The organism is Halobacillus sp. H74, from assembly GCF_052246715.1.
Classification (GTDB): domain Bacteria; phylum Bacillota; class Bacilli; order Bacillales; family Halobacillaceae; genus Halobacillus; species Halobacillus litoralis_A.
Genome location: NZ_JBQQCI010000008.1, coordinates 57,672 through 151,356 on the forward strand (window position 1 = coordinate 57,672; position 93,685 = coordinate 151,356).

Consider the following 93,685-nt stretch of genomic DNA (forward strand, 5'->3'; position numbering starts at 1 on the left):
CTGTAGCGTTTTTCTGTTCATCCGGTTATGTATGAAAGATTCCTCAAGTGGATCATCTATGTCACGCTTATCATTTAATTTCAGATTCATTCCGGTTATTCGATTTAATATCAAAGAAAGTGTCCCGGACTGATCCTTCCAAGTCTCCTGTAACAAATGATAGGAGGAACGCCGCACTTCCTGGTCAGAATGGGAGCGCAGATTCCTGATTTGAGCTACGGACAGCTTTTCCTTCTTCCCACCCATCCTGAAATTCAATTTTATATCTCCTACTATAGAATGATATAAGTCTCCCCAACCGTGATAACCTTCTTCCAGAAATATGGAAATAACCTCCTCTTCTTTTTCTGATAATTGCTTGATTGCTTCCCTGCGCCATTCTCCCAGGATAAATGAGTACTCAGTCAATTCTTTTGTTAAAAGTTGATCCCATGTCCTATCATCAATTTCAGCGAGGGAAAGTTGAACCCTGTGAACAATGGGGTCAAAGCGGACACTGATCTCAGTCGTCCTCTCCCTCCAATAATCCCCGCTCTTATCAGAAGTGTCTGCCGCGCGGATACAAGTACAGAAAGAGTTCATTTGTGATAAGCCCGCTTGGATACTTTCAATGCTCTCAATGGCTGCCTTCCATTCACTGGGATTGATTTTATCTGTTTGTTCAATTAATTCCACTTGCCTTTGTAAGTGATCGACTTCAGTGAATATGTCTTCAAATTTTGTATGTATATTCCCTTGAGGTGCATCTACGGCAAAAATACCCGCTAAATCCCATGTTGCTGCAAACTTTTGACCACGCATATGATCATCTCCTTTTTACCATTCAAATAACAAGGTCCTCCAGTTCCAGCATTCCATTCATACATGTGGAAAATTCGGCTCGCCAGTTCATAGACAGTTAAACACAAATTTCCAATAGAGGTAAGGAGCTCCTATAGTAGGTGAAAGAACCTTTAGCATAAATCCATTATAGTTAAGACATATTAATTTTGAACATTGTGTGTCCAAATGAAGAATTTTTTGTTACAATAATATCAAAGAAACCGTTTACATGAATAGGATATCATAAGGAGTTGATTGAAATGGGAGTTACATTCATGTTCTTGCTTTTGGCGACTGTTACGCCATTTTTACTATTACAACTTAAAAAACCAGCTTTCGCTGTCGTACAATCGATTTTCCTTGTCGGCATGTGGTTATACTGCTTTCAAATCCTCCTCTTCACAGCACCTGCAGCTTTTTCAGCTACATGGACGATGTTCTATGCAGGTTTAATTGGAGCACAGGTCGCCTGGATCATGTTCATCATCGCTACAGTAAAAGCAAGCCCCTCTTTTCAAGAAAGCTTAGAAGAAAAAAAAGAAACGCTTCTTCCTTAATCATTCAGGAAGAAAGCGTTTCTTTTTTTTAATCTACTGGCTGTAATTTGAACAGCTGTATCAAAGCTTGCACAAAAGCAAAGCCTGTGACCAGCACAAGAAGAAATTTCGGTTCATAAGAAGAATAGAGTAACCCACAAAGAGAAAAAGCAGTCAGTGCAATACATAGGATGAAGCCGACCATGGATTTCCACGGAAAGCCTCCATCTACTGTGGTGTTTTTCTGAAGTTGTTGTTGTCTTTGTTCCATACCATTTCCCCCTGTGTAATTAATCTGTTAGTGACCCGAATGTTCTTCCTGCTGTTCTTGCTGTTGATGATTTCCACCGCCATCGTCATGGTTATGATCAAAGCCGAAGGACATCGTGAAAAGCGACCCCGCCACAAGGATGCCAGCCAAGGCAAAACCGTGGAACATCATATTCCATGGGATATGACCATTCCCACTCTCTGCTTCTGTCACGTGCATGAACATAAATAATTGAACACCTGCTTGCAGAAGAGCGAGAATCATGATGCCGATAATCACCCATTTGACTGGTAGATCAGACCCGATAGCTGCCCAGGCAGCGACTAATGTCATTACCAGTGACAAGACAAAACCGACGATGTGGTTCGTTGGTATTCGTTTTTTCGTGTTCGTCATATCAGATCACCATCCCTATCAGATAGACACTTGTGAAAATGAAGATCCAAATGACATCTAAGAAGTGCCAATATAAACTGATAATAAAGAATTTCCGGCTTGTCACATTTGTAAGTCCGCGTCGTGCGATTTGGATGAGCAGTAAAGTGGCCCAGCCAATTCCAAGTGTGACGTGAAGCCCGTGCGTTCCAGCCAGTACAAAGAAGCTTGACCAGAAAGCACTGGATTGTATAGTTGCTCCTTCGTGCGCATAATGCACGAATTCGTATATTTCAAAACCGAGGAATCCTAAGCCTAGAGCTAAAGTAATGATCATCCATATAGTGAGCCCTTTGACAGACCCTCTTCGCATTTCATGAATGGCCAGCCCACAAGTGAAACTACTTGTGAGGAGCAAAAAGGTCATGATCAGTACTGTGCCGGCCTCGAAAAGTTCACCTGGATGCGGTGCGTCAGCTGTGCGGCCGAAGAGTACCGCATAAGTAGCAAATAGTGTAGCAAAAAGGACGACTTCGGCTCCGAGGAAAATCCAAAAGCCGAGAATACTCATTTGCCCTTCTTTCGTCCGGTACTCCAATGGACCTGTTTTCAATTCTTCAGCAGACATATCATAACCCCCTTGCTTTTCGCTCTATGCGTTTAATTTCATCTACCTCGACATGGTATCCTTCATCATAATCGAAGGACCTTAAAATCATCATGAGGACGCCGCCGATTAAACCGGCAATGGCAACGATCATCCATTCAAAGATCAATCCGAAACTGCCTAAGGCTAAGAAAGCCATCATTATGAATGGTGCGCCCGTATAGCTTGGCATATGGATCGGTTCCAACTTCGATTCATCATACGTCGTCTTACCTTCTTCTTTCATCCGTACATATGGATCGATTTCATCGACATATGGAACAGTTGCAAAGTTGTAATATGGAATCGGTGTGGTCGTCGCCCATTCAAGCGTCCGTCCGTTTCCGTTCCAGGAGTCACCTGTTTGTTCGCGCTCGCTATTGCGGAAACTGTAGTAAATGTTAAAGACGAATACAGCGAATCCAAGCCCCATTCCGAAGGCACCGACGGTAGATATGATGTTCAATGGCAGCCATTCAACAATGTTCGTAATGAACAGTCGGCGAGGCATGCCGTCTAATCCCAGGAAGTACTGAGGGAAGAAGCAGACATGGAAACCAAAGAAGAATAGCCAGAACGCCCATTTACCAATGCGTTCATTCATCTTGTGACCAAACATCTTCGGATACCAGTACACAAGTCCTGCGAAACAAGCAAAGACTGTTCCAGCGATCAATACATAGTGGAAGTGTGCCACTAGGAAATACGAATTGTGGAACTGGTAGTCGGCTGCGGCCATGCCTAGCATCACCCCTGTGACACCACCAAGAATGAAGCTGGGGATGAAGGCAAGAGCCCACATCATCGCGACAGAAAACTCAATTTTCGATTTGTATAACGTCGCCAGCCAGTTGAATATTTTCACTCCGGTCGGAACCGCAATCAACATCGTCGATACGGAGAAGACAGAGTTTACGAATGCTCCTGCCCCCATCGTGAAGAAGTGGTGCACCCACACGAGGAAACTTAACAGAGCAATGATGATCATAGACCAAACCATAGCGTTGTATCCGAACAAACGTTTTTTCGCAAAGGTAGCGATGATTTCAGAAAATATTCCGAAGGCTGGCAATATGACAATGTAAACCTCGGGGTGCCCCCACATCCAGAAGAGGTTCGCCCACATCATCGGCAATCCTTCTCCTGTCAACGTAAAGAATTGGGCACCGAAAATACGGTCAATGGTCAGCAGCGCCAGCGCTACAGTAAGAATCGGAAATGCAAAAACGATGATGAAACATGTGACAAGCGTTGACCAAGTGAAAATCGGCATGTGGAAAAGCTTCATTCCAGGTGCGCGCATTTTCAAAATGGTGACCATCAAGTTGATCCCTGTGGCAAGGGTACCGATTCCTGATAGCTGTAGTCCCATCAGATAAAAGTTTTGACCAGGTCCTTCACTCATTGCTGCCCCGGATAACGGCGTATAGCTCGTCCACCCGGCATCAGGAGAGCCTCCGATGATGAAGGAAATATTAAAGAGCATGGCACCGAAGAAAAAGGACCAGAAGCTCAGTGCGTTTACATATGGAAAAGCAAAGTCACGGGCCCCGATTTGTAATGGGACGATGATGTTCATCAACCCGATCAAAAACGGCATGGCCATGAAGATGATCATGATTGTACCGTGCGTCGTAAAAATTTCATTGTAGTGCTGGGAATCTAAGAATCCCAAATCCGGAAAAGCGAGCTGCACCCGCATCATCATGGCGTCCATCCCGCCCCGGAATAACATCGCAAGGGCACTCAGGATATACATGATGCCGATTTTTTTGTGGTCAACCGTTGTCAGCCATTCACGCCACAACCATCCCCACTTTTTAAAGTAGGTCAAGAGAAAGAGAATAGCGATTGAAACCAGTGCAATCGAAACCATTGCCGCATATATGATCGGCTCACCGGTGACTAAAATATCTGTAATGTGCATGTCTTCACCTGCTTTCTACTATCTATTGGAATGTTTCTTGTTGTTCAAGGTCATCTAAATGCAGTTTTTCTTTGAAAAGGTCACGATAGTTTTCGACAACATACCCCATACCTTCTTTAGAAGCATGATTGATGTACTCCAAATGCGTAGAAGAGAAAGAATCTTTATCTGTCAATCCTGGCTTGAGCAGTTCATCATATTTTTCTGCAGTCAGTGCTGGTGCTTCATTCTGAATTTGTTCTGCCCAGGCCTCAAATTGCTCTTCACTCTCTGCATGGACTTTAAAGGTTTGAGCTGCGAAGCCTTCGCCATTGAAGTTCGAGTTACGTCCATCGTAAACCCCTTCTTCATCTGCCTGGAGAAACAGCTTCGTCTGCATGCCGGCCATGTTATATTTCTGCCCTCCAAGAGCAGGAATCCATAGCGCTGTCATAGCATCAGCCGATGTCAGCCTGAACTCGATCGGTCGATCCGTCGGGATATGCAGGTAATTCACCGTTTCAATCCCTTGTTCCGGGTAACTGAAAAACCATTTCCAATCGGCTGTCGTGGCGTGAACAACCAATGGCTCTTTCGCTTCTTGACCATCCGCAGGTTCCGGAGCTTTTTCCAGATCAAACAAAGTCGTAACTGTCGGGAAGGACAGCATAGCGACGATTATAAGCGGAATAATTGTCCAAATGATTTCGATGGTCGTATTTCCATGCAAATTCGGGTCATAATCACTTTCCTTACGTCCCGGGCGACCTTCCCTGTATTTTATGACCATGTACGCAAACAAAGCGAACACGACAACGATGATCCCGAGCATGAACCATAATGAATATTTAATCAGTTCATATTGACTTTCGGCGACAGGTCCCTTTGGGTTAAGGACGGTCATTTCACCACATCCGCTTAAAAATAAAATTAAACTTAAGGGAATCAGGCCTAACCACTTAGAACGCAGATGTTTTATTTTCATGGGTTTCAACCCTCCTATTAAACTATGATTATTAAGTACAAAACCAAACTTCTGTAAGTTCCTCTATATGATAGGACTGGACTGATTATATCAGATTTCGATAAAATTCAGTCCAAGTTCACGAAGTTGTCATATAAGAGTCAATAACTGTTAAAAAATCCGTCACATGTTATACGTTTTCACGGAATATTCCACATAAATTGGTAAATCCGGGTAAAACGTTTCAATCCCTGAACACCTTTATATACCCAGTTTAAACGAAGAAAAAACAGTCTCTCAACTGATGCTACCTTAAACAGATATGCGATCAGATTCAGAGACTGCTTTTTTAGGACGAGGTTTGTACTTTCTTCCAACCATATAGACAATCGGAGTACCGATGATCGTTGGTAGAAACCAATAATAAATGGTAGGGAGTTCATTAAGAACCGGGATTTTGGCTACATTTACAACCAACGTAGCTGTGACAATTCCAATATAAGATCCCAGCATACCACCTATATGCATGGTTAACCACTTTTTCGTTTTCTTCTTATTCTTCACTGCTATATACCCACTTAAAGCAAGACCATAGGAGAACAAAGCAATATAAAAAAGATATTGACTCTCCTGCCAGTGGATGATCGCCATTGCTACAGCGGTCAAAAACACCCCTACATAGGACCAATGGTAAAGTTGACCGAATGACGTATGCCTGCCTTTTCTCTTCTTGGCAGTCATGGCAAACAAACCACTAATTAAAGAAATGCCACCTGCGATAATATGGATGACTAACAATACCTTCATTACAAATCAAACTCCCCTTTTTCACCCGCAACATAAGCTGGAAACACTCCATGTCAATGCAAACAATTCCATAATTTTGAATTCCATCCTAAGTTTATCATAATTTTGTCTGAAGAAAAGCTCAACCACACTGGATGTTTCTCAGCGGAAACTTACAGTAATCCCCAGACAAGAAAAAATCCCTTATCATATATAAGGGACCCAAACACTCACGCTATGCATTCCTCTTTTCATTCTTGCCGTCAAATCATCCTCTCCTTCTTGACGTTCTCTAATATTTCTTCTTCGCGGACAAGATCCAGACCGGCTTTTTTATCTACGCTCCCTCTGGAAGTATCCCATTTATAAGTGTCCAGGATGGTTTGTTCGATTGCTCTGAAATTCAGCCCTTTTCCAATTGCCTTTGTACTATCTATTCCGATGTCATGTTTGGCAGGAATCCAAAGGGGCAGTTCGATCCAGGGCTGGACCTTTTCATTCAAGAGCGTTTCCTGGGATAACCATACAGGTTTGGCGTCATAAGGGTTCAGCATACTTCTGCAAGCATCGACAAACGCTTCCATCGATAATTTTTTCTCAGGACCGGCAGCGTTGTAAACACCGGACTCCTTGTTTTCTACCATATTGATGATCCATCTGGATAGGTCACGTACATCGATGAATTGCACTTTACTTGAACGAGGTTCTGGTACGATGAATTCACCACCCGTTGCTACCCGGCCCGGCCAGTACGTGAATCGATCTGTCGGATCATCCGGGCCGACAATGAGACCTGGACGTATGATTAAAGAGCGCTCAGCACCAACTATTTCCTTGACGGATGACTCACTATGAAACTTCAAAGGACCGTAATACTCGTTAGAGCTTCTTCCTTTCACCCCTTTGGTCACACGCTCCAGCTCTGTTTGAGTCAATTTTAAAACTTTCCCGGATTCGTCAATTCCATCAGCCTCGCCAAAATGTTCATAGACAGATACACTTGAAATGAAACAGTACAAATCGATGTTGTCCCGCAGCACATGAAGGGTTTCCGCTACTACTCCCGGCAGAAACCCACATGTATCAATGACAGCATCCCACTTTCTGTCAGCCATTTTTTGGAGATCCTCGGCATTTTCCCGATCGCCGATGATCGTTTCTACCTGTTCAAATGCATGCGGATTCGTTTTTCCTCTATTGAATAAGGTGACTTCATGTCCATTATTCAGCGCATGCTGGACGATGGACTTGCCGACAAATTGTGTACCGCCAATCACTAATAGTTTCATACCTGACTCCTTTATAAGTGTTTTCTTTATCTATTCCATTTTTTTCAGGAAAACCCTCTTAAAAAGGTTATGTTGAATGTTGTTATTTATATGTAAAGAAATGCACCAGGCCATCATACCTCCATCGCTTATACATTGAAATGCTGATTAAGAAGCATTACTTTGAACGGTCTCCGTTGTTTGAATCACACTTTCAGCTCTCTCATTTACGGACTGCCCCAGGGTATGATCCTTACTTATTGCTATATGGGCATCTTCTGAAAAGATTTTGTGAAACTCATTATGTAGGGTAGTGGTATAATCCAAACCTTCTAATTGCTTTGCTGCCAGCATCGTATATTCCTTCCCTGTGGATGAAGTAAATTCAGTGCCTCCGGAAATTGTATTATGAAGTGACATTGTTGCCGTTAACTTCTTCACCGAGTACCTATCATCCAACTTCGCCATGCCATATACACCGTATTGATGATTCCTGGAACGTACGACGTATAATTCATCACCTTCCAGCGTTTGTACTCTTTCTACATCTGCTGTTGCTTTTTCCTTCTGAATAAAATGAGTGAATGCTTTTTTTTCTGTTGGAAAGCTTTCTTTATCCATAGATGAAGTCTGGTTATTCGCACACCCTGCCACCATTACCAAAAACAGGAACACCAGAAGCGAATGAGTATAAAAGCGCATAGCAGCCCACCTTTTTATAATTACTCTGTTAACTTTCAGTATGGATTTTTTGCTATAAGCTCCCTATTGAGTAAGACTCAGGTTCGAGGCATTGTATGAGGTTATGGTTGGCTGGGAAACGGCTCGCTTTCCTGCCATATGTTTCGGAAGACTCTCGAAACTACATCTCAAGGGAAGCATTCATGGAGGAAACCCTGTAATTAACTTAAGATGTTTGAGTCTCACTCAAATATGCCAGCATTTTTCTGAACGAATTTCGAGAAAAACATATAAGCAAGGGGTGCGGGGAATGCTTGCGCAGCACTCCTGCTGGAAAAGACGGATGATAGCGATTTTCTTTTATAAATTAAAGAAAATCACTCTTTTCAGATGGGCCACTGTTGATTCCACGATGAGCGGTCGGTGGTGACGCCTGCGGGAACAGCGCGAGCCGAAGATCCACTTGGTCAAGTGATCTTCTTGACCAAGTTAGCTGAGGCCGTGCCCGCGGCAAGCACCCACCGACAAGCGATTCGTGAGAAGCAACAACAAACGTTTACAGCTCCTCTAGATGGAAAAGGGTTTTTCAGTAGCTCCGAGAGAGTCCGAGGAGGCTCAACGCACTCCCGTGGAAAGCGAGTTGCTTCCCAACCAACCCTGAAGCTCAACATGGCAACGAACCCTGATTACCTCGAAATCGTGTCTTCAATAATCCTGCCATATAAAACAACATCAACGTCACAAAAATGGTCAGTTGGTGAAAAGAACCCCCACCTTACTCATTCAAATAAACCATTTCCGGCTGGGGATGGCTTAAGAAATCATGGTGGGAAATGGTCCAAGCATATGCACCAGCCATTTCAAAAATAATGATATCACCGGCCCGGAGCTGCTTGACAGAATTCCGACGCACAAGCACGTCATTCGGGGTGCACAGTTCGCCAGCGATGGTGACATCAGCATTCAACACTTCTGGCCGTTCAAACGGATAACGCCATTCCTCCACTGGATGGATACGGAATGGTTGGCTCATTTTCCATGCGGCCGGCAGACGCAAATGGTGCGAACCTCCCCGGACCAGGGAAAAATACTGATCATGATTCTTCTTCACATCCAATACTTCTGTAACATAGAAGCCGCACTCTGCCGTCATATAACGTCCGATTTCCAATACCAAAGTCAGATTTCCCACAATTTTTCCGAGATGGTCGATCCCCTCAGCAAAGGTGTCCCAGTCGAACGGTTCTCCCGGACTCCAATAGTTGATACCGATCCCTCCACCGATATCAACAACAGAAATTTGAAGTTTGAATTGTTCCTGCCATTTACGTGACTTCTCTATGCAAGTTTCGACAAACCGGACATGGGCTTTTGCATTCAAGTTGTTGGACATTGCATGGAAATGAAAGCCTTCTATTTTTACGTGGTCGGATTGGAGTGCTTTTTCAATCAAATCAGGTATATCAGCCTCATCGACCCCGAATTGGGACGGGACTCCTGACATCATATGGTGACTGTCAGGGACATCTGAGCTTAAATTGACGCGGATCAGAATCGGTATTTTAACTTGCTTTTGTTCAGCAAGATACAACATCCTGTTCAAATCCTGAAAGCTTTCCACGTTCAGATAACCGACCCCGGCCCGTATCGCCGCTTCGATTTCACAATCTTTCTTGGCCGGAGCACCGAAAATCATCGGTATTTGCCCGACCTCATTCACCTTGTGGATCTCCCCTTCTGAAGCCACCTCGAACCCATCGACAGTCGGTGCTAACACCTCCAGCAGGTGCTGATCAGGATTCGCCTTAACGGCATAATAAAGCTTGCAAAAATCAGGAAGACTCTCCTTAATCGTATTTGCATGATCTCTCAACTTTTCTAAGTCATAGACATAAGCACAAACAGGCTCCTCGCCTTGTACCCGCTTTTCCTCTATATACATTTCTACTGTCTGCCTCTTCGCATTGGTGACCATGTCTGATACCTCCGGGTTTCGCCTTCAATCCGCTAACGGGTTCGGGACGGCATTATAGCCGTATCCTTTGCTGTCTGTGAGCCTCATTTTTGTAAGCGACTTATGCATGACTGTTGATTGGTATAAAAACGTACGATCAAGCCTGACTTGTTCAGCAATATCCTGTTGCAGTGACAATTCATGCAAAACGCCATCACAGACGGTTTTGACCTGCGTCCAAAATGCAGCCTCATCCCTCCCTGAATATTGCACCAGCTGCCTGATCATCTCACCTAAATGATTTTGAAAAACCGTATAATACAGCTTGTTATGCATATCTGCATCCTGATTTGTGACCGAGACTGAATCAGGGGCGAACCCTGGCGAGAAGCCCTGATTCCGCAGGCGCTCTGTATAAATCCGTGCTCCTCCCCAATCCCTGAAAAAGAAACGCGATATCCTGCCATTTTTAAAGACAGGGATACTGTTCTGCAGATGTCCTTCAAGAGCAACTCCATATTTGACCATCAGTGTAAGATAACCGGGAAGTACCTTTTCAATATACTCCTGGAAAAAGTCATGGGCAGCAACATCTCTTTTCAAATTATTCTCATGAGCAAATGTATCTACCAATTCCTTTAATACCGTTGTTTCGCTGAACGGCGATGTTGCATATAAAGCCATTCCGGCAATCGCGATTTCATCATCCTCAAGGTATTCATCGATATTTTCACGTAAAAGCACCGTCAAGTTGCGGCTTTTCATGTCATCTTCCGATTGAAAAGCTGCTCCCCCAAGTTCATTGAGAGGAAGAAAAAGCTGCAGGCGTGGTTCTTTGTCCATAATATCCTTCAACAAATCTGTAACTACGGTTGAATTCATGGCTGTCTGCATGGAAATCGAACGTACCGTCGATGTCATTTGGCTGTTGACCGCAAGCTTGAGATCTGGAGCGCCCTCCTGCTTCGGGGCGACCGTTCGAAACGATGAAGTCGCTTCTGCAGGCAGCTTCACATCTTGTAAAAGCACAACAGTGCCTGCCTCTATTTCCTGTTCATAAATCGCCGGGATAGCGTGTGCAAACTGCCATGGGTGGACAGGCAGAATGTCGAATGTGTCTACCGCATAACCTCTTCGTTCCAACTCCTTTCTTACTTCAAAGCATTTTTCAGGATAATGATTCTCAACTAAACCCTTTTCTTCTGTCGAGATTATATGTGTCTTACGGACGGCCGCAAAGCGAACATTAAATGATTGGTGAAATTCTGGGGAGTAGCGGAACACATCCGGAAAAGTCACTCCAAGCTTCGTTTTGGCGCCAGGGTGAAGATGGTGGCCTTCAACGGTCAGCTGCTCAAAAAATAAACTTGAAGAAAAACGTGCATCCCCGGTCCTCTTCTTTTGCAAATATTCCATAGTCGTGCGGACTTCGAGTTTTTCTGCTTCCTCCTGGAGATTCCCTTTCCACTCTTCCTGATACATCGAAGCTAGCATCAAGTTTACGGTGCCATTATTGAGTTCCTTCGTAAATGTATCTACATTCGGATAGTTCTCTTTGCTGAACAAAAGCCTTGTCAGCGTAGAAGCAGTGGGGACCACTCTTGCTTTCTCACTATCAACATAAATCACCTCATCCGTAGTTTCTACAAGCTGAAAGGCATACTCATTCTTTATAGGAAATAGAAGCGCGTACCCCTCCAACTTCAGGTACTTATACGTAAGGTCTTTGCGAAGCTGCAGTTTTTTCAAAGGCTCATAGACCTTTTCCCATGAAAAAGAACGACCGTTGATATAGAGGGATCCGCCGTGTTTCTTCAAATCGACTGCCCGCTCATAGAAGCCATCGATATTCTCTCTTAAGACAGAGTCTGCTAATTTATAAAGAATCCCTTTTCTGCCCATTTCCCTGTGGTGAAGAAAACGAGGCACCTGGGCAGGCAGATACTCTTTTGCGAAAGACAAACAGCTTTCTTCTTCTTTTAAGAGTTCTGTATCGATCAAGCTTTGGCTTTTCATTGCTGATATGGTCAAGTTCCAAGCACCTCATTTCTCATAGAAAGCGGATTCGGGAGATTCACGTAAATGTTATCTGTATATTTGTCTGATAAGCGCATCTGTACCAATGCTTTCATTCTCGAGGGCTGAGAAAAAAGGTGGTTTTCGTCAGCCATTGCTTCACTACCAATCGTAGGATCTTGTTGTAAATGAGTGTATGTTTCTTCGATTACAGAGCGGACGATGGCCCATAATTTCATTTCATCGACCTTGAGAGCTCTGGATAACCAGTAGATGATTTCTCCTAAGTGATTATGAAGCAGCGCATGGGAAAAGATATCAAGAAGCTCATCACGTTGCGCTGTCAAAAGATTCGTACTCGGGTCAATCGGTTGTTTATCAAAGTAACGATCCAGACGTTCATTCATGATCCGGATTCCACCGATATCTCGGAGGATCACCCGTTCTGGAGATCCGTTCCTGAATACAACGACGCAATTTTGCAAATGGGCTTCCATGCTGATGCCATACTTTGTCATCAAAGTCAAAATTCCAGGCAGCAAAGCCCTGGCATACTTTTTCATAAAGGCCTGCGACGCTTCAGAAACCGACCCTTGCTCCTGGCGCTGGACGAGTTCTTCGACTATCAACTTTCCTGATACAGGTGACTTGGATAATAAAGCAGCTGCCGGAATAGCGATTTCGTCTTCCTGAAGCTCCTGTTCTGGATTTCCCCGGAGAATGGCCGCCACATTCTTCTGGAGAAAATGGGTTTGCTTCTGATCCAATACTGCTTCTGGTTCGTAATGGACCCCCACCTCATCACTCATCAATGTCAAACGGCTTGAGAGGAAGTTATCATTCCTCAACATCTCCTGAAACAGCCGGGATAGTAAAGGACCGTTGATGGTAGATGCGGCGGAAACTGTACGGATCGCACTCGTCATTTGTACGTTCATCGCTGTTTTTATATGATGCTTCGTGCGGTTGTTTAAAGGAGCTAACGTCCGAAATGAAATAAGCGCCGCCGTCTTGATTCGGACATTTTCTAATGGAATGATTCGTCCTTTTTCCAAAGCTTCGTGGTAATTGTGTCTTACTGTATGGGTGAATTGCCATGGATGGACGGGGATGATCTCATATTCGTCCTTGTTCATCAGCCGCGACCCACACAACTCTTCAAAAGCTTGCTCGAGTTCAGGGTACTCCTGGAATAATACCGTTTTGGTGTTCTGGTTATCGAGCGCCGTCACCCTGCAGACGTCGTGATGGACAACTAGAGGAATGACCTCTGGCTCTCCACCCCACTCAGGCGCGTAGCACGCAATGTCCTCTGCTGACATGCCGAGTCGTGTCCGTGAACAAGGATGAATCGTGTGTCCTTGAATGACCCATTGTTCAAAAAAAGCCAGCGGACTGAATGAGTGGCTTTTCTGCTGTTCGGCACTTACGAACGAATAGACATCGTTTGCATTCAGCTGCCTTGCTTTTTGTTCAACCTTCTTCTGGCGGTAACCAGCAATAGTTAACGCCAATCCGTAATTCTCGACACTGTTCGCTATTTCTTTATAAAACGATAGTTGATTTTCTGATAGGTTTTCCTTGTCATATAAAACATCCAGTAAAACGAGCGGTCTCGTGACAGGACGCTTATTCCCTTCGATATCACTATGGATGATTTCCCCGTCAAGATCCAGATGTCTTAACGCAGACACTCTGCCGACAGGTATCTGGAGTGACTCCCCATCACAGAGGGCAATGTAAATACTGGAGCCATCCGCAACCCACACATAATCAAAAACGCCTTCACGAATGATGGCTTGAATGAGCTGATGAAGAATTACCTTTTCCGCTTTTTTCAAATGAATTATGTAATTCTTTTCGAAGTCCGGGTATTTATTTTTTATAGAGTGAACTGGCTGATTTATTCTTTTCACTTTTCTCACCTCATCCGAGGTTTTGTACAACCTCACAGCTGAATTTTCTTATTCCCTTTTTTTAATAGGAGTAATCGAATATAAGCAAACTACATAGAGTTAGCATACGTCCATCCCCCTGTTTATTATGCCCGTTCCTGTTGTTGGATTTGCAGAATTATTTTATAATTGATAACAGTTATCATTTCCAAAGATTATGGTGGAAAAATATAAAATGTGGGAGTCATCTATATGAATGCTGCATTTGAACAAATCCAAAATGACCATCGAATTTATATCGGGACGGAAGATCAGAATCGTATTTCTTATATGGTCGATGAACTGATTCACGATCAACAGCAGGCGAAGCAACTTCTGGACTTACAAAAACGGCAGCTCGATGCCCCGAATTTGTCGCTTACCGGACTTCTATTCGGGAAGATGTATTCCGTTTTAACCATGGGACTTTTTGAAACCATCATCAAGCATGGCCTGATCATCGATACTGCTCCATCCAACATAGGCATTGAATTGAAGCAAAAAAACGCTATGAACTATATGATTCGCGAAGATGCTGTGTACCCTGTTGCTGACCTGCCTGAGGAACAGGTTAAGAATTTGGTCCACACCTTCATTGTAGAGAACTTACAACCATTGTTCCAAACAATTGCCCAAGTTGCGAAATGTAAACCAACGCATATGCGGTCGATTGTTTCCCATAACCTTCACCAAAGAAAATGTGCACTGGTAAATGCACGCCCGGAAATAGAAGAACACATCGAACAAGTATTTCGTTGGTTCACATCAAATGAACTCTTCGAGAAAAACCGACGAAACCCGTTGCAATTCAACTTTCGTTATTATACTGCGGATAATGGAAAAGAGACGTATGTGCGCCGGCACTGTTGTATGAAATATATGCTTCATGGTGGAGATAAAACAAAGTGCTGCCCTACATGCCCGCTCATCCCAGACGAAGAACGCGACGAGCGATTGTGATATCTTCCTGATCTCTTCCTCAAGTGAACCATTTATTTCCACCTCAGGTAAACCATATTTTCCCAATTACACTCAATACAAAGCAACACTTTTTGAGTTATGCATCAAATAAAGAAGCCGAGTTGGACGATGAAATCGTTCAACTCGGCTTCTTTTCAATACAAAAAAATCACTCTATTCAGATAGGCAACTGTTGTTTCCACGATGAGCGTTCGGTGGTGACGCCTGGGTGAACAGCTGAGGCTGTGCCCGCGGCAAGCATCCACCGACAAGCGATCCGTGAGAAGCAACCACAAACTTTAACTACTCCTCTAGATTGAAGAAGTTTTTTCAGCAGCCTCCACAGCAACGGATGCTTTTTCAGCTTACTTTTATTTTAGAAGGAAACAGCAGTCGCAGCTGCCTTTTCCAAACCTTCTTTTACAATACCTTCTGCTTTATGAGGGTATTGGTTGTGACCTTCCACTACCAATGTGGTAATATCTTCGACTCCCCAGAAATGCAGAATATTTTCCACATAATTCACGGCCATTTCCGCCGATTTTGCTGGACCCTCCGAATAAACACCTCCACGTGCATTCAGAAGAGCGACCTTTTTATCCGGCAGCATCCCTACTGGACCTTCTTCCGTGTAACGGAACGTCTTCCCTGCCTGGGCTAAATAATCAAAATACGTGTGAAGCACAGCAGGGATTGTGAAGTTCCATAGCGGGAAAGCAAATACGACTTTATCCGCTTCTAAAAATTGATTCAAATAATGATTGACTGTTCTAGTCGCTGTTTTCTCAGCGTCGGTAAGCTCGATATCTCTAGACAGCTTAAACATTCCATTGATCTTTTCCGTATCATAATAACCAAGGTTTTCTTCGAACAAATCAAGCTCCTCGATTTGGTGATCCGGGTGGGACTCCTTGTAGTTTTCTAAGAACTTATAATAAAGCTTGACACTCACAGACTGCTCAATAGGTCTGGAGTTCGCTTTTATGAATAATACTTTCGTCATGTCGAGAACCTCCATTTGTATGAATAAGTTGTTATAGCAACTAAATAATGGAAACATAAATCATCTCTTTCACTGCACCATTTAGTTGCTATGCATACTTTTTTATGTAGATAAATATATAAGGGATGATGGATATTGTCAACAATAAAGGTTTCCTTATCATCCTGGACGTTTATTCTTCCCTCTCCATGTGGAACCAACAAAGAAGAATACTTACAGAAAGAAGGGAAACCGCTGTGCTTGATATTCTCATCAGTCATATTCCATCGACACTTGTACACGTCCTGGCAGGGGCTCTCATCATGAATCTATTCTTTGAAAACGAGTCCCTCTCCCAGCTGCAGCGAAGAAATATCATGTTACTTGGAGCCACCGTCGTGCTGGTAATCGATATTCCAAAACTGTTCGGCATTCTTTTGTTCCACAGTCTGCTTTTCGTCCCAATATTGGCACTCGGTATAGCCTTCTTTATTAAAAAATATATGATTACATCTTTTCAGAAACTATGGTGGGCTTTCATGACAATCCTATCCATAGCAGGAATCGCAGTCGATTTTCTTGGCAACGGAACGCATCTTTTCTATCCATTTATGAATGAGAATTTCTCTTACACTCTCATCCACCAGGAAGGTTGGTACGCGCTTGCCTTGTTCGTTGTATTGATCACCCGTCTATATGGGCCACGTTTCATTCCTTTACACTTGAGCAAAATCCTTCAAGTGAACGGGCTCTTCTTCCTAATTTTATTCATCATAGAAAATGGATGAAGGCCTTATGAACCATTTTCCATAATTAGGTTTTATTTGGATAAATTACGGCAATATAGCTTATGTGCGCACAACTAATAAATCAATGAAAGGATGTTTTCAACGATGGCAGACCGTTACAAGACAGGCGAACAGGCTCCTCAAGCTGGAACATATGCATTTGATGGTTTAGTTGATGGTCGAAAAAAGGATAACGTAACAGAAGATGAAAAACATATTGAATTAAGTAATGGTGATACCTTCCCGCCACTTCGCTCCAGTAAAGAAGCAGCATACTGGAAGAAGTCCAACTAAAAAGGGAGCAAGAATCAAAAGGTCCTGAGCCGGATATCCGCTCAGGACCTTTTTTTGTGCTTCACTTCTTAGTACTGCCTCCATTGATCACTTTGAACTTGACCCCGCCCTTCTCATCCGGGTGGCGCTCAAAAGAATAAATCGATGCCTTCGTGCCGATCGTCAGTGAACCGTCCTCTTCTATGAAAAACAATGTTCCTGGCTCTTTCACCTGGATGGACTGCACATTATGCTTCGCGAAGACCTCCTGCAAATCCTCGATCAACTCACCTTTACCGTATGTGAAAGCCATTCTTTCACTCCCTACTATACATGCTATTTGTAGTAGGTTATGTAGAAAGAATAGGAAACATGCTCATTTCCCGTTATATAATGCTTTATATTTAGTTAGTACTTCCAAATGAGTGATCATGGCTTTTTCCTGTGTGAAGTTTTTGATTTCTGGCAGTTCTTCTGCTTCGATATAATCAGCAAGCACGTCAATCACTTCATCCAGCAACTTGGCTCTGAAGTAATAATGCATTCGATCCAGGATTTCCTTCCCTGCTAAATCTTCTACTTTTTCCCTCCAAAAATCCCACCTAGCCGTTTGATAGAACGGCCACAGGAACACAGAGTAATCCATGGCTGCATCACCCGAGGAAGTAAGATCGTCCCAATCAATGATCCGGTAGCCGCCCGTATCGTCCAGCAATACATTATGCCAGTTCATATCATTATGAACGACGTCCGAAGCCATACCCCGGAAAGCCTCATCTTCACAGACCCTTTCCTGCAGATCATCCACCTCCTGATGGAAAAAACGGAGAGTTTCTTCATCCACAAATGATAGCAGGTCTTTCCCTGCTTCGATAATAGATAGATCCGCTTGAAACCGTGTTATATATTCCTCCGCAAATGCATCCGCATATGTAATAGGCTCCTTCCTGGTTAAGCGCTCTTTCATTTTACTCCTGCTATGTAATTGCTGCAGCTTATGTAAAACGGACTCAGCAACTTGATCCGTTTCACTTAACGGCTTTCCCTCAAAATATTCAAAAACGAGCCCATAAGGATAACCTGGAACCAGTTCTTCTTTTATCTCACAGATAAGCGCGGTGCTTTAAAGTCACTCATCAATAAAGAATTCACCTGCATCCATTGTTTCAGAGCAGGGACATTCTCTTTCCGAGCGAGCTTTATATGCCGCCATCTCTTACCATCGGTGATTTTATATGACTGATTCACAAAGCCCCCGGGATTCCATATATATTCCGCCGTAACAACTTTTCTCAAAAGTCCCAGTTCTTCTGCATGGAAATGTGCCCATTCAGCCACTTTCCTTTCAAACAATGCCAGTTGCATCCTTTCCCTCCTCGCACCTTTCCTATTTCAAAAAACAATAAACAATCTAAGCTCAATTTACTCCTTTTGTGATTCGAATCCTCTTTTCAAAGCTTGGGAAAGTTCAACCTGAATAAAGGCCCTTAGAGGTATTTAACCACCTCTCATATCCCAACCTTCAAATGGCAGGAATTCTACAACTTTTATAAAATACTATAGATTATGGAACGAAAAGGGGGATAAGTACATAAGCCTGTGCTAGTTTCTCATTGAACTAAAAAATAGGAGGTATGTAGAACATCAGCTTTTTTTGAACCGAACACATAGAAATCCGGGAGGTACGTTACATATGAAGAAAACAAAATGGTATCTACTAAGTTTCACTCTTTTGATGAGTATGCTTCTGGCAGCTTGTTCAGGAGCTGAAGAAACCACCAAGGAAGAAGAAGAATCTTCCTCAGCCGACAATACGAGTAAACAGGAACTTCACTTGACAGAAGGGGCAGAAATCCCTACGATGGACTCTTCTTTGACGATTGATGCGATAGCTTCACAATGGTTAGGATCTACGAAAGATGGACTTTACCGCCTTGGAAAAGATGGAAAGACAGAGCCGGGAATTGCCAAAGACCATAAGGTAAGTGAAGATGGCCTTGTTTGGACATTCCAATTACGTGAAGATGCTGTATGGTCCAATGGAGATCCTGTGACTGCCCACGACTTTGTATATGCATGGCAGCGCACAATCGATCCTGATACCGGCTCCGAATATGGGCCTTACATGATGAACGGCGTCATAAAAAATGCTGAAGCCGTCTCTCAAGGGGAAAAAGAGTTGGACGCCCTTGGTGTTAAAGCAGTCGATGATTTTACTTTTGAAGTGACACTCGAAAGACCTACGCCTTATTTCCAGTCAATGACGGCCTTTGGAACGTTTTTACCGATGAATCAAAAGTTCGTTGAAGAAAAAGGCGAAAAGTACGCTATGGAAGCAGATGCTCTTCTCTCTAACGGACCCTTCATTATGACTGAATGGGACCATGGCGAAGGATGGACCGTTGAAAAGAATGACGATTATTGGGATGCAGATAAGGTGAAGCTTGAAAAGATTACTGTGAATGTCGTCAAAGATACAGCATCAGCTGTGAATCTATACGAGACGAACGAAGTGGATGTGACGAACCTTTCCTCCGAATTCGTCGACAAGTACCGGACCAATGAAGAATTTAAAACAGAAGAAGAACCGACCGTTTTCTTCCTGAAAATGAACCAGGAAAACGAAATTCTATCTAACCTTCATGCACGTAAAGCCATCCAGATGGTCGTCGACCGCCAAAGCATGGTCGATGTCATCCTGAATAACGGATCCATTCCGGCTGGTGGATATATGCCAGCGAATTTCGTCAATCACCCGGAAACAGGAGAGGACTTCCGTGACATCAATGGCAACCTTGTCACAGATAGTGCAGCGAAAGCTCAAGAGCATTGGAAGAAAGCGAAAGAAGAACTGGGAATCGAAACAGCAGAGCTCCGCTACTTAGGTGGCGATACTGAAGTAGCCCAGAATCTGGATGCTTTCATCAAGGACCAGCTTGAGCAACTTGAAGGACTATCGATCAAGGTAGAGAGTGTACCTTTCAAAGTACGCTTGGAGCGGGACAGCAACATGGACTATGACATTGAAAACTATGGTTGGGGCCCAGACTACATTGACCCGAATACATTCTTGAACCTCTGGGTTACAGATGGTGGAAACAACAAAACCGGTTACTCCAGTGAAAAATACGATAGCTTAATCAAAAAAGCAGGCACGGAATTGGCGCAAAAACCTGGGGAGCGCTTTGAAACTTTCCTCGAAGCAGAGAAATTACTCATTCAGGAAGACGCAGTCATTGCACCGCTTTATCAACGTGCAAAAGCCCAGTTATGGAAACCCTACATTAAAAATGTAACAGCGAATCCGATGGGGCCGGATTACACTTACAAGTACGCTTATATTGAAGGAAAATAAGAGGAGAAAAGGTCAGCCTGTGAAAGGGTTGACCTCTTTTCATTCGATAAAATCCACCTCAATGCTTCTCTAGAATCATATCCTGACCATCCACTGAACACCCTGTTAAAATTAGCACGATACCAAATAAAAACTTCTTCACCTTATCACTCCCTATCACCGTGATCATGACGTCTCACAAAATGAAATTTAAATATTGATCATTGCTGTAATTATCAAAATAATGATGGACACTGCATTTGGAGCGCTAATCAACAAAAATCCCGTGATCCATTTGTTCTTAGGCTCTCTATCTTCCTTAACTTCTGTATGATTATTTGCCCTATTCCGATCCCCGCTCACGAAAGCCCCTGTTAAAAGGCCAGTAATCAATAACGGGACGACAGCACTGATCGCTATTAATTTCACAGTTGTTTCCCATTCATTTGTTGAAAATCCATAAATAAAGGAAGTGAGGGTTACTACAAATCCAATACCGAAACATTTCCACTTCACGTTATCACTCCTCACTTTACATACGTTCAACGAACAATTCCGTTTCAAGCTTCAATCGCTTTCTTTCAAAAAGCAGCAAAGTGCCTGGGATAAAAGAATTTCCCCACTAGAAAACCCGAACGAAAAAACGTTCGGGTTTCCTTTATGAAGCAATAAATGCATTCGCTGCTCCGTCAACATACTTCGCTTTCCGCGGGCACAGCCTCAACCTCCTCATCGTCTTTTCCAGTCGCAGTTACCGTTTTCTCCCAGCCTCTTCGTATTTTTGACTAACTCACTTAACAGAGTACTTTAGACAATCATTTATATAATTGCCAATAAAGCATACCTTCATCTTTATGTATTTTTATCATATTCACTTTCTCTAACACCCTTATTGAAGGTGCATTATCCTCAAGACATTCAGCCATTATTTTATTTACCGAACCCGTGTTGAATGCCCATTCAATGATAGATTTCAATGCTTCTGTCGCAAAACCTTTATTTTGTTGTGCAGATTCGATACCATAGCCCACTTCAACAGCTTTTTCTTCATCAGGCTTACCTTTAAAGCCCATATCACCGATAATTTCATTCGTTTGTTTATCAACAATAAGCCAGACTCCCCAACCTAAAACAGATGCTTCTTTTTTTAATTCCTCAAGATACATTTCAATATGAGGTCCGGGTTCGTATCCATTTGTGGAATAGGTCATTAATGACTCATTCGTACAAGGGGTAAGTTTCAGTCTCTCTGTATGCAGATCCATTTCCTATCTCCTTCTCAACTTTCATTCTTGGCTAACCTACTATGACGATTATTCTAATTTAATAGGGCAACTTTGATAACCTGAGTTTATCACAAGTACCAAATTTTAGGTGAACTCATTTTTATTTTCCAAAACTAAAACCGCGTCAGATAAATAAAAAAGGAATAGCAACGAGTGAGGCAACTGAAAAACCCTTTTCAATCTAGAGAAGCTGTTAAAGTTTGGTGTTGCTTCTCACGAATCGCTTGTCGGTGGATGCTTGCCGCGGGCACGGCCTCAGCTAACTTGGTCAAGAAGACCACTTGACCAAGTGGATCTTCGGCTCGCGCTGTTCCCGCAGGCGTCACCACCGACCGCTCATCGTGGAATCAACAGTGGCCCATCTAAAAAGAGTAATATTCTATGACTTATGAAAGAAAACCACTCTGCATGTACGCGTTAGCAATCTTCACCGTCAATAGTAAACGAACACTAATATTCATGAAAGATTAGGAGCCCAAATGTCCCGTCGACACTATAAAAGAAGCCGAAATGAACGATAAAATCGTCCAACTCGGCTTCTTTATTAGATGTATACTTCAAAAAGTTGTGTTCTTCAGTTGCTGCTTTGCATCGAGTGAATACTTTTTCATCGATGCTCTATGAATTTCTTCGTCAGTCAGTTAATGTCCAGTTCAATAAAGTTTAATATCGCGTCTATTGAAGCCTATAAAACCTGCTATTGTCAGCAAGACAGCCAACAAGCCCAATCCAGCGAGTGGCATGAATGAATAATCTTCAATCGGTATTTGCGGCACGTGACCAAAAGGTGAGAGATTGCCGACCCAATCGGAAAACTGAAATAATCCTCCTAAATACAATACCAAAAAGGAATAAAGAACATAGAGCCAAATAAAGCCCGTCAAATTCGGCAAACAACCGATCAGCATTACGGCTATACTGATCATGACGAGCATGGCGGGATAATAAGACAAGGCTGCCCCAAAAATCATTTGAAACGATAATCCGCCATCAACTACTGTCGTCCCCGCTGACCATAACCCAAGCGCTGCAAGCATTAGCATGACAAATCCATTGCCAATCGAAATCAGCAGATAGCTGCCTAACAGCTTATTCCGGGAAACTTTTCTACTTAACAAATGAACAATTTGTTCCTTTTTCTCCTCAGCCCGCAGTTTATTCACTGCCATGACAGGAGGCACAGTGGCAAGCAGTGAAATGACAATCATCAGCATCGGAATGAACTGTTCAACCAATGTCACCCCTTCCGCCGGCTTAAGCAACTGTTTCATTGTTTCATTACTGGAGAAAAACGACTCAAGATCTCCTAACACAGCGCCATAAGAAGCTCCTAATACAAGCATCCCCACAGCCCATGAGATGATCCCGGTCCGTTGTAACCTTAAAGCAAGACCGATGGGACTCTGCAAAAAGCGGGAAGCATATCTCTTACCAGGTTTGGATGGCAAGAAGCCGCGATCCAAGTCCCTGATTGCATTCAGGTAATTTGCCACACCATAAAGGACCACCGAAACAAACACCATTAAAATGACCGGCCACCAATTATTCGTATCGTAAACTTGCGCTTTAGTCACCCAGGCAAGCGGTGAAATCCACGATAACGCCTCATTGCTGACATCGGTGACTGCACGGAAAAGATAAGCGATAAGCAGGAAGGCAATCGAATAACCGACCGTACCGCGTGAACTGTCTGAAAGCTGACCAAATACAGCTGTTACTCCCGCAAAAAATAAGCCCGTGGCACCTAGGGCTGCCCCATACAATAATGAGCCTTCCAAATCCATACTCTCTATACCGAGAGCGTAGAGTCCGAAGCCATTGAGCAATGCTAACCCCGCGCAAGCCCCTGATATGACAATCAGAACGGAATTCAAATAAGAAAGCCGTCCTGTTGGTAAGGAACGAATCATTTCCAAGCGTCCATCTTCTTCAGCGGCACGTGTGTGGCGAGTCACCAGGAGAATACTCATCAACCCGACCACCGCAGCTGTGATGAGCAGCATCTGATGTGCTGTCATGACACCAAGCGTATAGTTTGCTAGATCAGCTGGCCCAGTCATGGCGGTCATAGCTGGATTTGCCATCGTTTGGGCCATTGCCTCCCTTTCCTGTTGGGAACCATAAAGATCTACAAAAGACATTGGTACAATGAGCGTAAAAAAAGTAAGAGCAATGATCCAAATCGGAATCCGGATGCGATCAAGCCGGAGAATGAATTTTGAAAGGTACGCCGTTTTAGCCATTAAATTCCCTGCCATCAGTGTACTTCTCCCCCTTCTGTCTCCTTCCCTTCATAATGACGCATGAATAAATCCTCTAAGGTTGGCGGAGCACTCTCAATTTTGATGATACCGAATTGACTGATATGTTTGATAACCGGATCGATTTGCGCGGTCTCCACTTGAAACGAAACCCCATGTTCCCCTTCTTCGATCTCATGCAAGCCTTCCAGCTCTTTCAACCCTGTGATCGGCTGTTTAGTGTCAACGAGCATTTGCGTCCTTGTCAGGTGCCGCAGTTCGCTTAATGAACCCTACTCGATTATTTTTCCCTGCCGTATAATACTCACCCTGTCGCAGAGTTTTTCTACCTCGGATAAAATGTGACTGGAAAGCAGGATACTTTTTCCTTGGCACTTCAATTCCATCACACATTCCTGAAACACTTTTTCCATAAGAGGATCCAGCCCTGAAGTCGGTTCGTCCAGGATATAAAGGTCTGCCTCAGATGAAAAGGCAGCAACCAAAGCAACCTTCTGCCTGTTTCCTTTAGAATAGGTTCGACACTTTTTAGAAGGGTCTAAATCAAATTTCTTTATTAATTCCTCACGTTTTGCGTTATTTACTGTCCCATTCAACTTCACAAATAAATCAATGACCTCTCCCCCAGTTAAGTTGGGCCATAGATTCACATCACCAGGGACATAGGCAATTCTTTTGTGAATGGCCACAGCATCACGCCAGGCATCCTTGTCGAAAATCTTCACGTCTCCATCTGTCGCTTTCAATATGCCTAATAATATACGAATCGCAGTCGATTTACCTGCACCATTCGGACCGATAAACCCTACAATTTCTCCTTTATCGACCTCAAGATTAATTCTATCCAATGCTGTAAACTTGCCGAATTTCTTTGTTAAATCCGTCACCTTTAATAAGCTCATGTTCATTCCTCCCCCTGTTTATAGAAACTATGTTTGAGAATTTCTGCATAGCTGTTCCATTCGTCAAGTATCTGGCCTCCGACATTTTCAAAAGAATCCAATTTTTTAAGTTGCGTTTCTGCAAATCCGACCATAGACCAGTTAAGGATATGGATCGCCTTCTCAGGGTCAATATCATCTCGAAATTTTGACCAATCGATATTCTGATAGATTCTTTTCAAACCATCCTCCAATATATTGCCCTTCATTTGATCGATCTCGGATTTTACTTCTGACGCTGTTTCATCTCCCAGTGATTTAAGAAAATCAAATACCAGAGGATATCTTTTTTGAATCTTTAATTTAATCAACCCTATCTGACCAATCCTTTTAAAAAGGTCCTGTTCATTAAAGTCTATGTCATCATAAATTTGCTCAATGATCTTAACTGAACTCTCAATTAAAAAAAGATACAAATCCTTTTTATTCATAAAATAATTGAATAAGGAACCCTTTGATATTTCAGCCTCTTTGACTATTTCATTTGTTGAGGCTTTATCAAAACCGCTTTTCACAAATTCTTTCATTGCGGCATTGATTATTCGCTCTTGTTTATCGATTTTCAAATTATAAAATTTAGCATTAATTGTAAGACACCCCTCTTACTTGAAATGACCACATCGGTCAATTTTATAATAACAAAGAATGACCAAAGTGGTCAATGTTTATTTGAACCCTATCATAACTGGTCTCACCATTAGTTAAACTTCGACAATTGATTGCATCCGAAGTTTATCGGCATTTTCCGAATATTTCCTTTCACATCTATTTGCACTGCTATTCACCTACGTTCCTTAGTGGAATTCAGTTTTGGATCAATTTTACACAGACGATTGTTGGATTATAATAAAGACTATTCATGTTTTTTTAGTCTCTGAAGATATTAAAGGAAATCTACGCTATAAAACGGTGAGGATGAAAGTTATGAATCAGACAATAAATGTTTTAGTCATTGAAGACGATAATGATATTAACCGGTTACTGTGTAATGTCATCAAACAGAACGGTTATCATCCAAAGCCAGCCTATTCAGGTACGGAGGCTGCCATTTACTTAGAGAATCAACAATGGGATCTGGTTCTGTTGGATCTCATGCTGCCTGGATTACCCGGGGAAGAAATTTTAACGAAATTGAACCAAGAGATCCATGTCCCCGTTATCATAATTTCAGCCAAACAGGAGACCCAAACAAAGGTCGACACACTGAGAGCGGGAGCGGATGACTATATCACAAAACCTTTTGATGTCGATGAGGTTTCTGCCAGAATTGATTCGTGTTTAAGAAGGTTTCAAAGGATGGAAGTGCAGGGATCTAATCAGTATCATCACAAAAACCTTGTCCTGGACGCTGAACTGAAGAGTGTCACAGTAAAGGGGAAGGAATTAAAATTAACAGCGCGGGAATATGAAATTTTATCCCTTCTCATTTCCTCGCCTAAAAAAGTGTACACAAAAGCAAATTTATTCGAGAGTGTTTGGAATGAAAATTTCCATGGTGATGATAATACGATCAACGTCCATATGAGTAATCTGAGAAGTAAACTTTTAACGGCCGACCCTGAGGAAGAGTATATTGAAACGATCTGGGGCATGGGCTATAAACTTAAAACTTAAGGTTTTCTTAAGGATTATCTTAAGCCTTTCTTATGTTTTCCTCCTTATAGTAGTAAGTGTGCAAGAGAAAAAACGAGAAAGTACAGGGAGGAAAAGACGTGATGAATGAATATGTACTTCAAACGAATCAGCTTTCAAAGAAATACAAGAATACGATGGCGCTTGATAAAGTGAACATGTCTATTAAGCGAGGAGAGATTTATGGCTTCATCGGACAAAATGGTGCTGGAAAATCCACCTTGATCCGGCTGATCTGCGGTCTTGCCAAGCCGACCAATGGCAAAATCGAGTTATTTGGGGAGAGCAATGAACAGGAGCTGATTCAAGCGAGAAAACGAATCGGTACAATCATCGAGGGTCCAGCCTTATATCCGAATATGACCGCTTCTGAAAACTTGGAGGCACATCGTCTTTTAAAAGGAATCCCCGGTAAAGACTGTATAGAAAAGACACTTACACTCGTCGGCTTAATGGACACAGGAAAAAAGAAAGCCAAAAACTTTTCCTTAGGTATGAAGCAGCGTTTAGGGATCGCTATCGCATTATTAGGTGACCCTGAATTCCTGATTCTCGATGAACCGATCAATGGTTTAGACCCGATGGGAGTAGTCGAAATCCGTGAACTGCTAAAGAAGCTCAATCAGGAATATGACATTACCATTCTCATTTCCAGCCACATATTGAGTGAACTTCATTTATTAGCCACTCATTATGGAATTATTCATAATGGGAAATTGATCGACCAAATGTCCCTGAAAGAGCTGAATGATAAATGTCAGCAGTACCTGCATATCAAGGTGAATAACCCTAACAAAGCGGCTACTGTCCTAGAAAAACATTTACAAACGAAGAATTTTGAAGTGATGCCAAACGGTTCGATTAAAATGTTTGAATTCGTGGATGTGCCAGGGGAAGTTTCTCAGACGCTGACAAACCAAGGGCTCGTGATCGAAGAATTCATGCCGTCGGGAGAAGATTTAGAGACTTACTTTTCTAAACGGATCGGGGGTGTCCACAATGGGTAACCTGATCAAATCTGAATGGTTCAAGCTGACAAAAGACCAATCGTTCCGCGTATTGACTGGTTTTTTAATTGCCGTGGCTGTTCTATTCCCACTTTTGGAGTTCGATGGAGCGCAGGCAGGCCTGCCTACTGTCAGCGATTATTACTTAAATGTTGTACTTAGTGTCCACACAGACATCGTAAAGCTGATCCCCAGTATTCTCGCTGGTTTCTTTATTACAAGTGAATACTCGATCGGAACGATGAAAAGCATCACCTCATCAGGGAATAACAGAGTAAGGATTTATTTTGCCAAGGCGATGGTATTTTCCGTTGGAGCGATTATCCTATCCTTAATCCTCCCTGTTTTCATGACAGGGGCAAGTGCTTTGTATTTTGGTTTCAGCGACATGCCGGAAATGGCTTTCTACTTCCAGACGGTTGGATTGATCGCCCTTTATGGAGCTGGCTTTGCCTCGATCATGGCTATTTTCGCGACGATATTTTCTGATAGTGGAAAGACGATAGGATTTTTACTTTTATTGTTTTTATTGGTTGACTGGCCCCTGCAAGTGTTAGCAGCAAAAGTCCCATTCCTTGAACCCGTAATCAGCCATTCTGTGTTTAATTTGGTTTATGATATTGTGAACATCAGTCAACTGGCCACTAATGAAGTGATTACATTGGTCCTCGTTCCCATTTTGACATTTATAGTGTCCGGAATGATCGGAAGCTTCATTTTCCATAAAAAAGAAATCAAGTAAGCAAGGAGGCGGGTGAAGATGATCTATCTAACAATCGTAAGCATACTCATTTTAATAACGATACTCACCCGCCTATTTTTTGTGAAAAGGGAAATCAAAAGAGCTTCCCGGCAGCTTAAAGCCCTCAACAATGGGCTAACTTCAAAGAAAATAGATCTTCACTTTTATGACAAAGATATGGAAGAGTTGACTAACGAAATAAATAAACAAATCGATTCAACCAAAAAGGCACAGGCCGACAAGCGCTCATCTGAAAATGAATTGAAAAAGGCGATTTCCTACATTTCCCATGATATTCGCACTCCTATGACATCGATTCTCGGGTATATTCAATTCCTTGAGTCCGATGAAATACCCCCAGAATTAAAACGAGAGTACACAGGAATAATCAAAGATAGCGCCAAAAGATTAAAGGTGCTCCTTGAGGATTATTTCGAACTATCTATTATAGAGCAAGTCGATTATCCATTGAAATTAGAAACGGTCAAGTTGAATGTGCTGACACCGGAAGTACTCTTAGGATTTTACGAAGAATTCAATCAAAAAAACCTGGAGCCTGACATTACGATTCCAAACGGGGACCTGTCAATAACTGCAGATCCATCTGCTGTAAAGAGAGTGATTGAAAACTTAATTGTAAACGCCATAAGACATTCCACCGGCTCTGTATCTATCCAGTTAAAACAAGAGGATCACTTTGCGTATCTGATCATTAGTAACTCTGTTAACCATTTAAGTGAACAAGACTTAAACCACTTGTTTGACCGTTTTTATAAAGCGGATCGTACAAGGGCCGGAGATGGCACAGGCTTAGGATTACCAATTGCCAAAAGCCTCATGAATAAAATGGACGGAAGCCTTACCGCCGAATTAAAGGAAAACCACATCATTATGACTTGTAAATGGAAGAACCAGCCTTGAAGAGCGACTATTCATCCAGGTTCTTATATGTAAGTTATTTTAACTGTCCGATGATTTCAGGTATTTCCTTTAAATCATCAATCACATAATCCGCTTTCACTCTGCCCCAATGATGGTCCCTTTTCCATATAGCTTTCATTCCAACTGCTTGGGCTGCCTGCAGGTCTTTTTCCGGATGGTCCCCTATGAACACGCACTCTTCCGGATAAATATTGAGCTTTTCCGATGCTCTTTTAAAAATTATTGGATCAGGCTTTTTCACTCCTTCCCACTCCGATATTAGAATGGCATCCATGTATTGATTTATTTTCAAAGCCTTGATGTTATCCATTTGAAACTGACCTTTCCCATTAGTAATCATGCCAATAAGAAAATTTTCCTGTCTCAGTTTCTCGAGCGTTTCCAAGAGATCAGGATACGGAACACATTTTTCTTTGAAGTGATCCAAATAGTCCTGGAGCAGTTCATTCCAAGTAAGACCCACGATAGAAAATTCATGAATCAGTTGTTTATAAACTTTGTCCTTCCATACATAACCACGATGCTCCAGCTTAATGAATCTTTGTATGTACTCTTCTTTCGGGATTGGATAGAGCCAGTTATTCAATCGTTCATACTGGTCATCGATGAATTTCCTTACTGATTCATCTCGGTTTAGTAATGTTCCATCTAAATCAAAAATCACAGCTTTAATCATTGTCCCCGCACCCTTCTTTCGATTAATCTATTACCATCTACCGAATTTTTCAGTTTCGGGAAATCCCCATTCAATGCTTCAGATCTTGTCCATCTGAAAATACAGCCTTCAGTTCACATGTTCTTATCAGGTAGTGATGACTATTTTCCCTATATTATTTCGATCAGCCATCAATTAAAAGGCTTCATTGGCATGCTCAAAACTCAACTTATGACTTATCTTAACGTCCAATTCTTTATTTGATAGTAAACGTATCACCTTTTCTGCGCTGGCTCTCAGTATTTCTGAAGTGTCATGTTCGCGCTGACCAGAACTAAAACCTATGATCGACCTGGATGTTGAATGGAGATCTGTCGCTAACACCTTCCCAGGTTGACCAGAAGCATGACCATAAGTAATGAGCTTTCCATAAGGAGCTACACAATTCAAGCTTTTCTCCAATATTTCACCCCCGACAGAATCAAAGACGATATTCACCACTGTCCCATTCGTTAAACTCATAATCTCTTTCTCAAAATCACTCGTCCGATATGGAATAGCTTGAGTAACTCCATAATTGTTGATCAACTTTCTTTTCTCTTCATTACCTACTGTCCCAAAAATTTCGGCTTTTTTCTGTTTAAGCAATTGGATCAATGTCAGGCCAACTCCTCCAGCTGCAGCTTCATCAAATACCACGTCATCAGGCAAACGGTAAACAAGATCACCATTCACGCTCACATATTCAGCCAATCCTCCACCATTCGGAAATCCAGTCACACGGTCACCTATGGAAAATGTTTTCACATCGTCACCTACTTGTATGACAGTCCCTACACAGTCAAATTCGGGGATGAAATGCCCCCCGCTCAAGGAGTGATAATCTCCTCTAATCGCAGAGACATCTGCAAAATTCAAACTAACCATAACGACAACCGTCCAAGCACTGAAATCTCTCTTCTGTTGAATAAAATTTCCGTCTCTGTTTCGTTAGAATTAATTACGGACATTCATTCTTCTTTATTTCAGCAAGCTGTTATTTTCAAATTCACATACTATCAAAAATCCAGCACATGAAATATTTTTTTTGAAAATTTTCTATAAAGTCGCAACCGTTGATATTATAGCTATTACCGGGAAGTTTTTTATAAAAAAGTCAAAAAAATAATGTGACAGACTAGTGAATTTTCATAAATCATTTGTTATAGTACATAAATAACGGAACATTTAAGGACAATGTCCAGAATATAAAAAAGGGGGTGTCTTTTTTGAAAACCTTACAATTACACATCAACGATATCGAAAATGACATCTATCAAATCCGACGACAATTGCATAAATATCCAGAATTGAGCGGAGAAGAAACAAACACATCGGAACTTGTGAAAGAGAAACTGACGGAATATGGAATCTCCTATGAACATGGCTTTGCCGGGACGGGTGTTCTTGGCATCATCAAGGGGGGAAAACCCGGCAAAACCGTTGCCTTAAGAGCCGACATGGATGCACTTCCCATCCAGGAAACGAATGATCATGATTTCTCATCTGAAGTGGAAGGCATAATGCACGCATGCGGCCATGATGCCCATACGGCTATGCTCCTTGGTACAGGCTATGCTCTCAAAAAGATAGAGAAACAAATCGAAGGAACCGTTCTCCTTGTTTTCCAGCCTGCAGAAGAATCCTCCCCCATTGGTGGTTCTGGACCGATGATGGAAGATGGTGTTTTTCATGAATACAAACCGGACGTCATTTACGGACAGCATGTCTGGCCTGGGCTACCAGTCGGGGAAATGGGCATCCGTGACAAAGAGATGATGGGCGCATCCGATCGCTTTACTGTAAAAGTCACCGGAAGAGGCGGCCATGCGAGCATGCCACATGAAGGAAACGATGCGATCATTATTACCAATCAGATGATCTCAAGTCTCCAGACGATTGTGAGTCGTAACGTCAACCCATTGAATTCCGCTGTCGTTACAATCGGCAGGATTGAAGGCGGTGACCGTTACAACGTCATTCCTAAAGAAGTCAGCTTCGAAGGGACGGTCCGAACCTACAAACCGGAAGTGAAAGAAATGATCAAAAAGCGCTTCCACACCATACTGAACCAAACAGCAGAAGCGTTCGATGCTGAGGTAGACATTGAGTACTTAGATGGCTATCCTGCTACCATCAACACTCCTGCCTATGCCCAGCAAGCGAGAAAAACGGCCCAGCGTATCTTTGGGGAAAATGCGACACCCCAAGTAGAACCAGCCCTCGCCGGAGAAGATTTTTCACGCTTTTTACTCGACTACCCCGGCGCGTTCATCTGGCTCGGAACACAAATCGAACAGGCAGCTGAACAAAAACCGCTGCACGATCCAGGCTTTCAATTAGATGAAAAAGCTTTGCCAATGGGTAGTCATTTCATGGCAGAAGTCGCCATAGATACATTAAAGTCTCTATCCAGTCAGGGAGGATAACGATGATAGACGCATTCGATTCTTTTATTCAGAAATTGGAACCACAGTTACGAACATGGCGTCGTGAGCTCCACCAACAGCCGGAACTCGGTTTCCTGGAATATAAAACCACTTACAAGGTGGCAAAAGAGTTAGAAGAGCTTGGATTTACCATCCATGTTGGAAAAGAGGCCGTCCAAAGCGACTCCCGCTATGGTGTACCTCTCGAACACGAGATCCAAGAATCAGAAAGACAAGCTTTAGAAAATGGTGTACCCGAAGATTGGATCGATGCGATGCAAGGCAGCCATACCGGTGTTGTCGCTAAGTGGGATACCGGCAGAGAAGGCCCTCATCTCGCTTTCCGGTTCGACATCGATGCCCTGCCTATTTTGGAATCAAACGAAACCAATCATAAGCCGCACGCAGATCACTTCCAATCCAATCAAAACGGGATCATGCACGCCTGTGGCCATGATGGACACACGACCATCGGCCTTGGACTAGCTCATCTGATCGCCCATTTTCAAAGCCAGCTGACAGGGACGTTCACTCTCCTGTTTCAACCGGCAGAAGAAGGCGGCCGAGGAGCCAAGGCGATGGTGGACAAAGGCTGGTTAGAAGGCGTCGATCAATTTTATTCCGGACACATAGGCATCAATTCCCTCCCTGTCGGCACAATTGCCGCCAGCACGGAAGGATTTCTCGCTTCTGCAAAATGGAACGTGACCTTCAGCGGCCAGTCGTCCCATGCAGGCATGAAACCGGAAGATGGCCGTAACGCATTGCTTGCTGCTGCCACAACCGCTACTCAACTCCATGCAATTCCCCGGCACAGCGAAGGCGTAAGCAGGGTGAATGTAGGAAAACTGGTGGCTGGAAACGGCAGGAACATCATTGCAGATTCCGGCTATTTAGAAATCGAAACCCGCGGCCAAACAAAAGCGATCAATGAATTCATGCAAAAGGAAGCTAAACGCATCATCCAGTCCTCCGCTTCGATGTATGACGTCAAGGTCGACATCGAATTTGTCGGAGAGACAGAAAAAATGACCTGTGACCGTGCTCTTATTCCATTGATTCAAGAACAATGTCAACAAAGTGCATGGGTGAACCACATCGATCCAGTCGCCTATGTTTCAGGGTCAGAGGATGCCAGTTTTATGATGAACGCAGTACAGGCAAATGGCGGAAAGGCGACTTACATGTTGTTCGGCACGCATCTTCCATCCAATCACCACTCCCCTGCCTTCGATTTTGAGGAGGAAGTCATACCAGTAGCACTGGCTGCCTATGCACACGTTCTAAGAGGAGGAAGTTCCTAATGAAGCAATGGTTAGAAGAAAAACTATTACAACTGAATGTAACCGAACATATGGATGAAGAAAACGGATTTACCAGGCTCAGTTATACCGAAGAAGAAAAACAAGCCCACGATGCATTTCGAAACGTAGCTCAGGAACTGAACCTTGAGGTAACTCAAGATGTAGCCGGTAATCTTTGGGCAAGGTGGCAAGCTGATCAACAAGACGCACCGACGATAGCCCTTGGCTCTCACCTCGATACAGTCAGTGCCGGCGGAGGTTATGATGGCGCTGCCGGTGTACTGACAGCGCTAGCAGCTGTAAAACGTTTGAAAGACAAAGGCTTCCAGCCGAAGAAAAACATCGACATTGTCTGTTTTGCATCAGAAGAATCAGCCCGCTTTGGCGTTTCTACAGTAGGAAGCAAGGCAACGGCAGGTATGATTGAAAAAGATGAACTGGCCCGTGTCGTCGATGTTGACGGAATTTCCATTAAAGAAGCCGTCGAATCCTATGGTCTATCGTGGGAGGCAATTGAACAAGCTGAAAAAACCACTGAGGACTTGGAAAGCTTCCTTGAATTGCATATTGAACAAGGGACGCAAATTGAAGACAATGGTGCAGAAATCGGCATCGTACGCGGAGTTGCCTGCCCGATCCGGCTGCAAGTCACTGTCAAAGGAATGGCCAATCACACAGGGACCACACCGATGAACAATCGTGCTGATGCATTTGTCGCAGCCGCCCCTCTGATCACATATGTAGAGGAGCAAGCCCGCAGGCTGAATGAAGTTCAATCCACACCTGTCGTAGCAACGGTCAGTACTGTTCACCTCTCTCCTAACGTCATGAACGTCATTCCAGGAGAAGTTCAATTGGGGATCGATATCCGCAGTGTCGATGATGAGCTGAAAAGAGGTCTTGCTGAGCAGTTCCGCACCTATTGCGAGAACATGAATGATTCCAAGGACTTTACTGTTCATGTCCACACACTCGTCGACAATGATTCCGTTCATCTGGATTCCTCTATTCATGAAAAACTTCTGCAACTGACGGAGAACTCCGGGTATCGTGCCCATTCTATGGACAGTGGTGCCGGACACGATGTTATGAACATGGCTGCCAGGTGGCCATCAGGACTCATTTTCATCCCTTGCCGTGATGGAATCAGCCATCATCCGAAAGAGTATGCTTCCATTGAAGATTTAAATAAAGGGACGGATGTATTGGCCGCCTATATCGAGCACGAAACGAGTGAGCACAAATGAAAACAAAAATCGGAGTCATCGGACCGAAAGATTCCGTAGAACAAATCATGTATGTGGCAGAAGAATTCGATCAGATCACATTCTTCCCACATACGTATGAAAAGTTATCCGACGTAACAGACATTTTGAGAGATCACAGGCACGAGGTCGATCAATGGTTTTTCTCAGGGGTGCTCAACCACACCTATGCGATGGAAAACCACCTGATCACAGAAGAAGAGTGTGCCTATCCGCCCCTCCACGGATCCAGTTTTTTCGGGATTTTGTTAGAAGCTCAGCTTGCGGCTAATCAAGTCTACCGAAAAGTGAGTATCGATACGATCGCGAATGAGGAATTCGATAAGATTTTGTCCTACTACCAATTGGATGCTCTGGAATATGAAAACTTTCCCTTTGAAAAAGTACGGCATACAGATGAACTGACCGCTTTTCACAGTCAGTTGTATGAACAGGGTAAGATAGAAGTCGTCATTACATCCATCAAGACCGTTTATAAAGAATTGAAAGCGAAAAATATTCCCGTTTTCCGTGTCACCCCTTCTTATTTGTCCATCAAGATGGTCATACAATTTTTAGAAGAACGAGCCCAATCCAAGCATTTTCGTAATTCACAAGTAGCGATCATCGGCTGCCGTGTCGAAATGAACGCTTCTCACTCTGAAGAAAATTATTACTCGTTCAAGACGAAATATCAAGAACTCGATGTCCGCCGCCAGCTCCTTTCCATTGCCGAAAAAACAAACGGCTCCGTTATGCAGCTCGGAGATGGCCTGTTTTTCATCTTCACGACCCGCGGCGAGTTAAGTGATGAATCTGAAGCAGACCTTTTCACTCTTATTGAAGACATCCGGCTTCAAACCAATTTAACCGCTCGCGTATCCATCGGTTTTGGGGAAACAGTCTCCCAGGCTGAAAACCATGTAAGAATCGGTTTCCGACACATCAAAGAAGAACAGGAACCTCTACTCCTGATTGTAGATGAAGATCAGTCCATCTCACTGAAACAGCAACAAAAAACATTAAGTTACCATACGACCGAAATCGGTCATGCTTTGCAAAACAAAATGACAGAAGCGAATCTCAGTCCAGGCGTCATCTCAAAACTGATTTCCTACTCCAAACTGTACCACCGCGAACATTTTTCATCCCAGGATTTGTCCCGTTGGCTGAAAAGCACGGAACGTAACGGAAGACGGATTTTAACTGAATTAGAACGGGTAGGCATCGTCGAACAAGCTGGTGAACAGCAATCCGGCGAAAGAGGGAGACCAAGAAAAGTATACGGCTTCGTCACGGAGGAGTAGCTCCTCCTCTCCCTCCATACCTTTTACGGAATAATTAAGGAAATTTCCCTAAATATAGAAAGGATGATCACTATGAGCAAGCAAAGCTCAAAAAATAAAACCAAAGGATTTTCCAAGCTGTTAAATGGCGTAGAAAAGGTTGGTAATAAGCTTCCTGACCCATTTATGCTATTTGTTTATCTGGCCGTCTTTACTATCGTAGGTTCCTGGATCATTTCGCTCTTCGGAGTCACGACAACCCAGCCCGGTACTGGAGAAGAAATTCCGATTAAAAGCTTAGTTTCCGGAGAAGGACTGCAGTACATCCTCACTTCGATGCTCGAAAATTTCACCGGCTTCAAACCGCTCGGCCTTGTGTTGGCAATGATGCTTGGTATTGGTTTAGCCAACAAAGTCGGGTTATTGGAAACAGCCATTAAGAGCACAATTTTGAAAGCACCGAAATCCTTGATTACCTATGCCGTTATTTTCGTGGGTATCCTAGGTAACTTAGCCTCAGATGCAGCATTCGTTATCGTTCCTCCACTCGCCGCAATGGTCTTCTATACACTCGGTCGCCACCCGCTAGCCGGACTGGCTGCTGGTTTTGCTGGTGTCGGATCTGGTTTCACAGCCAACATCATCATAGCAGGTACAGATGCTTTGCTTTCCGGAATCTCTACTGAAGTCATGGAAAGCCTTGACTCAAACATCGTCGTTACTCCTGTCGACAACTGGTACTTCATGATTGTTTCTGTTGTCGTCCTCTCTATCACAGGTGCATTAATTACTGAAAAAATCGTCGAGCCCCGTTTAGGAAAATACGAAGGAGAAGGCGGTTCGGAATTAGAAGCAAGTACAAAACTGGAAAAACGCGGCTTTAGAAACGCCGTACTCGCAGCACTCGGATTTATCGCCCTTCTTATCATTGCAATAGCTATCCCTGGTTCAGCATTACGAAACGAAGAAGGTGGAATGATCCCATCACCCTTCTTAAGCGGAATTGTTCCTATCATTCTTTTATTCTTCATTACCATCGGTGTCGCTTATGGAGTTACCGTCAAAAAAATCACTTCCACACGTGATATTTCCGGGTTCATGGGTGAAGCCATGAAAGAAATGTCCGGGTTTATTGTCCTGATCTTCGCTGCAGCCCAGTTCATCGCTTACTTCGATTGGACGAACATCGGCACATGGATTGCCGTCAGCGGTGCCAACTTCCTGGGATCCATCGAAATGACCGGCCTCCCTGTCGTCATTGGCTTCGTTCTTTTAACAGCCGTGATGAACATGTTCATTTTCAGTGGCTCAGCCCAGTGGGCGCTCGAAGCACCGATTTTCTTGAAAATGTTCTATCTATTAGATTATCACCCGGCATTCATTCAGGCCGCTTACCGTATTGCGGATTCATCTACGAACATCATCACCCCGATGAACCCGTATATCATTATCGTACTTGCGTTTATGAAAGAATACGATAAAAAAGCCGGTCTTGGCACATTGATCGCCCTCATGCTGCCATATGCCGTCATCTTCTTAAGTGTATGGATCGTATTGCTGCTTGCCTTCGCACTTCTAGGCATCCCATTCGGTCCTGGGGTCGGTATGTATATCAATTAAATGTAACAAACACGAAATGGCTCAGTTAATTCGAAGTCACTGAAAAACCCTTTTCAATCTAGAGGAGCTGTTAAAGTTTGTTGTTGATTCACACGAATCGCTTGTCGGTGGATGTTTGCCGCGGGCACGGCCTCAGCTAACTTGGTCAAGAAGATCACTTGACCAAGTGGATCTTCGGATCGCGCTGTTCCCGCAGGCGTCACCACCGAACGCTCCTCGTGGAATCAACAGCGGACCATCTAAAAAAGAGTGATTTTCTTCGATTAAAAAAAGAAGATCACTCTCTTTTCTTGTCCATTGAAAAAAGCCCAGTTGAACGATAAAGTCGTCCTACTCGGCTTTTTTCTTTGATGCATAAATTAGAAAGTTGCAGTTCTTCAGTAACCTTTTAATTCGGAGCCATTTCATTGGCTATAATAGAAGATGGATATTTTTCTAAAAGTCTGCAAAGTTTCCTTTTAATAATTATTCGAATGCTAAGGAAATCTGGCACTTTCATTCACACCCCGGTTTTCCGCGACTTTATTTTGGTATTCCCTTCCTCTATATCAAAAACCTGTTTCTAATTGAAACTTTCCACCACTGTTCAATTTTGCAAAATCATTTTATACAAACTCTACACACTGAAACCCCTTACATAATGCTCAATTCCCCTTTATACTAGGTTCATAAGATGATCATCGAATTAACAAACGTATAATTATGCAAAAATTACCACCTTAAGAATGAACATAAGGAGGATCCTCATGGTACTGGATAAAAGACGTGCACACTTGTTATCCATCCTTCAACAATCCTCTGAGCCGATACCAACGAAAGATCTGGTCACCAAAATGAAAATCTCGCAACGCACTATCTATTACGATATTGACCAGATTAATAGTTGGCTGAGGACTCAGGAGTTAGAACCAATTCAAAGCAAGCATGGAAAAGGGTTGATTTTGCCACCTTCATCTAAATCAGAGCTCTTGGATTACCACGATCAAAGCTATGAAGATTGGCAATATCAATTATCTAAACAGGAACGAGAAGTCTTGATAAAAGCAAAGATATTACTAGAAGAGCAAGATTCCTCCATGCAGAAATTCATGGATCTGACGAGTATGAGCCGCGGGACGGTCGCCAAGGTCATCAAAACGATCAAACAAGAATTCAAAAAAGCTGGCTTGAGTTTGTATTATCAGAAGCAGTCAGGATACCGATTGAGTGGTCCGGAAGAGGCAAAGAGAACAATGCTTTCCGATATTCTAGCGACGATTTTATCACAGCCAGACTGGCATAACGTCAGGAACGAAATTCATAAGATGATCCTGCCAGAAGCCGATACGCGATTACAGGAAACCGATCAGCGGCGTTCGGTGAGACAACTGCTCATGGAAGCAGAAAAGGAACTAGGATTAACCTTGACCGATGAAATGATGGAGATTCTTTCCTTACAGATTTTAATGATAATGAAACGTATCGAGTTACAAAAGTACATTCATGTACAACAAGCAGAAAAAGAAGTCCTCCAGCAGACAGAAGCTTACCATGCTTCCTTGCTGATTACGAATAAGCTCGAAGCCTTAAGAGGAGTTGTATTCCCGAAAGATGAGATTTGTTTCATTACCATGAACCTCTTAGGATCCAAAGTTCAACACGATGACTTCAGCCGCTATACCGAACAGGAACTGGCCGGGCTGAAAGAAGTCGTGCAGCAGATGATTGATGATTTTCAATTGTATTCCTGCGTGGTGTTTGATGATAAGGATGGGCTTGAGGAAAACCTGATTTCGCATATCAAGCCGACCTATTACCGGCTTAAGTATGGCGTACACATCGCGAATGACTTAGCTTGCACCATACAAGAAACATACCCAGACATTTTTCATTTAACAAAACGGGTAATGAGGCACCTTGAGCTTTATGTCGGAAAGCCGATTCCTAATGAAGAAATTGCTTACATCACCTTACATTTCGGAGGCTGGCTCACCAAAGAGAAAAAGCAGGTCGAAACGAAGCTCAACGCGATCATCATTTGTGAAAATGGCATTGGGACTTCCAATATGCTGCGCACCCAATTAGAAAACCTGATTGCCGGACTGAATGTCATCACCACCTTATCGATAAGGGAATATCAAAAGAACGAATACGAGGCAGATGTGATTTTTTCAACGAATTATATTAAACCGAAAGATATACCTGTCATTCACGTTCCTGCCATCCTGACGAACATCGAAAAGGAGCAGGTCATCCAGAAGATGAATGACCTATTCGAATCCAAACCGGCAGAAAAAAACTCAACGGAGCACCTGCTGGATATTATCGAACGCTATGCGACGATTCACCAGAAAAATGAATTAAAACAGGAGTTGGTTCACCTCTTTGAACAAAATACTCCCGGAACAAAGGAGATCAACAAGCCTATGCTCAATGAATTGCTAACCGAACAAACCATCCAATTGGAAGAACAAGTGTCCAGTTGGCAGGAAGCTATCAAATTAGCCGCCCAGCCACTGGTCGATGAAGAATCGATTCAAACGGATTACGTGCAGGCGATGATTGATAACGTAAATGAATTAGGCCCCTATGTGGTCATCGCACCTGGAATCGCCATCCCTCATGCACGCCCAGAGTCAGGGGTGGAACGACTGGGAATGAGTTTCTTACGATTGAAAGAACCGGTTTATTTTTCAGAAAAAGAAAAACACCGTGCTCAGTTAGTGATTGTACTGGCAGCAATAGATAACCAGACCCATCTCAAAGCCTTAGCGCAGCTCACGGAAATGCTATCGAATGAAGATAATGTCGAGCGGCTGATTGCAGCGGATGAACGGAAGACCGTGATTGAAGTAATCAACCAATCTGTCGAAGTATAAAATTTGAGGAGGAATTCAATATGAAAAAAGTATTAGTTGTATGTGGTAATGGGTTAGGCAGCAGCATGATTGTAGAAATGAACGTGAAAGCAGCACTTAAAGAACTGGGGAAAGAGGCCGACGTTTCCCACACCGATCTAACTACCGCCAAGACGGAACAGGCGGATATCTTCTTAGGTTCAGAAGATATTGTCGATAGTCTGGAAGATGGTCAAAAAAACGTGGTGAAGTTGAAAAACCTGATGGATAAAAATGAGCTCCGTGAATCTTTAGAACAAAATTTGTAAGCCCACTAAAAACGAAGGAGCGATATTATGATTGATTTAATAATGAAGGATATCTTAGGCACCCCCGCGATCCTGGTCGGTCTATTCGCCTTTGTCGGGCTGCTTGTGCAACGTAAAAATTCAGGAGATGTCGTTTCTGGAACCCTTAAAACGGTGATGGGCTTTGTAATCCTCGGGGCTGGGGCGAATGTACTCGTCCAGTCTCTGGGCCAATTCAGCAGTATGTTTGACAAAGCCTTCGCTGTCGAAGGAGTCATCCCGAACAATGAAGCGATCGTCGCGCTTGCCCAGGAAAGCTTCGGTACAGAAACTGCGATGATCATGCTGTTCGGCATGATCGTCAATATCCTGCTTGCTCGATTCAGCCCTTTTAAATATATCTTTTTAACCGGTCATCATACCATGTTCATGGCTTGTTTAATCGCTGTAATCTTAAGCACAGGAGGATTTTCCGGTGCAACCTTGATCATATTTGGCTCGGTGATTCTCGGGGCATTGATGGTCCTTTCTCCAGCAATGCTTCAGCCTTTCACACGAAAAGTCACTGGTTCTGATGACTTTGCCGTCGGCCACTTCGGATCCATTGGTTATCTCGTAGCATCCCTGGTCGGTAAGGCTGTCGGAAAAGGATCAAAATCGACAGAGGAAATCAAAGTGCCAAAATCACTCAGCTTTCTCAGAGACACATCCGTTTCCGTCTCCTTGACCATGGTGATTCTGTTCTTTGTTGTTGCAGGCGTAGCTGGACCATCTTTTGTTGAATCAGAATTAAGCGGTGGACAGAACTTCATGGTCTTCGCCTTTATGCAGGGTCTTACTTTCGCTGCTGGTGTTTATATAATCTTAGCTGGTGTACGCATGCTTCTTGGAGAAATCGTCCCAGCCTTTAAAGGAATTGCTGATAAAATCGTCCCGAATGCCAAGCCGGCCCTTGATTGTCCAGCTATCTTCCCATTTGCGAGCAACGCCGTTATCATCGGTTTTCTATTCAGCTTCATCGCCGGTCTTGTGAGCATGCTCTTCTTACCATTATTAGGACTGAAAGTAATCGTTCCGGGACTTGTCCCGCACTTCTTCACAGGTGCAGCCGCCGGAGTGTTCGGAAATGCCACTGGCGGTCGGAGAGGTGCCGTCATCGGCTCCATGGCGAACGGTATCATGATCAGCTTTCTGCCAGCCCTGTTGCTGCCGGTTTTAGGCTCACTAGGGTTCCAAGGCACCACATTCGGAGATGCTGATTTTGGTTTAGTAGGAATTGTCCTCGGTAATCTGATCAACCTTGTCCAATCAAACGTGTTAGTTATTGCCTCCATCCTAATCATTCTAGGAATCTTATTCTTTATCGGCATGAAATCAAAAGCAAATGAAGCTAAAGAAGATATAGATGCAGCTTAATGACTTAAGCACTCCCTTTCACTTAATCAGGAAGGGGGTGTTTTCTATTTTCAGTGCTTTTTTCATGGACTCTATTATGAAAACCTCAGAACCTAAAGTTTTCCCCAGGAGTGCCCCATGATATAAAACGTTCCATTTACTAAACTATGTATTCCTTTGAAAATCCATTTTGCAAGGGTTGTAAAACCATAATCTTCTTCTAATTCAAATGGATCAGTTCCTCCATGTCCCGGCAAACAGCCTGATTTTACTTAGTCCTTTTTTTATATACTAATAGAACTAAAAGAATAACTAGCAGAATAAGAAGTATGTAAATAATGTTTGAGTACACTTCCATGTAGCGTACTACGTCTTCCCAGGATTCTCCAACAGATGCACCCAGGTTTACCAGAACGATATTCCAGATGAATGTCCCTAAAGAGGTCAATAGCAGAAATAAACCGAAATTCATGTTAGACATCCCTGCTGGGACTGAGATCAGACTTCGAATTAATGGAACAAAGCGACAAAAGAAAACCGTCCATGGACCAAATTTATCGAACCATTGATCAGCTTTGTGTATATCTGATTTTGATAAACGTAAGACATGCCCCCATCTGTCAACGATTTTTTCCAGTCGCTCTACGTCTAACTGCAAACCTATAGAGTATAAAACTATCGCCCCGATAACTGAACCTAATGTAGATGAAATGACAACCCCGACAATACTCAAGTCTGATGAATTAGTCATAAAACCACCAAAGGTCAGGATGACTTCAGAAGGGATAGGAGGAAAAATATTTTCTAAAGCAATCAGAAGTAAAATTCCTATGTACCCGTATTCATTCAAAATTTCCATTAACCAATTTTCCATAGAATGCTCCTATCTTATTATCCCGAAATGCAGCGAAAAGATCGTTTGCAGCGTTTCGTAAGGGATCAAATGACTTTCCTAGTTTTTGCGTTCACCAACTTTTCCAAAATTGCTTAATAATAGGTGACAACAGATAAAAGATAACAGAAAAATAATTCCGGGTTCATTTGTATCCCATATTGAAGTTATCGAGAAAAATACAAGAATTGAAGCACTGACCACTAATGCCATGTATATAAAAAAACTGATTACTTTAATCATAGCTACTCCTTCTATATGCAATTTTTGATTAAAAGTTCAATTTGGTTTCTCTAAGGTTTTAATGAATTCATTAAGTTCTTTTTTATTGTCCGATTTAAAAACAACCTCTTTTTCATCAGCAATTATATATGTAGGTGAATCTTCGAATAACCCCAATAATTCTTCTGTATTTTTAACATCGCTGACAGAAGAGATCACCTGAATTTCATGAAAAGGAAAATTCGCTGCAACAGAACTGGGAGTGGCATCATATTTCCCCTCTTCATTATCCTCGGGATTAAAAGTATAGAGCCCATACCCTTCTTCTACTGTCAGCTCCTGAACAACGTCTTGTTTGGAATAAGGTGTGACTGTGATCGATGATGGTTCATAGACAGGGAGATTACTATGTTTATTAAACAAAGTGTCCTTTGTAACGAGTTCACTATCATACTCCTCTTCAATTTCAACAGCCACTTTCTGCCCTTGCTCTAAATCATTGAATGAATTCACTTCACCCTTCACTTCCATACCTTTATCAACGTTAACTGAAAAAGCTTCAATTGCCTCTTCATCTTTCTTATCGTCCGCCTTTTGTTGTTCTGTTAAATTATTTTCAACTAGAACGACAAACGTCTTTTTCTCTTTATTCACTTCGAATATTTTCCCCTCTATAGAAACAGGATCAATATTGGAACATCCAGCTAAAAGTAAGGATATTACCATGATGATGCCCAGGTTCTTATACATAAAAAGCTCCCTTATATTTGAAATGATTGGTAATAACATTAGCCTATCATATGTGTTTAAAGTTAACGACCATACAAAAGAGAGACTCATCTTTTAGAGAACCGCCCTGCTAATTAATGACCTGTTTCAGGTTACTCACTCTAATTGAAAAATTGCGCCTTCATGAAAAGTTCATTATCAAGAACAAACGTTTATTCAGTTACTAAAAACACATTGAAAACGCTCCCCACCTGGATATTTTTCTCCCAAACTGGTAATATCAAAACCGAATTTCTCATAAAAATGGACAGCATCTCTATCTGTCTCAGCGCAAATAAAAGATAGGGAATTCTTATCTCTGATGAATTTAATCATCTTCTTCCCTATCCCTCTGCTTCTATGCTGCGGTAGAACAGCAATATGTTTTATTTCGCAACGATCAGGAGCCAGGAATTCAACTCCTATACAGCCTACAAGGTGACCCTCAATAGTAGATCCATACAGTTTTCTTACTGAGGATTCGTTGTACAAATTAAATTCCCGCTCAACATTCTTTTCAGAGGTGGCAACAGATAATAGTGTTCTTAACTCAGGGGGGAGCGACCTTGTTTTAATTTCTTCCATAAGTTATACCTCCTAAGAAATTAATAACGCAATATTATATTACCACCCGCTTACCCTGAAGACACTGTTTCAATATATTTAACTGGTTCTGCTCTTTTCACCCATCCCCGGCTATATTCCAGCAGAGTGTATGATTAAAAGTAAGACCAGTCGTGTTAATCTTATAAGAAACGTTTTCTCCATTCATTCGTATAAAGTAGTACACATTCAACCATTTAAAAGGAGGAACAAGTCATGACTTTATCAAAGGAACTTGCTCAATTAAAAGACACATACATTGAAGTATATGAGCAATTGAGAAAAGAGATGAGATGGACGGATAAAAAGATAGTGATGATGGTGGCATCGGTTTATGTAACTAGTGACCGGGAGTTGGATATCCATCGATATGTGAAGCTTTGTGAAACAATTAAAAAAGATGCAGGTCTGTTCTCGTATCTAAAATCCCCACTAAGGTATTCAGTAGCTGCCATGCTTGACTCGAGCTTTGAGGATCCATTTGGGGCGTTTAATGAAATGATGAATGTTTATAAATCCATGATTCATTACGGCTTCAATCGCTCTCAATTCACATATCTCGCTGCTGTCGCTATGATTCAAAATAATCCAAGGAAGTCTGAATACAAGGAGAAAGTACAACGGGCAGTTGAAATTCATCAGTTAATGAAAAAAGAACATCCGTTTCTTACCTCCAACGATGATTACCCGCTGGCCGTTTTGCTGTCAAAACGAGAAGTGGAAACGGAAACTCTCATTGGCCAAGTGGAGCATATCTATCGTTCGCTTGATCAAAATGGCTTTAGAAAGGGCAATCATCTCCAATTTCTAAGTCATATGCTCTCCTTAGATGAAGCTCACACTGCAGACGAACTTGTGGAACGTACCATCAGCGCTTCTATAGCCCTCAAAGCTTCTGATGTCAGCTTTAAAAGCATGCTTTATCCTGAATCTGGGTTACTCGTATTTCTTGAAAATGAAGAAAACCAAATAAGAAAAATCGAAGACTTCAAGCAAGCATTAGACCTGGAGGGTCCGTTCAAATGGCAGAAAGACATGAATGTGAAAGTAGCTGTTAACATTCTAGTCAGTCACCAACTACAGGAATCCACCACTATCAAAACCGGGGTATTCACAACGCTCGAAACCATTATGCAAGCACAGCAGGTGGCGACCTTAGCAGGAGTGTCAGCTGCAACAGCTGCAGCTTCATCAGGCGATGGTGGCGGTGGAGGACAGTGATTTCACTTTTTCAGATCCAAGTATATGGTCCAAGAGCTCATATAAAGTGTCTTCTGCGAAATATTAAATGGGTTACGCTTCCAAAACACGTTATTCTTAATAATGAAGGTAACCATAAAATGAACAAATTTAAAGGAGTTACTTATGGAGACGAAGCAATTGCTAACATTTAAAACAGCCGCAGAAAATTTGAACTTTACTAAAACGGCTAAAAAATTAAAATTTGCCCAATCAAGTGTCACCGCTCAAATCAAAGCCTTGGAAAAAGAATTGGATACACCTTTATTTGAGCGCTTGGGAAAACGCCTGTACTTAACCGAATCTGGTCGCCAGTTCAAAAAATATGCGGATCAAATGTTGGCTCTAACGGAAGAAGCCCAAATGGTAACAAGAGGTTTGGAAGAACCCTCGGGTACTCTGGTTATTGGAGCACAGGAGAGCCAATGTACTTATCGCCTCCCTCCTATCTTACGGTCCTTTAAAGAACAATTTCCACAAGTCAAATTAGTATTTAAGCCGGCACATTCTAATGAAAAGGCAAAAGAACAGCTACTTGATGGAACATTGGATATCGCATTTATCATGGATGTTTTGAAACCCATTCACTTATTAAACATTGAAACAATTGTAAAAGACAATCTGAAATTAGTTGCAGCTATGGATCACCCTTTCGATAAGAATGCAGAGGTGACACCTCATGACTTAGAGGGGGAGACTCTATTATTGACGGAGACGGGCTGCTCCTATCGGACAATGCTGGAAAACACGTTGAAGGATGCTGAAGTTTTCCCAGCTAATAAGTTCGAGTTCCTCAGTGTTGAAGCTATAAAACAATGCGTTATCGCTGACTTAGGCATAGCAATTCTCCCAGAAATGGTGGTTGAGAAGGATATTAAAGAAGGAAGAATGAAAGCTCTTAACTGGACAGCTTCAACTTCTTCCTTATATACCCAAATCGCTTGGCATGAAGATAAATTTATGACGATCCCTCTCGAAGCATTCATTTCATTAACAAAAAACACCATTAAATCTACATAAAGAAGTACAAGCCAAAAGATGGCCGCTGCAAATGGGGGCAGTTTGTATTTAAAATCGATATTTCCGATCGATCCAATCATCATAATCCGTTTTACTGAACAATAATAATGGAGTACCCTTTCACCACGATCAAAAAAGGGTGAAACACTTACCCAATTAAACAATGAGGAGATATAGTATGAAAATAACCGTATTATATGGAAGTACAAGAGCTGACGGAAATACAGAATTATTAACAGAATATGCTTTACAAGGGATTTCAGCAGAAAGAGTAGTTCTAAAAGACTACTACATCAAAGATATTGTGGATGAAAGACATGAAGCGCAAGGTTTTTCTGAGGTGAAGGATGATTACAATACCATCATTGATGCAATGTTAGAGGCTGATGTATTAATTTTCGCCACACCGATCTATTGGTATGGGATGTCCAGTGTGATGAAAACGTTTATTGATCGATGGTCACAAACGGTCAGAGATGAAAAGTATCCAAACTTCAAAGAGATGATGTCTAAGAAAAAAGCATACATGATTGCGGTAGGAGGAGACGATCCTACCAAAAAAGGACTGCCTTTAATCCAGCAATTCAAATATATCTGTGAGTTTATCGGACTTAACTTTCAAGGATTTGTTTTGGGGGAAGGCGTCAAGCCCCGTGATATATTAGAAGATAAAAAAGCTCTACAGCAAATCAGTCAATTAAATAAACAACTCAAAGGTTTGAACTAATATTCTATTTACGAATCAGGATAAATGAATCGATCTACCCCCAAATTTAAACAAGGCAACTGAAAAACCTTTTTCAATCTAGAGGAGCTGTTAAAGTTTGTTGTTGCTTCTCACGAACCGCTTATCGGTGGATGCTTGCCGCGGGCACAGCCTCAGCTAACTTGGTCAAGAAGATCACTTGACCAAGTGGATCTTCGCCTCGTGCTGTTCCCGCAGGCGTCACCACCGAACGCTCCTCGTGAAATCAACAAGCACCTGAACAGCTTCATAACTGATATTCACTCTTGATCTTTAAAGCTACTTCATTCGCATTCAATTGGTTATTATTAATTTTTATGTAAATGATTAATGAATCCCTGTATTTCCACTTCTTCTTTCCAATAAAATAGTGTCACGCCATATACCATCCATTTTACCTATTCGTTCCCGTCGTCCAACTTCTCGAAATCCATTTTTATAATGAACTTTGAGACTTGCTACATTTTCAGGAAATATTCCAGATTGTAATGTCCAAAATCCATTTTCTTCACTTTTATTAATAAGAGCCTTTAAGAGTAAACTTCCTATTCCTTTCCCCATACTGAATTGACTAACATATACACTTACTTCTGCAACACCTGCATAGACATTTCTTTTGGAGACAGGGCTTATAGCAGCCCAACCTAAAATTTTCTCTTTTGAACGTGCAACTATTCGGCAATCTGGTGAATGAACGGTATTCCAACTTCTCCAAGAAGGAATTTCTTTTTCAAAGGTAGCATGTCCCGTATCAATTCCTTCAATATAAATCCGTCTCACTTGCTCCCAATCTTCTGGAAGCATTTGATCAATACATATTTTATTTTCCATTAGAACCACCTGCCTCATAAAATTCATGAGTAAGACTTCCACTCACTTTTCCATCAGTTTAAATGCAAGTGCTCCATTATTCAATTGCCACTTCCCCTAGCGGCTGAATCTGTACGTGAGAATCACTCCGCAATTTTAGAAGCTGATCACCAATTATTTATCTAGTCATACAACAAAGATTTTTCAAAAAAGTTTAGTGAGTTAAATTGGCAAAGTTCATGCACAGTGAAAAATAATGATTAGTCAGGCCCGAACGGTCTGGCTGATCTCTTATGTATGAAATGGTTGAAGAAGATAGAATTCCTATTGTCGATTTCGCTATCTTGCCCTTTGTAAAAAGATTCCACTTCTCCACTGAACTTAGTCTTATCATCGATCAAATTTTCATATGTTGGATAAGATGCTTCTAGGTCTACATGATCTTATCCTACGAAAGCTATACAATTGACTTCCCATTATCATAATTTGAGTCTTCCACATCCCTACCCAAAACAATAAGAATAGGGCAATTTTTTTGTTTCAGATTTGCCCCTGTTTTTATAAGACTCGAATTCAAGATAATCAAAGCCAGGGGTGGTTCTTATGCCTTTATCGGAAGCGCTAGAACCGTCCCCATCGCTTTGTTAAACCCCACCTATTTGTTAACGATGATGCGATAGGTAATTAAGACAAATCCTTAGGAGAAGTGAAAGTGAACAATTCTTCGTCCTCGCATGTGTTAGCTTGATCTCCCTGAATCGGCCGGTTAAACCTTATTATTTTTCGACTAGTAAATACTCCTATTTTTTGCTGTTGACGATCAATTAGGCTCTTAATTATAGACTGTATAGATAAAATCAACAGAATATACAAGGAAAGCACCGGTAGGATCAGCCAATACCTTTCTGTCATAATGCCCACTCGCATCGTCTCAAACAGTGATGTCCATTCAAATAAAAGCGATTGAGATGCTCCTTCTCGATTTCCCCTTATCGTCCCTCCTAAGAAAATACTTAGAACACCTAAATGAAGCAGGACTTGCAAAACTTGGATCATTTGCTGGCCAAGCAGCAGAATCATTTTGGGAAGGAGATGCAATGTCATATGTGTTAAGAAGATTCTACTTCTACTCGCTCCAAGAAGCATAGCTGCTTGTACGTATTCTCTATTTAACATCTCGTCTGATTCTTTTCCTAATGTGTTTAATAATACTGGAACGGCGAAAACAGTTAATATAACCACTTCTAATATCACATTAGGGACGAGCAAAGATTCAGCAAGGATTCTTTTCTCCTCTTCAAATATTACAACATCTACTAGCAACAAATAAGCCACTAAAGTTAACGGCAAGAACTGCATTCCATCAGCCAGTTCACTGATCACTTTTTTTGAACGTTTCCCTAACCAAAAGACATAGGGAATCGTCAACAGATATCCAAGCACTACCCTCACCATAGCGATAAGCAAAGTAACCAAAATGGTATATTTAGCACCAACTACTAGCATCGTCACTATTGGGTATCCATTCAAATTAGACCCAAATATCAATTCACCATCGCCCGGAGAGTGTGGAGGAGCATGATAATTCCCATTTTCCCCCTTAAATATTCCTATACTTTCAACAGGAGAGCCGCCGTTAGTAAATGAATATATTGAACTAATAGCTAAAACACCTAATAAATACCCCACACCCACTATAAAATTAGGGTTTTTAAGTAAATACAGCCATTCACGCCCGGCTCTCCAAGAAAAGGAAAAGCATTTTCTAATGAATTTCAAAAGAGACCATCTATCTATATCAAAAACTTTGGCATTTTTCATCATAGATATCTGGGCTTTTTCATTTATCTCTCGAAGATCATTTTTCAAAATCAAGTCCAGGAAAAAGTACAAAAAGTAGAAAGGAGTAAAAATCAAGATCAGAGCTACAGCTATGATAAAAGGTCTTGTATCAAAAAAGATTAAACGAACAATCCCATAGATGTTATGTAAATACTCGACCACCAGTAAGCTTGATAATGTAAACCAAAGGATTGGCTTAGATTGAATGATTAGGTTAACCTTAATATTCCTTAAACAATGACACAGGAGGATATATGATCTGGCAAAGCCTTTACTTCTAGCTAGAATCACATAGTCTTTCCCCCACTCTTCTTCAAGTAATAAAAGAAACGTCCGAAAGAATAATACCGCAGGCAGAATACAAAGAGACAAAACCGGTGATAGATAAAGTTTTTCTTCCCCCAAGTAAGCAAACCTGAAAAGTAAAATATCAAAAGAATTATAAAACCATACGACAAACATTTGGAGTGAAAAGATAAAAAGAATATCAGGCAGTGCTTCTAAACTATTCAATCCCGTATGTATAGTGCGGTTTAGGATCCGTGGTAAACCGAATGTGGATAAAGCTAAGATCAACCCTGCAAACAGGGCTATGGTTAAAGCGGAAAATAAAATGGTCATAGAATAAAGGTAATTATCCATGACGTAAGACAAGAGTGGTTTTTCTACATATTGATAGTTGAGGCGATGATGAAAGATCCACTCAGAAGGGGTAACTAATTTCTGTATCACAATCGATACACTTTGAAAATAACTGGACACGTTCAACCGGAAGTCATTATTGAATAATACGGGTGAACTACTAATTAGAATAATACCTATAATGCCTATAAGGTATTTAAGTATCATTTTGAATAGACCCATTCGTTCCTCCTGTATTTTATTGTCAGCTTAAAAAGCTTTTTTATAGGATGAAACAACTTATTTCAATTGACAAAATAGATTGCTTGTCTTTTCAGCTTTTAATAAAATCTTTTATGATTGAAGCAATTGGAAAAGTCAAAATCGCAACAACTACCCAAATCGTTTTTTTTCATTTTATGTTTATCCCTCCATATATCGATCGCAGCTCTAGTATCCAATTATCAACAAGTAACGGAACAGCTTTATAACTGAAATTCACTCTTGATCTTTAAAGCTACATCATTCGCATTCAATTGGTTATTATTGATTTTTATGTAATTATCCCTGACTACTTCACCTTCGTTAGAAGTTAAACGCAAGCTGTCCATTGAAGCTACTAACCTTTGTTCAGATTGTTCTATGTTTCTTTTGGAAGGCTTATGGTCTAGTCGATTAGGAGTTTTATTCCGTTTCAATCTCTCTACCAAATCAGCTTCTAATTCTACAAAATAAACCTCTCCCCCCTTGGATTCAAATGTATCAACAATCCCTTCAACTAAATTCCAGTCTTCCTTTTGATTGAACGCCCAGACAAAAGTGAATATCAAACCATAATTATCGGTTTTAGAATAGGCTTCAAAAAATTCCTTCCTCAACAGGTTAGATAAATCATTTCAGGGGTGAAAACAAAGTATGGTTGTAGGAATTCAATAGTCATATGGTTGTGAAATAATTTTAAATCCGTAACTTTCTCTAATTCTTGACCTACAGTCATCTTTGTTATTTCTCCCAAATATGAACGATTCTCCCCCCAACAGCAACTACATAAAAAATCACAAGTTCTAAGGTTCTGCCACTCCTACAAGATACCATAATTTGTCTGCGAATGAGTATGAATATCGTCTCAAAACCGACTATTAGCTTGAAACTGAGTCTTCAAATAATGAGAAAGACACCTTATTTATTTAACAGAAAACCCTCAATGGCTTTAGTGATTTCAAAGGGACCAGATTCTATATTGGAAGGGATAACGATTTTCAAATCAGCCTGGGGATATACGGAGGACCTAAAGCTTACTCCCGGGTCATACCCCATCACATGATATTTATATACATGATCATTCTTTTGGTTCAGCCAAATACCATAACCATAATGGACTTCTCCATTCACATGAACATGAGGAGTGAGTAATTCTCTGGTAGTCTCTTCATTTAGAAGCTTGAAGTCAAACAATGAATCCCACAGCTTAATCATATCGGGAGCTGTTATAAATGCTCCACCATCCGCTCCGCCTTGCTTTGGAATGGAGTAAATATTCGTTCTCCAAGTTTTCTTTTCATTGTTGTCAATATAGCCATTGGCTGTATTTTCAGGAAGCTGATCCAATGAAAAATATCCAGAATCCAGCATATTGCATCTATGGAAAACCTCGGATTCAATAAATTCTGTAAAACATCTCCCCGTTTGTTCTTCAATGATCAGACCTAAAAGGATATATCCCGCATTGTTATAATGAAATTTATGTCCTGGTTTAAACTTCATTTGATTGTCTTGAAAGAGCGGCAGGAAATCCTTAAGAGAATTTATTTGGTAGACCGGGTAATCCGTCCACAACTCCTCATAATCACTCATCACTTCTTCATCAAAGTAATCAGGTATACCAGAAGTATGGGTTAACAGGTGGTGGATGGTAATTTTTTTATCAAAGTTAGGGAAATCAATGTCCAGGCAGTCAACTAAACGAGTATCAAAATTTACTATTCCCTTTTCAACTAACTGGCAAATCCCGATAGCAGTAAATAACTTGCAGCCAGAGGCAATTCCAAAGCGAGTATCGGAAGTATTCGGGAGCTTTTCCCCTCTGTCTCTATAACCAAATGCAGTGTTTGATAATACATTCTCATTTTGTTTCACATATACGACGCCAGAAAAGTCCAGCTTATCGCTTATGGTAGTGATGATTTCTTTCAATTCATTATTTCCATTCATATCGCTACTCCTCTCCAGCCATGCTTACAATTGTTAAAGATCACCTTCCATTTTACTCCACTTTATGAGGTCTACAAAGATGCAAAATGATTGTGAAAAAATATCACCATAAAAAAACAAGGCACCTGATGAACTGCAACTTTATTTGATGAGACAGTTAGGCTCTTACTCCTCCATGAGCTATCGTATCCATTTGTTATTGACGGTTAAAATCGCCACCAAGTACAAGCAGAGTGATTTTCATTTATAAGTCAAAGAAAACCACTCTTTTCAGATGAGCCTCTGTTGTTTTCACGAATCACTTTCGGTGGTGAGGCCGTGCCCGCTGCAAGCGTCCACCGACAAGTGATTCGTAAAAAGCAACACCAAATGTCAACAGCTCCTCTTGATAGAATAACTCCCATATAATAAATACATTAAAGACTCTTAATATCTATAATTAAGATAAAATAAATACTATTCCATGGGCTGATTTTGTTTTTGGGCTATTAATACATAGATAGACTCTGTTGGATGAAGCTTCTTACTTACTTTAAATCCTGCTTTGTTCAATTCTTCCTCCATTATAATTGAGGAGATTCTTGGGTGATTTTGATTTGGTTGTTCTTCCACTTCCAGTTCAACACACGCAAAATAACCATTCTCCTTAAGAACTTGATGGATGAGCTGTAATGTCTCTGATAAAGGCTTTATTTCATGAAGGACTAACGATGCCAGCACAATATCAATCGTATCGTCTGATAATGGTAAGTCTTTCATTTCCCCTTGAATGGTCCGTACATTCTCAAGTTCTTCAGTCAATGCCTTAGAATTTGCGATTTGTAAAATCTTTGGATCGATATCTAGTGCGTAAACCATCCCATCTGTTTTCTTAGCAGCCGGGATAGTTAAGAAGCCTGTTCCTGCTCCTACATCTAAAATATCATCAGTATTTTTTATGGGAAGTAACTCTAATAGGCTCTCTGGTGAAAACTGTTCTTTACGTTTGTCACTGTCCAGGTATTCCATCTTTTTTCTTAAATTGCCCGTATGATCTTGCTTACAATTTTTATTCATATTTTTCTCCTTTTTCATGTTTTGTTTTTTTGAAGGCTTCCTCGACCATGGCAGCATTGACGCCTATCGCGGCTTTGCTCCCTTCTGCGGCGGCAATAATTAATTGAGATGGTGCTATTAAGGATGTATCGCCACAAGCATACACACCTTCAACATTGGTCCGCCCGAAGTCATCTGTTTTGATTGCGCCTTGATCTGTCAGTTCACACCCAAGTTCTACGCCAATTTGTGACGCTTGTTCCATTTCCGGGACAATGAAGCCACCTTCACGAGCAACGGAGCATCCATCTTCAAAAGTGATCTGTTTCAAATATCCATTCTCTCCGTTCAGTGAGGAAATCTTTTGTTCGTATATATCCATTCCTTTTTCTTTTAAAATCTCCATTTCATTCATCGGTAAATCTTGACTTCCATTCGTACAAATAACAAGGTTGCTGGTCCAGTTATATACAAGCTTCGCCATATGGAGAGCTCGGGAATGTTCAGCTATCACAACCAACGGGAGATCTCTTAATTCCCAACCATCACAAAAAGGGCAACTGAATAAACTAGTCCCGTAAAATTGTTTGACGTTGTTTATAGCCGGGAGTTTTTCTTTAAGTCCAGTGGCTAAGACAACTTTCCTGGCTCTGAAAATTTTTCCTGTATCCGTTTCAATTGTAAACATTTGTTTTTCTTTCATTACATTTCTTACCCTTTGCTTCTCAATTTTAACGTCTGGATAACTCGTTAACTCATTGCGTCCTATTCTCCTTAACTCTGCTGGATTAATCCCATCCCGAGTCATGAAACCATGTGACTCATTGGTTACAGAGTTCCTGGGTTTATCTTCATCAAATAGAACGGTGCTTCGTCTTGATCTACCTAGAACTAAAGAAGCGTTCAGACCGGCCGGGCCTCCTCCAATTACGGCACAATCGAATATCACCTGCATCCCCCTCCTTAATTTGCATTTTCTTTAATTTTGTTCATGCTTTTTTCATCCATCTCATTTACAAGATCGATGAGAAATTTATTAGCGAGATCATCTTTCATGTTCTGTTCAGCCTCGATCATCACTTTTTCAATCATGCAACCTTCATTATGTTCCATAGAACAATTGAATAACTGAGACTCCCCTTCCGTTGTTTTAATTACATCCAAGAAGGAAATTTCAGCCTTTGCTTTAGCAACTTTATAACCTCCTTTAACTCCTGGTGTAGACTCAATTAGCCCACCTTTGGCAAGTTTAGTTAATATTTTGGACAAATACGTTTGAGAAAGCCCTTGCATTTCTGCCAGGCTTTGCACCCCTACTGTACTTCCTTTGGGTAAGGTAATTAAATAAACCATTGTGTGTAGTGCATAGTTTGTTGCTTTTGAGTATTTCATATTTTCCTCCTCAATAAAAGATATTAAAGATTCACATTGTCTCTAATTGATTTTAATAATACCATTCTGAAATCATTACGTCAACGATAATACCCCACAGTTGAAAAATGGCGAACCGGTTTATTGAACAAGATAGGCGAGACTTACCAGGCTTTAAAATGTTTAATAAGAAAAAGGAAATTATAAAAAATTAACGAAATATAAAAAGTGGTCCATTAACTACGAGGAGGAAGAAAATGAGTGATTCTTTATTCAACGGTATCCATTATTTCAGAATTCCAGTAGTCGATCTTAGTGAATCTGTTGTATGGTATTCAGAATGTTTAAAGTTGAAATTAAGGTTTAACAGAGGGGATCTGGCAGTTTACGAGCTTGAAACCGGCCCATTGTTGGTTTTAGTAGAGGCGGACAAGGACTCGCGGGGACATTTTCTGAAAAACGGACAAACTGAGTTCTCTGTAGGGTTCACCACCTCAAATTTAAATAATCTCTATGAATATTTAATCAGTCAGGATGTAAATGTTGAACCCATGGAGGAAGATGAAGGGCATCAGTTTTTTCACTTTTATGACCTGAGTGGAAACAAACTTCAAGTACATAACTAAATTACTTCCATATAGATATTAAGCTGCTCAAATAAGAGCAGCTTAATATGCTGACATGCGTTAGCTGAATAAGACATTCATTTAGTCCCGTTTACAATGAGGTCTGCTCTTTCATACGGTTTTTGTTCTTCCACATAAATGTCCTCTGAAGCCATCCAATTATTTTCCCACATATCACGCATCTCTTCCCCGTCTCTTTCAACACCCCGTGAAAGCCTTGTTTTCCTTGGACAATCAACCCATATTGTAAAGTCGTATTTATTTGCTAATTCATTACGAATGGAATACACACCTTCAATAATTACAATTCCGCCAACAGGGACAGTATGCCACTCCGCTAATTCGTCTGCGTCCCAATCATACCTCTGATAATATCCAGCTTTATTTTGGCGAATTGGTTCAAGAACTTGATTTAATACACGTTTCCAATCAAAGTCTGCACCAATCGGCTTTTGCTTTGGATCTTTTTTTATAATCTGTGAGGAGGGTAAATAAAAGTCATCCATATGTACAATCATTACATTCGAGCATTCATCATTCAGTTTATTTGCCAATGTACTTTTTCCTGAACCGCCACACCCATCTATTCCAATTAACATGGTTGAATGTTTTTTTGAAAATTTATTAATCGAACTTACCAACTGGTCAAAATTACTAATTTCTATTCTATTAGTTTTGTAACTCACAATATCACCACTTAAAAGTTTGGTTAACTATTAGTTCTTCCCTTCTCCTTTCTTGCATGCATCACTTCTGCTAATTGTTGAGAGTTTAAATCTTTCTCCTTTTTCAGTTTATCAATGATGTTATCATAGTCTTCTTCATTTCTATTTTGACTTAATTTGTAGGCTGCTTCAATTTCTTGTACTTTCACTTTAAATCCAACTATGCCTTTCATTTGTTTTTTTGTCTTGGGAGAAAACCTTTCCCATAAAGCTGCATTTTCACGGTTTTGTTCATATTTTAGCAATAGGGATTTAAGGTCTTCCTGCAATTCTTGTTCACTCATAAGGCTGGCAGTTCCATATACATGGACAGATTGATAGTTCCATGTGGGCACATTTTCAGATTTGTACCAAGAGGATGAAATGTAAGCATGCGGACCCTGATACATGACAAGAACAGGGTCATCACCGAATGTCCTCCATTGAGGATTCGCATACGCCATATGCCCAGTGAGATAGTAGTCCTCCCCTTGTTTACGTAACTCCATAGGTAAATGGGTGGCTATAGGCTTTCCTTTTTTTGTCGTTACGATTGTTCCAAAAGAGTTCCTCTGAATAAAATCTCTGATTTCATTGAAATCTGTGACTTTATACTGCTTTGGAATATACATCCTCACTCACCTCTTCACTTGTTATTGGAGACTTTTCACCATTATTAAGTCCGTTTGTTCTTCATCCCCTATGATAAAAGAGTGCGTTCCCGTTTGAACAAATCCCATTTTCTTATAAAAAGCAATAGCATTTTCGTTTTTTTCCCATACCCCCAGCCAGACCTTCTTTTTATTCTGTTCCATAGCAGTATCCATAGCTTTGTTGAACAGATATTTTCCAAGTCCCTGCTTTTGAAATTTTTTTATAATATAAATCCGCTCGATCTCAAGGGAGTCATCATCCATTTCTTCGGTCTGAGCTTCCCCGGTATTCACCTTTAAATATCCAGCGACTTCATCATTAAAAGAAACAAAAAAGAATTGCGAGAAATAGGTGGATAACTCTTTTTCTACTTGCCTTAAATTAAATGCCTCTTCCAAATAATTCTTTATATTTTCTGGTGAATTCTGTTCCTCATAAGTCTCCATAAATGTTTCGCGACCAATTTTTTGCAGTTTGTGTGAATCTTCCATGGTGCATCTTTTCAACGTTATATTCATTCTAACCCTGATGCTCCTCTCTACAATCAATAACTCCTTTTGTTTCCCTTTTTGACATATTCCCAGTCTTTTTCGATATTTGTTCTGACTCTTTGGAGAAGATCGAAAATGATTTCCACTTCTTTTTCTGATAAACTCTCTAAGGCAACGGCATTGGAATGATCATTTTCTCTTTTTATAAAAGGAAAAACCTTTTCCCCTTTCTCTGTTGGAAAGAGCTTTTTTATTTTTTTGTTATGTTCGTCTTCTTTCTTCTCAACAAAGCCATTCATTTCAAGTTTTTTTATAGACCGTGCGGCAGTAGTCCTATCTACTTTTATCATCTCAGCTACCTTCTCTTGAATGATTCCTGGGTTTTCACATATTCTTACAAGATACAAATACTGCCCTCTTGTGAGGTCGTATTCTTTGAATTCTATATTACTTATTGAATCTAACGACCTGGCTATCATTCCAATTTCACGAAGTATATCTTTCATTTTGAACTCCTCAGCATTCATATTTGTTGTAAATGCAACATGTAACTCATAAATTAAACGTATCTTATTTTTGTTGTATTTGCAACATAAAACGAGAAAAGATAAATTGGGGTGAAGTTTTTTATTTTGGGTCTTAGGAATATCATTACTCCTGCCTATGGTAAAATATAATGGATGAGGGAGGTCGACGAATGGAACATTCAAATAAAACATATGCAGTAGAAGCAGATCAATTAGTAAAAGCTTTTGGAAAAGAACGAGCGGTGGATGGCATCAGCTTAAAAGTGCCAAAAGGTATTGTCTATGGCTTCCTTGGCCCTAATGGAGCAGGAAAAACGACGATGATCCGTATGCTGGCAACTCTGTTGAAACCGACTGAAGGTCAAGCGAAAGTGATGGGGTATGATTTAACAAAAGAAGCGGATGATGTCAGGCAGTCCATCAGTTTAACAGGACAATTCGCTTCTGTGGATGAAGAATTATCCGGCCGGGAGAATTTGATTTTCATCGGCAGGTTAGTTGGTTTTTCCCGCAAAGAAGCAAAGGCGAGAGCCGATGAATTATTAGCCGCATTCAATTTAGAAGATGCCGCAAAACGCCAAGTGAAGAAGTATTCCGGCGGGATGAGAAGAAGAATCGATATTGCCGCAAGTATCGTTACGTCACCAGAACTGCTCTTTTTGGATGAACCAACAACCGGACTTGATCCAAGAAGTCGGAATGAAGTGTGGGAGATCATTCGAGCATTAGTCAAAAATGGAACGACAGTATTTCTTACGACACAATACTTAGAAGAAGCAGATCAACTTGCCGACCTTATTGGTGTCATCGACCGAGGAGTTTTAATTGCGGAAGGAACAAGTGCACAATTGAAATCATCGATTGGCGTTCGAAGCTTGATCATCGAATTCGAAGATGAACAGGATTTGCAACAGGCAGAGGCAATCTTTGAAGGTATGTTCATACAAGCACCTGAAGTGAACCACGATCAATTATCGATTTCCGTTACGATGAAAGACCAGTCAAAGGCTGCCAAAGCGATTGGAGAACTTGCGAACCAACAGATCGCCGTGAAAGACTTCTCTATGCAACAACCAACTTTGGACGATGTATTCTTACAGATTACCGGAAAGCCTGCTAAAGGGGAAGGTGGCGAAGCGAATGGAGAATAATTCATTAGAAAAATCAATCACATTAGAAACACGGCCATCAAAAGCTTCGCCGCTGAATGCCGCTCTGACTTTTGCATGGCGAGCATTATTACGCATCCGCTATGTTCCAGAACAACTTTTCGATGTGACAGTGTTCCCGATTATCTTTTTGTTGATGTTCACCTACTTATTCGGGGGAGCGATTTCAGGCTCAACAGGAGAGTACTTAGACTTTGTTCTGCCGGGAATTTTAGTCATGACAGTTGCAATGATAACGATGTATACAGGACTGGATTTAAATAAAGATATTGAAAAAGGCGTCTTTGATCGTTTTCGTTCACTGCCGATCTGGCAGCCTGCTGTATTAGTCGGGGCGTTGCTAGTGGATGTAGTGAGATATTCACTTGCTGCAACAATCATGATTACACTTGGGTACATTCTGGGGTTCCGTGCAGAAGCAGGGTTCACCGGCGTACTCCTTGCAGTCCTGGTGATTCTATTCTTCGCTTTCAGTTTGTCATGGATTTGGACGATGCTTGGAATAATCGTTCGCTCAGAGAAAGCACTAATGGCAATAAGTATGATGTTATTATTCCCACTGACCTTTTTAAGCAGCGTATTTGTCGATCCATCAACAATGCCGAATTGGTTACAAAGCTTTGTAGATATTAATCCAATAACGTTCGTTGTCGATGCGGCCAGGGGATTGATTCATGGCTATGATGTAACAAGCGAATTATTGATCATCACATACATCTCCGTAGGTTTAATTGCCGTGTTCGGTACGCTGACGATGTACTTCTTTAGAAATAAAAATTAAGTTGCACCTCTTAAGTAGAAAATTGAGTTAATAAAAAACTAAGCAGCCTTGGTTCTGTGCTCTATAGGACTAAGGCTGCTTAGTATTATATGAATTCGTTGACGATTGTAAAAATGACGATTTTACTTGTAAGCTGCTTTTTAAAGTTCCGAACTTTATATCCTTCTATTTTTTCATGTCCTTATCGACTTTTTGATGGGCCGATTCTTGATAGCCATCTGCGTATGTTACGGAATCTTCTATCAGTGCATCACAGAATGAAGCAACGTCTGTGCCTGTGACTTCAAGCACCCCTTTCCCAGCAGCAGCACCTTCTTCAAAGAAACTAAGAATTTCAGAGAATAGGCCGATGCCTTCGTTCAGCTCCACAGGACCGATTTTAATAAGGTATTTTTGGATCTCTTTATAGACAATTTGGTAATCTTGCGGCAACGCTTTGACACGCGCAACATGGGCTCTCCACTCTTTCTTGCCTTCGATGATTCCTCGGATACTCATTTCAGCCCTCCTAATTTCCTTGCTACGTTCTTGTTAAGTTGGTCACGCCATTTATCTCTATAATTTTTTGCCCCTGTGCCACCAACAAACGCTGCGCAAAAGCCTCTGATATCATCGCCTAGTACTTCTTCGACGCTCTGACCGTCTGCTGATGTCACTTCAAGCAGTTCAAGAGCACTGTCTAGAATCGGCATCAGATTACGACCTGTGAAATCCCCATGCACCCAGAGATTATTAGTAATTTCTCTCCAGGCCATTTGGTATTCAGCAGGTAAGACCTTTGCCCGTTCTTCAGATGCTCTTCACCTGCTGCGTTTAGTGTGTAAAATTTTCTCGGGGGCCCCATATTGGATGGCTTTTTCTCGATATCGACCAGATTGTTTTTCTCAAGCCTTATAGTAATCGTATAAACCGTCCCTTCGACCACATCATTAAAGCCAAGTTCCCGCAGTTTTTGCGTGATTTCATAACCGTAAGTTTCACCATGGCTGATGATCTCAAGCACACAACCTTCAAGCACCCCTTTCATCATTTCTCTGAAATTCCCCATGTTTATCTCCTTTTGTATTTTGTTTTATTTCTTCAAAACTCCACACCTATAATCAACATTATGACCAATATTAAGTAATACTTACTACCGGTATATAGTAATGCGAATTAGCGGGTTTTGTCAAGATAAACTCTTTCGAATTATTAAAGAACCCGTTACTTTAATTTCTGAAATCAAGGTATAACTTATAAAATAATCTTTAGTTCCCCATTTTGTTACTTCCATCTGGCGGGGCTAAGAGCACTCAAATCAGGTCACAATAAGTCGGTAGTAAGAAGGCAAACTCCTGCTTTATCTTTATGTACTCCCATTTTAAAGATAGCCAACAGAAGCTCAATTTGGCCACCTGTTGGCAGAAGGGATTTTTTATGACTGCTTTAATACACCATTCATTTTTCCTGAATTTAAAGGCTTCCGAATTTTCTAAGGTTTCAGTACCACTTTAATACAGTCGTCTTCTTTTTTATTGAATATTTCATACCCATGAGCGGCATCATCCAGCGGCATTTGATGCGTAATGATTTTTCTGGGGTCAATTTCACCTTTAATGATTTGCTTATAAAGAGGTGCCATAAAAGAACGCGCATGAGCCTGGCCCATCTTCAATTGGATGTTACGGGAAAAGAATGCACCTAAAGGGAAGAGGTTATAATTCCCTCCGTATACTCCTGTGATCTGAACGGTTCCGCACTTCTTAACCGCTTTTGTTGCGACCTGAATAGGACCAAGGGTGCCTCCTTGCAACTTCATTTTTTGCTCGACGAATTCCAAAGGGGATTTCTTGCCGTCCATACCTACACAATCAATGACGATATCAGCGCCGCCCTTCGTGATTTCCTTCAATGTTTCGCCCATATCAGGATAGCGGGTAAAATCAAAAATTTCTGTTTGATTCATTCTTTTTGAATGAAGCAGACGATTTTCGATATAATCAACAGCAATTACCCGCTCAGCTCCCTTTTGCCAAGCAAACTGCTGCACCATCAAACCGATTGGGCCACAGCCAAGAACGATCACTGTATCACCTGACTTTACGCCAGCATTTTCTACACTCCAGTAGGCTGTAGGCAGCACGTCAGAGAGAAACAGGAGCGACTCATCTTCCAGTTCGCAGGATTCCGGGATTACAAACGGTGTATAGTTTCCAAAAGGCACCCTTAAATACTGAGCCTGGCCACCCGGATGATCCCCGAACTTCTCGCTATAGCCGAAATATCCTCCAGAATCATAGTGGGGATTCGCGTTATCGCACTGACTTTCCAGATGATTGTCGCAATAAACACATTGCCCGCAAGCCACTGTAAATGGAATGACCACCCTGTCCCCTTTCTTAACTTTTCTTACTTCAGGACCGATTTCCTCCACGACCCCCATAGGTTCATGCCCAATGACGTAACCGATTGGAAGGGGGAAATTCCCCTGGTACAAATGCAAATCCGATCCGCATATCGCTGTTGAAGTTATTCGGATGATCACATCTTCTTCATGTTCAATTTTTGGAAAGGGAACCTTTTTGACAGCAATCGACTTTTTCCCTTGATACGTAACAGCTTTCATTATTCAACTCACCCCTATTTGTATTTAACCCTATTAGTGTGAACTCCGTTTGAAGTGTTCATGCAGCTAAATTATCGAAGGTTTTCTATAAGGGTAGAGTTAAAAATAACAAAACTCCGTATAGTGTTCCTTTGAACAATTCAAACTAGAAAAGGTGAAGTTTTAGATGAAGGGGTTTATTATGAATATTATAGAACTGTTAATCAGACTATCGCTTGCCTACGTAACCCTTCTGGCGCTAACAAGGTTTATGGGAAGAAAAGAAATTTCCCAAATGACCTTCTTTAATTTTGTGTCAGCCATTTCCATTGGTACCATCGGCGCTTCCCTTGCGATAGATTCCGCGCTAAGTGTCCGAAACGGGATGATAGCGATCATCGCCTGGAGCGCTTTGACGGTTACGCTCGGTTTTATTGACATTAAATCAAAAAAGGCTCGACAAACAATCGAAGGTCAGCCGATCATTCTTATTCGGAATGGAAGAATTATGGACGAAGCTCTCCGGAAAACCCGGCTGGATTTAGACGAGCTAGGTGCATTATTACGAAAAAAGAACGTATTCTCTTTTTCAGAGGTGGATTATGCGATCTTCGAAACAGACGGTACACTATCTGTCTTACAGAACCAGAGTAAACAATCCGTCACGAAAGGTGATATGCACCAGCCACTCAATCCGAATGAAATCTTTTCCTTTCCTACAGCCGTGATTCAAGATGGAAAAGTAGTGAGGAAGAACCTGGAGAAATTAAACCTGGATCAGCGCTGGCTTGATCAGCAGCTGAATGTTGTCGGAGTAAATGATGTGGATGGAGTTTTTTATGCAGAGGTCCAGAAAGATGGTTCCTTATATATTGACCAAAGAAATGATCAACTCCATTAGAAAAAAATCCATTTCTATAATATGGGGACAAGTTTTATTCAAAAAAGCTGGTTTATAGGGAGAGCAGAATGCTATAATGCATTCTGCTTTCTACAAACCACCTAAAGTTCCCATTATAATACTTTCTTAAAAAGTTATTCTTTAGTAATCATCAGGGTTTTTTTCCGCTTTCTTGTTTGTTTTTTCTATTTCAAACTGCGGATCAATACCACTTCATCATTAACCAGTTCTTTATTATTTAATCTAATATTCCGAACATAATTTCATCCTCTCTTTTTTTGAGCTTCTTCAAGAACAGCCTTCAATTCCCGATTATAACTTGGGGAACTTCAGCTTTATCTCAAGCAGTGCCTTTAACCCACTATCCGTCGATAATCCCTGCATTAGTGAAGCATTAGCGCACCCCGTTTTGACTTTCTTTATCTTCAGAGATTATTGCAATAAAATATTTCCATTCCTGACACTTATCAAAATCATAAGTGAAACACCCGGAATCTGATGCGTTATTATTTCCGTGATCAGTTTTGATATTTTAAGTTTACAAATGGGAGATGGTGGAAATAGATTCATAAATCCAATCAAGGAAGGAGATCGAGACAAATGGAGCATGGTAAAGCATTATTAGTCAAAGGTGTGTTAACATTGGTCGCCCTTTATCTTGTATTGGGGGTTGGGTACGGAGCATCCTTCGTCGGAGTCCTCCTTATCACTCTAGTCCTTGGGCTCGTGTCCTACTTTTCAGGAGATCTCTTTATACTTCCAAAAACAAATAATTTAACAGCCACGTCAGCTGACCTCGTTTTAACATTCCTTGTCGTGTGGGCTGCCGTGAGTTGGTTTATAAGTGTGGATGGATCAGCCGTTATCGCAGCATTGATTTCTGCCGTCCTTATTGCTATTGCAGAATATGGATTTCATATTTATTTAGCTTCACATATTTTACCGAAGAATAATCGTGTCCGCTCATACGCGCACTAAGCGTTAAAAACAAAACAGCTCCCGAATTCGGGAGCTGTTTTGTTTTTATATCACCCCTTATTGAAACTTATGTAAATAAAAGTAATGATCAGAGAAGGAATCATATGCCACCTACCCTGATTGGTAGCCTGTGTTTATCCTTAGCGGCTAGCATTCGAATGGGATGCCGGAATGGAAGCAGGAATAAGCTTGTTTACCAGCCATTAGTAGGTGCGTTATTTGGTGGCTGTTATCAGGAGAAACCTTAAACGCAAATTTCTTTATCGGATTCACTTTCATCATGTTTGGAATTATAGTGGTGACAATTAGAAGACCACGAAAAAACAATCCATACATGGCATGTGGAAAACGCAGAGAAATAAAAAAAGCATCCTTATCAAAAGAAAGCTTCATTTTATGATTTTTATCGGCCAAAATAAGACACGTTTAACGGGGGAAAAATGAAACAACAATTTCCCTTCCCTGATGCTTTCAAAATCAAAAGGCGTCATTTGAAAAGTTTGGATATTCGCTTCAACTTTTTGGATGTTCCACGGCAGATGGTGAATCCCAACTTCCACTATGCTATTTCTATTGAATTTCCAGGCATAATATCTTTCAAGCAGCCAAGAATCAAGGGATCCTTGGTCTGGAACCCATAGTGAGGAATGAGGGCGGTAAGCTGCTTCCAAGGTGGCTTTTCTTTTCCCCCGCCGCTTGCTTTGAAAATGAAATGTATTCCCCGATTTATTCAGAACCATCTGCGCATAGTAGTAGGGGAGTGTGGTCATTCTTGCCCCTAAAACAGCCAACAGCTTGTTCGCATCCAAGCTGAAAAAATACAATCCAGGAATGCCGTTTCTTTTTACATATGTTCTCACATTCAATTCTAAGTAATTTTGTAAATAGGGAAGTGATGGGCTATTGCGGAAATGCATATCGGACACTTCAAAAGGGAGTATGGTGACCCATGCTTCCCCTTGATAGCAATCAAGCTCGAGCTCCTCTGGAATAAATTCCTGCAGCGAATTGTCAGGAATGGAGAAGTGCGTAAATAAAAGACTTTCCCACCTTTGGCTCATTAACCACTTTCCATTGGGCAATGGTGAACTCCGGTGATGTGTATGGGTAAGAATGTTATCATACATCGACTTCTCTCCTTTATCAGTTTTTCCAAAGCCCCTCTGTCCTTGTTGGCCCCAGCGTCAAGAAACCCACTGTGTTGCCAATCCATTCTTTTAAAATAACTTGTAAGAACATGGTCCTACGTTCACTCATACGGACAACCAGGCCACTTCGTTTAACCCTATGGTCATTCACACAATCTTAAGAGAGGAATAGCTTCACCTAATTCTTATTTTCACGGTCCAGAGGAAACTTTCTCATTAACTCATCCCTGTCTTCATCATCTTCTATCCTTAATACCATTCTATTTACCAACTTGTCATATTTATCCAGATAACCTGTCGTCTCAGCAATGCTGTACAGAGTGTAATATAGTTTTTCCCTATCTAAGCTGTGAATAAAATCAACTTCTAAAGACCTTGTCGTGTATTCGGCAAACTCCCAAATAGCATCCTTATGATTCATTTCCTCTACTTTAGCTACAGCATTAAGAACTTTTAATATTTCCACGGTAAGAATTACATTTTTCCGCGCGTAATGTCTTATAGAAGCTAAACCAATATATATATAGTCTCTAAACACAAGGTTATGGATAATCAGCCGTAAATCTCCTTTATCATCGGCAAGATAAGGAGTGAACAGTGCCATGCTTGAAATATCAATCAATAAATCCCCAATTTGATAGGCTGTCCGTGTCGCAGTTTTTGGATCATTATCCCCTATAGCACGGATGGCTATTTCTACTAATTTATTTAAACTATATTCGATATCCTGCACTTCACTTTGATTTCTTCCGATCTCGACCATTGCCCAATATTTGGACTCATCAATGGAATTCTGTTTTTTCTTCCAATACTTTATTAAAGGGGTAGATTGAAACGCATAATTCCCTACCTTATATTCTAGTTGGACTACTATATCGTCTTTTTCAGCTTGTTTAATAAGCGAAATAAAATCAATGGTCTGAACATACCCTGATTTCTCCACCATTATGGAATGGCTTTCCCAATCTGCTCCAGGGACTTGATGTTTAATGGAGTTCGGATTTTCTATTCTATAACTATCCATTTCTTCTACTAATAAATTTTCAGCGATAATAGCTGATTCTTCTTTCATATCATCTGTCATATTACTTACTTGCAGCCATGTCACGATATGATTAATAAAAACAATAAAAGTCACCATTGAGGTCATTGTAAGTATAGTTGCGATAATAGGAATGAAGAAGAAGCTGGTTTCTTTACTGATGAATAATAGACATAGCAGGACATAGTGAAAACTTCCAATAAAGATTCCTAGTGTCCTTTGAGTTACTGAATTCATCATGAAATTTTTTAAAATCCGAGGAGAAAACTGCACAGAAAATGTTGTTAAGGCGGCGAGCACTCCGTAGAAAGTGAAGGTGGTCATCGAAAGAATACCTGCCGTCAATGTACTGAGAATCGTCTGGGTCAGTTTAAACTCCACGGTTATGGCTGAAGGTAGATGCGCCCCTGCATTCATCTGCAAATCGGCAAGAACCGCTAAGACAAATAAAAAGATAGCCGCAATCGTATAAATAATCGGAGTAGCCCACAGGTTCGCATAAAATTTTAATTTTTTCTCCCTTGGTGTCTTTTTATTATGTTCTTTTAACAGCCTAAACAATTTATCAAACATACTTCATCACCTACATTCCTGAACTCCTTAATATATTTCTACATTTCACTGACTTGATCATTGCTTAAGCTTTTTTCCTCCTTTAATAGTAATACTCGTTCACGTTACGGCCACAACTTAAACTTAAACGGTTTGGCATCGCTGAAATTTTCGATTTTTTTCCTTCTTAACTCCCTTCATTTAAAAGAATTCATGGTTTTAGTCATTGGGATAACGGATAATCCATTATTATGGTTCCTATCTTTCCCATTCGGACCCAGGGTTCAGGGACGTATCCGCTTAAAGGAGGTTGATCAATTTTGCATGCAATGCCATATATTCTATTAGTCTTCATTGGTTATATTATTTTTACGATTGATAAAAAACAAAAGAATTTTCCAGTTCCTACGGTATTGTTAGTCCTTGGGATTGTTCTTTCCTTCATTCCATTTTTCACATCACTGGAAGTGACCAAATATATGATTTACCATATCTTCCTTCCTCCGCTGCTATTTTCTTCTGCCTACCGTTTTCCGGCCAAAGGTTATAAAGAAAATGCAGGTATCATCAGTTTCCTTGCCACAATAGGTATCATGTTGACCGTAGCCCTGCTTGGTGCCACTATTTTTGCGCTTAGTGAACCGTTCGTTTCCTTGTCCTTTGTGGGTGCCTTAATGATTGCTTCTATATTGACACCTACAGATCCAGTGTCTGTGACATCCATCCTGAAAAATTCGACTGGAAATGAAAAAATGGCTGACGTGGTCGAAGGAGAATCATTGATTAATGATGGCACAAGTATTGTGATATTCACAGTCCTAGCCGGGATGTTGACCCAAGGAAAGTCATTCAGTATCTTCTCCTTTTTAGGGGAATTCCTATTCGTTTCGCTTGGCGGAGCTTTACTCGGAATTTTATTTGGCTGGCTCGTCAGTAAAGCTGTCCACTTCACCCATAATCGTGAGTATCAAGTCATGCTTTCCATTGTTTTAGCTTTCGGTGTATTCAATCTCGCAGAAATGTTCCGTCTCTCTGGCGTTTTAGCAACAGTTTTCGCTGGAATTATGCTTTCTTTTGAATTTGGAAGATCGATTAAAGAGGATGACTTACGCGACAAGCTGGACGGATTTTGGAACATCATCGAACTCACTGTATTGGCCTTGATTTTTCTATTAATCGGGATTCAATCGGCTCAACATCTTGTATTCGGTGCCTGGGGTTTTGCCATAATCATTTTCTTACTATCATTGATCATAAGACTTCTCATTATATTCGGAACTACTCAGCTATTTCCCCACTGGCGAAATAAGATCAACTGGAGAGAGTCAATCATGCTTACATGGTCCGGTCTGAAAGGGACGATGTCAGTCTACCTCATACTGAACCTTCAATCCAAAGGGGCAGGCCAAGTAGATATGATCCTCTCTCTGGGCTTTGCGGCCGTACTTATTTCATTAATCATCCAAAGTTTAGGCGTATATCCACTTTCAAAAAAAATAATGAAACAATAAAATGCAAAAAACTTCCCCCTGTGAGACAAAACTTGTCGCCCAGGGGGATTTTAATGACCTTGCCGTCTGATATTCTTTCTCTAATATACCGAATTCCTTCCAAATTTGCTGCAAAATTCTTAAAACCATTAAATAGTTGGCATCTATTAAAATTTATCTTCATCTCCTACATATTTTCGCACTAAACCGTTTAATTATTAATCTTCCGTGGAAATCGATGAGCAAAAAAGGTTAGCATTTTTCATATAATACCAGACTTTGGGAAGATGGGGTGTTTTTTATGCATTATGAAAAACATGTCAACAAAAATATGGATAGGTATTATCAATCATTTCATAAACAACCTGACGAGGATTTCATCAAAGATACTACTCAATTTGATAGCATGGAGGAACTTAGGGAATCCATTGCAGTTTTTTGCAATTTTAATGTACTTCCACCCGAAGATTTAGCAACCAAAGAATTAGACGAATTTATATCAGACACGACAGATTATTCATGCTGGTTCGAATTTTTAAATGCATGTGATAAAAATTCAGTTTGATGAGTTCAATGAAGAGAAATTTCTCTATTCACATTTTAAAATCACCTAATGGAGATCCAGCTTCCTAAAGCAATCTCATATAATATACTACCCGGACGTTCACCTAAGGATTTCTCTTCTTTGGAGGTAGAAAGGGATAAACATTAAAAGCAAGCATGACATTTGTAGGAATTATGGTTATGAACCATAGATTGTGTTTGAAGTAGCCAGAAAACGTAAATGGAATGAATGTAAACCAAGAATAATCAGAAAGGTGGATGAGTAATGACAGCATTAAGAGAGTATATGAATACCAACACAGCGAGTCGTGAAGCTTCCGACAATTTGTCTACACTGGCTAAGTGTATGAAAGAAGAAGATGTCGGTTTCGTACCCATTGTCGAACAGGGTAAGTATGCAGGCGTTGTCACAGACCGTGATATCGTAGTAAAAGGGTTATCAAAGGGCTCACCAGAGGATGTAAAAGCTGCAGATATTATGACAGAAAAAATAATTACAGGCTCCTCCGACATGGAAGTATCTGAAGCAGCCCGCTTGATGCAAGATCATCAAATTCGCCGTCTATTAATTGTAGATGAAGGTAAAATCAGCGGTGTAGTCAGTATAGGGGATATTGGAGTCAAAGGTTCCGATGAAATAGCAGGTAATATTGTAAGTGAAACGGCCAAAGGAGCAAGTAACAATTAAAAAGACTACGGTCAACAAATAGTTCACTAGAGGATAAACATCCTATTTGGGTGAAACATTATTAACTATATTAAGATAATATCACAGATAAAAAACAGGTTTAAATTCCTCGGATTTTGTGGTAAGTAATTTATATAACAATATTAAGGAGGTAGATTAAAATGGCTAAGAACAATAATCAAAACCAAAATCAAACTATGACAAGAGAAGAAGCAGGACGTAAAGGCGGAGAGAAAGTAAGCCGCAAATACGATCAAGAGCACTTCGAAAATATCGGTCAAAAAGGTGGAGAAACTACCGCTCAAGAACACGACCAGGAATTTTATGAAGAGATCGGACAAAAAGGCGGAGAAACTACAAGTGAAGAGTATAGTCAAGAACACTTTGAGGATATCGGCCAAAAGGGCGGAGAAACTACCTCTCAAGAGCACGACCAGGAATTTTATGAAGAGATCGGACAAAAAGGCGGAGAAACTACAAGTAATAAGTATGGAGAAGAACATTATGAGAAAATAGGTAAAAAAGGCGGCCGCAACTCAGGTAATGGTTCTAACAATAACTAAGTCGCAGCCGCTTGATCAAATAAAGCTAGGTACTTTATTTAATTAATACCACAATTATAACGGAGGTGTTTGACGATGGCAAATAAACAGTTTAAAACAGGTGAAAAAGCTCCAGAATCAGGCAACTATAAAGTGGATAATCTTGTAAGTGGGAATAAAACAGATGACAATACCGAAATCAGCTTAAATGAAGGCGATCAATTCCCACCTTCCCCTTCCGAAAATGAAGCAGCTTATTGGGTAAAATCATCTTAATAATTTTCTAGCACGTAACATACCCTGCCCTTAGTGACGAACCACAAAGGGCAGGGTACTTTTTCGCATTAACAAAAACCATTGCAGGACCCATAGGAAAAACCCCCTTTATTTTATTCAATCTCTCTATCTTTCTCATATCTATTATTTTTCTTTGGCATGAACATCGCTTCCCCTTCCCCGCTTTTCTTCTGTTGCCCTCTCTTGATAACATCCTATCCGTTATAAATTCTAAAAGCTCTATTCATTGGTTGTACAACTGAATAGATGATTGACATATTCAGATATAATATCTATATCTTGAGAAAACTCGGGTTTCTTAACGAAAATAAAAGGAAAATATATGTTATATCAAGATAATTTATACAAGGAGGAACAATTATGATCACAACAAGTTGTTATGAACAGCTCAGTAACAAGAAATTAGTCGATTTGTATCTTTTTTTGCTAAACAATATTTATGGCGGAGTATTATCCTACGCAATGTTTAACGAAATTGATTTACTTGAATCGATTGCTTTGAACAGAGGTATAAGTCTTTCATATTTTAGTAGAAGAACTCATTCAGAAAAATCAGCTCAATTATTAATTCTCATTAAATAGTTTCCCTTTTCAAGGTTTCACTAAAAAATGAAAGTTTTCGTTATTCGTAAGCTATTAGCTTTCCTAACTCGAATGCCCCTCCATCCATGAAAAGTAGAAATACCCTCTCCGGTGATAACAACCCACTTTCAGGTTGAAACTTTATTATCTCCTCCGAAAACTCCCCCCTTTGATCCTAGAGCCTCAGTGGGGTATTGATTTAAGCTACAGTTCAACAGAAAAAGGAGCAAGCATGCACGTAAATGATGAAACTTCGAACACACTTTGATTTAAATCAAGGTGTGTTTGCACTTTAAAGGGCGATACTTCTTATTAAATGTAAATTTAAGCACCAACCGCAAAACTGACGGATGGTTCATAGCAATTTAAAAAATACTAATTGCGTCTGGAGATAACGACCTAACCTGCTGCAGATAGTGCGTCATGTTTTCGTCATCTTTTTTCCTATAAATGAACAAAAAATGATCAGCTACCTCTGAGGCAAGAGTGCGAAATAGCTCCCCCGCAGCGAACATAGACTCCCATATGTGATCTGGTCGGCTATCCGAATAAGTGGATTCATACCTATTCCAACAGTCATCTGGAAAAAAACACTTAAATTAATTGCCCACTTTTCCCGTCGACACTTGAAAGTCCGTCTGTATTCCGATCCACCAGGAAACCATTTGGTCTAAATCCCTTCTGATGACACAATCGAACATGAACTTGGCATAGGGTACTTCATCACGCCATAGGCTTTTGGCTACATTTTGCTGACACCACCAAAAGTTATTGCAACAACTCATGTATGCCTGTTCTGTCGGTTTTTGGACATGATAATCCGCATCGGTCGGTTCTGGCAAATCAGGCAGACAACCGTCTTTATCCAATAATGGAACCGTCAGTTTATCCTTTCCATAATGTTCATTTAAGTGATTCATTGTTTCAATATGTAAATCGATACGGTTGCCATCTGTAAACAGTATTAAATAGCCATAAAAATCCCTGAAATCACCACTTGATCCCTGGTCATTTTTATCAGGTTCCTGCTCCATCAGCCTTTCTCCGAACACATCAATCCAGTCTTCGTCTTTCAAAAAGGAATCCGTTTCTGTCACGACGTACACAATGTCGTAATCCTGGAATATATCTTTTGATACATTGGCGTTCGTCCTGGAACCATTCATATAGACGGCCCGAATTCTTTCATCCTCTTTGGCAACAGATAAAATTAAATCCATCATTTCCTGCTCACTTCTCATAATGGTGCCTCCTTGAATATTTTCATTTAACCGTGTATCAGTCTCTGTTTTTATCGCGCTCCTCAATTTTCTATATGCAGCTTTTTCGGATTACAATAATGCAAGGGTTCCGTTTGTACCTATTTATTGAAAGGACTACTAATTGCAAGGGGAGAATTCCTTTCCTTCCATATTACATTTTCCTACGGTCAAAACATTTCAAATAAGCTTCTATAATAATCTTACAAATACAGTTAGAGCATTTGAAAACTGAGATTAAAAAAGAGAGAGATTTAACTCGTAACCATCGTATTACGGGACAGCTTTGTTAACAAAAAGCTATGTGGTACTCTACATGTGGAGGGATATAATGAGTGATTTGCTACTTTTTTTATTAATAATTCTAATAGCCGGTGCTGTTACTGGTTACGCTATCTCAGGTCAGACTGGGTTACTGCTAGGACTAGTTGTTGCACTTTTGATATTAATCACAATTCAATTGCAAAGAATAATTGAAATAAGTCTAGATAAAGAGTCATAGTTTAATGACTCTTTTTATCAATCTTTATTAAGATATGGATTAAAATCTCCACCCTAAGAAAAAATAACCAATAATTCCTACTGTAGCAGCAACTATCCCTATATATGTGAAAGTATTTCTCCACCTTGATGGAGTTTTAGAACCACTATCTCTTAAAAAGAAACTCAGTAAAGCTATAACGGCTACTATAACCCCTATCCAAAAGCCGTTCATAATGACCACCTTTCCACAATATTTTTTTATAAATCCCTACCTTATATGAAATACGAAGAGACCTTTTCGAAGTTTCAAAAACAAGCATTTTTAACGTGTTGCCTCGCATTCAGCCTTTCACAATCCTGCCCAATTCTTACGTATAGAAAAGGCAACTATTCTATTGAATAATTGCCCCTCGTTGGTTAAGACCCAGTTCCAAGATAATCTTCACGTCCGGATAAATGCACAGTTACAATGTTAAAGAAACCAAAAATAAAAAGCTCACTTTCTCAGTATTAAAAATGAGAAAGTGTCCTTGCATTCCATATGATAGCTGATCAATATGTGAATAAAAGGTGCCTGTTACCCGATGATAATCTCTCTACTTATATTATACTCCTAATTATAAAATATTTATAGACTACTCTTTCTATAATTCTTGTCCTATACTGTTATATACAAATCTAAAATATATGAGGTGTAACAGTATGAATGACAAAAAAGATGTCTTAGATCATGGCCCTTTCTTTCATGGTACTAAAGCAGAACTGAAAATCGGAGATCTTTTAGAAGCCCAACACTTATCAAATTACCAAGACAAAAAGTCTAACTATATTTATTTCACTGCATCATTAGATGCTGCTAAATGGGGTGCTGAATTAGCAACATCTAAGTCAAAAGAAAGAATTTACGTTGTAGAACCATCAGGTGATTTTGAAAACGATCCGAACTTAACTGACAAAAGGTTTCCAGGAAACCCTACACGCTCTTTCAGGTCTCAGTCACCATTGATAATAGTAGCTGAATTATGTTCTTGGGAAAGGCATTCCGATGAGGAAATAAATCATATGCTTACATCTATAGAAAAGTTACGTGAACAAGGAAAAAATGTAATATACGATTAACCTTCACCATCTATAAAGCCATGACTTAATTTGAATCCGATATGAAATAATTGGGAGGACGATGATAGGAAGTAATTTATTATATTATCTTCAAAGCGGTAGGTGCATTTCCCTTTTCGGGTTATGAACGTCCAGCCAATTTTCTGTTTCCAACTCCATCCAACTGCCAAAACAATTCAAGAATTTCAATATTTCTTCTGAAGTTGATAACGGGTTGATTGCGTACCAAAGCGCTGTTCTCATTTCTTGCTCTTTTTCAGGATAGTGCTTTGAAAATAGTTCATAGGCTGGGAATAGATCTCTTGTGTATGACTGCTCTTGGACGATGACAAGTGCAAGACCAGCCCTCACAATAATTCTCATGATCCATGAACAGCAATCCTTAATGTCTTCAATGTCGTCATTTCCCGTCAAATCATGTTTAGCTTTATCAATCAGGGATGTCAAGTGAATGAGGTGCTCATTAACCAAGGAACTATCGGGTTTATAATCAGGGAGCTTACTTATTAGGTTTTCACCATAAACACAAATCCCATAGGTTTTTAGAATAAAAGGAATCATGGAGCAATATTTCGTCTCCTGAACCTCACTTAAAGGGCTGAATCCTAATTCTACCCCGTTTATAAAAGAGAATTTTCGATCAATAAATTGTTCCGTCTCCTCTACCCAATCCAAGTCAAGTTCTTGAGGGCTGGAATAGGTTACGATTACTACGTCCACATCCGATACACCTTCAATGTCTAATCCTCTTGGCACAGAACCTCTTATGTAGACGCTGTGAATTTCCTTTGGTAAAGCGGAAAGACAGCTTTCATTTATAAGTCGGATGGCTTCTAGAAATTTATTATTGATTTTTTTATGATCCGACTGGTTGATGATATAGCCTTTGTCGTCTAAGGCACATAAAGATCCTATTTCTTTGATTTCAGTCATACTTAAAAGTCCTCATTTCTTTTTCAGATTACAAACACACCCAGATAAAAACATTTCGATTGATTCATTGGTCAGTTATAGTCCCCTGGTGAAAAGTCATTTGCCATTTTCCATCATTAAATATCCAAACAGAGCTTCGTAAAGAGTGTTTCTGTTTACTTTTTATAAACACCTTGAATGTAGTGAGAGCAGATGTTGGTGATAGATGATTCATTTGGAAGTCACTTAGCTTAATACCAGGATCCGCCTCACGTGGTAGACGATTTAATATATTTTCTTTGTCGTATATTTCTCCTGTGCTTGAATATTCAACAAAATCATCAGCTATTAGGTCGTTTAATATTTCAGCAGACTTCCGAACTTCCCCTTTAAGTAAAGTTGTTTCCAGAGTGTACAAATGTTCTTTAAGTTCTCTCTTCTTTTCCACGACGATTCTCCTTCTGTTCTGTACCTCGTTTTGATGGTTTACTACTTTCCTGTCATTTACTATGGTAAAGGAAGTTGGAGTAAATCATAAGCATATGCGAAAAACAACAGAACAGTAACAACGAGTACAGGTATTTTATGCCTCTTAAAGTTATCCAGTGCAAACAGTGCAACTCCAATTAAACATAGTGAATAATATACATAATCGAACCATTCTCCCGTGATGAAGAATGTGTTTATTGTTGATAGTGTAAAAAATAACACTGTTGCAAAAAGATAAATTCTATTAGAATCAGTTTTTTTATATTGTGAGATCAATGATCCCCCTTTTCGTTTTTAGGAAATTCTATGAAATGCTTATTCCGCTTCAAGAGCAAGTGAAAGATACATATCTATCATGCTATTTTTTATATACCTGCGGAAATTAACCTAGATTTTTTATCGGAAAAATTTTCATTTATTCAATGCGTCTTTTAATTCCTTAGCTTGGCTTGAATGAATCATATAATATTCTCCCGAACCATCAGAAAAAACAGCACTACCGTCTTCTTGATACCATACAAACCTTCTTTCCTCATGAGAATCTTGGTAAGTTTCACCTGACTTTGCAATCTTGAAGAAGACATCAGGTGTTCCCTCTACTCCAGCTTCGGGTTTATCAATATTTTCGGCCGTTCCAATAACATCTTCAACTCTAACTATTTTTTTTGAATCACTGATTTCTTCATTCATATTCACGCCGCTTTTTTCTTCATTAGAAAAAGGAGTGCCAACTAAAATTATTTTATTTCCCTCTTCCGAATTCCCCTCCTCTGTTTGAGTCGATGTTTTTTGGTCTTTGGACTCTCCACTACTCCCTTCACATCCTACAATGAATAAAGATAAACTGATAAAAAGTAAAATAAAAAATTGTTTTTTCAAAAAATCACTCCATTCTTAAAAAATGATTAAAATTACATATGCAGGGAATTGTCTGACTAAATTTAAGTTTATCACGATTCGAACTTATACCATTAAGTGAGGGGAGATAACTTATGTCGAAGGGGAGTAAGTTCAAGAGACGCCTGAAGAATGTCGGTCCAGGTGCTATTGTAGCGGCAGCCATTATTGGACCGGGAACGGTGACTACAGCTAGTAATGTAGGGGCACAATTTGGCTATGCGCTTATCTGGGCACTCATCTTTTCCGTTATCGCGACGATGTTTCTCCAGGAGATGGTCACCAGGTTAGGTGTCATTACCAGAAAAGATTTAAGTACCATATTACGAGAGCAGTTTTCCCATCCCATTATGAAATGGTTGACGATTTTATTAATTATTTCTGCTATTGTCATAGGAAGCTCTGCTTATGAAGCAGGTAACATTGTAGGCGGAGCTATAGGGATGGCGGCATTGACAGGGCTTTCTACTGAAAGTTTAGCCATCATAATCGGATTGATAGCCGGAGTACTATTATGGGTCGGGAAGTATAAAATCATCGAACGCGTTTTTATCGGACTTATCCTGACGATGACTTTTAGCTTTGTCATTACAGCCATTGTCATCCAGCCGGATTTATCTGCAATTATTACGCAGGGACTAGTACCTAAGGTTTCGGCTGGTAATGTATTATTTATCATATCTCTTATCGGGACGACGATTGTACCCTACACTTTATTCTTACAATCTTCAGTTGTACAGGAGCGGTTCAAGGGAGAAGAAGAGTTGCAAGATAGCCGCTTTGACGTAGTTACTACAATTTCAATCTGCGGTATCATTTCCGTTGCTATCATCATTACGGCCGCTGTCGCTTTCCCCTCAGGCACTGAAATAGAAAACCCCAGTGCCATGGCAGATCAGTTGGAACCGTTACTTGGATCATGGGCTAAATATGTATTTGCAGCCGGGATATTTGCAGCAGGTATCTCCTCTGCTATGACGGCACCTTTAGCATCTGCTTATGCAACTGCAGGCGCTTTGAAATGGGACAGGAACCTTCGTTCTGCCAAATTCCGTCTGGTTTGGATAGGTGTGCTTCTTGTCGGGATCATTTTTGCAAGTCTTGGCTATGACCCGATACAGCTGATTGTTTTCGCTCAATATGCCAATGGGTTGATTCTGCCGGTTATCGTTTTATTCCTTATGTTTGCCATGAATAATCGGGATAATCTTCAAAACCACGTCAATTCCCTATGGGTGAACATTGTTGGCGGGTTGATCTTCCTCATTACAGTTACGTTATCACTTATCTCTTTTGGAATTTTTTAACACTGCAAAGAATTGGGGTGGCTCAACTATTTGCGAACCATCCCAATCGTCTTTTGTCTTATATAATGAATTAAGAACATGCCAGTGCCTGACCTCCACTTCGTTATAACTTTAGCATAATGGGTGTCAGGCGCATGCATATAACTGTAAAGCAAATGAAGCTTTTATAAAAAGCTGCGTTTCTCTGCCCATGCTCCCTGCATTTTACTAAGGAATACTATTTGCCCAATATGATATGCGTCGTGCATTGCTAAACTCTTCATTTCAAGCACTAATGAATTATCTTCTCCTGGAACTTTTCTATATAAATCTTCATGTTCTGATTTTGCTAGAATTCTTTCAAGTTCACGATGCACATAAAAGTATTCTTGTTTTGTTTCCTCCCAATTTTCTACCGTTTCAGTTGGTAATCGAAATGTAGAATCATTATTTTCTGCCTGAGGTTCATTCGCTGTTTCACCAAGAAATCGCATCAAATATCTCTTTTCATAGAAAAGTAAATGACAAACTAATTCCCAAATGGAATTCATGGTCCCATCAGCTGGTTTCCAAATTGCCTGTTCAAAAGTAATATCCTCTAGCACTTTTTCAAGTGGTGGAAACCAGTCTTCTTCATCTAAGCAGCTTGCCCATTGTTGTAACAAAAGTGTTTTTACCTCCATTTTCTAATTCCCTCCAATTTTAATCTCTTTAATAGATAAAATCATACAGAATTTCCCCAAAAATAAGATGGCATATGACGACATAACACGATACCGAGTACATAAAAATACTTTAAATACCCGCTCACCAAAATATTCAATGTGTTTTCCCATTTTCCTGCATGATACTTAAGATAAAATAGGCAACTATTCTTATTGAATAATTACCCCTTATACTATAAGGCTTGATTTGGAGACAACATTAATATACCAGATTGTTGAAGAAGACTTATTGCAAGAGGACAATAAATATTTCCTTTTGAAAGCAGAATATAATGTTTCTTTTCTTTACCGTTCTTAACCTTTATCAGTAAATATACTCCTTAAAAAAGAAGAAGAGTTAGAAGTGCCCCCTTAATAATCATCTTTATGCTCCTCACCAGTTTTTTCAGTTTTCGCCTCTTTAGTTGAATACTCAAAATCAAGGTTGTTACGCATAAGATTCCGCGCCCGTAACCATTCGGATATGATAACCACTTCAAATATAATAAAAAGCCAGTAATATTTTACTGGCTCTGAAAATTTTACTTTTGCCTACTTAACCATAAAAGCTTGATAAGAGGCAAATATTGCAATCACCCCAACCGCCACTTGAAAAAAAACTACGTATGGATGTTTAACTTTGTTCAATTCATCAACACTCTTAAGAATCATAAAACACCCTAAAATAAGCAAAACAAAGGGCATTACCTTCGATGGTTCTTCAGTGAATAATGCATATCCTGCAAGAGAAACCCCTAAAATAAATAGTACAGTTTTTGCAACCTTCAAAAATATCACCTCATTTTTCCTGATGATATTGTCTCTTACATAATTTATACTTTCAATAGCTTAAGACCGATAAGAATGGAGAGACAAGCATAGAGACCTCCATTCGTTAATGCATGAATCATGATTTTTTCCTGATCCCCAGGAATATAAGTACTGCAGTAATTAAAATCCCGAACCCAAGCACAGGTACAATCCAGACATTCGATCCATTCCCTTGGTCAGACCCTGCAACTTGCTGTTCTGCGGACTCGTCTCCTTCCGCGTTTTCAGCATCATCTGAAGTCGTTTCAGCTGCCTCCGTTTCTGTGTCCTCTTCAGGTGCCGATGCCTCTTCCTCTACTGTATAATTATAGGTCAACTGATTTTCCATGACGTGCCCGTCCTCACCGATGATGCTGTAAAAGACCTCAATGTCCCCACTACCCACTTCTTCAGGAATACTGAATTCTATGACGTTATCAGGGGAATGGGTATAGCTATCTATTTCGAACTCTTCCCCATCTCCATCTGTAACCATCAGAGATGTAGGCTCCTGGACATTGGAATCGAAAGTCAGTGTGACATGAGGTTTTTCTGATGTTAACGTACCTCCTGATTCAGGCTGGGAGCTTTCAAGGTGTGTGTGCGCCTCTACCGCCATTGGCAGTGCAAGTACCATAAGTAAACAAAACATGGATATATATTTCATTGTCCTACTCCTTTTCTCTTTTATTACGAATTCAAATGAGCGATGGTTCACTCCTCCTTCCAATTTAACCAGAGCAATAGTGGGAATACCAGAATAAAATTTGGTGAACAGAAAGACATTAGTTCATGAGCTGAACATAAATAAAGGTTTTTTCGACCCCTTTCTTTGGATATGAAAGCATTTATTTCGATTTAATTCCTGCGCCACAAAGAGGTACAATAATTTTTTCTTCTGGTTCTTTCTTATATTTTAAATAGCCAGCATAGTTAGCGGCTGTGGTCACTTCAACATAAAAACCTTTATCACTAAGTTTCGCGCGGGCTCTCAGAATTTCATCTTCTCCTATGGTTATAAAATCACCATTAGTTTCGCGTATAGCCTCTAAAATTTGCGGAGAACGTGCTGGTGCTGCTATAGCTATCCCTTCTGCTAAAGTGCCTTTATTCCTAACAGGATGGGCTGATAAATCCCCATTGTTAAAAGCCTCTACTAGCGGGGAACAGTTTACTGCTTGTATGGCAATAATTTTCGGCATTTTATCGATTAAGCCATTGGCAAATAACTCTTTAAACCCATAGAATGCACCAAGTAGAAGTGTACCGTTGCCAACAGGAATAATTAATGTATCGGGTGTACCATTCAACTCCTCGTAAATTTCGTAAGCATACGTTTTCGTTCCTTCATAAAAGTAGGGATTATACACATGACTTGCGTAAAAAACTTCTTCTTCTTTTACCGCTTGTTGGGCAGCTTCTGCAATATCTTCCCGTGACCCCTGAATTTGCTTGATCGTGGCACCATGAGCTTTTACTTGAGCGATTTTTTTGGGAGACGTTTCATCACTTAAATAAATGTCGCAAGCAATATTGCAACGTGCAGCGTAGGCTGCAATGGCCGTCCCAGCATTCCCACTACTATCCGCAATAACTTTTGAGACCCCCAATTCTTTCGCCTTCGTCATTAGTACTGCAGCTCCTCTGTCTTTAAAGGATAAAGTAGGCATCATATAATCAACTTTTACATACGTATTAGGTTCATGAGTATCTAGCACAATTAAAGGGGTTTGACCTTCTCCCATTGTTATGGATTTCCATGTCTTTGATTCTTTTTGAATGGCATGGTTTCTAAGTAACGCCATAATGAGTTAGGATAGTGGGTCCAAGATGCCACATTTATTTTAGGAGTATGTTTTATCAAATTTAATACACCGTCACACGTACATTTCCATATAACAGGCGTAATAGCATACTTTTTTCCGCAATCATTACAAATGTATTGTTCCATCCTACATCAACCCCTTAGATATTTTTTATATGCTCGATCCAAAAAATTTTTATACGCGATTGCATCAATTATGTAATTTATTTGTTGGTACGATCGTACGAGCCGGTTGATGTTCACCGAACCTAAATTACGAACCAACACATTTATGACCAAAGAGATCGTATCGACAGAGATATGGAAATGACATGAGTCACTCAGATAATCCATTTCTCCATATAGATGAAGTATTGTTCAGCTGTAATTGGATAACGTGCGACTATATGTATGTAAAAATGTGGATAGGCATCTTCAAATACGAGAGAATAGACGCGCTCATTATTAAAAGTATCCGTTGTAATTTCATTTCAATCTCACTCATAAAATAACTTGTCTATATTTATAGGAGGTAGTTACATGAATAATGTCCTAATGTTCTGCGACCCAGGAATTGATGATTCATTAGCAATAATGTATGCCCTTTTAAACCCCAAAATAAATGTGGTTGGTATCGTTTCAAGTTATGGTAACGTCTCTCAACAACAGGCAACACAGAATGTAGCGTACCTCTTAAAGCTCGCCGGAAGGGATGATATTCCCATCATCGCCGGAGCAAGAAGTCCCCTTAGTGGTGAAATAGCTGTATTTTATCCGGAAATCCATGGTGAAGAGGGTTTGGGTCCAATACATCCTCCAGAGACTGTGCAACGTGAGGTAGTAAATTTTGATGAGATATTTAAAATCATTGATAACTACGCGTATAATCTAGTTGTTGTAGATGTAGGTAGATCTACGTCTTTAGCAATTGCTTTTTTATTGGGCGGAGGAGAATATTTAAGAAAAGTAAGAGCATTTTATTCTATGGGCGGCGCGTTTTTAGTACCAGGCAACGTAACACCTGTTGCGGAAGCTAACTTTCATGGTGATGCGATAGCTGCCAACCTCGTCTTAAACAAGTTGAGAAATATCTTCATCACTCCATTAAACGTTACGAATTACGCAATAATTACACCTGAAACCATTCTGAAAATCACCTCTCAGCCTTTTAATGCTTTTACGCATCTTATAAAACCAATTTTTGATTATTACACCACTGCTTATCAAAAACTGGATCATAGCCTGGCAGGTAGTCCTTTGCATGATGTTTTTACAGTATTTGCTTTAGTCAATCCAGAACAAGTCCAGTATGTGAATCGTCAAGCTTCTGTATCCATTGATTTTGCCAATACAAAAGGAGAAAGTGTAGCAGACTTTAGAACAAAATCAAGCGAACAGATTACAGAAAATACTGATCATATCGCGATATCATTCAACTACGATGCATTTGTAAAAGATTTTACCGCTGTAATGACTACTCGTTAAAGATGAGCGACACTAAAATCCTTCTTTCCTTCCAATATATCTCAAAACCAAGTCTTACTTAAACAGGATCTCTTTCTTTAATTATGCTTATGCAGATCAGTCTAAAAATGATTTTCAACCTCTTTTCCTGTAAATTTTTTCAGAATCAATACTGTAATACCCCCGTATTATTAGTAGAGGTAAAACCTTAGTAATGGGGCTGAAATATACCACCTAATTAAATATTTCCTATTGGACTCCTGCAAACCCCCATTGGAATCTCCTTATGATTAATGTGTTTTTTCAGATTCACAATAGCGTTTCCTTGATAAACTTGTTCCATAATATTTTCTATTTTTTCGCTTTCTTGTTTACTTACTATTTGCTTCATAAGCATTTTTTGGAACCATCGACTAATTTCAATCGGAAAAACATTCCCAGCAATGGAGGAAAGGCGATCATATCCATGTAATACTTTTTCTTCTAAATCGACTTCTCCACCAGCATAAAAACACAAAATATTTCTATGCATACCTTTTTTTATTCGTTCAACTTTTTCTTTATTGCCAGCATCTTTTATACCAACCACTAAATCTATCTTACTTAATTGAATAATACTTTTTTCTGATAAATCAAATCCGGTTCTTTTTGGATTGTTATATAAAATTGTAGGTTTATTACTAAGGTGGATAATCCTCTCTGTATAAACCAATGCTTCTTCTTGCGTCGGTATAACATACGGTGGATACCCAAGCATGATACCTGAAATTTTGGTATGACGAATCTTTTCGGCTAATTCCTCTGCCTCTTTCTGTCTAATTGAAGCTACACCAAATAAAATTTCCATATTACTAATGAGCTCTTCTTCCAGCTCTAATCCGTTTATTATTTTAATTTTCTCTTGGAGATTTAGACTATGCTGTTCTCCAGTAGTTCCAGAGACAAGAACAGATTTCACTCCTTGTTTATAAAGGTCTCTTATATGGCTTATTGTTCCTTGAACATTTAAAGATTCATCTTCAAAAAAAGCTGTTGGTACGGCAAAATGAACTTTTTCAGTTAGCATTTTACAATCCACTCTTTTCCTTTTAATATACTTGAACTAAGCTGCTCGTTAGTTCAATGCTTTCATCCGAATTTTCAGCAAGGATGCTAACCATTGTTCATGATTATTAATTTTCTTTACTTAAGAAATTCTTTCATCAGAAAATAAATTTCCTGCACAAAAAAGAAGCCGATCTGTTTAGTTCGAGTTCTTCAAATTCACTTACTCTCTTTAAGATGAACCTGTTACCACAGCCTACCGCAAATTAAAACACGTGCTGTTGATGAATCGCCAAATTCAGCTAAAATAGAATCTATAATGGCTCCGATTACTTGTCTGGATTTCATTTTTTACAGGAATGCTGCCAAGTTTGTTTTCACAAAAAACTAGCACTAAGTATAATCCAGCAGAAATCATTTTTTTCTGTTTTTAAGTTGCAGACAATTAGAATTGGAAATCCCCATCATCCATTAGCAGGACTACAGTTCCACTTTCTTTAATGCCCACTACTTTCATATCTTCAGTACCAAAGGTCACATTGACTGACAAAAGTGATGTATTTAGACCCGCTGCCTTCAACTCTTCCTCAGATTTGTCAAAGCCATTTTGAATATTGGAGGGAGATGCATTTCCGATTCCGATATGACAGGACGTATTTTCATCAAACAAGGTATTGTAAAAAAGAGTATCTGTTTCAGCAAGAGGAGATTTATTAGAGACCAAGGCAATTTCACCCAGATAATGTGATCCTTCGTCTGTTTCGATGAGATTTTGTAACACTTCCTGTCCCTTTGCGGCATAATAGTCGGTAATCCGTCCATCCTTAAAAATTAGATAAAATTCATCGATGAGACTTCCCCCATAGATAAGAGGTTTAGTACCTACCAATTTGCCATTCACCTTATTTTTATGAGGAGCAGTAAATATTTCTTCCGTAGGAATGTTCGGAAAGAATGGTATTCCCTTTTTATCAATGACACCCCCACCGATATAAAGATGATTTTTAGGGAGACCAACTAATAAATCAGTTCCTCGGCTGTTTGTAAAATGCAGGGATTCAAATTGGCCCTCGTTTAGGTTCTTTTTTCGAGACTCGAAGGCTCTATTGTGACTCTCCCAATCTTTTATAGGCTTTTTCCCATCTGCCCGAGACCCTTTTAATATTAATTTCCATAAAGATTGTAAAGCTTCTTCTTTACTTAGATTGGGGAATACTTTAGTTGCCCATTCAACACATGGCACAGCTAGAAGACACCAGCGTACCTCGTGGGATCTAATTTTCGCGTGATAATCCCTCAGTTTGGTACGAGAAGCTTTTTGGAAACGATTTATCCTTTCTGTAGGAACCTCCTTAAAAACCTCTAAATTTTCAGAAATAATATGGATGTAAGCAGCATCGGCATCGTCCCACTCCTTAAAGCGAACAGCCGGCCAATCAGGAAAGTGATCGATGACACTATCTGCTGCATTTAAGAAAAATTCTTTAGTAGATTGTTCATCTGTCCAATCTATAAATACATTTGAAGCTCCTGCCTCGTAGGCTACCGTTTGAATTACGTGCAAAAGCAGCATTTTGTATATCACTGTGAATAATCAATAATTGATTTTTTTGCAGATTTACACCAGCTCGTACAGCAAGTTCTGCATACTTTTTTAACTGTGCTTCACTTATAAACTCATATATTTCTTTAATCATTTAATTTCTCCCCTGTGGTGTTCTTGTATAATTTTCCTGCAGAACCCTGACCTACTTAAACTAACCTGCTTCGTTAGTGAAAAAGCGATCGTCCATATTGAACAATCGCCCCCATTACTTGAAGACTTGAATTCAAGACAACTTACGTATTAAAGTTTCCCATCACTAATAGGGGTAAAGTCAGGGTAATGCAGATTTACAACTTTAAGGAAATTTTAATATTAATAGCCTAATTTCTCAGCATTAAGTTAAAAAATAAGGCTTTTTATTGCTCCATTCAAGCGCCGGATTATGGAACTGTTTTTAGAGCTTACTATGTATTTCCTTTGTTGGATTATAAACTTTAAACCACTTCTTTAGCATTTTTGATACGTCGTCTTAGCTATTCTCCCTTTCTCTTAAAAACAAATAAAGACCATAATCTGTCCCAACAGAAACATAACCCATTTGCCTTAACATAGCTGTAATATTTCCACGGTGATATGTCCCATGATTCACAACATGAGTCACTAGCTCAGATACACTAGTTTTCATTAAATCGCCGGATGGATTCTCAATTTCAAGAGGTTTGGCTAAATTCCCCTTTTGTCTAAGGAACAACTTGTATCTTTCTGATAACTTAAAAAACATTGCTTCCAATTCATCTATTCCTTTTGACTCTGTTTCTCCTTTTTGTTGGACAGCCAACTCTAATGCATAGTTCATACTTTTACCAGAAAAAACCTCTAACCATCCAAGATCAGAAAGGTAAACATGAGCTAATACGTTAGATATCGATGTAAATACACTTTGAATTTCTTGACGATAAACATTTTTTGGAAGCTCTTTTAGTCGGTTGAAAATTTGTTTATTTGCCCATTCATTATAATCAAACAACTGTAATTCAAGCTGTTCCATATAAAATTTCTCCCTTTCATGTTTAATATAACTCCTACCTGATTATGCGTTGCGGTACTCCATTACGGTTATTCACTTAAGCGCTTTGATTGTAACCTTAGCAGCTTTAGCTATAAGCGCATCATTATAGGAAACATTCTTTTTATCTCGACTGGATAGAATCGCCATGACAATAGGAGCTCTGTTGGGCGGCCACACAATGGCAATGTCATTACGGGTTCCATAGCCTCCGGCACCGCTCTTATCTCCGACCTTCCAGATTTTGGGGACGCCTGCACGAATGAGTTTGTCTCCGGTTGTGTTCGTTCGTAGCCAGTTGATTAGGATTGTACGTTTTTCACTCGGGAGCACGTTGTTGCTAATCGTGAAAGCTTGGAGGTCAGTAGCAAGTGTTCTAGGTGTGCTTGTGTCACGGATATCTCCGGGGATGGCTTCATTTAGGTCCGTCTCATAGCGTCTAGGTTGGGTAACATTATCGCCGATCTGCTTCAGTGCTTTTTCGAATCCATCAGGTCCGCCCAGTTCTTGCAATAATAGGTTCCCTGCGGTGTTATCACTGTAGCGGATGGCAGCTGCACACAGTTCCCTTAGAGTCATTCCGGTATCTACGTGCATTTTTGTGATGGGCGAATACGTGACCAAGTCTTTGCTCGTATAGGTGATGACTTTGTTGAGTTCACTAATTGAGTTCTGCTGCAGGATTGCACCTGCGGCGAGAGCCTTGTATGTAGAAGCGTAAGCAAATCGTTCATCAGGTCGATAAGCGACCGTTCGCCCCGTTCCAGTGTCGATGGCGTAGACACCGATCCTAGCATCAAACTTACTTTCGAGTTGACTGAATTTTCGATTGCTGTGTACCTCTGCGTAAGCATCATTATCTTTTGCATTTACTTTAGTCTGCAACGGAAGTACTGAAATAGAGGCAAATACCAGAGATGCTGTTACAAACAATAAAAACACGTGAACTTTCCTGTTTTTAGACTTTAATACCATAATGCTCCCTCCCTTGGTGAATCTGAATGCTTATAGAACAAAAACCTCATAAATAAAACCCGTTAGTTTTATCTGAAAATTGGTCTTTACTGCAGCCTAAAAGTATCCAGCCCTTCTTTTCTGAATTATACAATATTAAACATGAAAATTCCCTGCTCGTTCATTTTTTATTCGTTCAAATAAAAAAATTGGTACATCTATCCTTGTTATCTCAAACCTGAGTCTTCCACTATCCTGCCCTTATTTGGAAGATTTTGTTTCGAGATTTTCGCGTAATAGATCTAAATACGTAATGATTACTTTATATTATTCATAAGGCATTATGAAAAACCATTCCAGACTTATAAGTGGAGAAGCTATGGTATCCTCCACACCCAGCATTCTTGATTTCAGTTTCGGTACGCCAATTGCTTCATCTAGGAAATTCCATAAGTTTTGTATAGAACTAACGGGAAATCCATTGGAATTATATCCGTACATCGTTGCGTCTTCATGGAATGTAGGCTGCATGATTTATTTCTTGCCAACGATTAGACCTTCCACATATTACTGATCACTTCGCAATTTGTTCATAATCCATTGATTGGTTTTTGGCTCATTTTAACTATTCCTCCCTCTATATATTAAAGTTTTCTCCTTTAAAAGAGTTTTTTGGCATAAAAAAATGCCAGTTATTTCTGGCATCAACCGTAGGGGAAATTACCATGGTGTGGTTGACCATGAATCTATACCTATAATAATTATAGGTAATATATGCATAAAAAGGTGAAAGCGTTGGTAGTCCCCTATACCATTCGTCTATTTTTGAAACTTTGAAGGTTCGCTAAAAAAAATAGACTCCTATACAATCAACCGTTATAAAAAAACATAGAATGATAAGGAATAAAAAAATAGAGGAGAAATGATGAATGAGTTCATGTCAATCAAAAGGAAAAGGAAATTGCGTACGAGAAGTCCTCGATGAAATCATTAAAGCACAAGATGAGGTGGCGAGCCGAGACAACTGCTGTGACGTAAGTTGTGAGCGTTCTATTCGTGAATTGCTCTCACCGACAGGAAATGGTAATGGCCCAACTACAGTTCCATTCATTTTGTACTGTAAAGATTGCAAGCCTTTTATCGGAAGTTCAGTAGTTCGACGTCAACTAGGTATGTCTCCAAACTTTGCTCTAGAGTGTTTGGAATCACCGATTTTCAAAGCGAAAAAATTCGTAGATGGAAAGAAAGACTGTGTCAAACTTGAACTTTTGATTCCAGTTACTCAAGGCGGATCGCAACCTGGTCCATCCGGAAAGGGGAATCGTGTTTGCGACTACTTCCCGGGTAGCAGCGTAAGAAACCTTCGTTCTACAGGCGTTTGTATCACAGTAGACCTTGACTGTTTCTGCAGCATTACTTGCTTGGAGCCTACAACACCATTGATGGCTACTCAGGAAGAAATGAATGACGCTGTAAGGTGCGATCATCACGAAGAGTAATCATAGAAGAAGTGTGCATGAAATTCTCATGCACACTTTTTTGATGAAACTAGATGAATAGACTACTTATGCTTATTATCCTAAAAAGCCTCTCAATAGATAACTTGAACTACTAGAGGCTTTTTCTAGTCCCTATTATTTGAAAAAATCCAGTCAAAACTAATTTGCAAGGTTAAAAAACCTATCATATCAGAGGTTAAGGCGTTTCCCTTTGAAAATTCCCCCACTAAGGACTAGTTTTTTCAAGAATTCCCCTTACCGTAATAATTAAGTCAGTTATTAACCATTGTTCAGCCTTTATTTTCATCACTTGGAGATCGATTGATGAACGACTTGTATCATCAATATAGCTAGAATTAATATTGGACTTCATAAATAAGAGTATAGAGATTGTTAATAAGGAAACTAATTAAAAAGTGACAGCAAACCACTAAGGAGCCTTTGGTGGTTTGCTGTCTTAAATCTTTGAGCACGCGCGACATGCTTGAATTTTGCAATGTCTACTCCTCTAACCAGTGTTTGAGAAGTAATTTGAGCAATCTTTTCATTTTGGTTATAATTCATGTTGAAGGGCCTCCTGGTATATACAATTGTGTTGCATTAAATAACGTTTTCGGCGTTAATAACACTCCTGCACAACACAATTAAATTGTTAAACCACAAAACTAATGCAACATAACTCTTAACGAACGTTTTTCGTGTTTTGCTGTCTGGACCCCTGTTTAAGCAGACTGAATGACAGTCTGCTTAAACTCTATTATTTCTCCTAACCTCTCCAGTCTGACCATTAATCTTCACTTCGTCTTTTGTCTTTCCATCCTTTATCTCGACTACATAATGGCCATCATCAAGTTCAAATTCAACAACTTCTCCTTTTCCTTCCTCATAGTAACCAGAGTCACAAAGACCTCAAGGAATACTGGCTTTCTATCACGTTGTAAATCATAGGTCCTACTTAAACCTTTAGTTCAAATATCCTCGTTTGAATTAGCATGTTTTGGGAACACTTTCCTTGAATTCGATTTTAAGTAAGGAGGCGTTTCTATGAAAAAGTATTACCTGTTTAGCATCATCCTGGCCCTTGGCTTTATTTTAGGAGCTTGCGGATCATCCGACAGTCAAGACAACTCTAAAGATAACTCTGATTCTACAGAGCAGACAAGTGAACAGGACAGTGAAGCCACTAGTGGAAATGCAGATAGTTCTGAAGGGTCCTCCGAGGAAAATGGCAACAGTGATATAGAAGTGGATAGCGATCTGTCATCTGGCATTGACACGGTCATTGCATCTGTTGATGCTTTGGATTCCAGCTTAAAAGACTCAGCTGCTGTAAACACATTAAATGAAAAAGGGAAAAACCTAGAAGAAGATTGGGACAGTATCGAAAAGAAAGTCGAGGAACAGTTCCCGGATCAATATGAGAAAATAGAGAAAAGCCTTTACCCACTTATTAATGAAGCTAAAAAAGATGAACCTGATGCAGAAAAAATGAAAGAATTAGTGGAGCCTACTATAGACAGCCTGAATGAATTGAAGCAGAGTATTAGTTCTGAGGGCTAAATAATATCATATGGATGCGAACCTCCACATAAAGACTGCCCCCTTAAGGCAGTCTTTCTCTTGCTTCGATTCCTTACCTCGCTTTAGCCTATCGCAAAGGTGTTAATAATATACAATTTATTGTGGATGCTTTAGAGAAGGTTGGTAAAGATGCGAACACCATCAACGATAAGATATTTTCAGACAAACAAGATGCCCGGATCCTTGTACAACAGCTAAACTCTAACACCGTAGATAATAGAGCATGGAGATTAAAAAAGTACTAAAAACTACTCCGGTATTAATTCCACAACTACATCGTAAAAAGGCAGTTTTTAAAATAAAAATCCAATTAATATAAGTGTCACAAAAAGAGAGGGGGCATTTGCCTCCTCTCTACTTATATTGAAAAAACAAAGGGAAGATATAGATCAATCTTAATTTACACTAGATTTATTACGGTAAAGAACGAATCCTCCACCGACAGCAAGGATGACAAAGCCAACCCATGCCCAAGTATTAAGGGAATTGCTATTAGCTTTTCCACCCCTATCTGGATCAGGCATAGGCCTCATGTCAGCACTAAATTTGTCTGGCATTTGTTTGGCAATAGCACCAGAGTTGCCAACTAACTCCACTACCAGCTTATTCAAAAGGTAAACGCCTCTAAACAAACAACCAGCGACTATTCCAAATGCAATAATCCCTCCTAATAATGGTCCAGCCATCATCAATAACCAACCTAGTAATACAGATAAAATTATAGAAAAGAATAAATACAATCCGACTCGATCCTCTTTGTTTCCTAAGATCTAACTCTCCAAATATTTAATGATTTACTTTTCAACCTGTTGCTACAGTTTTGCCCCCCGTTTACGTAAGACTCTGTTTCGAGATATATTCAGAAAAACTTTTAGTAAAGACATTCGTTAGTAAAAGAACAAAAAGACATTAATGCTTTAGCCTTAATCAGAAAAAGCAAATGTGGCGATCGCGCTCTATTGAGCAACCGCCATCTACTGTATCTAAATGATACCGATAATCTTCAATCCTATAAATACGAATATCCAGCTATCCAATCGATCTAAAACTCCTCCATGTCCAGGGAATATTTTTCCTGAATCTTTAACCTGGAAGTAACGCTTTAATGCTGACTCTGCTAAGTCACCTAGTTGTCCTAACATGGATATGAAAATAATAACGATAATGGAAATAAAATAGCTGGAGAAAACCTCCCATTGCCATTGCATTAAAAGTCCTACTAATAAAGCAACTACTATTCCTCCCACTGAACCTTCAACCGTTTTATTTGGACTAGTATTGGGAGCAAGCTTTGTTTTACCCAGTGTTTTACCAACAAAATAAGCCCCCGTATCCGTCGACCAAATAATAATTAAAACAGTGAATGTCCAAATGATTCCTTCCTCTAATCTTGCTTGAACTAACAACTGGAATCCGAACCCAATATATAACACCCCAATTAAAAGGGTTCCAGCCTTTTCAATAGAAAATTGTTCTATAGCTATTTCTTCACTTAAAATCGTAGCTGTAAGAAAAGAAACGATCAGAGCAAGTATTACTTTTATATGTATATCTTCATAGGAGGGGTTAAACAAAGGAATGAATAATAGGACAACTCCTAAGGACCCTATGAACCATTTCCTTCCCCATTTCTTGATTTTTATGATCGTAGTAAATTCATAATATCCAACTAAGGCTAGTAACAACATTGAATATATAAACCATTGTTGACCTATGTAAAACACAATTAAGAACAATAAGGTTATTAATATTCCAGTACTAACACGTTCTTTCATTGCCAACTCTCCAAACATCAGAAAATGTATCTAGCATTATCCCCTCATTAATTACAATTAATTCAAAATTACCTTAATACCACAACCTATAAGATTAAACTTACACGAAACTTATAAGGGAGAGCTTTCACTTATAGCACTCTATCGAGCAATCGCCCCCAATTCATGAAGACTTGAAATCGAGATAACCTTAATTAATCTTTAACCCTTTAAAGCATGTTTACACTAAGTAAGGATTGTATTACAATTTGTAATGTCTTAATTTTCTCACGTTTTTAACCAATTTTGTGAGAAAATGTAGAAAATGACCAAACCGATCAAGGACTCCACCTATATATAAGTGGAGTCCTTGATCATTGTATAGGAAATCATTTTGAGAACAATTTTTTGAACAAAAATACACTCAAGACTAAGATGAATGTAATAATTATAGAGTATTTTAAAATCATAAAGAAAAAACCGGATAAGAAGTTTCCTCCAGAGAAACCATTCCATTTACATCTGTTGTCATTCTTACTCTATCTATTAGGACTAATAGCAATGAATAAGAAGAAATAAATGAATATATAGCGGTTTTCACTAAAGTTTTTTCCACGCTAATCCCCTTAAATCTTTTTCACCATACAAACAATTACATTACTGGCTAAACTGCTTCGTTACCTTAATTTAATTTTTTCCTGTCATCTATTTGTTTTTCAAATAATCGGATTATTTATCATATATTTTTAAAATTAGATAAGAGAACAAACCATTGTTCCATGTTTGCCCCCATTTCTTGAAGACTCTACTTCGAGATAATCCAAGGCCATTTCAAACTACGTAGCTACCATAGGTTTTGGTTAGGTAAGATTTAGAATTCAATTCCGAACGGCGAAGACTATTTCTTTTAGT

Annotated in this window: 93 protein-coding genes and 7 pseudogenes (1 of these 100 running past the window's edge); 38 read left to right on the forward strand and 62 right to left on the reverse strand. The window is 40.2% G+C overall.

Annotated features, from left to right (window positions below; genetic code table 11):
• A protein-coding gene (locus ACTWPX_RS17055) for a M3 family oligoendopeptidase (protein ID WP_443120774.1) crosses the window boundary here: on the reverse strand, nucleotides 1-801 show its 5' end (the start). Its footprint begins 1,005 nt before the window's first position; the window shows 801 of its 1,806 coding nt (coding positions 1-801); it begins with the start codon at nucleotides 799-801; its stop codon lies beyond the left edge, outside the window.
• Nucleotides 802-1,082: 281 nt separating this feature from the next.
• Here ACTWPX_RS17055 and ACTWPX_RS17060 point away from each other — a divergent pair, with 281 nt between their 5' ends.
• Complete coding sequence (locus ACTWPX_RS17060) at nucleotides 1,083-1,379, forward strand: hypothetical protein (protein WP_281975265.1); 297 nt, start codon at nucleotides 1,083-1,085, stop codon at nucleotides 1,377-1,379.
• A gap of 28 nt (nucleotides 1,380-1,407) precedes the next feature.
• Here the strand turns inward: ACTWPX_RS17060 and ACTWPX_RS17065 are convergent, their stop codons facing one another.
• From ACTWPX_RS17065 to ACTWPX_RS17100, 8 genes are all read right to left on the reverse strand, one after another.
• Nucleotides 1,408-1,629, reverse strand: a complete 222-nt coding sequence (locus ACTWPX_RS17065; protein ID WP_443120775.1) for a hypothetical protein — start codon at nucleotides 1,627-1,629, stop codon at nucleotides 1,408-1,410.
• Between the two features lie 27 nt (nucleotides 1,630-1,656).
• The gene (qoxD, locus tag ACTWPX_RS17070; RefSeq protein WP_128523125.1) at nucleotides 1,657-2,025 is read right to left on the reverse strand and encodes a cytochrome aa3 quinol oxidase subunit IV; all 369 of its coding nucleotides are present in this window, start codon (nucleotides 2,023-2,025) and stop codon (nucleotides 1,657-1,659) included.
• A 1-nt stretch (nucleotide 2,026) separates the two neighbouring features.
• Complete coding sequence (gene qoxC, locus ACTWPX_RS17075) at nucleotides 2,027-2,632, reverse strand: cytochrome aa3 quinol oxidase subunit III (RefSeq protein WP_281975267.1); 606 nt, start codon at nucleotides 2,630-2,632, stop codon at nucleotides 2,027-2,029.
• A gap of 1 nt (nucleotide 2,633) precedes the next feature.
• A complete protein-coding gene (qoxB, locus tag ACTWPX_RS17080) occupies nucleotides 2,634-4,577 on the reverse strand; it encodes a cytochrome aa3 quinol oxidase subunit I (RefSeq protein WP_443120776.1) in 1,944 nt (647 codons plus the stop codon).
• A gap of 22 nt (nucleotides 4,578-4,599) precedes the next feature.
• Nucleotides 4,600-5,541, reverse strand: a complete 942-nt coding sequence (gene qoxA / locus ACTWPX_RS17085) for a cytochrome aa3 quinol oxidase subunit II (RefSeq protein WP_443120777.1) — start codon at nucleotides 5,539-5,541, stop codon at nucleotides 4,600-4,602.
• A gap of 291 nt (nucleotides 5,542-5,832) precedes the next feature.
• Nucleotides 5,833-6,327 carry a DUF2306 domain-containing protein gene (locus ACTWPX_RS17090; RefSeq protein WP_443120778.1) on the reverse strand — a complete coding sequence of 165 codons (495 nt, stop codon included), beginning with the start codon at nucleotides 6,325-6,327 and terminating at the stop codon, nucleotides 5,833-5,835.
• Nucleotides 6,328-6,569: 242 nt separating this feature from the next.
• Nucleotides 6,570-7,595, reverse strand: coding sequence for an NAD-dependent epimerase/dehydratase family protein (locus ACTWPX_RS17095; protein WP_443120779.1), 1,026 nt, complete (start codon nucleotides 7,593-7,595; stop codon nucleotides 6,570-6,572).
• A gap of 147 nt (nucleotides 7,596-7,742) precedes the next feature.
• Nucleotides 7,743-8,276, reverse strand: a complete 534-nt coding sequence (locus ACTWPX_RS17100; RefSeq protein ID WP_443120780.1) for a hypothetical protein — start codon at nucleotides 8,274-8,276, stop codon at nucleotides 7,743-7,745.
• Between the two features lie 402 nt (nucleotides 8,277-8,678).
• Here ACTWPX_RS17100 and ACTWPX_RS17105 point away from each other — a divergent pair, with 402 nt between their 5' ends.
• On the forward strand, nucleotides 8,679-9,125 hold the full coding sequence (locus ACTWPX_RS17105; RefSeq protein ID WP_443120781.1) for a hypothetical protein: 447 nt from the start codon (nucleotides 8,679-8,681) through the stop codon (nucleotides 9,123-9,125).
• Here ACTWPX_RS17105 and ACTWPX_RS17110 read toward each other — a convergent pair.
• Genes ACTWPX_RS17110 through ACTWPX_RS17120 form a run of 3 tightly spaced genes read right to left on the reverse strand, consistent with a single transcriptional unit; the run spans nucleotide 9,031 to nucleotide 14,141 of the window.
• Nucleotides 9,031-10,230 carry a type III PLP-dependent enzyme gene (locus ACTWPX_RS17110; protein ID WP_443120782.1) on the reverse strand — a complete coding sequence of 400 codons (1,200 nt, stop codon included), beginning with the start codon at nucleotides 10,228-10,230 and terminating at the stop codon, nucleotides 9,031-9,033. The two genes, ACTWPX_RS17105 and ACTWPX_RS17110, sit on opposite strands and share 95 nt — an antisense overlap.
• A 24-nt stretch (nucleotides 10,231-10,254) precedes the next feature.
• Nucleotides 10,255-12,240: an IucA/IucC family protein gene (locus ACTWPX_RS17115; protein ID WP_443120783.1), complete on the reverse strand. Its 1,986-nt coding sequence runs from the start codon at nucleotides 12,238-12,240 to the stop codon at nucleotides 10,255-10,257.
• Nucleotides 12,237-14,141, reverse strand: a complete 1,905-nt coding sequence (locus ACTWPX_RS17120; protein ID WP_443120784.1) for an IucA/IucC family protein — start codon at nucleotides 14,139-14,141, stop codon at nucleotides 12,237-12,239. The genes ACTWPX_RS17115 and ACTWPX_RS17120 overlap by 4 nt, the downstream gene beginning before the upstream one ends.
• A gap of 231 nt (nucleotides 14,142-14,372) precedes the next feature.
• On the opposite strand from ACTWPX_RS17120, the gene ACTWPX_RS17125 reads away from it, so the two are divergent.
• Nucleotides 14,373-15,119: a hypothetical protein gene (locus ACTWPX_RS17125; protein WP_443120785.1), complete on the forward strand. Its 747-nt coding sequence runs from the start codon at nucleotides 14,373-14,375 to the stop codon at nucleotides 15,117-15,119.
• A 376-nt stretch (nucleotides 15,120-15,495) separates the two neighbouring features.
• On the opposite strand, the gene ACTWPX_RS17130 is transcribed toward ACTWPX_RS17125, so the two are convergent.
• A complete protein-coding gene (locus ACTWPX_RS17130) occupies nucleotides 15,496-16,122 on the reverse strand; it encodes an FMN-dependent NADH-azoreductase (protein ID WP_443120786.1) in 627 nt (208 codons plus the stop codon).
• A 128-nt stretch (nucleotides 16,123-16,250) separates the two neighbouring features.
• Here ACTWPX_RS17130 and ACTWPX_RS17135 point away from each other — a divergent pair, with 128 nt between their 5' ends.
• Together ACTWPX_RS17135 and ACTWPX_RS17140 are read left to right on the forward strand one after the other, a co-directional pair.
• The gene (locus tag ACTWPX_RS17135; RefSeq protein WP_443120787.1) at nucleotides 16,251-16,889 is read left to right on the forward strand and encodes a hypothetical protein; all 639 of its coding nucleotides are present in this window, start codon (nucleotides 16,251-16,253) and stop codon (nucleotides 16,887-16,889) included.
• A gap of 105 nt (nucleotides 16,890-16,994) precedes the next feature.
• Complete coding sequence (locus ACTWPX_RS17140) at nucleotides 16,995-17,183, forward strand: YjzC family protein (RefSeq protein WP_128523139.1); 189 nt, start codon at nucleotides 16,995-16,997, stop codon at nucleotides 17,181-17,183.
• Nucleotides 17,184-17,244: 61 nt separating this feature from the next.
• On the opposite strand, the gene ACTWPX_RS17145 is transcribed toward ACTWPX_RS17140, so the two are convergent.
• The 3 genes from ACTWPX_RS17145 to ACTWPX_RS17155 form a co-directional block, all read right to left on the reverse strand.
• Entirely contained in the window at nucleotides 17,245-17,475 is a 231-nt protein-coding gene (locus tag ACTWPX_RS17145) for a hypothetical protein (RefSeq protein WP_128523140.1), read from the reverse strand.
• Between the two features lie 63 nt (nucleotides 17,476-17,538).
• On the reverse strand, nucleotides 17,539-18,273 hold the full coding sequence (locus ACTWPX_RS17150) for an aminoglycoside phosphotransferase family protein (protein WP_443120858.1): 735 nt from the start codon (nucleotides 18,271-18,273) through the stop codon (nucleotides 17,539-17,541).
• The gene (locus ACTWPX_RS17155; protein WP_443120788.1) at nucleotides 18,261-18,527 is read right to left on the reverse strand and encodes a hypothetical protein; all 267 of its coding nucleotides are present in this window, start codon (nucleotides 18,525-18,527) and stop codon (nucleotides 18,261-18,263) included. Before ACTWPX_RS17155 ends, ACTWPX_RS17150 begins: the two co-directional genes overlap by 13 nt.
• A 328-nt stretch (nucleotides 18,528-18,855) precedes the next feature.
• On the opposite strand from ACTWPX_RS17155, the gene ACTWPX_RS17160 reads away from it, so the two are divergent.
• Nucleotides 18,856-20,517: a peptide ABC transporter substrate-binding protein gene (locus tag ACTWPX_RS17160; protein WP_443120789.1), complete on the forward strand. Its 1,662-nt coding sequence runs from the start codon at nucleotides 18,856-18,858 to the stop codon at nucleotides 20,515-20,517.
• Nucleotides 20,518-20,706: 189 nt separating this feature from the next.
• Here the strand turns inward: ACTWPX_RS17160 and ACTWPX_RS17165 are convergent, their stop codons facing one another.
• From ACTWPX_RS17165 to ACTWPX_RS17190, 6 genes and pseudogenes are all read right to left on the reverse strand, one after another.
• A complete protein-coding gene (locus ACTWPX_RS17165) occupies nucleotides 20,707-21,012 on the reverse strand; it encodes a DUF5316 family protein (RefSeq protein ID WP_443120790.1) in 306 nt (101 codons plus the stop codon).
• A gap of 299 nt (nucleotides 21,013-21,311) precedes the next feature.
• Nucleotides 21,312-21,761 (reverse strand): GNAT family N-acetyltransferase, encoded by a 450-nt coding sequence (locus ACTWPX_RS17170; protein WP_443120791.1) that lies wholly within the window; start codon nucleotides 21,759-21,761, stop codon nucleotides 21,312-21,314.
• A 197-nt stretch (nucleotides 21,762-21,958) separates the two neighbouring features.
• Complete coding sequence (locus ACTWPX_RS17175; RefSeq protein WP_443120792.1) at nucleotides 21,959-22,111, reverse strand: hypothetical protein; 153 nt, start codon at nucleotides 22,109-22,111, stop codon at nucleotides 21,959-21,961.
• Between the two features lie 324 nt (nucleotides 22,112-22,435).
• Entirely contained in the window at nucleotides 22,436-24,040 is a 1,605-nt protein-coding gene (locus tag ACTWPX_RS17180; protein ID WP_443120793.1) for an ABC transporter permease, read from the reverse strand.
• Nucleotides 24,040-24,945 (reverse strand): annotated as a pseudogene (locus ACTWPX_RS17185) (ABC transporter ATP-binding protein). Before ACTWPX_RS17185 ends, ACTWPX_RS17180 begins: the two are co-directional and overlap by 1 nt.
• 2 nt (nucleotides 24,946-24,947) lie before the next feature.
• Nucleotides 24,948-25,550, reverse strand: coding sequence for a TetR/AcrR family transcriptional regulator (locus tag ACTWPX_RS17190; protein WP_443120794.1), 603 nt, complete (start codon nucleotides 25,548-25,550; stop codon nucleotides 24,948-24,950).
• A gap of 358 nt (nucleotides 25,551-25,908) precedes the next feature.
• Here ACTWPX_RS17190 and ACTWPX_RS17195 point away from each other — a divergent pair, with 358 nt between their 5' ends.
• The 4 genes from ACTWPX_RS17195 (at nucleotide 25,909) to ACTWPX_RS17210 (ending at nucleotide 29,286) form a co-directional block, all read left to right on the forward strand.
• Nucleotides 25,909-26,598 carry a response regulator transcription factor gene (locus ACTWPX_RS17195; RefSeq protein WP_443120795.1) on the forward strand — a complete coding sequence of 230 codons (690 nt, stop codon included), beginning with the start codon at nucleotides 25,909-25,911 and terminating at the stop codon, nucleotides 26,596-26,598.
• Between the two features lie 101 nt (nucleotides 26,599-26,699).
• On the forward strand, nucleotides 26,700-27,623 hold the full coding sequence (locus tag ACTWPX_RS17200) for an ABC transporter ATP-binding protein (protein WP_443120796.1): 924 nt from the start codon (nucleotides 26,700-26,702) through the stop codon (nucleotides 27,621-27,623).
• Entirely contained in the window at nucleotides 27,616-28,365 is a 750-nt protein-coding gene (locus ACTWPX_RS17205) for an ABC transporter permease (RefSeq protein ID WP_443120797.1), read from the forward strand. Before ACTWPX_RS17200 ends, ACTWPX_RS17205 begins: the two co-directional genes overlap by 8 nt.
• An 18-nt stretch (nucleotides 28,366-28,383) precedes the next feature.
• Complete coding sequence (locus ACTWPX_RS17210; protein WP_443120798.1) at nucleotides 28,384-29,286, forward strand: sensor histidine kinase; 903 nt, start codon at nucleotides 28,384-28,386, stop codon at nucleotides 29,284-29,286.
• Nucleotides 29,287-29,320: 34 nt separating this feature from the next.
• On the opposite strand, the gene ACTWPX_RS17215 is transcribed toward ACTWPX_RS17210, so the two are convergent.
• Together ACTWPX_RS17215 and ACTWPX_RS17220 are read right to left on the reverse strand one after the other, a co-directional pair.
• Nucleotides 29,321-29,983, reverse strand: a complete 663-nt coding sequence (locus ACTWPX_RS17215) for an HAD family hydrolase (RefSeq protein ID WP_443120799.1) — start codon at nucleotides 29,981-29,983, stop codon at nucleotides 29,321-29,323.
• 174 nt (nucleotides 29,984-30,157) lie between these two features.
• On the reverse strand, nucleotides 30,158-30,889 hold the full coding sequence (locus tag ACTWPX_RS17220; protein ID WP_443120800.1) for a quinone oxidoreductase family protein: 732 nt from the start codon (nucleotides 30,887-30,889) through the stop codon (nucleotides 30,158-30,160).
• 332 nt (nucleotides 30,890-31,221) lie between these two features.
• On the opposite strand from ACTWPX_RS17220, the gene ACTWPX_RS17225 reads away from it, so the two are divergent.
• The 5 genes from ACTWPX_RS17225 to ACTWPX_RS17245 all read left to right on the forward strand — a co-directional run bounded on the left by ACTWPX_RS17225 (nucleotide 31,222) and on the right by ACTWPX_RS17245 (nucleotide 37,884).
• Nucleotides 31,222-32,430 carry a M20 metallopeptidase family protein gene (locus tag ACTWPX_RS17225; protein ID WP_443120801.1) on the forward strand — a complete coding sequence of 403 codons (1,209 nt, stop codon included), beginning with the start codon at nucleotides 31,222-31,224 and terminating at the stop codon, nucleotides 32,428-32,430.
• Between the two features lie 2 nt (nucleotides 32,431-32,432).
• A complete protein-coding gene (locus ACTWPX_RS17230; RefSeq protein WP_443120802.1) occupies nucleotides 32,433-33,734 on the forward strand; it encodes an amidohydrolase in 1,302 nt (433 codons plus the stop codon).
• Nucleotides 33,734-34,981, forward strand: a complete 1,248-nt coding sequence (locus tag ACTWPX_RS17235; protein WP_443120803.1) for a M20 family metallo-hydrolase — start codon at nucleotides 33,734-33,736, stop codon at nucleotides 34,979-34,981. The genes ACTWPX_RS17230 and ACTWPX_RS17235 overlap by 1 nt, the downstream gene beginning before the upstream one ends.
• Nucleotides 34,978-36,285, forward strand: coding sequence for a hypothetical protein (locus ACTWPX_RS17240; protein WP_443120804.1), 1,308 nt, complete (start codon nucleotides 34,978-34,980; stop codon nucleotides 36,283-36,285). The genes ACTWPX_RS17235 and ACTWPX_RS17240 overlap by 4 nt, the downstream gene beginning before the upstream one ends.
• Before the next feature lie 72 nt (nucleotides 36,286-36,357).
• Nucleotides 36,358-37,884: an AbgT family transporter gene (locus ACTWPX_RS17245; protein WP_128523165.1), complete on the forward strand. Its 1,527-nt coding sequence runs from the start codon at nucleotides 36,358-36,360 to the stop codon at nucleotides 37,882-37,884.
• Nucleotides 37,885-37,937: 53 nt separating this feature from the next.
• Here the strand turns inward: ACTWPX_RS17245 and ACTWPX_RS17250 are convergent, their stop codons facing one another.
• Nucleotides 37,938-38,090: a hypothetical protein gene (locus ACTWPX_RS17250; RefSeq protein ID WP_443120805.1), complete on the reverse strand. Its 153-nt coding sequence runs from the start codon at nucleotides 38,088-38,090 to the stop codon at nucleotides 37,938-37,940.
• A 540-nt stretch (nucleotides 38,091-38,630) separates the two neighbouring features.
• On the opposite strand from ACTWPX_RS17250, the gene ACTWPX_RS17255 reads away from it, so the two are divergent.
• From ACTWPX_RS17255 to ACTWPX_RS17265, 3 genes are read left to right on the forward strand one after another with little or no spacing between them, the layout of a single operon-like run.
• Nucleotides 38,631-40,742, forward strand: coding sequence for a BglG family transcription antiterminator (locus ACTWPX_RS17255; protein ID WP_443120806.1), 2,112 nt, complete (start codon nucleotides 38,631-38,633; stop codon nucleotides 40,740-40,742).
• 20 nt (nucleotides 40,743-40,762) lie between these two features.
• A complete protein-coding gene (locus tag ACTWPX_RS17260; protein WP_128523169.1) occupies nucleotides 40,763-41,029 on the forward strand; it encodes a PTS sugar transporter subunit IIB in 267 nt (88 codons plus the stop codon).
• Nucleotides 41,030-41,056: 27 nt separating this feature from the next.
• A complete protein-coding gene (locus ACTWPX_RS17265) occupies nucleotides 41,057-42,424 on the forward strand; it encodes a PTS ascorbate transporter subunit IIC (RefSeq protein ID WP_443120807.1) in 1,368 nt (455 codons plus the stop codon).
• A 247-nt stretch (nucleotides 42,425-42,671) separates the two neighbouring features.
• Here ACTWPX_RS17265 and ACTWPX_RS17270 read toward each other — a convergent pair whose 3' ends face one another.
• From ACTWPX_RS17270 to ACTWPX_RS17280, 3 genes are all read right to left on the reverse strand, one after another.
• Complete coding sequence (locus ACTWPX_RS17270; RefSeq protein ID WP_443120808.1) at nucleotides 42,672-43,277, reverse strand: DedA family protein; 606 nt, start codon at nucleotides 43,275-43,277, stop codon at nucleotides 42,672-42,674.
• A 297-nt stretch (nucleotides 43,278-43,574) separates the two neighbouring features.
• The gene (locus tag ACTWPX_RS17275; protein WP_443120809.1) at nucleotides 43,575-44,267 is read right to left on the reverse strand and encodes a hypothetical protein; all 693 of its coding nucleotides are present in this window, start codon (nucleotides 44,265-44,267) and stop codon (nucleotides 43,575-43,577) included.
• Between the two features lie 195 nt (nucleotides 44,268-44,462).
• Complete coding sequence (locus ACTWPX_RS17280; protein ID WP_443120810.1) at nucleotides 44,463-44,870, reverse strand: GNAT family N-acetyltransferase; 408 nt, start codon at nucleotides 44,868-44,870, stop codon at nucleotides 44,463-44,465.
• Nucleotides 44,871-45,104: 234 nt separating this feature from the next.
• On the opposite strand from ACTWPX_RS17280, the gene ACTWPX_RS17285 reads away from it, so the two are divergent.
• From ACTWPX_RS17285 to ACTWPX_RS17295, 3 genes are all read left to right on the forward strand, one after another.
• A complete protein-coding gene (locus ACTWPX_RS17285) occupies nucleotides 45,105-46,109 on the forward strand; it encodes a DUF4003 family protein (protein ID WP_443120811.1) in 1,005 nt (334 codons plus the stop codon).
• A gap of 144 nt (nucleotides 46,110-46,253) precedes the next feature.
• Nucleotides 46,254-47,147, forward strand: coding sequence for a LysR family transcriptional regulator (locus ACTWPX_RS17290; protein ID WP_443120812.1), 894 nt, complete (start codon nucleotides 46,254-46,256; stop codon nucleotides 47,145-47,147).
• A gap of 178 nt (nucleotides 47,148-47,325) precedes the next feature.
• Nucleotides 47,326-47,874, forward strand: coding sequence for a flavodoxin family protein (locus ACTWPX_RS17295; protein ID WP_443120813.1), 549 nt, complete (start codon nucleotides 47,326-47,328; stop codon nucleotides 47,872-47,874).
• 345 nt (nucleotides 47,875-48,219) lie between these two features.
• Here the strand turns inward: ACTWPX_RS17295 and ACTWPX_RS17300 are convergent, their stop codons facing one another.
• The 7 genes and pseudogenes from ACTWPX_RS17300 to ACTWPX_RS17330 all read right to left on the reverse strand — a co-directional run bounded on the left by ACTWPX_RS17300 (nucleotide 48,220) and on the right by ACTWPX_RS17330 (nucleotide 55,803).
• Nucleotides 48,220-48,723 carry a GNAT family N-acetyltransferase gene (locus ACTWPX_RS17300; RefSeq protein WP_443120814.1) on the reverse strand — a complete coding sequence of 168 codons (504 nt, stop codon included), beginning with the start codon at nucleotides 48,721-48,723 and terminating at the stop codon, nucleotides 48,220-48,222.
• Between the two features lie 663 nt (nucleotides 48,724-49,386).
• On the reverse strand, nucleotides 49,387-51,408 hold the full coding sequence (locus ACTWPX_RS17305) for a hypothetical protein (protein ID WP_443120815.1): 2,022 nt from the start codon (nucleotides 51,406-51,408) through the stop codon (nucleotides 49,387-49,389).
• A gap of 242 nt (nucleotides 51,409-51,650) precedes the next feature.
• Nucleotides 51,651-52,162: pseudogene (locus tag ACTWPX_RS17310) on the reverse strand (shikimate kinase).
• A gap of 182 nt (nucleotides 52,163-52,344) precedes the next feature.
• The gene (locus ACTWPX_RS17315; RefSeq protein WP_443120816.1) at nucleotides 52,345-53,376 is read right to left on the reverse strand and encodes a serine hydrolase domain-containing protein; all 1,032 of its coding nucleotides are present in this window, start codon (nucleotides 53,374-53,376) and stop codon (nucleotides 52,345-52,347) included.
• A gap of 456 nt (nucleotides 53,377-53,832) precedes the next feature.
• Nucleotides 53,833-54,432, reverse strand: coding sequence for a class I SAM-dependent methyltransferase (locus tag ACTWPX_RS17320; RefSeq protein ID WP_443120817.1), 600 nt, complete (start codon nucleotides 54,430-54,432; stop codon nucleotides 53,833-53,835).
• Nucleotides 54,425-55,360 (reverse strand): NAD(P)/FAD-dependent oxidoreductase, encoded by a 936-nt coding sequence (locus tag ACTWPX_RS17325; protein WP_443120818.1) that lies wholly within the window; start codon nucleotides 55,358-55,360, stop codon nucleotides 54,425-54,427. Before ACTWPX_RS17325 ends, ACTWPX_RS17320 begins: the two co-directional genes overlap by 8 nt.
• A 14-nt stretch (nucleotides 55,361-55,374) precedes the next feature.
• Complete coding sequence (locus ACTWPX_RS17330) at nucleotides 55,375-55,803, reverse strand: Rrf2 family transcriptional regulator (RefSeq protein WP_443120819.1); 429 nt, start codon at nucleotides 55,801-55,803, stop codon at nucleotides 55,375-55,377.
• A 236-nt stretch (nucleotides 55,804-56,039) separates the two neighbouring features.
• Between ACTWPX_RS17330 and ACTWPX_RS17335 the strand changes: the two genes are divergently transcribed.
• A complete protein-coding gene (locus ACTWPX_RS17335) occupies nucleotides 56,040-56,408 on the forward strand; it encodes a VOC family protein (RefSeq protein WP_443120820.1) in 369 nt (122 codons plus the stop codon).
• 77 nt (nucleotides 56,409-56,485) lie between these two features.
• Here ACTWPX_RS17335 and ACTWPX_RS17340 read toward each other — a convergent pair whose 3' ends face one another.
• The 4 genes from ACTWPX_RS17340 to ACTWPX_RS17355 all read right to left on the reverse strand — a co-directional run bounded on the left by ACTWPX_RS17340 (nucleotide 56,486) and on the right by ACTWPX_RS17355 (nucleotide 58,763).
• Nucleotides 56,486-57,007: a uridine kinase family protein gene (locus ACTWPX_RS17340; protein WP_443120859.1), complete on the reverse strand. Its 522-nt coding sequence runs from the start codon at nucleotides 57,005-57,007 to the stop codon at nucleotides 56,486-56,488.
• 110 nt (nucleotides 57,008-57,117) lie between these two features.
• A complete protein-coding gene (locus tag ACTWPX_RS17345) occupies nucleotides 57,118-57,744 on the reverse strand; it encodes an FMN-binding negative transcriptional regulator (protein WP_443120821.1) in 627 nt (208 codons plus the stop codon).
• A 21-nt stretch (nucleotides 57,745-57,765) separates the two neighbouring features.
• Nucleotides 57,766-58,284 carry a GNAT family N-acetyltransferase gene (locus ACTWPX_RS17350; protein WP_443120822.1) on the reverse strand — a complete coding sequence of 173 codons (519 nt, stop codon included), beginning with the start codon at nucleotides 58,282-58,284 and terminating at the stop codon, nucleotides 57,766-57,768.
• A gap of 26 nt (nucleotides 58,285-58,310) precedes the next feature.
• On the reverse strand, nucleotides 58,311-58,763 hold the full coding sequence (locus ACTWPX_RS17355; protein ID WP_443120823.1) for a MarR family winged helix-turn-helix transcriptional regulator: 453 nt from the start codon (nucleotides 58,761-58,763) through the stop codon (nucleotides 58,311-58,313).
• Between the two features lie 191 nt (nucleotides 58,764-58,954).
• Between ACTWPX_RS17355 and ACTWPX_RS17360 the strand changes: the two genes are divergently transcribed.
• Both ACTWPX_RS17360 and ACTWPX_RS17365 read left to right on the forward strand, forming a co-directional pair.
• A complete protein-coding gene (locus ACTWPX_RS17360) occupies nucleotides 58,955-59,935 on the forward strand; it encodes an ATP-binding cassette domain-containing protein (RefSeq protein WP_443120824.1) in 981 nt (326 codons plus the stop codon).
• Nucleotides 59,925-60,734 carry an ABC transporter permease gene (locus ACTWPX_RS17365; RefSeq protein ID WP_443120825.1) on the forward strand — a complete coding sequence of 270 codons (810 nt, stop codon included), beginning with the start codon at nucleotides 59,925-59,927 and terminating at the stop codon, nucleotides 60,732-60,734. The genes ACTWPX_RS17360 and ACTWPX_RS17365 overlap by 11 nt, the downstream gene beginning before the upstream one ends.
• Before the next feature lie 38 nt (nucleotides 60,735-60,772).
• On the opposite strand, the pseudogene ACTWPX_RS17370 reads toward ACTWPX_RS17365, so the two are convergent.
• The 5 genes and pseudogenes from ACTWPX_RS17370 to ACTWPX_RS17390 all read right to left on the reverse strand — a co-directional run.
• Nucleotides 60,773-60,844, reverse strand: a pseudogene (locus ACTWPX_RS17370) (hypothetical protein); the annotation flags it as partial.
• A 55-nt stretch (nucleotides 60,845-60,899) separates the two neighbouring features.
• Nucleotides 60,900-61,232 carry a DUF1048 domain-containing protein gene (locus ACTWPX_RS17375; RefSeq protein ID WP_443120826.1) on the reverse strand — a complete coding sequence of 111 codons (333 nt, stop codon included), beginning with the start codon at nucleotides 61,230-61,232 and terminating at the stop codon, nucleotides 60,900-60,902.
• Nucleotides 61,229-61,534, reverse strand: a pseudogene (locus ACTWPX_RS17380) (DUF1048 domain-containing protein); the annotation flags it as partial. The gene ACTWPX_RS17375 and the pseudogene ACTWPX_RS17380, both read right to left, overlap by 4 nt.
• Complete coding sequence (locus tag ACTWPX_RS17385) at nucleotides 61,426-61,782, reverse strand: PadR family transcriptional regulator (protein ID WP_443120827.1); 357 nt, start codon at nucleotides 61,780-61,782, stop codon at nucleotides 61,426-61,428. The pseudogene ACTWPX_RS17380 and the gene ACTWPX_RS17385, both read right to left, overlap by 109 nt.
• Nucleotides 61,783-62,205: 423 nt before the next feature.
• On the reverse strand, nucleotides 62,206-63,339 hold the full coding sequence (locus ACTWPX_RS17390) for a zinc-dependent alcohol dehydrogenase (RefSeq protein ID WP_443120828.1): 1,134 nt from the start codon (nucleotides 63,337-63,339) through the stop codon (nucleotides 62,206-62,208).
• A gap of 181 nt (nucleotides 63,340-63,520) precedes the next feature.
• Between ACTWPX_RS17390 and ACTWPX_RS17395 the strand changes: the two genes are divergently transcribed.
• Nucleotides 63,521-64,219, forward strand: coding sequence for a DUF421 domain-containing protein (locus ACTWPX_RS17395; protein ID WP_443120829.1), 699 nt, complete (start codon nucleotides 63,521-63,523; stop codon nucleotides 64,217-64,219).
• 600 nt (nucleotides 64,220-64,819) lie between these two features.
• The gene (locus tag ACTWPX_RS17400; RefSeq protein ID WP_443120830.1) at nucleotides 64,820-65,197 is read left to right on the forward strand and encodes a YndM family protein; all 378 of its coding nucleotides are present in this window, start codon (nucleotides 64,820-64,822) and stop codon (nucleotides 65,195-65,197) included.
• A gap of 389 nt (nucleotides 65,198-65,586) precedes the next feature.
• Here the strand turns inward: ACTWPX_RS17400 and ACTWPX_RS17405 are convergent, their stop codons facing one another.
• Both ACTWPX_RS17405 and ACTWPX_RS17410 read right to left on the reverse strand, forming a co-directional pair.
• Nucleotides 65,587-66,324: a YqjF family protein gene (locus ACTWPX_RS17405; RefSeq protein WP_443120831.1), complete on the reverse strand. Its 738-nt coding sequence runs from the start codon at nucleotides 66,322-66,324 to the stop codon at nucleotides 65,587-65,589.
• Between the two features lie 199 nt (nucleotides 66,325-66,523).
• On the reverse strand, nucleotides 66,524-67,960 hold the full coding sequence (locus ACTWPX_RS17410) for a DUF2254 domain-containing protein (protein ID WP_443120832.1): 1,437 nt from the start codon (nucleotides 67,958-67,960) through the stop codon (nucleotides 66,524-66,526).
• A gap of 308 nt (nucleotides 67,961-68,268) precedes the next feature.
• Here ACTWPX_RS17410 and ACTWPX_RS17415 point away from each other — a divergent pair, with 308 nt between their 5' ends.
• From ACTWPX_RS17415 to ACTWPX_RS17440, 6 genes are all read left to right on the forward strand, one after another.
• Nucleotides 68,269-69,450 (forward strand): cation:proton antiporter, encoded by a 1,182-nt coding sequence (locus ACTWPX_RS17415; protein WP_443120860.1) that lies wholly within the window; start codon nucleotides 68,269-68,271, stop codon nucleotides 69,448-69,450.
• Nucleotides 69,451-69,730: 280 nt separating this feature from the next.
• Nucleotides 69,731-69,994 (forward strand): hypothetical protein, encoded by a 264-nt coding sequence (locus tag ACTWPX_RS17420; protein ID WP_443120833.1) that lies wholly within the window; start codon nucleotides 69,731-69,733, stop codon nucleotides 69,992-69,994.
• Between the two features lie 264 nt (nucleotides 69,995-70,258).
• Nucleotides 70,259-70,681: a CBS domain-containing protein gene (locus ACTWPX_RS17425; protein ID WP_443120834.1), complete on the forward strand. Its 423-nt coding sequence runs from the start codon at nucleotides 70,259-70,261 to the stop codon at nucleotides 70,679-70,681.
• A gap of 161 nt (nucleotides 70,682-70,842) precedes the next feature.
• Entirely contained in the window at nucleotides 70,843-71,244 is a 402-nt protein-coding gene (locus tag ACTWPX_RS17430; protein ID WP_443120835.1) for a glucose starvation-inducible protein B, read from the forward strand.
• 75 nt (nucleotides 71,245-71,319) lie between these two features.
• Nucleotides 71,320-71,499, forward strand: a complete 180-nt coding sequence (locus tag ACTWPX_RS17435; protein ID WP_128523232.1) for a YjzC family protein — start codon at nucleotides 71,320-71,322, stop codon at nucleotides 71,497-71,499.
• A 381-nt stretch (nucleotides 71,500-71,880) separates the two neighbouring features.
• Nucleotides 71,881-72,102 (forward strand): hypothetical protein, encoded by a 222-nt coding sequence (locus ACTWPX_RS17440; RefSeq protein WP_443120836.1) that lies wholly within the window; start codon nucleotides 71,881-71,883, stop codon nucleotides 72,100-72,102.
• A 365-nt stretch (nucleotides 72,103-72,467) separates the two neighbouring features.
• Here the strand turns inward: ACTWPX_RS17440 and ACTWPX_RS17445 are convergent.
• Nucleotides 72,468-73,343: pseudogene (locus ACTWPX_RS17445) on the reverse strand (aminoglycoside 6-adenylyltransferase).
• A 349-nt stretch (nucleotides 73,344-73,692) separates the two neighbouring features.
• Here ACTWPX_RS17445 and ACTWPX_RS17450 point away from each other — a divergent pair.
• Nucleotides 73,693-73,863 carry a hypothetical protein gene (locus tag ACTWPX_RS17450; RefSeq protein WP_443120837.1) on the forward strand — a complete coding sequence of 57 codons (171 nt, stop codon included), beginning with the start codon at nucleotides 73,693-73,695 and terminating at the stop codon, nucleotides 73,861-73,863.
• 39 nt (nucleotides 73,864-73,902) lie between these two features.
• Here the strand turns inward: ACTWPX_RS17450 and ACTWPX_RS17455 are convergent, their stop codons facing one another.
• Nucleotides 73,903-74,076 (reverse strand): hypothetical protein, encoded by a 174-nt coding sequence (locus tag ACTWPX_RS17455; protein WP_443120838.1) that lies wholly within the window; start codon nucleotides 74,074-74,076, stop codon nucleotides 73,903-73,905.
• Nucleotides 74,077-74,546: 470 nt separating this feature from the next.
• Between ACTWPX_RS17455 and arr the strand changes: the two genes are divergently transcribed.
• On the forward strand, nucleotides 74,547-74,963 hold the full coding sequence (arr, locus tag ACTWPX_RS17460) for an NAD(+)--rifampin ADP-ribosyltransferase (RefSeq protein ID WP_443120839.1): 417 nt from the start codon (nucleotides 74,547-74,549) through the stop codon (nucleotides 74,961-74,963).
• A gap of 90 nt (nucleotides 74,964-75,053) precedes the next feature.
• Here the strand turns inward: arr and ACTWPX_RS17465 are convergent, their stop codons facing one another.
• The 3 genes from ACTWPX_RS17465 to ACTWPX_RS17475 all read right to left on the reverse strand — a co-directional run bounded on the left by ACTWPX_RS17465 (nucleotide 75,054) and on the right by ACTWPX_RS17475 (nucleotide 77,243).
• Nucleotides 75,054-75,896: a nucleotidyltransferase domain-containing protein gene (locus ACTWPX_RS17465; protein WP_443120840.1), complete on the reverse strand. Its 843-nt coding sequence runs from the start codon at nucleotides 75,894-75,896 to the stop codon at nucleotides 75,054-75,056.
• A 64-nt stretch (nucleotides 75,897-75,960) separates the two neighbouring features.
• Nucleotides 75,961-76,323 (reverse strand): nuclear transport factor 2 family protein, encoded by a 363-nt coding sequence (locus tag ACTWPX_RS17470; protein WP_443120841.1) that lies wholly within the window; start codon nucleotides 76,321-76,323, stop codon nucleotides 75,961-75,963.
• 452 nt (nucleotides 76,324-76,775) lie between these two features.
• Nucleotides 76,776-77,243, reverse strand: coding sequence for a hypothetical protein (locus ACTWPX_RS17475; RefSeq protein ID WP_443120842.1), 468 nt, complete (start codon nucleotides 77,241-77,243; stop codon nucleotides 76,776-76,778).
• A gap of 113 nt (nucleotides 77,244-77,356) precedes the next feature.
• On the opposite strand from ACTWPX_RS17475, the gene ACTWPX_RS17480 reads away from it, so the two are divergent.
• Complete coding sequence (locus ACTWPX_RS17480) at nucleotides 77,357-78,568, forward strand: Nramp family divalent metal transporter (RefSeq protein ID WP_443120843.1); 1,212 nt, start codon at nucleotides 77,357-77,359, stop codon at nucleotides 78,566-78,568.
• A 164-nt stretch (nucleotides 78,569-78,732) separates the two neighbouring features.
• Here ACTWPX_RS17480 and ACTWPX_RS17485 read toward each other — a convergent pair whose 3' ends face one another.
• From ACTWPX_RS17485 to ACTWPX_RS17500, 4 genes and pseudogenes are all read right to left on the reverse strand, one after another.
• Entirely contained in the window at nucleotides 78,733-79,230 is a 498-nt protein-coding gene (locus tag ACTWPX_RS17485; RefSeq protein ID WP_443120844.1) for a DinB family protein, read from the reverse strand.
• A gap of 573 nt (nucleotides 79,231-79,803) precedes the next feature.
• Nucleotides 79,804-80,040: a hypothetical protein gene (locus ACTWPX_RS17490; RefSeq protein ID WP_443120845.1), complete on the reverse strand. Its 237-nt coding sequence runs from the start codon at nucleotides 80,038-80,040 to the stop codon at nucleotides 79,804-79,806.
• A 118-nt stretch (nucleotides 80,041-80,158) separates the two neighbouring features.
• The gene (locus ACTWPX_RS17495) at nucleotides 80,159-80,728 is read right to left on the reverse strand and encodes a copper resistance CopC family protein (RefSeq protein ID WP_443120846.1); all 570 of its coding nucleotides are present in this window, start codon (nucleotides 80,726-80,728) and stop codon (nucleotides 80,159-80,161) included.
• Between the two features lie 181 nt (nucleotides 80,729-80,909).
• Nucleotides 80,910-82,012 (reverse strand): annotated as a pseudogene (locus tag ACTWPX_RS17500) (threonine synthase).
• Nucleotides 82,013-82,405: 393 nt separating this feature from the next.
• On the opposite strand from ACTWPX_RS17500, the gene ACTWPX_RS17505 reads away from it, so the two are divergent.
• Nucleotides 82,406-83,350, forward strand: coding sequence for a nucleoside hydrolase (locus ACTWPX_RS17505; protein WP_443120847.1), 945 nt, complete (start codon nucleotides 82,406-82,408; stop codon nucleotides 83,348-83,350).
• Between the two features lie 217 nt (nucleotides 83,351-83,567).
• On the opposite strand, the gene ACTWPX_RS17510 is transcribed toward ACTWPX_RS17505, so the two are convergent.
• The 4 genes and pseudogenes from ACTWPX_RS17510 to bla form a co-directional block, all read right to left on the reverse strand.
• On the reverse strand, nucleotides 83,568-84,395 hold the full coding sequence (locus tag ACTWPX_RS17510) for a dihydrodipicolinate synthase family protein (RefSeq protein ID WP_443120848.1): 828 nt from the start codon (nucleotides 84,393-84,395) through the stop codon (nucleotides 83,568-83,570).
• Nucleotides 84,396-84,818: 423 nt separating this feature from the next.
• A pseudogene (locus tag ACTWPX_RS17515) lies at nucleotides 84,819-86,070 on the reverse strand (aminopeptidase).
• 378 nt (nucleotides 86,071-86,448) lie between these two features.
• Entirely contained in the window at nucleotides 86,449-86,967 is a 519-nt protein-coding gene (locus ACTWPX_RS17520) for a DinB family protein (RefSeq protein ID WP_443120849.1), read from the reverse strand.
• Between the two features lie 72 nt (nucleotides 86,968-87,039).
• Nucleotides 87,040-87,960 carry a class A beta-lactamase gene (gene bla / locus ACTWPX_RS17525; RefSeq protein ID WP_443120850.1) on the reverse strand — a complete coding sequence of 307 codons (921 nt, stop codon included), beginning with the start codon at nucleotides 87,958-87,960 and terminating at the stop codon, nucleotides 87,040-87,042.
• Between the two features lie 908 nt (nucleotides 87,961-88,868).
• Here bla and ACTWPX_RS17530 point away from each other — a divergent pair.
• Nucleotides 88,869-89,438: a CotY/CotZ family spore coat protein gene (locus tag ACTWPX_RS17530; RefSeq protein ID WP_443120851.1), complete on the forward strand. Its 570-nt coding sequence runs from the start codon at nucleotides 88,869-88,871 to the stop codon at nucleotides 89,436-89,438.
• Between the two features lie 405 nt (nucleotides 89,439-89,843).
• Here the strand turns inward: ACTWPX_RS17530 and ACTWPX_RS17535 are convergent, their stop codons facing one another.
• Nucleotides 89,844-90,002 carry a hypothetical protein gene (locus tag ACTWPX_RS17535; protein WP_443120861.1) on the reverse strand — a complete coding sequence of 53 codons (159 nt, stop codon included), beginning with the start codon at nucleotides 90,000-90,002 and terminating at the stop codon, nucleotides 89,844-89,846.
• A gap of 480 nt (nucleotides 90,003-90,482) precedes the next feature.
• On the opposite strand from ACTWPX_RS17535, the gene ACTWPX_RS17540 reads away from it, so the two are divergent.
• Nucleotides 90,483-90,998 (forward strand): hypothetical protein, encoded by a 516-nt coding sequence (locus tag ACTWPX_RS17540; RefSeq protein WP_443120852.1) that lies wholly within the window; start codon nucleotides 90,483-90,485, stop codon nucleotides 90,996-90,998.
• Nucleotides 90,999-91,414: 416 nt separating this feature from the next.
• On the opposite strand, the gene ACTWPX_RS17545 is transcribed toward ACTWPX_RS17540, so the two are convergent.
• Together ACTWPX_RS17545 and ACTWPX_RS17550 are read right to left on the reverse strand one after the other, a co-directional pair.
• Entirely contained in the window at nucleotides 91,415-91,759 is a 345-nt protein-coding gene (locus tag ACTWPX_RS17545) for a hypothetical protein (RefSeq protein WP_443120853.1), read from the reverse strand.
• Between the two features lie 243 nt (nucleotides 91,760-92,002).
• On the reverse strand, nucleotides 92,003-92,794 hold the full coding sequence (locus tag ACTWPX_RS17550) for a phosphatidate cytidylyltransferase (RefSeq protein ID WP_443120854.1): 792 nt from the start codon (nucleotides 92,792-92,794) through the stop codon (nucleotides 92,003-92,005).
• Between the last annotated feature and the right edge of the window lie 891 nt (nucleotides 92,795-93,685).

What these genes read in the sequence shown, in the direction of transcription:
- ACTWPX_RS17170 (WP_443120791.1), bottom strand. Translation starts at nt 21,761, where the DNA reads ATGGATCTGCATACAGAGAGACTGAAACTTACCCCTTGTACGAATGAG.
- ACTWPX_RS17295 (WP_443120813.1), top strand. Translation starts at nt 47,326, where the DNA reads ATGAAAATAACCGTATTATATGGAAGTACAAGAGCTGACGGAAATACA.
- ACTWPX_RS17450 (WP_443120837.1), top strand. Translation starts at nt 73,693, where the DNA reads ATGAGTGATTTGCTACTTTTTTTATTAATAATTCTAATAGCCGGTGCT.
- ACTWPX_RS17520 (WP_443120849.1), bottom strand. Translation starts at nt 86,967, where the DNA reads ATGGAACAGCTTGAATTACAGTTGTTTGATTATAATGAATGGGCAAAT.
- ACTWPX_RS17280 (WP_443120810.1), bottom strand. Translation starts at nt 44,870, where the DNA reads ATGGAAGAAATTAAAACAAGGTCGCTCCCCCCTGAGTTAAGAACACTA.
- ACTWPX_RS17430 (WP_443120835.1), top strand. Translation starts at nt 70,843, where the DNA reads ATGGCTAAGAACAATAATCAAAACCAAAATCAAACTATGACAAGAGAA.
- qoxB (WP_443120776.1), bottom strand. Translation starts at nt 4,577, where the DNA reads ATGCACATTACAGATATTTTAGTCACCGGTGAGCCGATCATATATGCG.
- ACTWPX_RS17415 (WP_443120860.1), top strand. Translation starts at nt 68,269, where the DNA reads ATGCCATATATTCTATTAGTCTTCATTGGTTATATTATTTTTACGATT.
- qoxC (WP_281975267.1), bottom strand. Translation starts at nt 2,632, where the DNA reads ATGTCTGCTGAAGAATTGAAAACAGGTCCATTGGAGTACCGGACGAAA.
- ACTWPX_RS17455 (WP_443120838.1), bottom strand. Translation starts at nt 74,076, where the DNA reads ATGAACGGCTTTTGGATAGGGGTTATAGTAGCCGTTATAGCTTTACTG.
- ACTWPX_RS17155 (WP_443120788.1), bottom strand. Translation starts at nt 18,527, where the DNA reads ATGCAACTGGCATTGTTTGAAAGGAAAGTGGCTGAATGGGCACATTTC.
- ACTWPX_RS17530 (WP_443120851.1), top strand. Translation starts at nt 88,869, where the DNA reads ATGAGTTCATGTCAATCAAAAGGAAAAGGAAATTGCGTACGAGAAGTC.
- ACTWPX_RS17315 (WP_443120816.1), bottom strand. Translation starts at nt 53,376, where the DNA reads ATGAATGGAAATAATGAATTGAAAGAAATCATCACTACCATAAGCGAT.
- ACTWPX_RS17505 (WP_443120847.1), top strand. Translation starts at nt 82,406, where the DNA reads ATGAATAATGTCCTAATGTTCTGCGACCCAGGAATTGATGATTCATTA.
- ACTWPX_RS17400 (WP_443120830.1), top strand. Translation starts at nt 64,820, where the DNA reads ATGGAGCATGGTAAAGCATTATTAGTCAAAGGTGTGTTAACATTGGTC.
- ACTWPX_RS17510 (WP_443120848.1), bottom strand. Translation starts at nt 84,395, where the DNA reads ATGCTAACTGAAAAAGTTCATTTTGCCGTACCAACAGCTTTTTTTGAA.
- ACTWPX_RS17495 (WP_443120846.1), bottom strand. Translation starts at nt 80,728, where the DNA reads ATGAAATATATATCCATGTTTTGTTTACTTATGGTACTTGCACTGCCA.
- ACTWPX_RS17345 (WP_443120821.1), bottom strand. Translation starts at nt 57,744, where the DNA reads ATGTATATTCCAAAGCAGTATAAAGTCACAGATTTCAATGAAATCAGA.
- ACTWPX_RS17410 (WP_443120832.1), bottom strand. Translation starts at nt 67,960, where the DNA reads ATGTTTGATAAATTGTTTAGGCTGTTAAAAGAACATAATAAAAAGACA.
- ACTWPX_RS17535 (WP_443120861.1), bottom strand. Translation starts at nt 90,002, where the DNA reads ATGAATTATAACCAAAATGAAAAGATTGCTCAAATTACTTCTCAAACA.
- ACTWPX_RS17365 (WP_443120825.1), top strand. Translation starts at nt 59,925, where the DNA reads ATGGAGAATAATTCATTAGAAAAATCAATCACATTAGAAACACGGCCA.
- ACTWPX_RS17285 (WP_443120811.1), top strand. Translation starts at nt 45,105, where the DNA reads ATGACTTTATCAAAGGAACTTGCTCAATTAAAAGACACATACATTGAA.
- ACTWPX_RS17235 (WP_443120803.1), top strand. Translation starts at nt 33,734, where the DNA reads ATGAAGCAATGGTTAGAAGAAAAACTATTACAACTGAATGTAACCGAA.
- ACTWPX_RS17065 (WP_443120775.1), bottom strand. Translation starts at nt 1,629, where the DNA reads ATGGAACAAAGACAACAACAACTTCAGAAAAACACCACAGTAGATGGA.
- ACTWPX_RS17375 (WP_443120826.1), bottom strand. Translation starts at nt 61,232, where the DNA reads ATGAGTATCCGAGGAATCATCGAAGGCAAGAAAGAGTGGAGAGCCCAT.
- ACTWPX_RS17405 (WP_443120831.1), bottom strand. Translation starts at nt 66,324, where the DNA reads ATGTATGATAACATTCTTACCCATACACATCACCGGAGTTCACCATTG.
- ACTWPX_RS17385 (WP_443120827.1), bottom strand. Translation starts at nt 61,782, where the DNA reads ATGGGGAATTTCAGAGAAATGATGAAAGGGGTGCTTGAAGGTTGTGTG.
- ACTWPX_RS17125 (WP_443120785.1), top strand. Translation starts at nt 14,373, where the DNA reads ATGAATGCTGCATTTGAACAAATCCAAAATGACCATCGAATTTATATC.
- arr (WP_443120839.1), top strand. Translation starts at nt 74,547, where the DNA reads ATGAATGACAAAAAAGATGTCTTAGATCATGGCCCTTTCTTTCATGGT.
- ACTWPX_RS17320 (WP_443120817.1), bottom strand. Translation starts at nt 54,432, where the DNA reads ATGAATAAAAATTGTAAGCAAGATCATACGGGCAATTTAAGAAAAAAG.
- ACTWPX_RS17335 (WP_443120820.1), top strand. Translation starts at nt 56,040, where the DNA reads ATGAGTGATTCTTTATTCAACGGTATCCATTATTTCAGAATTCCAGTA.
- ACTWPX_RS17355 (WP_443120823.1), bottom strand. Translation starts at nt 58,763, where the DNA reads ATGAAAGATATACTTCGTGAAATTGGAATGATAGCCAGGTCGTTAGAT.
- ACTWPX_RS17390 (WP_443120828.1), bottom strand. Translation starts at nt 63,339, where the DNA reads ATGAAAGCTGTTACGTATCAAGGGAAAAAGTCGATTGCTGTCAAAAAG.
- ACTWPX_RS17140 (WP_128523139.1), top strand. Translation starts at nt 16,995, where the DNA reads ATGGCAGACCGTTACAAGACAGGCGAACAGGCTCCTCAAGCTGGAACA.
- ACTWPX_RS17425 (WP_443120834.1), top strand. Translation starts at nt 70,259, where the DNA reads ATGACAGCATTAAGAGAGTATATGAATACCAACACAGCGAGTCGTGAA.
- ACTWPX_RS17110 (WP_443120782.1), bottom strand. Translation starts at nt 10,230, where the DNA reads ATGGTCACCAATGCGAAGAGGCAGACAGTAGAAATGTATATAGAGGAA.
- ACTWPX_RS17100 (WP_443120780.1), bottom strand. Translation starts at nt 8,276, where the DNA reads ATGCGCTTTTATACTCATTCGCTTCTGGTGTTCCTGTTTTTGGTAATG.
- ACTWPX_RS17435 (WP_128523232.1), top strand. Translation starts at nt 71,320, where the DNA reads ATGGCAAATAAACAGTTTAAAACAGGTGAAAAAGCTCCAGAATCAGGC.
- ACTWPX_RS17215 (WP_443120799.1), bottom strand. Translation starts at nt 29,983, where the DNA reads ATGATTAAAGCTGTGATTTTTGATTTAGATGGAACATTACTAAACCGA.
- ACTWPX_RS17230 (WP_443120802.1), top strand. Translation starts at nt 32,433, where the DNA reads ATGATAGACGCATTCGATTCTTTTATTCAGAAATTGGAACCACAGTTA.
- ACTWPX_RS17480 (WP_443120843.1), top strand. Translation starts at nt 77,357, where the DNA reads ATGTCGAAGGGGAGTAAGTTCAAGAGACGCCTGAAGAATGTCGGTCCA.
- ACTWPX_RS17485 (WP_443120844.1), bottom strand. Translation starts at nt 79,230, where the DNA reads ATGGAGGTAAAAACACTTTTGTTACAACAATGGGCAAGCTGCTTAGAT.
- qoxD (WP_128523125.1), bottom strand. Translation starts at nt 2,025, where the DNA reads ATGACGAACACGAAAAAACGAATACCAACGAACCACATCGTCGGTTTT.
- ACTWPX_RS17200 (WP_443120796.1), top strand. Translation starts at nt 26,700, where the DNA reads ATGAATGAATATGTACTTCAAACGAATCAGCTTTCAAAGAAATACAAG.
- ACTWPX_RS17130 (WP_443120786.1), bottom strand. Translation starts at nt 16,122, where the DNA reads ATGACGAAAGTATTATTCATAAAAGCGAACTCCAGACCTATTGAGCAG.
- ACTWPX_RS17060 (WP_281975265.1), top strand. Translation starts at nt 1,083, where the DNA reads ATGGGAGTTACATTCATGTTCTTGCTTTTGGCGACTGTTACGCCATTT.
- ACTWPX_RS17395 (WP_443120829.1), top strand. Translation starts at nt 63,521, where the DNA reads ATGAATATTATAGAACTGTTAATCAGACTATCGCTTGCCTACGTAACC.
- ACTWPX_RS17275 (WP_443120809.1), bottom strand. Translation starts at nt 44,267, where the DNA reads ATGTATAAGAACCTGGGCATCATCATGGTAATATCCTTACTTTTAGCT.
- ACTWPX_RS17270 (WP_443120808.1), bottom strand. Translation starts at nt 43,277, where the DNA reads ATGGAAAATTGGTTAATGGAAATTTTGAATGAATACGGGTACATAGGA.
- ACTWPX_RS17145 (WP_128523140.1), bottom strand. Translation starts at nt 17,475, where the DNA reads ATGGCTTTCACATACGGTAAAGGTGAGTTGATCGAGGATTTGCAGGAG.
- ACTWPX_RS17550 (WP_443120854.1), bottom strand. Translation starts at nt 92,794, where the DNA reads ATGAAAGAACGTGTTAGTACTGGAATATTAATAACCTTATTGTTCTTA.
- ACTWPX_RS17440 (WP_443120836.1), top strand. Translation starts at nt 71,881, where the DNA reads ATGATCACAACAAGTTGTTATGAACAGCTCAGTAACAAGAAATTAGTC.
- ACTWPX_RS17205 (WP_443120797.1), top strand. Translation starts at nt 27,616, where the DNA reads ATGGGTAACCTGATCAAATCTGAATGGTTCAAGCTGACAAAAGACCAA.
- ACTWPX_RS17220 (WP_443120800.1), bottom strand. Translation starts at nt 30,889, where the DNA reads ATGGTTAGTTTGAATTTTGCAGATGTCTCTGCGATTAGAGGAGATTAT.
- ACTWPX_RS17180 (WP_443120793.1), bottom strand. Translation starts at nt 24,040, where the DNA reads ATGGCAGGGAATTTAATGGCTAAAACGGCGTACCTTTCAAAATTCATT.
- ACTWPX_RS17160 (WP_443120789.1), top strand. Translation starts at nt 18,856, where the DNA reads ATGAAGAAAACAAAATGGTATCTACTAAGTTTCACTCTTTTGATGAGT.
- ACTWPX_RS17210 (WP_443120798.1), top strand. Translation starts at nt 28,384, where the DNA reads ATGATCTATCTAACAATCGTAAGCATACTCATTTTAATAACGATACTC.
- ACTWPX_RS17340 (WP_443120859.1), bottom strand. Translation starts at nt 57,007, where the DNA reads ATGTTAATTGGAATAGATGGGTGTGGCGGTTCAGGAAAAAGTACATTG.
- ACTWPX_RS17300 (WP_443120814.1), bottom strand. Translation starts at nt 48,723, where the DNA reads ATGGAAAATAAAATATGTATTGATCAAATGCTTCCAGAAGATTGGGAG.
- bla (WP_443120850.1), bottom strand. Translation starts at nt 87,960, where the DNA reads ATGGTATTAAAGTCTAAAAACAGGAAAGTTCACGTGTTTTTATTGTTT.
- ACTWPX_RS17245 (WP_128523165.1), top strand. Translation starts at nt 36,358, where the DNA reads ATGAGCAAGCAAAGCTCAAAAAATAAAACCAAAGGATTTTCCAAGCTG.
- ACTWPX_RS17195 (WP_443120795.1), top strand. Translation starts at nt 25,909, where the DNA reads ATGAATCAGACAATAAATGTTTTAGTCATTGAAGACGATAATGATATT.
- ACTWPX_RS17420 (WP_443120833.1), top strand. Translation starts at nt 69,731, where the DNA reads ATGCATTATGAAAAACATGTCAACAAAAATATGGATAGGTATTATCAA.
- ACTWPX_RS17330 (WP_443120819.1), bottom strand. Translation starts at nt 55,803, where the DNA reads ATGAAATACTCAAAAGCAACAAACTATGCACTACACACAATGGTTTAT.
- ACTWPX_RS17090 (WP_443120778.1), bottom strand. Translation starts at nt 6,327, where the DNA reads ATGAAGGTATTGTTAGTCATCCATATTATCGCAGGTGGCATTTCTTTA.
- ACTWPX_RS17095 (WP_443120779.1), bottom strand. Translation starts at nt 7,595, where the DNA reads ATGAAACTATTAGTGATTGGCGGTACACAATTTGTCGGCAAGTCCATC.
- ACTWPX_RS17290 (WP_443120812.1), top strand. Translation starts at nt 46,254, where the DNA reads ATGGAGACGAAGCAATTGCTAACATTTAAAACAGCCGCAGAAAATTTG.
- qoxA (WP_443120777.1), bottom strand. Translation starts at nt 5,541, where the DNA reads ATGAAAATAAAACATCTGCGTTCTAAGTGGTTAGGCCTGATTCCCTTA.
- ACTWPX_RS17540 (WP_443120852.1), top strand. Translation starts at nt 90,483, where the DNA reads ATGAAAAAGTATTACCTGTTTAGCATCATCCTGGCCCTTGGCTTTATT.
- ACTWPX_RS17260 (WP_128523169.1), top strand. Translation starts at nt 40,763, where the DNA reads ATGAAAAAAGTATTAGTTGTATGTGGTAATGGGTTAGGCAGCAGCATG.
- ACTWPX_RS17360 (WP_443120824.1), top strand. Translation starts at nt 58,955, where the DNA reads ATGGAACATTCAAATAAAACATATGCAGTAGAAGCAGATCAATTAGTA.
- ACTWPX_RS17305 (WP_443120815.1), bottom strand. Translation starts at nt 51,408, where the DNA reads ATGGGTCTATTCAAAATGATACTTAAATACCTTATAGGCATTATAGGT.
- ACTWPX_RS17135 (WP_443120787.1), top strand. Translation starts at nt 16,251, where the DNA reads ATGGATATTGTCAACAATAAAGGTTTCCTTATCATCCTGGACGTTTAT.
- ACTWPX_RS17255 (WP_443120806.1), top strand. Translation starts at nt 38,631, where the DNA reads ATGGTACTGGATAAAAGACGTGCACACTTGTTATCCATCCTTCAACAA.
- ACTWPX_RS17240 (WP_443120804.1), top strand. Translation starts at nt 34,978, where the DNA reads ATGAAAACAAAAATCGGAGTCATCGGACCGAAAGATTCCGTAGAACAA.
- ACTWPX_RS17350 (WP_443120822.1), bottom strand. Translation starts at nt 58,284, where the DNA reads ATGAATATAACGTTGAAAAGATGCACCATGGAAGATTCACACAAACTG.
- ACTWPX_RS17265 (WP_443120807.1), top strand. Translation starts at nt 41,057, where the DNA reads ATGATTGATTTAATAATGAAGGATATCTTAGGCACCCCCGCGATCCTG.
- ACTWPX_RS17465 (WP_443120840.1), bottom strand. Translation starts at nt 75,896, where the DNA reads ATGACTGAAATCAAAGAAATAGGATCTTTATGTGCCTTAGACGACAAA.